Annotated in this window: 76 protein-coding genes and 1 CRISPR repeat array (1 of these 77 cut by a window edge); of the genes, 36 read left to right on the top strand and 40 right to left on the bottom strand. The window is 45.7% G+C overall.

What is annotated here, in order from left to right; translation table 11 throughout:
• The 10 genes from GK108_RS13905 to GK108_RS13860 all read left to right on the top strand — a co-directional run.
• A protein-coding gene (locus tag GK108_RS13905) for a hypothetical protein (RefSeq protein ID WP_163949116.1) crosses the window boundary here: on the top strand, nucleotides 1–330 show its 3' portion. 54 nt of this gene lie to the left of the window's left edge; only the last 330 of its 384 coding nucleotides appear in the window; its start codon lies beyond the left edge, outside the window; its stop codon occupies nucleotides 328–330.
• Between the two features lie 167 nt (nucleotides 331–497).
• Complete coding sequence (locus GK108_RS13900; protein ID WP_163949114.1) at nucleotides 498–1,328, top strand: MbnP family protein; 831 nt, start codon at nucleotides 498–500, stop codon at nucleotides 1,326–1,328.
• A gap of 44 nt (nucleotides 1,329–1,372) precedes the next feature.
• Nucleotides 1,373–2,437 carry a cytochrome-c peroxidase gene (locus tag GK108_RS13895; RefSeq protein WP_163949112.1) on the top strand — a complete coding sequence of 355 codons (1,065 nt, stop codon included), beginning with the start codon at nucleotides 1,373–1,375 and terminating at the stop codon, nucleotides 2,435–2,437.
• Nucleotides 2,438–2,467: 30 nt separating this feature from the next.
• Nucleotides 2,468–3,379, top strand: coding sequence for a hypothetical protein (locus tag GK108_RS13890; protein ID WP_163949110.1), 912 nt, complete (start codon nucleotides 2,468–2,470; stop codon nucleotides 3,377–3,379).
• A gap of 340 nt (nucleotides 3,380–3,719) precedes the next feature.
• Entirely contained in the window at nucleotides 3,720–4,574 is an 855-nt protein-coding gene (locus GK108_RS13885) for a cyclic nucleotide-binding domain-containing protein (protein ID WP_163949108.1), read from the top strand.
• The gene (locus tag GK108_RS13880) at nucleotides 4,523–5,146 is read left to right on the top strand and encodes a patatin-like phospholipase family protein (RefSeq protein WP_163949105.1); all 624 of its coding nucleotides are present in this window, start codon (nucleotides 4,523–4,525) and stop codon (nucleotides 5,144–5,146) included. Before GK108_RS13885 ends, GK108_RS13880 begins: the two co-directional genes overlap by 52 nt.
• On the top strand, nucleotides 5,134–5,472 hold the full coding sequence (locus GK108_RS13875; protein WP_163949101.1) for a hypothetical protein: 339 nt from the start codon (nucleotides 5,134–5,136) through the stop codon (nucleotides 5,470–5,472). Before GK108_RS13880 ends, GK108_RS13875 begins: the two co-directional genes overlap by 13 nt.
• 125 nt (nucleotides 5,473–5,597) lie before the next feature.
• A complete protein-coding gene (locus tag GK108_RS13870; protein WP_163949675.1) occupies nucleotides 5,598–7,247 on the top strand; it encodes a hypothetical protein in 1,650 nt (549 codons plus the stop codon).
• 359 nt (nucleotides 7,248–7,606) lie between these two features.
• Nucleotides 7,607–7,795 carry a hypothetical protein gene (locus GK108_RS13865; RefSeq protein WP_163949098.1) on the top strand — a complete coding sequence of 63 codons (189 nt, stop codon included), beginning with the start codon at nucleotides 7,607–7,609 and terminating at the stop codon, nucleotides 7,793–7,795.
• A gap of 65 nt (nucleotides 7,796–7,860) precedes the next feature.
• Nucleotides 7,861–8,139 carry a hypothetical protein gene (locus GK108_RS13860; RefSeq protein ID WP_163949095.1) on the top strand — a complete coding sequence of 93 codons (279 nt, stop codon included), beginning with the start codon at nucleotides 7,861–7,863 and terminating at the stop codon, nucleotides 8,137–8,139.
• A gap of 117 nt (nucleotides 8,140–8,256) precedes the next feature.
• Nucleotides 8,257–13,149: direct repeats of the CRISPR family, unit length 30 nt; unit sequence ATTTCAATTCCACTACGGTACGATTAGAAG.
• A gap of 348 nt (nucleotides 13,150–13,497) precedes the next feature.
• Here the strand turns inward: GK108_RS13860 and GK108_RS13855 are convergent.
• From GK108_RS13855 to GK108_RS13845, 3 genes are all read right to left on the bottom strand, one after another.
• A complete protein-coding gene (locus GK108_RS13855) occupies nucleotides 13,498–14,955 on the bottom strand; it encodes a SusD/RagB family nutrient-binding outer membrane lipoprotein (RefSeq protein WP_163949092.1) in 1,458 nt (485 codons plus the stop codon).
• Nucleotides 14,956–14,967: 12 nt separating this feature from the next.
• Nucleotides 14,968–18,222: a SusC/RagA family TonB-linked outer membrane protein gene (locus tag GK108_RS13850; RefSeq protein ID WP_163949089.1), complete on the bottom strand. Its 3,255-nt coding sequence runs from the start codon at nucleotides 18,220–18,222 to the stop codon at nucleotides 14,968–14,970.
• A gap of 501 nt (nucleotides 18,223–18,723) precedes the next feature.
• Nucleotides 18,724–20,154 carry an aldehyde dehydrogenase family protein gene (locus tag GK108_RS13845; protein ID WP_163949085.1) on the bottom strand — a complete coding sequence of 477 codons (1,431 nt, stop codon included), beginning with the start codon at nucleotides 20,152–20,154 and terminating at the stop codon, nucleotides 18,724–18,726.
• A gap of 132 nt (nucleotides 20,155–20,286) precedes the next feature.
• Between GK108_RS13845 and GK108_RS13840 the strand changes: the two genes are divergently transcribed.
• From GK108_RS13840 to GK108_RS13825, 4 genes are all read left to right on the top strand, one after another.
• Entirely contained in the window at nucleotides 20,287–21,474 is a 1,188-nt protein-coding gene (locus GK108_RS13840) for a helix-turn-helix domain-containing protein (RefSeq protein WP_163949082.1), read from the top strand.
• A gap of 310 nt (nucleotides 21,475–21,784) precedes the next feature.
• Nucleotides 21,785–22,540: a tRNA pseudouridine(38-40) synthase TruA gene (truA, locus tag GK108_RS13835; protein WP_163949079.1), complete on the top strand. Its 756-nt coding sequence runs from the start codon at nucleotides 21,785–21,787 to the stop codon at nucleotides 22,538–22,540.
• A gap of 79 nt (nucleotides 22,541–22,619) precedes the next feature.
• Nucleotides 22,620–23,228, top strand: a complete 609-nt coding sequence (locus GK108_RS13830; protein WP_262887417.1) for a nucleotidyltransferase family protein — start codon at nucleotides 22,620–22,622, stop codon at nucleotides 23,226–23,228.
• Nucleotides 23,229–23,340: 112 nt separating this feature from the next.
• A complete protein-coding gene (locus GK108_RS13825; RefSeq protein WP_163949073.1) occupies nucleotides 23,341–25,683 on the top strand; it encodes a glycoside hydrolase family 65 protein in 2,343 nt (780 codons plus the stop codon).
• Between the two features lie 96 nt (nucleotides 25,684–25,779).
• On the opposite strand, the gene GK108_RS13820 is transcribed toward GK108_RS13825, so the two are convergent.
• The 3 genes from GK108_RS13820 to GK108_RS13810 all read right to left on the bottom strand — a co-directional run bounded on the left by GK108_RS13820 (nucleotide 25,780) and on the right by GK108_RS13810 (nucleotide 28,106).
• The gene (locus tag GK108_RS13820) at nucleotides 25,780–26,643 is read right to left on the bottom strand and encodes a helix-turn-helix domain-containing protein (protein ID WP_246224892.1); all 864 of its coding nucleotides are present in this window, start codon (nucleotides 26,641–26,643) and stop codon (nucleotides 25,780–25,782) included.
• 65 nt (nucleotides 26,644–26,708) lie between these two features.
• Entirely contained in the window at nucleotides 26,709–27,614 is a 906-nt protein-coding gene (locus GK108_RS13815; protein ID WP_163949068.1) for an alpha/beta hydrolase, read from the bottom strand.
• Nucleotides 27,615–27,737: 123 nt separating this feature from the next.
• Nucleotides 27,738–28,106, bottom strand: coding sequence for a hypothetical protein (locus tag GK108_RS13810; RefSeq protein ID WP_163949065.1), 369 nt, complete (start codon nucleotides 28,104–28,106; stop codon nucleotides 27,738–27,740).
• Nucleotides 28,107–28,266: 160 nt separating this feature from the next.
• Here GK108_RS13810 and GK108_RS13805 point away from each other — a divergent pair, with 160 nt between their 5' ends.
• Nucleotides 28,267–28,914 carry a class I SAM-dependent methyltransferase gene (locus tag GK108_RS13805; protein WP_163949061.1) on the top strand — a complete coding sequence of 216 codons (648 nt, stop codon included), beginning with the start codon at nucleotides 28,267–28,269 and terminating at the stop codon, nucleotides 28,912–28,914.
• 154 nt (nucleotides 28,915–29,068) lie between these two features.
• Here the strand turns inward: GK108_RS13805 and GK108_RS13800 are convergent, their stop codons facing one another.
• From GK108_RS13800 to GK108_RS13755, 10 genes are all read right to left on the bottom strand, one after another.
• Complete coding sequence (locus tag GK108_RS13800) at nucleotides 29,069–31,747, bottom strand: PQQ-dependent sugar dehydrogenase (RefSeq protein ID WP_163949058.1); 2,679 nt, start codon at nucleotides 31,745–31,747, stop codon at nucleotides 29,069–29,071.
• Between the two features lie 65 nt (nucleotides 31,748–31,812).
• Nucleotides 31,813–33,630, bottom strand: a complete 1,818-nt coding sequence (locus GK108_RS13795; protein ID WP_163949054.1) for a beta-N-acetylhexosaminidase — start codon at nucleotides 33,628–33,630, stop codon at nucleotides 31,813–31,815.
• Between the two features lie 167 nt (nucleotides 33,631–33,797).
• A complete protein-coding gene (locus GK108_RS13790) occupies nucleotides 33,798–35,519 on the bottom strand; it encodes an FAD-dependent oxidoreductase (protein WP_163949051.1) in 1,722 nt (573 codons plus the stop codon).
• Between the two features lie 172 nt (nucleotides 35,520–35,691).
• Nucleotides 35,692–37,386 carry a RagB/SusD family nutrient uptake outer membrane protein gene (locus GK108_RS13785; protein ID WP_163949048.1) on the bottom strand — a complete coding sequence of 565 codons (1,695 nt, stop codon included), beginning with the start codon at nucleotides 37,384–37,386 and terminating at the stop codon, nucleotides 35,692–35,694.
• A gap of 4 nt (nucleotides 37,387–37,390) precedes the next feature.
• Nucleotides 37,391–40,471, bottom strand: a complete 3,081-nt coding sequence (locus tag GK108_RS13780; protein ID WP_163949045.1) for a SusC/RagA family TonB-linked outer membrane protein — start codon at nucleotides 40,469–40,471, stop codon at nucleotides 37,391–37,393.
• A gap of 80 nt (nucleotides 40,472–40,551) precedes the next feature.
• Entirely contained in the window at nucleotides 40,552–42,201 is a 1,650-nt protein-coding gene (locus GK108_RS13775) for a DUF4127 family protein (protein ID WP_163949042.1), read from the bottom strand.
• A gap of 18 nt (nucleotides 42,202–42,219) precedes the next feature.
• Nucleotides 42,220–43,467 carry a sugar MFS transporter gene (locus tag GK108_RS13770; protein WP_163949039.1) on the bottom strand — a complete coding sequence of 416 codons (1,248 nt, stop codon included), beginning with the start codon at nucleotides 43,465–43,467 and terminating at the stop codon, nucleotides 42,220–42,222.
• A 4-nt stretch (nucleotides 43,468–43,471) separates the two neighbouring features.
• On the bottom strand, nucleotides 43,472–44,665 hold the full coding sequence (locus GK108_RS13765) for an AGE family epimerase/isomerase (protein WP_163949036.1): 1,194 nt from the start codon (nucleotides 44,663–44,665) through the stop codon (nucleotides 43,472–43,474).
• A gap of 367 nt (nucleotides 44,666–45,032) precedes the next feature.
• Entirely contained in the window at nucleotides 45,033–46,109 is a 1,077-nt protein-coding gene (locus tag GK108_RS13760; RefSeq protein ID WP_317166524.1) for an ROK family protein, read from the bottom strand.
• A 501-nt stretch (nucleotides 46,110–46,610) separates the two neighbouring features.
• The gene (locus tag GK108_RS13755) at nucleotides 46,611–46,979 is read right to left on the bottom strand and encodes a hypothetical protein (protein WP_163949030.1); all 369 of its coding nucleotides are present in this window, start codon (nucleotides 46,977–46,979) and stop codon (nucleotides 46,611–46,613) included.
• Between the two features lie 117 nt (nucleotides 46,980–47,096).
• Here GK108_RS13755 and GK108_RS13750 point away from each other — a divergent pair, with 117 nt between their 5' ends.
• Both GK108_RS13750 and GK108_RS13745 read left to right on the top strand, forming a co-directional pair.
• On the top strand, nucleotides 47,097–47,606 hold the full coding sequence (locus GK108_RS13750; RefSeq protein WP_163949027.1) for a PPC domain-containing DNA-binding protein: 510 nt from the start codon (nucleotides 47,097–47,099) through the stop codon (nucleotides 47,604–47,606).
• A 119-nt stretch (nucleotides 47,607–47,725) separates the two neighbouring features.
• Complete coding sequence (locus tag GK108_RS13745) at nucleotides 47,726–48,334, top strand: cysteine hydrolase family protein (RefSeq protein WP_163949024.1); 609 nt, start codon at nucleotides 47,726–47,728, stop codon at nucleotides 48,332–48,334.
• 12 nt (nucleotides 48,335–48,346) lie between these two features.
• On the opposite strand, the gene GK108_RS13740 is transcribed toward GK108_RS13745, so the two are convergent.
• Entirely contained in the window at nucleotides 48,347–49,006 is a 660-nt protein-coding gene (locus GK108_RS13740; protein WP_163949023.1) for a TetR/AcrR family transcriptional regulator, read from the bottom strand.
• 140 nt (nucleotides 49,007–49,146) lie between these two features.
• Here GK108_RS13740 and GK108_RS13735 point away from each other — a divergent pair, with 140 nt between their 5' ends.
• The 4 genes from GK108_RS13735 to GK108_RS13720 all read left to right on the top strand — a co-directional run bounded on the left by GK108_RS13735 (nucleotide 49,147) and on the right by GK108_RS13720 (nucleotide 55,778).
• Nucleotides 49,147–50,217: an efflux RND transporter periplasmic adaptor subunit gene (locus GK108_RS13735; RefSeq protein WP_163949020.1), complete on the top strand. Its 1,071-nt coding sequence runs from the start codon at nucleotides 49,147–49,149 to the stop codon at nucleotides 50,215–50,217.
• On the top strand, nucleotides 50,214–53,300 hold the full coding sequence (locus GK108_RS13730; protein ID WP_163949017.1) for an efflux RND transporter permease subunit: 3,087 nt from the start codon (nucleotides 50,214–50,216) through the stop codon (nucleotides 53,298–53,300). The genes GK108_RS13735 and GK108_RS13730 overlap by 4 nt, the downstream gene beginning before the upstream one ends.
• A 12-nt stretch (nucleotides 53,301–53,312) precedes the next feature.
• The gene (locus tag GK108_RS13725) at nucleotides 53,313–54,644 is read left to right on the top strand and encodes a TolC family protein (RefSeq protein ID WP_163948999.1); all 1,332 of its coding nucleotides are present in this window, start codon (nucleotides 53,313–53,315) and stop codon (nucleotides 54,642–54,644) included.
• A gap of 165 nt (nucleotides 54,645–54,809) precedes the next feature.
• The gene (locus GK108_RS13720) at nucleotides 54,810–55,778 is read left to right on the top strand and encodes a YihY/virulence factor BrkB family protein (RefSeq protein ID WP_163948995.1); all 969 of its coding nucleotides are present in this window, start codon (nucleotides 54,810–54,812) and stop codon (nucleotides 55,776–55,778) included.
• A gap of 130 nt (nucleotides 55,779–55,908) precedes the next feature.
• On the opposite strand, the gene GK108_RS13715 is transcribed toward GK108_RS13720, so the two are convergent.
• Nucleotides 55,909–57,120, bottom strand: a complete 1,212-nt coding sequence (locus tag GK108_RS13715; RefSeq protein ID WP_163948990.1) for a PQQ-dependent sugar dehydrogenase — start codon at nucleotides 57,118–57,120, stop codon at nucleotides 55,909–55,911.
• Nucleotides 57,121–57,342: 222 nt separating this feature from the next.
• Here GK108_RS13715 and GK108_RS13710 point away from each other — a divergent pair, with 222 nt between their 5' ends.
• The 8 genes from GK108_RS13710 (at nucleotide 57,343) to GK108_RS13675 (ending at nucleotide 68,328) form a co-directional block, all read left to right on the top strand.
• Complete coding sequence (locus GK108_RS13710; RefSeq protein WP_163948987.1) at nucleotides 57,343–57,936, top strand: RNA polymerase sigma factor; 594 nt, start codon at nucleotides 57,343–57,345, stop codon at nucleotides 57,934–57,936.
• A gap of 99 nt (nucleotides 57,937–58,035) precedes the next feature.
• Entirely contained in the window at nucleotides 58,036–59,157 is a 1,122-nt protein-coding gene (locus tag GK108_RS13705; protein ID WP_163948985.1) for a FecR family protein, read from the top strand.
• 276 nt (nucleotides 59,158–59,433) lie between these two features.
• On the top strand, nucleotides 59,434–62,856 hold the full coding sequence (locus GK108_RS13700) for a TonB-dependent receptor (protein ID WP_163948982.1): 3,423 nt from the start codon (nucleotides 59,434–59,436) through the stop codon (nucleotides 62,854–62,856).
• Nucleotides 62,857–62,941: 85 nt separating this feature from the next.
• Nucleotides 62,942–64,402, top strand: coding sequence for a RagB/SusD family nutrient uptake outer membrane protein (locus GK108_RS13695; RefSeq protein ID WP_163948977.1), 1,461 nt, complete (start codon nucleotides 62,942–62,944; stop codon nucleotides 64,400–64,402).
• 151 nt (nucleotides 64,403–64,553) lie between these two features.
• Complete coding sequence (locus GK108_RS13690; protein ID WP_163948972.1) at nucleotides 64,554–65,981, top strand: glycoside hydrolase family 30 protein; 1,428 nt, start codon at nucleotides 64,554–64,556, stop codon at nucleotides 65,979–65,981.
• Nucleotides 65,982–66,197: 216 nt separating this feature from the next.
• Nucleotides 66,198–66,521, top strand: coding sequence for a hypothetical protein (locus GK108_RS13685; RefSeq protein ID WP_163948969.1), 324 nt, complete (start codon nucleotides 66,198–66,200; stop codon nucleotides 66,519–66,521).
• 750 nt (nucleotides 66,522–67,271) lie between these two features.
• Entirely contained in the window at nucleotides 67,272–67,604 is a 333-nt protein-coding gene (locus tag GK108_RS13680) for a hypothetical protein (protein WP_212592798.1), read from the top strand.
• A gap of 55 nt (nucleotides 67,605–67,659) precedes the next feature.
• Entirely contained in the window at nucleotides 67,660–68,328 is a 669-nt protein-coding gene (locus GK108_RS13675; RefSeq protein WP_163948963.1) for a mannitol dehydrogenase family protein, read from the top strand.
• A gap of 64 nt (nucleotides 68,329–68,392) precedes the next feature.
• Here GK108_RS13675 and GK108_RS13670 read toward each other — a convergent pair whose 3' ends face one another.
• Genes GK108_RS13670 through GK108_RS13650 form a run of 5 tightly spaced genes read right to left on the bottom strand, consistent with a single transcriptional unit; the run spans nucleotide 68,393 to nucleotide 77,131 of the window.
• A complete protein-coding gene (locus tag GK108_RS13670; RefSeq protein ID WP_163948958.1) occupies nucleotides 68,393–69,925 on the bottom strand; it encodes a glycoside hydrolase family 32 protein in 1,533 nt (510 codons plus the stop codon).
• 35 nt (nucleotides 69,926–69,960) lie between these two features.
• On the bottom strand, nucleotides 69,961–71,679 hold the full coding sequence (locus tag GK108_RS13665; protein WP_163948953.1) for a RagB/SusD family nutrient uptake outer membrane protein: 1,719 nt from the start codon (nucleotides 71,677–71,679) through the stop codon (nucleotides 69,961–69,963).
• A gap of 17 nt (nucleotides 71,680–71,696) precedes the next feature.
• Nucleotides 71,697–74,849 carry a SusC/RagA family TonB-linked outer membrane protein gene (locus GK108_RS13660; RefSeq protein WP_163949673.1) on the bottom strand — a complete coding sequence of 1,051 codons (3,153 nt, stop codon included), beginning with the start codon at nucleotides 74,847–74,849 and terminating at the stop codon, nucleotides 71,697–71,699.
• 49 nt (nucleotides 74,850–74,898) lie between these two features.
• Entirely contained in the window at nucleotides 74,899–75,792 is an 894-nt protein-coding gene (locus GK108_RS13655; RefSeq protein ID WP_163948948.1) for a carbohydrate kinase family protein, read from the bottom strand.
• 16 nt (nucleotides 75,793–75,808) lie between these two features.
• Nucleotides 75,809–77,131 carry a sugar porter family MFS transporter gene (locus GK108_RS13650; RefSeq protein ID WP_163948945.1) on the bottom strand — a complete coding sequence of 441 codons (1,323 nt, stop codon included), beginning with the start codon at nucleotides 77,129–77,131 and terminating at the stop codon, nucleotides 75,809–75,811.
• Between the two features lie 559 nt (nucleotides 77,132–77,690).
• Between GK108_RS13650 and GK108_RS13645 the strand changes: the two genes are divergently transcribed.
• On the top strand, nucleotides 77,691–78,764 hold the full coding sequence (locus GK108_RS13645; RefSeq protein WP_163948942.1) for a fasciclin domain-containing protein: 1,074 nt from the start codon (nucleotides 77,691–77,693) through the stop codon (nucleotides 78,762–78,764).
• Between the two features lie 83 nt (nucleotides 78,765–78,847).
• Here GK108_RS13645 and GK108_RS13640 read toward each other — a convergent pair whose 3' ends face one another.
• The 7 genes from GK108_RS13640 to fucP all read right to left on the bottom strand — a co-directional run bounded on the left by GK108_RS13640 (nucleotide 78,848) and on the right by fucP (nucleotide 91,364).
• Nucleotides 78,848–81,646, bottom strand: a complete 2,799-nt coding sequence (locus GK108_RS13640; protein WP_163948940.1) for a hybrid sensor histidine kinase/response regulator transcription factor — start codon at nucleotides 81,644–81,646, stop codon at nucleotides 78,848–78,850.
• A gap of 137 nt (nucleotides 81,647–81,783) precedes the next feature.
• On the bottom strand, nucleotides 81,784–83,346 hold the full coding sequence (locus GK108_RS13635) for a RagB/SusD family nutrient uptake outer membrane protein (protein WP_163948938.1): 1,563 nt from the start codon (nucleotides 83,344–83,346) through the stop codon (nucleotides 81,784–81,786).
• 37 nt (nucleotides 83,347–83,383) lie between these two features.
• Nucleotides 83,384–86,614: a SusC/RagA family TonB-linked outer membrane protein gene (locus tag GK108_RS13630; RefSeq protein WP_212592797.1), complete on the bottom strand. Its 3,231-nt coding sequence runs from the start codon at nucleotides 86,612–86,614 to the stop codon at nucleotides 83,384–83,386.
• Nucleotides 86,615–87,050: 436 nt separating this feature from the next.
• The gene (locus GK108_RS13625; protein WP_163948935.1) at nucleotides 87,051–87,824 is read right to left on the bottom strand and encodes an SDR family oxidoreductase; all 774 of its coding nucleotides are present in this window, start codon (nucleotides 87,822–87,824) and stop codon (nucleotides 87,051–87,053) included.
• A gap of 49 nt (nucleotides 87,825–87,873) precedes the next feature.
• On the bottom strand, nucleotides 87,874–89,001 hold the full coding sequence (locus tag GK108_RS13620; protein WP_163948933.1) for a DUF4861 family protein: 1,128 nt from the start codon (nucleotides 88,999–89,001) through the stop codon (nucleotides 87,874–87,876).
• Nucleotide 89,002: 1 nt separating this feature from the next.
• Nucleotides 89,003–89,887 (bottom strand): 5-dehydro-4-deoxy-D-glucuronate isomerase, encoded by an 885-nt coding sequence (gene kduI / locus GK108_RS13615; protein WP_163948931.1) that lies wholly within the window; start codon nucleotides 89,885–89,887, stop codon nucleotides 89,003–89,005.
• A gap of 214 nt (nucleotides 89,888–90,101) precedes the next feature.
• Entirely contained in the window at nucleotides 90,102–91,364 is a 1,263-nt protein-coding gene (fucP, locus tag GK108_RS13610) for an L-fucose:H+ symporter permease (protein ID WP_163948929.1), read from the bottom strand.
• 35 nt (nucleotides 91,365–91,399) lie between these two features.
• Here fucP and GK108_RS13605 point away from each other — a divergent pair, with 35 nt between their 5' ends.
• The 6 genes from GK108_RS13605 (at nucleotide 91,400) to GK108_RS13580 (ending at nucleotide 98,437) form a co-directional block, all read left to right on the top strand.
• The gene (locus GK108_RS13605) at nucleotides 91,400–91,711 is read left to right on the top strand and encodes a hypothetical protein (protein WP_163948928.1); all 312 of its coding nucleotides are present in this window, start codon (nucleotides 91,400–91,402) and stop codon (nucleotides 91,709–91,711) included.
• A gap of 76 nt (nucleotides 91,712–91,787) precedes the next feature.
• Nucleotides 91,788–92,285 carry a hypothetical protein gene (locus GK108_RS13600; protein WP_163948925.1) on the top strand — a complete coding sequence of 166 codons (498 nt, stop codon included), beginning with the start codon at nucleotides 91,788–91,790 and terminating at the stop codon, nucleotides 92,283–92,285.
• A 1,522-nt stretch (nucleotides 92,286–93,807) separates the two neighbouring features.
• Nucleotides 93,808–96,168 (top strand): outer membrane beta-barrel family protein, encoded by a 2,361-nt coding sequence (locus GK108_RS13595; RefSeq protein WP_163948923.1) that lies wholly within the window; start codon nucleotides 93,808–93,810, stop codon nucleotides 96,166–96,168.
• Between the two features lie 58 nt (nucleotides 96,169–96,226).
• Nucleotides 96,227–96,796: an RNA polymerase sigma factor gene (locus GK108_RS13590; protein WP_163948921.1), complete on the top strand. Its 570-nt coding sequence runs from the start codon at nucleotides 96,227–96,229 to the stop codon at nucleotides 96,794–96,796.
• A gap of 1 nt (nucleotide 96,797) precedes the next feature.
• A complete protein-coding gene (locus tag GK108_RS13585) occupies nucleotides 96,798–97,625 on the top strand; it encodes a HEAT repeat domain-containing protein (protein WP_163949669.1) in 828 nt (275 codons plus the stop codon).
• A 32-nt stretch (nucleotides 97,626–97,657) separates the two neighbouring features.
• Entirely contained in the window at nucleotides 97,658–98,437 is a 780-nt protein-coding gene (locus tag GK108_RS13580; protein ID WP_163948917.1) for a DUF4097 family beta strand repeat-containing protein, read from the top strand.
• Nucleotides 98,438–98,757: 320 nt separating this feature from the next.
• On the opposite strand, the gene GK108_RS13575 is transcribed toward GK108_RS13580, so the two are convergent.
• The 10 genes from GK108_RS13575 to GK108_RS13530 all read right to left on the bottom strand — a co-directional run bounded on the left by GK108_RS13575 (nucleotide 98,758) and on the right by GK108_RS13530 (nucleotide 115,035).
• A complete protein-coding gene (locus GK108_RS13575; RefSeq protein WP_163948914.1) occupies nucleotides 98,758–99,645 on the bottom strand; it encodes a polysaccharide pyruvyl transferase family protein in 888 nt (295 codons plus the stop codon).
• A gap of 36 nt (nucleotides 99,646–99,681) precedes the next feature.
• Nucleotides 99,682–100,710, bottom strand: a complete 1,029-nt coding sequence (locus tag GK108_RS13570) for a lanthionine synthetase LanC family protein (RefSeq protein WP_163948912.1) — start codon at nucleotides 100,708–100,710, stop codon at nucleotides 99,682–99,684.
• A gap of 13 nt (nucleotides 100,711–100,723) precedes the next feature.
• Complete coding sequence (locus GK108_RS13565; protein ID WP_163948910.1) at nucleotides 100,724–102,469, bottom strand: galactosyltransferase-related protein; 1,746 nt, start codon at nucleotides 102,467–102,469, stop codon at nucleotides 100,724–100,726.
• Between the two features lie 278 nt (nucleotides 102,470–102,747).
• Nucleotides 102,748–104,967, bottom strand: a complete 2,220-nt coding sequence (locus GK108_RS13560) for a peptidase domain-containing ABC transporter (RefSeq protein WP_163948908.1) — start codon at nucleotides 104,965–104,967, stop codon at nucleotides 102,748–102,750.
• Nucleotides 104,968–105,112: 145 nt separating this feature from the next.
• On the bottom strand, nucleotides 105,113–106,192 hold the full coding sequence (gwsS, locus tag GK108_RS13555) for a grasp-with-spasm system SPASM domain peptide maturase (RefSeq protein ID WP_163948907.1): 1,080 nt from the start codon (nucleotides 106,190–106,192) through the stop codon (nucleotides 105,113–105,115).
• Complete coding sequence (locus GK108_RS13550) at nucleotides 106,182–106,397, bottom strand: hypothetical protein (protein ID WP_163948906.1); 216 nt, start codon at nucleotides 106,395–106,397, stop codon at nucleotides 106,182–106,184. Before GK108_RS13550 ends, gwsS begins: the two co-directional genes overlap by 11 nt.
• Nucleotides 106,398–106,406: 9 nt before the next feature.
• Nucleotides 106,407–107,405, bottom strand: a complete 999-nt coding sequence (gwsG, locus tag GK108_RS13545) for a grasp-with-spasm system ATP-grasp peptide maturase (protein WP_163948904.1) — start codon at nucleotides 107,403–107,405, stop codon at nucleotides 106,407–106,409.
• A gap of 136 nt (nucleotides 107,406–107,541) precedes the next feature.
• Nucleotides 107,542–107,724 carry a hypothetical protein gene (locus tag GK108_RS13540; RefSeq protein ID WP_163948902.1) on the bottom strand — a complete coding sequence of 61 codons (183 nt, stop codon included), beginning with the start codon at nucleotides 107,722–107,724 and terminating at the stop codon, nucleotides 107,542–107,544.
• A gap of 273 nt (nucleotides 107,725–107,997) precedes the next feature.
• On the bottom strand, nucleotides 107,998–111,048 hold the full coding sequence (locus tag GK108_RS13535; RefSeq protein WP_163948900.1) for a lantibiotic dehydratase: 3,051 nt from the start codon (nucleotides 111,046–111,048) through the stop codon (nucleotides 107,998–108,000).
• 882 nt (nucleotides 111,049–111,930) lie between these two features.
• Nucleotides 111,931–115,035, bottom strand: a complete 3,105-nt coding sequence (locus tag GK108_RS13530) for a lantibiotic dehydratase (RefSeq protein ID WP_163948896.1) — start codon at nucleotides 115,033–115,035, stop codon at nucleotides 111,931–111,933.
• Nucleotides 115,036–115,343 lie beyond the last annotated feature (308 nt).

The raw sequence follows: 115,343 nt of genomic DNA, 5'->3' as shown, positions 1-115,343 counted from the left end.
AGTCCGTGGGGTATTATTGCGCATTATCAACTCAATAAAAAATACATTGCCCGCGTACTTTGCCAGAATCGTGATAAGCCACAATTGCATTGCGATGGCCAGTGCTACCTGGCTAAACGCCTGAAAGCGCAGCAGGATAAACAGGATAAAGAAACGACCGAGCGGGTTCAGAACACCCCTGCCATTCAGTTGTTTTGTAGTGACTGTTTTGCTTTTGCCTGCACGCCCAACTGGTGGGTCGGCCATGATCGTACCGTTTTCACCTACCTAATACCCATTTATACGGCTCCCCAGTCAGCCGTTTTCCACCCTCCAGGCATCCACTGCTAATCAACGCGATCAGGCCATTTTCTGGCCGCTTGTCAATCTCCGGCCGTTTGCCGGACGATGCCTCTATTATCTATTTCACTGAACTTACCCATTTTGGCTCATTGACCCAAAGGAGCTGGCTATTGCCTGCCTTTTTCCGGCCCCCATGTGCCGCAACCAATACAATCATGCGTTTAGCTTACTCCTATAGCTGCTTAGTATCGACTCTGGTCGCCAGTTTATTATTTATTTCCTGCTCAAAAGAGACCGATGACGCCATCGATCCCAACGCGACCAATTCGGTTGCCATCGAGTTTGAAAACCGGGTTGGCGATCAAAAGCTTGTTCTCGGAACCCCTGCCTACAAAAATGCGGCTGGCGAACCGTTTGCCTTAACCAAGCTCAATTATTTCATCAGTAACATTGCGCTCAGGAAAGAGGACGGAACCGTTCAGCAATTCCCGAACCAATATTTCCTGATTCGTCAGACCGATAGCCAATCGCAACTGATTACGCTCAAAGACGTACCATCGGGCAACTATAGCGATATTACGTTCACGATTGGCGTTGATAGTGTTAAAAGCCTATCGCCGGTGGCCGAGCGGGTGGGCGTACTGGATATAACCAGCTACGGCGACGATGGCATGTACTGGAACTGGAATTCCGGCTATATCTTCTTCAAAATAGAGGGAACCTCAACCGCCATTCCAACAACGGCAAACGCCAATCAGCAGTTTGGGATTCACGTAGGCGGTTACGGTGGCGGCTGGAACGGATCGCCCAAAACGGTCAATAATCTGCGCACTGTAACGCTGTCTATGCCGACAAAAGCTACCGTTCGGAGCAATATCGCCCCTACCGTTCACCTGCTGGTCGATGCGTTGAAAGTCTTTGACGGCCCCAACAAAATCAGTCTGGCCAAGACCAATAGCGTCCATATGCCAGCAGCCGCTACGCCTGTCGCCGACAATTACAAGACGATGTTTCAGGTCGATCACGTTCACAACGACAAACAATAATCCAGGTAGCCCAGCCAGTGATGGCTGGGCTACGCTATTGGTTTATGAAGAACTGGATCGATTTACGGGCAACTATCCGACTCACTGGTCTTTGCCTTTTGGTGGCAGGCTGTCAGACAACGGCACCCGACGCTCAGCCGGATGAACCATTTGTCAAACCGGCCAATTTTCCGGAGCCGGTATACGCGCTGGATAAAAACCGGCCCACTACAGCTGGCATGCTATTGGGGCGAGCCTTATTCTACGATGGTATTCTCTCGCGCGATGGGACAATATCCTGTGCGGAATGCCATAATCAAACCTATGCGTTTACACATCATCAGCACGATGTCAGTCATGGTATTGATAATAAGGTGGGTACTCGAAACTCCATGCCTCTCCAGAACCTGGCCTGGGAAACGAATTTTTTCTGGGATGGTGGCGTGCATGATCTGGATCTGGTGCCGATTGCGCCGATTGAGAATCCCGTTGAAATGGACGAAACATCTACCAACGTAATTCAGAAATTGAGAAAGAGCCCTAAATATCCTCCGTTGTTCAAAGCGGCTTTCGGCACGGATGAGATTAATGGTCCCCGTTTTTTGCAGGCTTTGTCTCAGTTTATGCTGACGCTGGTATCCGGTAATTCACGCTACGATAAGTGGGTCCGTAAAGAGCCGGGTGGCACGCTGACCGACGAAGAACAGGCCGGGCTTACGGCATTTCGGGCCAAATGTAGTGGCTGTCATGCCGGTGAGTTATTTACCGATAACAGCTTCCGCAACAATGGCCTGTTTATTCAGGGAAGCCGGGATGAAGGCCGGGCTCACGTAACGGAACTAGCTCAGGATCGATACAAATTCAAAGTACCCAGCCTGCGAAATATAGAAAAAACGCTGCCCTACATGCACGATGGACGCTTTTATTCGCTGGATGCCGTGCTAACCCATTACGCAGACAATGTACAGCCAACCGACAATCTCGACCCTATCCTGCAAACAGGTGGATCGTTTGGCCAATCCAGACCGGGTATTCCGCTGACTAGCGACGAAAAACGACAGATCATCGCTTTTTTAAAAACGCTGACCGACGATCAGTTTTTGCGTGATCCCCGATTCGTTGAACCCTAAAGTAATTGACTGATTTAACATGGATTCTAAATGAAAAAGTATATCATCTGGTGCCTGATCATGACACTGACCGTTCCGGCACTAGCCTGCGACCTCTGCGGGTGTAGTAACGGCGGCTCATTTTTCGGGATTCTTCCCCAGGGCCACCGGGGGTTTGTGGGTCTGCGTTACCGCTACAATTCCTATCATTCGCATTTGGGGAGTCAGAATCTCAGCAGCCGGGAGCAATTCCGAACTGCCGAAATCTGGGGACGCTTCTACCCGATCAAACGGGTTCAGGTGATGGCCTTTGTACCGTACCAATTCAGTCAGCAAACGATGCTTAAATCGGGGCTGACGACTCCGCTGCAAGGCCTGAGCGACATAACGGTGCTGGCTCATTATAACGTACTGAATACGTTCATGGATACCGAAACCGATCGTACCATCAACCACAACCTACTTGCAGGCGGTGGCGTTAAGTTAGCCACGGGTCGTTTCCAGTACAATGAAAATAGCCTGACCGACGTAGCCAATCCAAACTTCCAGCTGGGCACAGGAAGCACAGACTGGATTTCTAATCTGATCTATACCGCCCGTTACAAAAACTGGGGCCTGAACGCCGACGTATCGTACCGGATAACCACCAAAAATCCAGACGGCTATCGGTTTGGCAATCGGCTCAACAGCTCCGCTTCTGTTTTTTATCTGACCAGTTTAGGCAGTCGCTCCGTAATGCCCAACGCAGGACTTTTTGTTGAGCAGGCCGGGCACGATAGCCGCCAGGGGGAAGTCAACAAACAAACCGGTGGCTACGCTACGTATCTGAACGTAGGTACCGAAGTGTACCTCAATAAATTATCGGTGGGAGTCAGCTATCGCAAACCCGTGATGCAACATTTATCCGATGGCGAATTACGGGCCAATGCGCAGCTGACAACGCACATCACGGTATTATTCTAATTTGTTCCTCTGGCTCTTTTTTACCCATTGGCAATCCGTTGCCTACAATACGAGCCTGATTGAACGTAGCAGTTACTGCTACGTTCAATCAGGCTCCTTTGCTTTTCTTCTTTTGAGCGCACAATCAGATTCTACGGGCAACTGAAACACTGACGTTTAATCTGCTTCTATCTTACGCCTGGGATAGTTTTTGCTTATACTGGTTAGTAAAGCTGAACGTATAGCCTTCATTGCTGATTCGAGATAAGATATAATAACTTCTTCCCATGCAACAACATGAACTGGTACATAAAGCTTTGGCTAGTATCCTGGGTGAATTTGATGATCATTTTTTTCATTAATGGAGCCTAAGCTTGAGCGAGTAGAGCTAAGCGGTGGCGAGGTACTTTTTCATCAAAACGATCCGGGAGATGCCATGTATTTTGTCGGTAGTGGACGATTGCAGGTCTCCGTCGAGGACAGCGATGGAAACCCAAAGCGAATTGGGGAGGTAATGCGGGGAGGAATTGTCGGCGAAATGAGCATTCTGGCCAACGAACCCCTTTGGGCCACAGTTACAGCGCTCCGCGATAGTGTTCTGATCAAGCTATCAAAAGAAGTGTTCGAAGAGGTCATTGACGCCTATCCAAAGGCGCTGGTCAATATCAGCAACCGAATTATAGAGCGGCTGAAGTACGCGCACATGCCCCGTAAACCCATCAGAAAACGGCCCAATATCTGCCTGCTGGCTCTCCATGAACAGATTGACCTGGAACAAATTGGCTATGAATTAGGCCAGTTACTTCAGCAGAAAGGTAGCGTTTATACCGCATCGAGCCCAATTGCGGATCAGGTCTTTCAACGGAACATAGCCCAGGCAACGAAAACAGATAGTTACGACCATTGGCGGCTCTCTAACTGGCTTGATGAACAGGAGTTACAGCATCATTTTTTGATTTTACTGGCCGATAAGCCGGATGGTCATCTTAGTGCCTGGACACAACGGTGTTTACGACAAGCCGATGAAATTCTCCTGATTGCCGATGCCCAACAGTCGTACCGGTTGACCGAGGTAGAAATACAACTTCAGCCAACGTACCTGGCTACGAAGCATAAGCAAACCCTGGTTCTGCTACACTCGGCCCCCACCATACCGCCGATTGGTTGCGTCACCGGCCCTGGATTTCACAGCATTATCATATCCGGCAAGGGCTAGCCCGCGATATAGCTCGGTTGGCCCGAATTCTCAGCGGAACCGCCAACGGAGTCGTATTAGCGGGTGGCGGAGCGAAAGGATTTGCGCATCTGGGCGTCGTAAAAGCCCTTCAGGAATTTTCAATTCCAATCGATTTTTTGGGTGGAACCAGCGTCGGAGGGCTGCTGGCCGCTTCGATCTCATTCGATCAGCCGCTGGACATCATGCACCAGCATTTGCATCAGGCCGCTCTTTTTAACCCCACTAAAGACTATAGCTGGTTACCCCTGATTTCGCTGATTCGTGGCAAACGAATAGACCAGATGATTCAGGAAACAGTCAGGGCGTTTATTGGGAATTCGGAAGTCGGTATTGAAGATATGTGGTTGCCTTTGTTTACCATATCGAGCAATTTCCACCAGGCTCGGGAAGAAATTCATACCCGAGGACCGCTGGTCAAGTACCTGAAGGCAACGACTGCTATTCCGGGCGTTTTCCTGCCGGTGATCGATGGCGATAATCTGCTGGTTGATGGTGGCATTTTCAATAATTTCCCGGCCGACATCATGCGCCAAATGCCGTGGGCAAAGTGATTGGTGTTGATCTGAGTATCGATAAGCCCCAGAAAGTGACGATCGATACGATACCCGGTTCAGTTGAGCTGTTTCTGGACCGACTCCGTCCCGAAAACCAGCGAAAATACAAGCTTCCCTCCTTGCTGGGTATGATGCTTAATACGACCTTATTAAGTAGCGCTGCCCGACGTAACGAAACCAAACAGTTGCTGGACTTATACTTTAATCCCGATGTTACGCAATTCGGTTTGTTGCAATGGACGTCGTTTGAGAAAGTAGTATTGATGGGCTACGAACACGCTAAGCACCTTTTGTCCCAACTGGACGAAACTTTTCGGGCGTAAATTAACCTGCAATAAAGACGGTAACCTGCCTTGCTACGTCCACCTCATGAAATTCTGGTTGACCACAACGGTAAAGTTAACTGGCGACGTCCTTTGAACGTATGACGATCGACTTAACCGGTTTGATGAAATACGCGATTCTGACATTCCTTGTTTTCGTAGCATTTTTGGCCGCTGCGCAACCTACCAATTCGACTACTAACGTAGTGATTACCTCCAATAAAGGAGCCGTTCGGGTCTATACGGACGAGAAAGGCCAATTAGCGGTAAACGTACCGCCAGCTACAGTTACCCGTTTCAAAACCGCCGGATTGATTCGTTATCGTGATTTCGGTGCCAGCGGCAACGGCAAAACGGATGATGTCGACAAAATTGCTGCGGCTCATGCCTTTGCCAATGCACACGGCCTGCGCGTAAAAGCCGACGATGGGGCTACGTATTACATTAGTGGCAAAGAACGTACGGTGATTATCCAGACAGACACCGATTTCGGGAAAGCGGCCTTCCTGATTGATGATACCGACGTAGAAAACCGGAATGCGTCGGTTTTCACGGTCAGCTCTGGCCTTAAACCGTTTAAGCTCGAAACCATTACGTCCCTTAAACGAAATCAGGAGAAAATTGACGCATCTTTGCCGGGTCCGTGCCTGATTACGGTTACCAACACGAACGTAAAACACTACATTCGATTTGGACTTAACCAAAACAACGGATCGGTACAGACCGATATTTTTGTGGTTGACAAGGCTGGGCGAGTCGATAAAAACGCGCCGATTATCTGGGATTTCGACCAGATTACGGACATCAACGTGTTGCCTATCGACGAGAAACGTCTGACGATTACCGGCGGGCGGTTCACTACTATTGCCAACAAGGCAGAATCGAAATACACCTATTATAATCGAAACATCGCTATCAGACGGTCGAATGTAGTGGTCGACGGGCTGGAACACCGTATTACGGGAGAAGAAGATCATGGAGCACCCTATAGTGGCTTTATCAATATCGGCGACTGCTCGTACGTAACGGTAAAAAACGCCGTGCTAACCGGACACCGTACCTACTCGACCATCGGTGCGGCTGGCAAACCCGTTTCAATGGGCACCTACGACCTGTCGGCCAATCGGGCGCTAAACGTGTCTTTCGTGAACTGCAGTCAGACCAACGACATCAACGATGCTACATTCTGGGGTATTCTCGGTTCTAACTTCTGTAAGAATCTGGTATACGATCATTGCACCCTCTCCCGATTTGATGCGCACCAGGGCGTTGCCAATGCCACCATCCGTAACTCGACTCTCGGCCATATGGGGATCAATGCGATTGGCAGTGGGCTCTTACTGGTTGAGAATAGCACCATCCGGGGACGTAGCATTGTTAACCTACGCCCCGATTATGGCAGTACCTGGCAGGGCGAGTTAGTCATTCGCAACTGCGTTTTCATTCCGGCTAATGGCAAACCCGTCACGGCGGCCCTGATCAGTGGATCGTATTCAGGCCAGCACGACTTCGGCTACACCTGTTATATGCCCGAACGTATCACCATAGACAATCTCCGCATAGACGACTCAACGCACCCACAGCCGTATCAGGGGCCTGCGCTATTCGCCAATTTCAATCCTGAAATGACTGATGAAACGTACCGGGAGAAATACCCTTATGTCAAAACCAAAGAGGTTATTCTCAAGCAGGTAACAACAACTAGTGGAAAAGCCATACGGATTAGCGACAACCCATTCATGTTTAAGGATATTCAGGTTACAACAGTACCCTGAAGGAGTAACCTTCCCTATTTCAATTCCGTTACGGTACGATTAGAAGCAGTTGAATGACCTTCTCGATCACCCCGTTTCCAGCATTTCAATTCCACTACGTTACGATTAGAAGTTTTCCGGATTGACGAGCGTGAATCACGATCACTTTATTTCAATTCCACTATGGTACGATTAGAAGGGTTATGGCCAATTCTATCTAGTAGCTAGTGGATTAATTGTTTACAACGTCTTTCATTATATACTTCAGCTAATCTGGCAAAATGAGCTGGGTTTTATTAAAAGCGCCAAAATAACCATGCACCAATTTGTTTAGTTACTAAACACAATCTATATTTATAGATTACTTTAATCACAACAAAATGACCCGTAAAGAGCTTGACAAACTAATTATCTTGCACGAAACGTTGCGAGATCGGGCCTTAAAATTAGCACGCCTGATTCTCGAAACTCAGGAATCGGATGGAAGAGAAATTGAGTTTACGAGAGCCTTCCTCGTCAATAAGGCAATGGTCGAATGGCTGAAAGAATTAAAAGCCGACGACGAATAACTACGGGGAATAGGTTCCCTACTCAGTCGTACCATATTTTATATTGAAACATAAATGATACAGGCATGGTATCTCAAAAAGTTGATTTCGATAAAGAGCTCAGGGATATTAATGAGCAAACAGGCGCTAGTATCGCGCATCTCAGGTCACTTGGCCTGAAACTACCCGATACCATATTGGATATGAGCGACTGGCTAACGATTAAACGATATGCCGAAAAATATAACCTCTCCCAGCAGGTTGTCGTAAACTGGATTGGACGGGGCGTTATTCCAGGCGATTGTGTTCAGGTTGTACCGGAATTAAATGACATGAAGCTCGTAAAGGATCGGATTTATAAATAAACGCAAAGCGCGTCATCATGGGCGCAAATTGTTGTTGTGATTAAAACCGGAACGCCCTTGCTAATAGCAAGGGCGTTTTTTTTTCGCACCTCATACCATATCCCTATTTTATAAGATATTTCAATTCCACTACGGTACGATTAGAAGTCTTCTTTCTACCCAAATCAACCAACGCCCGACGTTATTTCAATTCCACTACGGTACGATTAGAAGCCCACCTGGTTCATTTCCGCGTACCGCTCTTCCAGAATTTCAATTCCACTACGGTACGATTAGAAGGGTAAGGAGGTTTTTAAATACACCGTTATCTATTTTATTTCAATTCCACTACGGTACGATTAGAAGACTTTTTATGTCTAAAACAGCGCACCCGGCCGACCAACATTTCAATTCCACTACGGTACGATTAGAAGAATCTAACGGAGTCTATGCGTAAACCGCGTTTAAAATTTCAATTCCACTACGGTACGATTAGAAGCCCACAGCAAAAGATTCAAATAAAGCAAACCTTCATATTTCAATTCCACTACGGTACGATTAGAAGGCTGAACATTGCCGGGCAAACGAATAGGGGCAGTGTAATTTCAATTCCACTACGGTACGATTAGAAGGCCGGACGTTGGGCCTGACCCGTTGGCGGTTATTTAATTTCAATTCCACTACGGTACGATTAGAAGCAAAGACCCTATGAAGCGTAAGCATGCTCACTACTCATTTCAATTCCACTACGGTACGATTAGAAGTAAACGATCTTAAACAAACAGCCCAGGACGCAACAAGATTTCAATTCCACTACGGTACGATTAGAAGACCGATTTAGGCGGTTATCCTACTTACTTTATCACATATTTCAATTCCACTACGGTACGATTAGAAGGCTGGACATCATCGTCAATAACGAAGACGATTTCGATTTCAATTCCACTACGGTACGATTAGAAGAAATGATCACCATAAAGGGACGGCTTACGCGTATTGATTTCAATTCCACTACGGTACGATTAGAAGAGAAAGAGTCACTCGCATTCGATTCATCGTTGATTCATTTCAATTCCACTACGGTACGATTAGAAGCGCTAAATCGTTGGAAACAGGATCATAAAGAGTTTTATTTCAATTCCACTACGGTACGATTAGAAGCTCACTGGTTAAATCAATACTCACCTTCAAAAAATATTTCAATTCCACTACGGTACGATTAGAAGACCATTTTCGAGCAGCAGATCCGCGACAAAGCAACATTTCAATTCCACTACGGTACGATTAGAAGTGGTTTACGCTACGATTCGCGAACGAAAACAATATCATTTCAATTCCACTACGGTACGATTAGAAGCATTGTAGGCAATCCTGTTTTTGAATCAATAGCAACATTTCAATTCCACTACGGTACGATTAGAAGAAAGGATAATGTCAAAAATACCATTGAAACGGGTAATTTCAATTCCACTACGGTACGATTAGAAGACGATAATGGCCTACATAGTCGAAGAAATCGAACAATTTCAATTCCACTACGGTACGATTAGAAGCCCATCCCCTCTAGTGGTATTAGCAAATTGAATTAATTTCAATTCCACTACGGTACGATTAGAAGGTTCGTTCCAGGGTCGGACATAGTTTCCCTCCAAGTATTTCAATTCCACTACGGTACGATTAGAAGGGCCTAATCCTCTCCTTTATGGATTACGAAAAAGTAATTTCAATTCCACTACGGTACGATTAGAAGGAGATTGACTAGCTGATGCCCCAGCTCTTTTAAGGATTTCAATTCCACTACGGTACGATTAGAAGCAGTTTCCAGAGAAACTTTAGTGGTGTCAGAAGCATATTTCAATTCCACTACGGTACGATTAGAAGTGAACTCACTATAGATGGTGCTGAAGGTGTAGAAGATTTCAATTCCACTACGGTACGATTAGAAGATTGTTTGCCTACTGCGAATAGCCAGAACATGATTATTTCAATTCCACTACGGTACGATTAGAAGCTGTTATTCAGGGCGGCAACCCGTTGACTGGCTTAACATTTCAATTCCACTACGGTACGATTAGAAGAAAAAATTCCGTGCCAGCCGTGAGTTATATTTCCCTATTTCAATTCCACTACGGTACGATTAGAAGTGAAAGTACCGCTCAACTCGGCAAGCTCTATTAATCCATTTCAATTCCACTACGGTACGATTAGAAGCCAAAGTAGCAGAACTGGAGGCTGCCGTAGAGCCATATTTCAATTCCACTACGGTACGATTAGAAGAGTGCCCGCATCAAAAGAAGTTCCTGTTGCTGTTCAATTTCAATTCCACTACGGTACGATTAGAAGGTGGTCATGTCACCGCTTACGCTCGCCACAAACAAATTTCAATTCCACTACGGTACGATTAGAAGACCCAAAGCAGTTTAATTTTGATCCAGACCAACCAAATTTCAATTCCACTACGGTACGATTAGAAGATACAGACAATAAACAGATACACCTTTTCTTTTGCATTTCAATTCCACTACGGTACGATTAGAAGGCTAAAGCAAAGGGTGACATTGAAAGAGTCAAGACCAATTTCAATTCCACTACGGTACGATTAGAAGCAGACGCTCGAACATCCGTACCCCGCCAGTTTGACATTTCAATTCCACTACGGTACGATTAGAAGACAACTGGCATACCCGTGCATTATAATCTGGCATATTTCAATTCCACTACGGTACGATTAGAAGTTTATTCAGCTAAAGAAAGGTCCCGATAGAGTTGATTTCAATTCCACTACGGTACGATTAGAAGCGTAAGAAAACAATCCCTTGTGTCACCACCAAGCGATTTCAATTCCACTACGGTACGATTAGAAGTTCGATACGTATTGGCATCGGTAGCCGAACTCGCTGATTTCAATTCCACTACGGTACGATTAGAAGAGCAACGACCTCCACGAGTGGTGGAACCTGAATTGTATTTCAATTCCACTACGGTACGATTAGAAGAACGCGTGCTTTTCGGCAGGTACCGACATCAGCCAAATTTCAATTCCACTACGGTACGATTAGAAGCTTAAGTATGCTATTTTAGAAAAACGGCTTAATCAATTTCAATTCCACTACGGTACGATTAGAAGGAGAAAGCCGCAAAGCCGAAAGGATTTCCAATTGGAATTTCAATTCCACTACGGTACGATTAGAAGTTAGTGACTGCTGAACGCGAAAGCGCCAGTCAGGATATTTCAATTCCACTACGGTACGATTAGAAGAAGAGAGAAAAGCTTTAGATGGATTACATCATCCGAATTTCAATTCCACTACGGTACGATTAGAAGAGCAAACCGACTTATATTGATAGCAAACCATTGATATTTCAATTCCACTACGGTACGATTAGAAGTGCCACAGTTCCGGCTCTGTTGGGGGTTCTACCACATTTCAATTCCACTACGGTACGATTAGAAGGCCACGTCGGGCAGTTGTGCGCTTCACGATGGAATAATTTCAATTCCACTACGGTACGATTAGAAGGTCGTGGTCATGTCTTTGATGCCAGCAAATGACTTATTTCAATTCCACTACGGTACGATTAGAAGGCCTTGTCTGCTGCTTCAATCTGCTCTTTTGTGAAATTTCAATTCCACTACGGTACGATTAGAAGGACTGGATTAACACACCTGCCGCCCCCACCAAGCGATTTCAATTCCACTACGGTACGATTAGAAGTCGATTGTTGTCTTCATCGTCTCATCCCACTAGCAGATTTCAATTCCACTACGGTACGATTAGAAGCACCACTAGAGACGACAGCCGGATCGTAGAATACGCATTTCAATTCCACTACGGTACGATTAGAAGTAACTGTAAATCAGCGTTACCATTTTTTCTGGTAAATTTCAATTCCACTACGGTACGATTAGAAGCGTGCCCGTTTTATAATAGGCGATGTCGCCGAGTATATTTCAATTCCACTACGGTACGATTAGAAGATAGTTGGCGCGATTGAACAATTGACGGGCGAATTACATTTCAATTCCACTACGGTACGATTAGAAGTGCCGCCTTTGCGCAGCTACTACTGGCACCGTTAACATTTCAATTCCACTACGGTACGATTAGAAGTTTTATGGAGCTGCCGACGATGTATTTTACCAAATATTTCAATTCCACTACGGTACGATTAGAAGCTGGAGATTGGCACCGACTTTACAACCTGGTGTAATATTTCAATTCCACTACGGTACGATTAGAAGACCAGTAGTAGTTTCTTCATTCCCCCGCCAGCCCCCATTTCAATTCCACTACGGTACGATTAGAAGTTTACTGGAGCTACGCATAAAATCCACATTACCTAATTTCAATTCCACTACGGTACGATTAGAAGAGGTACGGGGGGCGTTCAGCAAACCTATTCCGGCTCATTTCAATTCCACTACGGTACGATTAGAAGAGTTGGTCTTCATAGGTCGAAATTGCATCTTCCTTTATTTCAATTCCACTACGGTACGATTAGAAGATTGTAGTCGCGTCCCGCGTTTTCGTTATTAAGAAGATTTCAATTCCACTACGGTACGATTAGAAGGATGTTGGTAGGCTTTAGCCAAGATTGCTTTCTTGTATTTCAATTCCACTACGGTACGATTAGAAGATTTAAGCGTTCGTTTGCGAGGCTTGGCCTTGTCTTATTTCAATTCCACTACGGTACGATTAGAAGAGCAAACCGGGTGCCACCGCTGATCGAACTCATGACATTTCAATTCCACTACGGTACGATTAGAAGAAAGGTGAGTTTTAGCCCCGTCGCGGGAATCCCCCATTTCAATTCCACTACGGTACGATTAGAAGACAGGCACAGTAATGGAAATCGGACAGGTATTAAAATTTCAATTCCACTACGGTACGATTAGAAGGGTACTATCGGTATCCCATCCCCCGCCGGGTTCGTATTTCAATTCCACTACGGTACGATTAGAAGAACGTTAGACGAACTTAGACAAGTCGCCAGTCAAGCATTTCAATTCCACTACGGTACGATTAGAAGCCGTGAAGTTACAGATAAAAATAGGGCTTTGCGAAGCCCTGGACGTACTTATTTGAACAATATATTCTCGTAAAAGTCGTCGATCGGTAATCATACGAAAAGTAGCGCCGATCGACGACTTGCTGATTATCAAAACAGTATAACGAAAAACCGCTCTTTTTCGGTTATTTTTTCCGGTGATCAAAGAACAAATCCGGGCCAATTTGGCCGATCGACGCGCCAACATGGTTTACGCTACGTTGGTCGGTCAGTAAATATAGCATATACCCGTCGCATACGTAGCGGAATTATTACTCAAAAAGAAAGGCTGCCATCGGGCAACCTTTCAGTTCGTTATGCTGCAACAATTTATTTGGTATCCCAGAATACTTTGGTCGTTAGCTTATCACTGCCAATGGCCGCTGCGGCTGCTGCATAGTTGTTAATATTTGCATTTTGCTCCGAGTTTGGATAGGTGTAACGCAATGGAAAATCGCCCTGCGGAATGGGTGGTTTATTGAATGTCGGATAGTCGAACCGGCGGTACTCGGTCCAGGCTTCCAGCCCCCGATTGAACAAGGCCAGGTACTTCTGGCGAGCGATTTTCTGAAGTGGCGTTGATCCGGTAGCCGTGGCAAAAGCGACTGTTGGTTCGGTCAGATACGTAGTGGCCGCTGCCGCTGTGCCGCCCCAATACAGAATCGACGCTGTAATCCCCGCATTATAGAAACTTTCAGCCGTCCCCCCTACTGAATAACCGCGTGCTGCGGCTTCGGCCAGATAGAACGCAATTTCATCGTACGACAACAAAACGCCGGGTGTAGTCGTAGCCGTCATAGCCGCCCCCGCTTTCGAGTACGTGATGTAAGCATTACTACGTCCGTAGATACCGCCACTATAGCCGCCCGCATTGTCTTTGGTATAATACAGTGTAATACGAGGATCGTTGGATGCCTTTAGCATATCCATCATCGTATTCGACGCTACGTAGTCTTCGCGCGAACTCTGAATCAGCCCAACCCAGATTGGATTGGTGTTTGGCGTTGTCGACAAATAAACCAGCGCTGCGTTATCGCTGTTGGCTTTAAAAACACCAGCCGTTACGGCCGATTCGGCGATCGACTTTGCTTTCGTTGAATTCACATCGGCCAGGGTCATGGCCATTCGTAGTTTGAGCGAATTGGCGAATTTAAGCCAGCTGGCTACGTTGCCTTTGTAGATCAGATCGGCAGACCCGAAGCTGTCAGCACCCGTTTTTAACTGCGAAATAGCTTTATCAAGTCGTGTAAACAGATCGTCATAAATGGCCGCTGCATCGTCGTATTGAGGCACCAGATTGTCGGGATTCAGGGCTTCGGATTTCAGACCACTGCCGCTGGCCCCCGCATACGGAACATTACCGAACGTATTGACCAGCAGGGAATACGTATAGACTTCCATGATCTCGATAATGGCCAGTTTGTTCTGGTCAACGTCGGGATACAGACTTGGTTTTGCCTTGATCAGCGTTTTGGCTTCTTTATAATCGAGCAGTACGTCGCGGTACATCGATACCCAGAATCCGCTCCCTACGTCGACCAGGTTATAGGCAGTCGTACTGAAATAGGTTGTTTCGGCAAATTGCTGAGCCATCAGTTTGAAGGTAAAACCGTAGGTCACCGCATCGGTCAGATTTCGGGTGGCGTTGCTAAAAAAGGTTTCGCCCGGCACGCTCCCCGTCTGATAAGCTTTGGGGTTCGTATTGATGGAGGTTATGTCGTCATTACATGACGTAGTCACTACCAGAAGCAGTGCTGCCGCATATAACGCCTTTATTAGTTTCTTCATGATAATCAGGAATTAGAATGTCGCTTTGATGTTAAAACCGAGTGTCCGTACGTTCGGCAGACTACCCACCTGTACGCCCTGAATGTTACCAGCGCCTAGGTTATCTTCAGGATCGGCATAAGGAATATTCTTGTGGATGATCCATAGGTTACGCCCCACAACCGACACAGACAGGCTGCGCAGTGGGTCCAGTTTCGACATCAGCGAAGCCGGCAACGAGTAGGTCAGCAACACCTCACGCAGTTTCACATAACTCGCGTCATATACGTAGCGGTGGGTGGGTCCAATGGTCAGCGTACCCGCTTGCGGATAATCTAGCATATTCAGGCGAGTTTTATTGACATTGCCATCCGGATTGACGCCGGACAGCAGAATACCGCCCCCTTCGGATACCGGGCTCCGCACCAGCTTGCCTAACTCATTGACACCGGCGCTCTCTTCGTACAGACCCGTAGCCAGACCGTAGTACATATCGATAGACAGGATATCACCACCTTTTTTGGCATCGAGCAGGAAGCCGAATGATACGTTCTTATACGTAAAAGTGTTCTGCAAACCACCCGTCCATTTTGGGTTTATGTTGCCGATTTCGTTGGTGGTTGTAGTCGTTCGCAGATACCGCCCGGTCGTTGCATCGACAGTTGGCTGACCATTCGTGTAGATGTAGTCCGTTCCGTAGAGCGTACCGTAGCTCTTGCCAAGGGGAGCATTGGTAGAACCGCTGGCCTGGAAATCGCCGTTCGGTAGCGCGAAGTTCGTTACGTTGTCGTACAGCTTCGCCACTTTATTTCGAATACGGGTCCAGTTCAGGTTAACATCCCATTTGAAGCCCCCCACTTTCACGGGCGTTCCGGTCAGCGACACTTCTAAGCCTTTGTTTTCCAGAATACCGGCGTTTACGTATTTCGAGTTATAACCGGTTGCCGTTGAGACCGTTACGGGAATGATCTGATCGACAGACTGCGAGTTGAAGTACGTTACGTCCAAACCGATACGTCCATCGAGGAACGATGTCTCGATACCTGCTTCATAGCTTTTGGTACGTTCGGGGCGCAGTTTGTTATTGTTTTTTGTACCGGGTACCGAGAACAGTGGGATGGAACCGAAAGCCGTCGGTTTATCATACAGATCGGCCAGCGCATTAAACGGCGCATCGGCCCCTACCTCCGCATAGTTCAGACGTAATTTTCCGAACGTGAAAACCGGGTTCTCCTGAATAAATTTGGAGAAGACAAAGCTGGTCGAAATCTGACCGTAGTTATAAGCATTGTTGCCAGCAGGTAGCGTAGATGCTACGTCTCTCCGATACGATCCATTCAGGAAAATGAAGTCCTTATAGCCCACTTCAGCATCCGCGAAGTAACCATTCACCTGCTTGTTCAGGTAGTAGCCCTGCTCGTTCGGGGCTTCGATCGGGTTGACCGAGTTCGACAGCGCATAAATTTTGGGAACAACGAGTCCGCCGTTGGTTTGTGCGCTCATACCACTCTGCTGCGTTTGCCGAATATTGACGCCCAACGCACCCTTTACCGACACGTTTGGGGTAATGTTCTTATTCCCCGTCAGTAACAAATCGTAGTTATACTCCTTGAACGACAAATCCCGACGAACGTAGCGTCCCTGCGGGTAGACGATACTACCAACAGCTGTCCGTTCCTCCTGAATCTGCGTATACGTATCCAGCGACACCCGGCCCATGATATTCAGCCAGTCGGTGATTTTGTAGTCCAATTTGGTAAAGCCCAGATAACGCAGACGGCTGTCGTTCGGAGCGTTTTCGTAGGCCGCAAAGTAGGGATTATCCCAGTAGATGATGCCGGTTTTGTTCGGCAATCCGCTGGCCCAGTTCCAGGTAATGTTCTGGCCAGTACGTTTGTAAGCGGCTTCCTGCTCTTTCACATCGACGTTTACTTCCCACCACTCGCGGAAACTGGAAATGTTGTTGTTTCCGCCGTATCCCTGCGCATAACGCCCACGGCCATCAACATTAGTAAAGTTAATCGAAGCCGTAGCCGTCAGTTTCTTCACGATTTCGTAGGATGCACTGAAATTCAGATAATCCTTTTTCAGGTGGCTGTTTGGCTGAATGCCTTTGTCTTTGTTCAGTGTATAGCCCAGCTTGAAGAATCCTTTTTCATTACCGCCATCAATCGTGATGCTGTTGTTAGTGGTTACGCCCTGCTCAAAGAACGAAAACGGATCGTTGGCCGCCCCTACCCAGGGCGTTGCTTTCCGGTACGTTGGCGAGGTAGGATCACCAAAGGCATTCCATTGATACACCAGCAGACTCGGATCGAACGGAGCACCTACCGACGCATCTTCGTACGTTGGCACAATGTTGTCGAGCTTACCGTCGCCATCTACGTCGGCCTGATCGAAATAGCCATCTCCGGTTGGACCGTAGTATTTCCCGTAACCACCGCCATACTGTTTCTGATACTTCGGGAAGGTACTTTTATCGGCATTGCTGAACGTAACGCCCGTGTTGAGCGTAACGCCCAGTCCTTTTTTACGCCCTTTTTTGGTCGTGATAAACACCACGCCGTTCGATGCCCGCGAACCGTATAAGGCCGTAGCGGCCGGTCCTTTCAGAATAGTTGTATTCTCGATATCATCAGGGTTGACATCGGCGGCTGCGTTACCATAATCATACCCGGCCGTTCCCCGGCTGGTACGCGATGCATTATTGGTTGAGTTATCAATCGGCACCCCATCGACCACAAAGAGCGCCTGATTGGAGCCGTTGAGCGATTTCCACCCCCGAATCACGATACCCGTAGAGCCCCCCAGACTGTTATTTTTCTGGATCTGTACACCAGCCACTTTACCCGAAAGCGCGTTCACGAAGTTGGCATCACGCGTGGCGCTGATAGCATCACCCCCAACGGTTTGGGCGGCATAGGAAAGCTCATTTCTGGTTTTCAGAATCCCCTGAGCCGTAACGACGATTTCAGTCAGTTGCTTCGTGTCGCTCACCAGCACAATGTCAATAGTGGAGCGGCCATTTACGGATTCTTCGACGGTTTTATGACCGATGAATGAAAAAACCAACGTAGTGTTAGGCGAAGGCACAATGATTCTGTAGACCCCGCTGGCATCGGTTACGATACCGCTCGATGTGCCCTTGAGCACTACGTTTACGCCCGGCAAGGGGCTACCGTCTTCGGAGGAGGTTACTTTTCCGGAAACCGTTCGATTCTGGGCATAAACGACGGTCGAGACCAAAAGAAGTACTCCTCCCAATCCTGAGAGTAATAATTGCCTCATGAACTAATCTGTTTAAGTTAAGAAAGAAGTAATTGATTATAAATTTAGAAGAATATAAATCAGAATAAAATACTGCATAATCAATTAAATAAAGTCTATAATTTTATTAAATAGTATTTAAATCTATCTTAAATTTTATAAAGGAATAATTTTTCACTATAAAAAATAAAATGAATTACTATAATTATCCTATTACAACCCGCTTTGACAGAAATACTCATCATCTCGACTTACTTCTACCTATAAAAACAGGCACGTCATTTAATCAAATTTTAATTTCCTCTGGAATTACAACGCGACTGCCATCACCTATCTACCAGGTAACCAACCAATAAGGCTTCAATTTTTTAGAATCTGAATAAAAGTTACCTATCATCACTTCAGAGGCAAAACGGAGCAGGCCACGAACAGAACATGAGTAAAACCCGTAGTATGGCATAAACACGAGCAGGCCTATCGGTAATGATAGACCTGCTCGTATAAATAACCTCGTATGAGTGTTTAAAGGTACTTACCAATAAACCGAATTAATTTCCTAACGGTATCTGTATACGGCGGATAAATAAATTTCATTGTCCCGAAATCACGCTGCATGATGCCCCGATGATTCGAAAACTCCTGAAAGCTGAAAAATCCATTCGACTTACCAAAACCGCTGTTGTTTACGCCCCCAAACGGTAATTCGGAATTACTAAAATGAATCAGCGTTTCGTTGATCACCGTATCACCGGCCGATGTCCGGTTGATAATGTAATCGATGGTCTGACGGTTTCGGCTGTGGATATACAGCGCCAGTGGCTTGTCGCGCTCGTTCACAACGGCCAGGGCCTCGTCGAGATCCGTATACGTTAACACCGGAAGGATTGGGCCAAAAATTTCTTCGTGCATGATCAGCATATCGGACGTAACGCGCTCCAGAATAGTTGGCTCAATAAAGTTCTGGGATGCGTCCATCGTCCCACCCATGCTAACGACGGCCCCTTTCGCAACAGCCTCGTCAACCAGATTCCGAAGCCGTTCAAAATGCCGGCTGTTTACAATCCGGGCGTAGCTGTCTGAATCCACAACAGGCTTATTGTCACCCCTATACATAGCCGAAACAGCCGCTCTAAACGCTTGCAGAAAATTGTCTTTAACGGATTGATGAACCAGTACATAATCGGGTGCAATGCAGGTTTGCCCGTTGTTAACACATTTACCCCAGGCCAGCCGTTCAGCCGATTGTTTGATGTTCGCCGTTTCATCGACGATGGCGGGCGACTTGCCGCCCAACTCCAGTGTAACCGATGCCAGCTGTTTGGCAGCGGCTGTCATCACGACTCGACCAACTGCCGGACTTCCCGTAAAGAAAATATGGTTGAATGGCATCTCTAGTAATGCTGTCGACACTTCGGCATCACCTTCAAACACATCGACTTCTTCCACCGGAAACAATTCCTCAATCATACGGCTGATCAATTTGGCGGTATTGGGCGTCAGCTCGGAAGGTTTAATTATGGCTACGTTACCAGCTGCAATAGCCGAAACCAGCGGACGAATCGCCAGCACAAACGGATAATTCCAGGGAGCTATAATCAGCACTACCCCTTTGGGTTCATACCGGATATAGCTTTTTGTCCCAATCAGAACCGTTGGTGTTGGCAAACGGTGCGACTTCATCCAGTTGCCCAGGTGTTGAATGGTATAGTTGATTTCCGAACGTAACGCCATCAGCTCAGCCAGCGATACTTCGGCGGCTGGCTTGCGAAAATCCTCGTACATAGCCTGCTGAATAGCCTCCTCGTGTTTATCGACCCACTTCCCGATCCGCCTGATTCGTTCGATACGTTGCGCGGCCGTGGTAAGTGCCATTTGAGCGGCATGCTGGCGCTGAGCCGTAAAAACGCTACGTATTGTATCGTGCAGATCGTTGGCTGAGAATATAGTATGCATAGTGCGGACAGGAATTGAAGCCGATTAACCAAAAGAATACCCTAAAAGTACAAATAGTTAGTAGTATAGGGCAACGTTGGCTTTTAAAACGTGAAACGTTTATATTAGCTGAAACTTTAGCCAACCCAACGGATGACGCTTGTCAGTGATAACATCCGCTATCTGCGCAAACTCAATGGGCTAACGCAGGAGCAATTCTCCCGAAAAATCAATATAAAACGTTCGTTGTTAGGGGCCTACGAAGAAGGACGCGCCAACCCGAACCAGCAAAATATTCAGGCCATCGCCAAGGCTTTTAATACAACGGTTGAACTACTTACCCGTCAGGACCTACGTAAAATCCGTGAAACGCCAAGTTTAAGCATACCGTTAGGCCAATCGAGCAAACCCGCCGGACGTAGTGATTCGACCGGCATTCGGTCAGACGGCAAACTGGATTCGACCGATGATGATCCATTCCAGCATCCCGATTTTCCAGACATTTTCGCCCAGCCGAGCCAACCGGCAGCAACTCCCGAGCCAAAGCCATTATCGTCGGTACTAAACCACTATTACCGGCCTCAGGAAGAGCCCCGTCGCTCAGCTGAACGGCCTGCCCCAACGCCACCCGTCATTACGTCGCCGGTACGGCCGCACCAGGAAGCCCAGACCCCGGAACGATCGCCATCGATACCCTTTTCGGCGAATCAATCGGGCGCTGATCCGTCGGCGGTTGATCAGTTATTTGCTCATTCAGGCTCGGGATCAGTCTCTCGTCAACCCGACGTATTGACGTTCAACAACGTGTACGAAGGATCGAATACAGTAGCCCGGCAACCATCGTCGTCTCAATCCATTGCTCCAACGATTCCGGTTGTCATGCAACATCAGTTTGCGGACTATGGGAAGCGCTTTCAGCAGAGTGAGTATTTACATCGCCTGCCCGCCATGCACCTGCCAACGCTTCCGCAGGGCCATTATCGGGCGTTTGAAGCGGATGCCGATTTTGTGTTTCCCGGTGCGCTGCTGGTAGGTCAGTTTGTTCGAAACTGGTTCGATATTGCCGACGGCAAATTATACGTATTACTGATTCAGCGCCAGCGGACAGAGGGCGTAACAATTCAGTGCCGCAGGGTCTATAACCAGGTCAAAATAAAAGGAACCTTACTGCTCACCGCCGATAAAGCGGGCATTCCCAATCAGGAAATCGCCCTAAAAGACGTAGTGGAAGTCTGGGACGTTTGTGCGTTTGTCAGTCAGCAGATGCCTCAACCGGCCCCGAGCACGGAACGACTTAAACAGCTGGTCGATGAGTTACGGTTTGAGGTCGAACGGTTATAAACGAGCATTTACAGGGCCATTCACTCACTATCTTCCTGATTTCAACAGACTTAAAAGCCTTCCATAGTACCTTCGTGTTTATTTCGTAGATCGTCTGTCATAACCAACGAACCTTAAGGTAATCTGTTTAAAAACAGCGATTTACAACAGCCAACGGCTAATTTTCGTACTTTCCTCTTTTGAGAGGGCTCGGCTTTGAAGATCTTTAGTTAATCTTCGTTGCAAAGCCCTCTTTTCATATCTTCTTTCGTCCTCTCAAAATTCCGCAAGTACGTAAAGTCACAAACGACAGTTTACCTTTGTGGCTACTATGCGTTATTTTCTTGAACTAGCTTATCGAGGTAGTAAGTATCACGGCTGGCAACGTCAGCCTAACGGTCTGAGCGTCCAGGAAGTGCTCGAAACAGCATTGACAACGGTATTTCGACAACCGATTGCTATCGTTGGCAGTGGCCGAACCGATACGGGCGTTCACGCGGGCCAGCAATTTGCACACTTCGAAACCGATCTAGCTATTCCTAAAAATCTGCTACGTTCGCTAAACAGCCTGATTCCGAACGACATTGCCGTGTATGATTGCTTTCCCGTTCGGTCAGACGATCATGCGCGCTACACCGCTACGTCCCGGTATTACCAGTACTCGATTATCCGTAGGAAAGATCCGTTCCGGGATGGACTAGCTTATCTGTTTACGTTGCCGCTGTCTGTAGATCGAATGAACGAAGCAGCCAGCCTTCTGCTGAAACATACCGATTTTGAGAGTTTCAGTAAAGTAAAGACGGATGTCAAAACGTTTAACTGCCGAATCGATTTTGCGTACTGGACTGTCGATACCAATGGCGACCTGCAGTTTCATATAAAAGCGAATCGGTTTTTGCATGGTATGGTCAGAGCCATTGTTGGTACGTTGCTCGATGTTGGTCAGAACCGGCTTGGCGTTCCCGACTTCGAGCAGGTTATTCTAGCCCTCGACCGACGGAGAGCGGGCCGGGCGGCCCCGGCCGATGGCTTATCGCTGGTTGAAGTTGGCTACCCCGACGAAGTATTTCAGCATCGAGCGCGTTAACGTCGAACAGGTATTGCCGATCTTTTTGGTCTACCCACTTTCAGTTTTTTCATTATCTTTATTAAAAACAGTATTTATCTTGAAAATAGGAACGATTATCCTGGCTGCTGGCGCATCAACGCGTATGGGTGGCGAACCCAAGCAATTACTACACTACAAAGGCCAGTCGCTGATGCGCCGGATTTCGGAAACAGCGCTGGCTACGCAGGCGGGTCCGGTGGTGGTTGTTCTGGGCGCCAACCGGGAACGGATCGTCCCTGAATTGGCCGGACTCCCCCTCACGCTGGTCGACAACGCAGCCTGGCAAACGGGCATGGCCTCGTCACTTAAAACGGGCTTGGCTGCCCTGTACATTACCCACAAAGACATCGACGCCGTCATGGTGCTCCTGACCGACCAACCCCTGGTTTCAGTCGGCTTACTACTCCATATGCTCGATACGTATGTGAATAACGACAAGGGTATTATTGCCTGTCGATACGACGATCAATTGGGAGTACCGGTACTTTTCGACCGGAACTACATCGAACAGATGCTTCAGCTGGAAGGCGACAAAGGCGCTAAATGGATCATTGTCAAACACCGGCAGGATTGTATTGAAGTCCCCTTTGAGGCCGGAGCCATTGATCTTGATTCCAAACGCGATGTTGAACTCTTTGCACAGGCCCAGCTGGGAACTATTCCGTAGCAACCTCAGGAATTAACTAATTTTGTGCCGCTTATCCAGCATTTTTAAGCAATATTGCTTACCTCTGTGCCTCTGCACGAACCTAATACCGTTTGAACTAACCTACTATTGAATGAAAAATTATATTACCCAGGCCCCCTGGAGTATTGTTGAGGAGGGCTTTCACCGTGACTTCAATGAAATTTCTGAAAGTGTGATGTCGCTCGGCAACGGGCGATTTGGGCAACGGGGCAACTTCGAGGAAAAATTCACCGGCAAAACGCTGCAGGGCAACTACGTAGCCGGCGTTTATTATCCCGACAAAACCCGCGTTGGCTGGTGGAAAAACGGCTATCCGGATTATTTTGCCAAAGTACTGAATGCGGCTAACTGGATTGGGATCGATATTGATGTAGAGTACGAATCACTGGATCTTAATCAGTGCGACGTCCGCGAGTTTCGGCGGGAGCTCAACATGCAGGAAGGCTACCTCGAACGGTCGTTTATTGCTACGTTGAAAAGTGGGAAAGAGCTGCAGGTAAATGCCAAACGGTTTTGTTCGATTGTTGACGACGAAGCCGGAGCCATCCGGTACGCCTTCAAACCCCTGAATTTCGACGCCAAAATCACCATTACGCCCTATATCGACGGGTCTATCCGAAACCGGGATGCGAACTACGACGAAACGTTCTGGGACGAAGTTCGTAAAGAAACCGGCTACGGAGAAGCCTATATCGAACTGCGCACCCGTAAAACCGGCTTCCACGTAGCAACGGGGATGTGCGTTGAAATTGAACAGGACGGTGTAAAAATCGACTATCAATCCCAGCCGATTAAGTACGAGAAGTACGTAGCAAATCGGATGACGCTCGACTGTCGGCAGGATCAGGAAACGGTGATTTATAAATATGCCGTCAATCTTTCATCCTTGAATTACGACCCGGATACCATCTTCAAAGAGGCCCGTCAGAGCATGCAGCGGGTTAGCCGGAAAGGGTTCGACAAGATGCTCTTCGAACAACGGCAGGCCTGGGCCGATAAATGGAAAATGAACGATATCGTTATTGACGGCGATGTGGCGGCTCAGCAGGGTATCCGATTCAATATCTTTCAACTTAATCAAACCTATACCGGCGAAGACGAGCGATTAAATATTGGTCCCAAAGGCTTCACGGGTGAGAAATACGGCGGTTCTACCTACTGGGATACCGAAGCCTACTGTTTACCCTTCTACCTCGCCACTGCCGATCAGAAAGTAGCCCGCAACCTCCTGATTTATCGATACAAACAGCTGGGCAAAGCCATCGAAAATGGACGAAAACTGGGCTTTCGAGCCGGGGCGGCCTTGTATCCGATGGTGACCATGAACGGCGAAGAATGCCATAACGAATGGGAGATCACCTTCGAAGAGATTCACCGCAACGGAGCTATCGCCTACGCCATCTACGACTATATCCGTTATACGGGCGATGAACACTATCTGGTCGACTACGGGCTGGAAGTACTCATTGCCATCAGTCGCTTCTGGAGCCAGCGCGTCAATTGGTCGAAAGAGAAGTCGAAATATGTAATGCTGGGCGTAACGGGTCCTAACGAATACGAAAACAACGTCAACAACAACTGGTATACCAACTACATTGCGGCCTGGACGTTACGCTATACGATTGAAGCGGTAGCGAAAGTAAAATCCCTGAATCCCGACCAATACGCTGATCTGATTGACCGAATTCACTTCCGCGAAGAGAAAGAGATCGAGAAAGCAACCCATATTGTGGAAAACATGTACTTCCCCTACGACCCGGAACGGCAGGTGTTTTTACAACAGGATGGTTTTCTCGACAAAGAGATCATGCCCGTATCTGACATTCCGAAGGGTCAGCGGCCCATTAACCAGAACTGGTCGTGGGATCGGATACTACGTTCCTGCTTCATCAAACAGGCCGATGTCTTGCAGGGACTCTACTTTTTCGAGGATGAATTCGACACCGAAACGGTACGTCGCAATTTCGATTTCTACGAACCAATGACGGTACACGAGTCGTCGCTCTCGCCCTGCGTGCACAGCATCCAGGCGTCCAAACTGGGACTGCGCGACAAGGCCTACGAAATGTATCTGCGTACGGCCCGGCTCGATCTGGATGACTACAACAACGATACGGAAGACGGCTGCCACATCACCAGTATGGCCGGAACCTGGCTGGCCGTAGTCAAAGGCTTTGGCGGGCTACGTATCGAAAAAGGAGAAGAAAACCATTCACAGCTGGTATTGAATCCGTACTGTCCTACACATTGGCAGGCACTGGCCTTCAAGATTCGTTTTCAGGGCGCTTTGCTACAGATCACCACCACACAGTTGGACGTAGTGATCGAAAATTTCTCCAGCCATCCTGTTACGTTGCTGCTCTTTGGCCAATCCGTAACGGTAAACGCAACCAGCCAGGAACAGGTGAGCATCAGCCCGGCAGCTACGGTTTAGACCAATCGTTTTTTCACTATTTACCCAGAACACCCCGAAAGGTTAACGCTTTCGGGGTGTTCTTTTTCCAGGCACTTTAATAGCGTTCGCCTTTAGTCAATTATACATACGCCGAAATGCCAACGGTGACGTATTATTCTTTTTCCTGAAGAATTTATTAAACGATTGAGGGTGCTCAAACCCTAGCTGATACGCTATTTCGGCAACAGACAGGTTAGTGGCTGCTAGGTAGAACCTGGCTTTCTCCAGTATCTTTTCCTGAATATGCTGCCGGGCATTTTGTCCGGTTAGGGACCGTAATACATCACTGAGGTAGCTGGGAGATACATGTAGCTGGGATGCTACATAATCAACCGAAACATGTCCACTTTCCAGTCCCAAGCCTTTCTCAAAATAGGCCTCAAGCACTCGCTCCAGGTTGGCCAGTAAATCCTTATTAGCCGCCTTCCGGGTAACAAATTGTCGCCCGTAAAAGCGGTTACTATAGCTGAGCAACAGATCAATCTGTGATAGAATAATATCCTGTGTGTGCTGATCAATATGCTGGCATTCCTGATCAATTTTCCTGAAAATCTCCAGCATATCAGCTTCTTCTCTTGCCGACAGATGTAAGGCTTCATGAAGGGCATAGGCGAAGAAGCCGTATTGATTTATTTTCTCCAAAACTGACGATTTCAACAGAAAATCAGGATGAACTAATAATACGTATCCCCTTCCAACTTCCTGTTGCGAATCCTGATCTACCATAACATGCGATTGCAATTGCCGGGGCGCAGTAAAACTCATTACGCCTGTATCAAAGTCGTAATATTGTTGTCCGTATCTGGCCTTTGCCTGTACATTCCGTTTTAACGATACGGTGTAAAAGTTCAAAAAGAAATGCTCCCAATCGGTGGTGGGATTGAGTTTAATGTCTTCTACCCGTACAACACTTACCAAAGGATGGAGAGACTCAGGCAAGGAAAGTAGTTGATGAAACTGTGATATGGAGTTAATCTGTTGCATATCCGTGCTTCCCAATCCGATTATAAATTCTCCTTGTAAAACGGAATCAATTTCTCAAGCGCCTGTCCCGTTGCTTCTGGCTGATCGTATAAATCATAGTGACTGGCCCCGTGAACAACATGAATACGTTTGTTACTGGAAGCCGCTTTATTGTAGAGGTCAAAACCATCTCTGTACGAGCCAAAAGCGCCTACTTTATCACCAACAATAACCATCAAGGGCTGGGTCAGCAAACGCTCGGCATAATGAAAAGCGTCAAACGTTATCAAGGCAGACATACTGGTAAAGCGAAGCTTATTACAGGATGTTGGGTAACTGCCCCTTGGTGTTCTATAATAATCGATAGCTTCCAGCATATCAAATTCGGCCAGGCCAGCCCGCTCGGCCTCTTCGGCGGAATCCGGTGTCCAGCTGGTAATCATAGCGTCGGCTCCTCTGGCCTCTGCGGTACGTTGTTTACTAACCGCTTCGAGGGTTTGTAGTGGATTTAATTCGCCAAACGCGCGACCTGCATTCGTGGCCACAACGGTTCCTACTACTTTTATACGGCGCTCCGTTAAAGCAGCATTGGCAGCATAGCCACCACCAGCACAAATACCTAAGACACCAATGCGATTTTCGTCAACAAACGTTACTGTTGTCAGATAATCAACGGCACAACGAATGTCTTCCACACGGGTAGCCGGATCTTCCAGATAACGGGGTACGCCCCCACTTTCGCCCTGAAAGGACGCATCAAACGCTAGTGTAATAAAACCCGTTTGCGCTAATTTTTCAGCATATAAACCGGCCGTTTGTTCTTTCACGCTACTTCCAGGATGCACGCAGACGATGGCACTGTATTTTTTTGATTGGTCGAACGGCTCGGGGAAATACATGTGGGCGGCAATATCCCAATTTCTGTTTTTGACTGTTACGTTTTGCATGTTTTTAGTATGTCTTTCTACCATGCAAATGTCATCAACGGCAATCAGGACAATGTTTCCCAATCGGGGATTGTTGTATCCAAACTGAGCGTTCGCTTCGCAGGAGGCATCAAATCATTACTCCTAATCCGTAAAGAACGTGAAACCGCTTAATGGCATAGGGTCGTCCGGGGTTATATCCGACAGATCGCCAACGAAATCCAGTCGTATTGATACCGGCTTTTCGGTACGTAGCAGTTCGTAATACGCAGCAAACTCGTCGATAGGAATTGTTGTGCCCCCCCGATACGTACTGTCGGGTAGTTTTTCCAGTTTCCCGGTCGATGCATTCCTGGCTTCTGGTACAAAGCTCAGAATATACAGTTGTAGATTATCCGCATTTGGCGCCAGGTGCAAATGAATGAACCGGTTCCGATAAGGTAATTGATTGGGCGTATTACCGTGTGCAAACAACACAGAATAAGAAGCAATTTCAGCGATCAGCGTAGCCATAAGTTTGCGTATCGTGGATAGTTTTGGCTGTAATTGTATAGTTCTACCAACGGTACGGCAAATTAGTTTAGTGTTCGGTAGTAGCTTTACGAAAGCCTTATTATAACGACCTGGCCCAGCTGTCTATTTATATTTATTACCGAATGGCGAAACAGGCATCATGAACTACAGACCCAAATCCGTCGCCCAATTCGACTGGGTAGCTCCAATTTACGATTTACTGTCCAGCCTTGTCTTCGGCCGCAAATTACAGGATGCTCAAACTGCATTTCTAAGCGACATTCCCGACGGTGCTTCGGTGCTGGTGGTTGGCGGAGGAACCGGCCAGACGCTGGAAAAATTATCCCAGCTGGCCAGGCCAAAACACATTCTTTTTCTGGATTCATCGGCCCGGATGGTTTCTCTCGCCACCGAGCGGATGCTCAATACTCCCATTTTTGCCTCGATCGAATTCCGGGTAGGCGACGTAATGACGCTGGAAAGTCCCCCCTCGTTCGACGTAGTACTGACGCCATTTCTGCTGGATCTATTCAATGAAGCAACGCTACGTCAGCAGCTTATTCCGACAGTGTTGTCAGTATTAAAGTCAGATGGTTTATGGCTGGTCACCGATTTTGTGCGCACACCGGTCTGGTGGCAAAAAGCACTGTTGTGGATCATGATCTGCTTTTTTCGACTCACCGCCGGAATCGGCATCAAACAGCTAGCCAATTGGCAGCAAGAGCTCAGTCTGGCCGGACTACTACGTAAACGCCAGGCAAGCGCCGTTGATGGTATGGTGTCTACGGAAGTTTGGCAACGAACTTAGTCAATTAAAATCACCCACAGAGGCACAGAGCATACGTCATCAATTACCAAGGCGCGAATTCGCTGCCTCTGTGGGCACTAAGCCTATCGAAAGCTGTCGGATAATACGTTGTCGATTAATCAGTGTATTGTTTTCAATCCGTATCCTGCTCCGTTTATTTCGTTCCGGATGTCCGTTCAAAATACATCCAGTCGATGTAGAATAATTCCTTCTTGTCGGCAGTTGGATTGGTGAATACGAAGTATAGGTTATGTAAACCCTGGGTAGATTTGACGGAAGCGATTACGTCAGTCCAGCCTGTTTTCAAATCAGAAACAGTTCCCGACGGGACTTCTACCGATCCAACAACGGGACCTTTCAGGCTATCTACCCGAACCTCAATCCGGCCACCGGCTCCGTGCGGCTGTACCCGAAATTTGATCTGACTCACGTGGGCCAGGTCGAGCTTGTCGAACACGACGAAACTGTTGTCGTAAATTTTACGGATATAGGAAATAAAGCCCGTATTCGCTGTAGCAATGACGACGCCCACATTGCCCCGGTCGTTATCTTCCATCTGAATCAGCGGGTTACGTAGTGCTACGTATCCGCGGGAGGTGAGCGGCTCAATGCCGTTAGCGCCTTTGTCCGTGTAGCTGGCCAGCAACACATAAGCGCCGTTTGTTCCTTTGCCGACGTGTTCGTTGAGAGTCAATGTCCCCTGCATGGCCAGCTTCGGTTTCTGCTGACTAAGCGACAGTATATAACCAACCATCTCTTTGGCATCCTGGGCTGACAAATCGGGATGCGCCGACATGGCGTATTTTCCCCAAACACCACTGCCCCCCTTAATCACTTTCTGCGCAAGCGGGTCCACTACATCTGGTTTTCCTTTATACCGATCCGATATTGCTCTGAGGCTCGGCCCAATGGAGGTTTTGTCGAGCGCATGACACGATTTGCAGTCAGAAGCGGCTATGAGTTTTTCGCCCTGCACATGTGCCGTTACGGTATGCCCACCCGACAAAACGCTGGCAATGTCTTTGCCATACGGCAGGTACGTAAACGAAGTCGTTACGTTGGCTGGAACGATCGTTTTATCCTCCGGGTCTTTGATGCTGATTCGGTAATCGAGCGTCGTATGATCCCAGTAAAAACTTCGGTTGGCATTCGTGTTGATACGTACCTGTGGCGGTGTATTGCCTACGTGGAGCTTGGTTGTCGACACGCCCTGCCCGCCGTGCTGATCCGACACAATCAACGTAACAGGATAAACACCCGGTTTGCTCAACGTAGTCGTTACGTCGCTACCGGCTAGCTTTTTCGTTCCAATCTGCCACGAATAGGTTAACTGGTCGCCCGCATCATAATCTTTCGAACCAGCCGCCGACAATTTCACCGTCATAGGGGCTGCACCGTATCGCTTTTCGACCTGAATATCAGCAATGGGTTTCCGATTCCCTTCCGAATACTCCACCCGAATTAATCCGGCATCCGTATTATTGGCAAACCAGTTGGTTCCATACGCTAAAATATACAGCGAACCATCCCGGTTAAACTGCATATCCATCGGCGCTACCAGTTTCAAATGAGGCAGAAAAGGCTCCATGCTAACGTAATTACCGTCTTTGTCGAACGTAACGGCCATCATCCAGCGACGTATCCAGTCGTAAATCAGCAGTTTACCATCGTAATAAGCGGGTAATCGATACATAGCATCAGGAAACTGATCACGGTAATACACCGGCCCGGCCATAGCACTGGCCCCACCTTTACCAACCAGCGGAAATCGTTTCGACGCCTGTTTACCGTACCAGATCATTGCGGGCTGTGCCGGTGGCAACTCACGAACGCCCGTGTTGTGCGGAGAGTTGTTGACCGGACGTAGCGGGTCCTGCTTTGGCCCTTCCTGCTTCGTCGCGAAATCGTATTTCGGGAACGCTTCGTTGTTCCCTAAAAAATACGGATACCCAAAAAAGCCCGGTTTGCGAGCCTGATTGATTTCGTCATAACTGAGCGTACCTTCCTCAGCCGGTACGTTCGTATCGGGGCCTACGTCGCCCCAGTAGACATAGCCATTTTTCGGATCGACCGATACACGGAACGGATTTCGGCAACCCATTACGTAAATCTCCGGGCGGCCTTTCGAACCATCTTTCGGGAATAGGTTGCCATCAGGAATTGAATAGGTACCGTCGGGTTCGGGTTTGATACGCAGGATTTTACCGCGCAGATCGTTGCTGTTAGCCGTCGATGCTTGATCGTCTGAGAGTTCGCGACCGGGCCGTTCATCGGTTGGATTGTGCCCTTCAATTTCTTCGGCATTGGTATTATCGCCGGTCGAGAGATAGAGCAACCCGTTCGAAAACGTCAGATAACCCGCCGAGTGGCAACAGTATTTACGTTGCGTCGGTATTTCCAGCAATACCTTTTTCGATGCCTGAATCAGTTGATCACCTTTTAGTTCATACCGCGCCAGATGACTAATCCACTTGTCGCCACCAACGCCGTAGTAGAGGTAAATCCAGTTGTTTTTCGCGTAGTCTGGATCAACGGCAACGCCTAACAATCCATCTTCGATACCGCTGAAGACATTGAGGTGGGCAATTGTTTTTAGCTGTTTTAGCCCGGCATCATATAACCGAATGCCGCCTTTCCGCTCCACAATCAGTACGTTGTCGTTTGGCAGAATACCCATTTCCATGGGCTCGTCCAGGCCCTGAACCAACGCCATCGCCGTAAAACGGCTGCTATCGGGCGCTACTACTACGTTATCGTCCCATAACGTCGATCGCTGGGAATTAAACGAAAACAACGCGATCGACAGAATTAGTAAGAGATTTATTGGTTTCATGAGTTGTAGCCTGGACGTCCACGTCCGGGCGAGCATTAAAATTAACCCGGACGTGGACGTCCAGGCTACTGAACTCGTTTTTCCATATCGGGCAACGTAACGTCAATCATTCGCCCGATTGGTTTGCCGTTACGATACGCCACAACTTTGATCCGATCAGCGCCTTTGGGCATCATAAACGGTTGCGTATAGAGCGGAAAATGATCGTCGGGAATGGTGTTATCCGTCGAATAATACAGATACGTATCGGGCAGTTCATGATTCAGCGTTACCTCGATCATGCCCATCGGATGCTTTTTGAACGTAGCGTAGGGGTTGTAAACTGACCGGGAATAATTCACATCCTGCGCGTCGAATCGCTTGAAATGAACTTCCATTCGATCCACAAAGTTCGTCCAGTTTCGCTGGCCTTTAGGTGACCACAACACCTCCGACAGCGCGAAGGCACGAGGCCAAACCATATATTCGGCATGGCGCGTATTCGGTACGTTCTCCGCCCACAAATTGCCCTGACCACCCAGAATCAACTTCGCATCGACACTATCCGGAACCGGTTCGAACGAATAGGACGTACTGAGTCGGCAAATGCCGTAGGAAGCCGGTTCTGCCGAAGACTCGCCCTGATACAAATCCAGATAACAGAACTGGTACGGCGTCATAATAACCGGATGATTTTGTTTAGCCGCTTCGATCCCGCCTTTCATGCCCCGCCAGCTCATGACGGTAGCATCAGGGGCCAGACCACCTTCCAGAATTTCGTCCCAGCCGATCAGCTTTTTGCCTTTCGACTGAACGATTTTCTCCACCCGTTTGATGAAATAGCTTTGCAGTTCTTCTACGTTTTTCAGGTTGTTAGCCGCCATTGTGGCTTTGCATTCCTCACATTTATCCCAGAATCCTTTGTAGGCTTCGTCGCCCCCAACGTGAATATAGGGTCCCGGAAAGAGCTGGGCAATTTCGGTAAACACCTTGTCGATAAACAGATACGTACTGTCGTTGCAGGGATTTAACGTATTGTCTTCCAGCTTATAAAACTTCCCGTTGGGCGGCACCACCACCTGTTTTTTACCGCAGGTCAGATTTGGATAAGCGGCAATGGCCGACATAATATGGCCCGGCATGTCGATTTCCGGCACTATGGTAATGTTACGTTCCTGTGCGTACCGAACCACTTCCCGAATATCGTCCTGCGTGTAAAAACCACCGTAGGAAGGCACCTCGCTCGGCTGCGGGTTTTCGATGTCCCACCAGCGGCCAGTACGGGGTACGCGCCAGGCTCCCACTTCGGTCAGTTTGGGTAAGCTGTTGATCTGTACACGCCATCCCTGATCGTCGGTGAGATGCCAGTGAAATACGTTGAATTTGTATTGCGCCATCTGGTCAATGAATTTCTTCACGAAGGCTTTATCGAAGAAATGGCGACTCACATCCAGCATCAGACCGCGCCAGCCAAAGCGGGGCTGATCGCGGATATGCAACGCCGGAATCGACTGATCGCGAAACGACTTCGTAACGGGCAACAGTTGCCGCATCGTTTGCAGACCGTAGAAAACGCCAGCAGGTTGTGGAGCTGTCAATGTAATACCCGTCGGCGTCACAAGCAGGTCGTATCCTTCCGGGCCAACACCGTCGATATTCGCCACCCGAACCGTAATGGCTTTTGCCACTTTAGGTGCATCGGAGACTTGAATACCGGGAAGGTTGTCAATCACCATCTTCCGCACATCGGGCGAAGGCGTCAGAATAGCCAGTCGGGTTTGCGGGGTGATAACAAACGCGCCAGAGCGGGGCTCCAGTGTTTGTGGAGCCGGAATAAGCGCTGGTATCGGCGACTGAGCCGTTGCCGTAAATGCCAGCAAAAGCAAGGCAATGAGTTTATACATATTCAGTTACGTTTTTCTTTCGACAGGATTGACAGGATTTGTTACGTGTTAGGCATAGAGGCTGTTTGAGCTTCATAGACATTTGACACCAGTAGGACGCATATCCTTGACAAAATAAATCCTGTTCATCCTGTCAATCCTGTCGAAAATTAGACAACGAATCAGACTTACGGTTTAGGCCAGCTTGTCTCAATTCCCTGCGAACGAATCATCGTCTGAAAATCGTGGAGAAGCGGCTCTTTCTCCCGAACGGCGCGGGGAATTACCTTTTTATCGAGCGAATACGCCACCAGCATGCCCACGGCCTCACCAATACTCCACTCGACTGGATGAAGCCGATAACAGCCGTTCGTGATGTGGGTTGTGCCGATATTTTTGTTGGCAGGAAGCAGGTTATCAACCCGTTTTGGCAGCAGAGCACCTAGCGGAATCTGGAACGGCAGCGAGCCAAAATCAATGTAGTTGTTACCACTGGTGCTGGGGTGTAAATCGATATGATAATAACCTACGCCAACACTGTCATGAAAGTCAGCGGCCGTATTATCTTTCTTGCCCGTAATCAACGCGCGATTGTCAGCCCCAACGTGTTCTTCGAGAACGGTAAAAACGGCTTTGATTCGACGAGACTCCCGAATGTAGGGGTACTTTGCCAGACCATCTTCGGTGCCCATTATGTCGTTACGTAGTCGCAATCCCGACCATCCCTGCCCACCATCGGGTCGGGGCGCTTCGGTTTGTAGCCAATACAATAGCGACAAACTGAGTTGCTTCGCCCGATCTACGTGCTTTTTGAAATTCGTTTCGCTGGCGCCAATCAGATTACCCAGCGTATAATCGTTTTGTGGCCAGTTTACGTTGGAAATATCGCCCAGATACGTACCCGGCTTAAAATTGGCTTTGCTGATAATTCGGCGATAATTCCACAGATTGAGGCTATCACCTGTTTTCAAACCTTCAGGATGAAAACCCAGTTTCTTTGGTTCTAAGGTTTTAGGATTCGAATAGGCCAGATCGAGCAGTTTGCCCGACCAGGCTGGCGTCACGTTGGGCGTGTAGTTTCGCCAGAACTCATATTCTTTGGGCTTGTCGATGACGTGATTGGCTCCGGCTACGTAGTCCATCGCGAAACACATCGTAAACGCCTGGCAATTGTTGGGATCAGCTTTTTCGGGTGCGTGCAATTCCCGCGTTTCCTTCTTCGACTCCGCTCCTGTTACGTATTCGGTGCCTGTCAACGGCAGCAAGTCGCCGAGTTCGGTGGCATCAACAAAATACGGAGCCGAAAGAATTATTTCCTTGCCGCTACGTTGGCTAACGGCTTTCAATGCCCGAACTTTATCGCCCGTGACATCGGCAGCCGTCACCTTGTGTTCGATCAATAAGGTTAGCTGGCCCGTGCTGATATAGGGAGCCAGCATTTGCTGCAATACAGCCAACGCAACTCTGGGTTCATGGCATAATTTAGACACAACGCCATCGCCCGGATTGAGAAACTGACGCGATTTGGCCGAATCGGTTAGCGGGTAATTCTGGATATAATAGGCACGTACCGCTTTACGAAAATCGCGGTAGAGTTTGGTACCGCCGTGTGTTTCAATCCAGTCGTGTTCATCAGGAGGAACGCCCTGCTGGGTCAACTGTCCGCCAATCCAATCGGTTTCTTCCGTCAAAATAACCGTCAATTTGTTCCGAAGCGCAGCCAGAGCAGCCGCACAACCGCCGAGACCACCACCTGCAATCACTAAATCGGCTTTACGTTCAGCCTGTCCAGTACGTAAAAACGACCGCTCTTGATTGGCTTGAGCAGACGTAGATAATGGCAGTAATGGAGCCGCCAAAGCAGCTCCACTCCCAACCGAAAATTGTTCAATAAAACTCCGTCGATTCATTCGTACTGAATTTATTTACTCGTTTATGGTTAAACCGAGTGATTAGGTTGTCACAGACAGCATCCTGCTGTCGAAGCCGTAGGCTAAGTTGTAGCTACCCAGTTAGCCACTGGCGTGGCTTCGACAGCAGGATGCTGTCTGTGACAACAATAGACTATAAACCATAAACTATTTACCACCCCGGATTTTGGGTCAGCGATGGGTTAATATCCCGCTCCGACTGTGGCACGGGCAGCAAGTTAAGCTTTGGATACCAAAACCGATTTTCACGTACCAACCGAAGGCTTTCACTGCCAGTATAAACCGGAATACTATTCAGATCATACGTAGCGTTGGTTTTGAAAGTCGGAATGGCGGGTACTTTGGCCGGATCTTTAGCCACACCCATCACCTGCTGCGGCATCACCAGATCGGCAATATCCCAACGGCGGATATCGAACCAGCGGAAACCTTCCATAGCCAGCTCAGCCACTCGCTCCCGACGTACCAACTGCCGCAATTTAGCCTGATCGTTTCGAATAGCGGTTTCCACAACTGGCTGCCCGGCCCGGCTACGTACCAGATTCAGTGCGTTGATTACGGAAGCGTCGATCTGATTCTGTTCAATTTTTGCTTCCGCATACATCAGCAAAATCTCGGCGTAGCGCATCATAATGAACCCAACACGGGCCGTAAACGCATCTTCGGCCGTGAAGGTATATTTCGCATGAAGCAAACCAACACCACTTTTAGCCGGTCCAAACGCATTATCAAAATCAGCATTCGTAGCGTTTGCCCAGGCACCACTGGCGTTTCGGAACGACGTCGTGTTTTTATAAATATCGTACACCAGCGTTCTGAGGTTCATCGAAATCGTATCGCCCGGAATCGCCACCGTGTATTTCAGACGCAGATCGCGATTTTTGCTTGGCGTGGCTGGATTATACACGGTCGATTCATCGATACGCTTCCCATCTTTGGCTTCGAACATATCGACCAGCCGCTGTTGCGGGAATCGCCCCGACTGGCCACCCGCTGCCCGCGAAATACTGCCCAACGGTAAGTACGTAATGGAATTGGCGTCCGCTTCGGAATGCAGAATCATATACATGATTTCTTTCCCCGCATTGGCCGTCTGCCCGGTTCGCGTAAACAGGTTGCCAAAGTTCGGATTCAGTCCTAGCCCCGCGCCATCGATAATCTGTTTGGTCGTTTCGGCAGCCAGCTGATACTCCTTGTTGAATAAGGCTGTACGAGCTTTGAATCCCAGCGCAACCGCTTTACTCATCCGACCAAAATCGGAGGGTGTCCAGGCCAGCACAGCAGCGGCAGCATCAAGCTCACTATAAATAAACTTGATAATGTCGGCCTTGGAAGCCCGCGTCTGTGAATAAAACTCCGTTGGCAACAGCGGTTTCGTGATCAGTGGCGCATCGCCAAACATGAATGCCAGATAGAAATAAGCGTAGGCACGTAGCACGCGCGCTTCAGCCTGAAGTCGATTATACGTAGCCGCCGGTACGTTATTTTTCCCGACTTCCATCCCCTGCAACATCGTGTTGGCTTGCTGAATCGTCGTGTAGGCAAACGTCCAGATGTTTTTAGGATGCGCGTTGAATACGTCGAAGTTGCCTTCGCCCAAATCGACAGCACGTAGCAAGGCAATATCGGTCCAGCCATCCATCATCGACTGATAGGGTGTATTACCTGTATTCCAGTAGGCCGATTTGTAGATAGCGTTCAGCGCTACGTTCATTTCGGTCTGGTTATTAAAAAACTGACCAGTAGCCGGAGCATCGAGGGGAGCCTGTTCCAGATAATCCTTACAGCCTGAAAACAATGTCATCGACAGGCACAAGCTCGCTATATAGAGAAATCTTTTTTTCATGTCTTTAGAAATTGATGTTCAGACCAACTGTATAGGTTTTCATGATTGGGTAGAACTCGCCACCCGTATCGCGTTGCTCCGGATCGAAGCCAGGGAAGAATTTCGTCCAGGTTATCAGATTCTGGCCACTCAGATACACCCGCGCCGATTTAATTTTCGCTTTTGTTGTCAATGCCGTTGGTATGGTGTAACCCAGTACTACGTTCTTCAGACGCAGATAAGCCGCCGACCGAACCCAGAACGATGATGTTACGTAGTTGTTTGGAATGCTGTTGACCGTCAGACGGGGATAAGCAGCACCGGTATTGTCGGGCGACCAGTAATCCTTCTGATAATCAAACATGGTTCCCTGGAAGTTGGCCGAATAGAAAGGCTGGGCAGCCGTTCCCGACAGGTAGTTATCTTTCTTGCCAACGCCCTGGAAGAAAGCCGTTACGTCGAACCCTTTGTACTGCGCCGACAGATTCACGCTATATTCGTAGCGGGGGAAATAATTACCGAGAATGGTCCGGTCGTAGCTGTCTATTTTGTTGTCCGGTACACCGTTTGGCCCACTAATATCGCGATACCGAATATCACCCGCAGCTGAGTTACCGTACTGGAATGGCGCATTTTTCACTTCTTCGGCACTCTGGAACAAGCCATCGGCAATGTAACCGTAATACGAGTCCAACGCGTAACCTTCCTGCTGAATCGTAGCGCCGTTGATGATCTGTTTACCGCCATTGTTCAGCAGTTTATTTTTCACATCCGATGCATTCAACTGCACTTGGTAGCTGAAATCACGGATTTTGTCGCGCCAGCCGATACCTAGTTCCCAACCCGTATTGCGCATCGATCCGGAGTTCACAAACGGAGCTGTTAAACCAACGTACGACGGAACCGGCACGAGCTGGAGCATATCGACAATGTCGCGCTGGAAGAAATCGGCCGTTACGTTCAGACGGTTGCGCAGGAAGCTGAAATCACCGCCAATGTCCAGAATCTTCGAGGTTTCCCAGCGGATATTAGGATTGGCAGCCGTAGTCAGTGCATAGCCTGGGTTTACTACGTTATTGAAGTAATAGTTGAAAGCCGAACCCGAATTAAACAGCGAATAGGTTGGGTAGTAATCGGACACTCCATTTCGAATCAGGTTCTGGTTACCCAGCGATCCATACGATGCCCGGATTTTCGCTTCGTTTACGACTTTATTCAAACCACTCCAGAAGCTTTCCTGCGAAATCCGCCAACCGGCCGACACCGACGGGAATAACTGCCACCAGTTGTTTTCTCTAAATCGCGACGACGCATCCCAGCGACCATTTACTTCCAGCAGGTATTTTTCGTCGTAATTGTAATTGAACCGACCGTATACCGACACCATCGAAAAGCGACTTTCGCCACCACTCATGCTTTGTCCCAGTTGGTCGCCACTGTTCAGATAAGGGCGGTCGGGCGAGAGGAGATTCTGCCGGAACGTATTCACGTAACTCGTTTTAAAATCTTCCGTACTGAAACCGCCCAGAACCGTAAAGCCGTGTTTACCAACTAATTTGTTATACGTAGCCTGGGTTCTGAACAGGTTCTGCGTATTCTGCGAATAGTTATCGCTCAGCGAGTTCAGGGCTGGCCACGGCCGCGCAAACACCAGCGTATTATTGGCAATGTCGGCGTTATAAATGTCGTACTGGTCCATGAACTGACGGTTTCGGCTCGTGTAATAGTTCGAGCTGTAGGTCGCCAGCAGTTCAAGACCCGGAATTGGCGTATACGTTAGCGTACCTTTAATAATCTGCGAATCGGTCAGGTTGCGGTTAAAGCCACCATCTTCGGCCTGAGCCGCTGGGTTCGCATTCGACCAGCCTTCGCCCCACTGCCCCGTGTTGTACTTACCGGGCGTAATGGCCGGAAAACCCAACATTTCACGGATGATGTACTGGGGCGTGTTTTGGCCGGGCCACAACCGATTCGATTTGTTCAACACTAAGTCCATTGAAGCCGACAGTTTATCGGTAATCGCTACGTCGGAGTTGAACCGCAGATCCATCCGCTTATAGTTGGTATTGGCCGTCAAGCCATTCTGATCCAGAAAACTTCCCGACGCAAATAGTTTCACCCGTTCTCCGCCTACCGATACGTTCAGGTTATGGTTTTGCATCATGCCGTTGTTGGTCAAGACCAGCTTTTTCCAGTCGGTATTAAAAATCGACAGGTTGTCAGGGCCGTTCTTTTCGTAGGCGGCTATCTGCTGCGTAAAGGCGGCAGGCAGACCGCTATTGGCCTGTGCTACGTCCCAAAATTTCATGTGCTCCAGACCGTTCACTTTTTGGGGCAGATCGGTGGGTTCCTGTTTCAGTGCATACGCGTTATAGCTTACGTTCACGCCTTTAGAACCCCGCTTGGTTGTTACGAGCACAACGCCATTGGCCGCCCGCGAACCGTATACGGCAGCCGCAGCCGCATCTTTCAGAATCGATATACTGGCAATGTTGTTGGGATCAATCGCGTCCAGGCTCATTTCAACGTTATCGACCAGAACCAGCGGATTCTGCCCCGCGTTGATCGATCCGACCCCCCGAATTCGGATCGTTCCAGCATCACCGCCCGGAACCCCCGACTGTTGCGTAATGGTTACGCCCGGAGCGGCTCCCTGTAACGCCAGCGAGGTTGACCCTACCTGACGATTGGTGAGTTGTTTACTTTCAATCACGGCAACCGAACCGGTCAGGTTCACTTTCTTCTGCGTACCGTAGCCAACCACAACCACTTCATTCAGCGTTTTGGTATCTTCGGCCAACGCTACGTTGTATTCACCCGCACCATTAAACGGCACTTCTTTGCTAACGGTACCCATAAACGAGAACACCAGTGTTCCGCTTTGCTGGTTTACCCGAATAGTGTACAACCCATCGGCATCGGTGGTCGTGCCTGTAGTCGTATTCTTGACAACGACCGTTACTCCCGGCAAAACGGCTCCGTTGGCATCCGTCACTTTTCCCCGGATCACCTGACTTTGGGCAGCAACGTACTGATGATGGCACAGCGTAATCAGGAAAGCCAACAGCCAGCCTATTCGCCATCCTGGCGTAAATAAGTTTTGCATAATGGAATCAATTAGGAGTTTGAAAAAGATAAAGAGGGTACTTTCCAGCCTACCAGTTCCTTAATAGCGACGGTAGGTTTTTACCTCCCTGCTCTCGTTTTTCGAGAAGAATCGGGAGTCTTCGTGGGCGAACAACGTATATCGAAATCGATCATAGCCTCAAACGTTCGATTCCAGGGTAGTTTAAACTGAAGCGCCGAAGGCTTTGTGCACTGAATAGCCTGTTGCAGACTACCCGGCCGCTTTTCTTCGTAATTAGCGGTTAACTCATCGAACGATTGCTGTAATAATTTCAGGCAATAGTCTTCCACCTGCTTCGTGGTTTCATCGCTCATGAGTGTCGAACTCCGACCAACCTGTTTGGCAAATTGGTTCGCTTTAGCCCGAATGATGTTGTGGAAATAGTAATCGTCCAACACCCGGTGCAGCAAAAACCAGTTCTGGGCTGTCCAGATACGGCTGGCTCGGTCGGGTTGTTTCAGCAGTTTTGCTTCGGCCAGTGTAAACACAACACCTTGTGGCAAAGCCGTTCCGATGGTATTTCCGGCCGTATTCCAGGACGCATACCCACTTAACTCGGGAAGCAGATGGCGTTTTTCAAGCGCCATTGTAAAGGGAGTGTCTCCCCCCTGAACATCGCCTTTCGGATCGACATCGGCTACGATGACGCGCTTTTTCTGACTGATTTTCTCCGCAATTTCGTCGGCAAAACTGTCGGCCCGCCCGGCTTCAAAACGCGAAGCGAATACGTAGTACAACACGTCGGCATCCCGTTCGTCGGTAACTTCCTGCGAGCCCGTCGCTTTGATGTGGAAACTTACGGTCTGACGTAGTGGCCGATCTTCGAACGGCATAACCGTATTCGCTAGTTTTTCCGACGAGTAAACGGCTTTGACTTTAGGGGAATAGTTGGCATGTTTATTCAGCGCACGGGCCAGTAACAGCATCGATACTTCGTCGGCTCCCGGCTGTATGGCGATTTTCTCCGTTAAGTTCAGTCGTTTGGTTTCGGCAATGAGTGTTTCGCGATCGGCGATGTGAACGCCTTTTGGCTTGGCGTCGTCTTGGGTTAACAAAAGGTAGTCGATTACGCCCCGATTTACCAAGTCGATAGCCAGTTGGTTGATTCTCAGGTTCCGGGAACGCGCCATTTTATAATCGGCCAACCCTTCGGCGGGAATCTCCTGTTCGAGTTTGGCGGTTTTGGTTTTCGACTCCGTATCGGTTCCCACCGAAATTTCGGCCCACTCGGCCAATTTCTCCCGATAGGCTCCGTTTTTGCGGTCGGCGGTTGGTGCCAATCGCATCACCACACTTTGGGCATATAGTTTTAAGGCCGGCGCTTTTTTGCGCAGTGCATCGACCACCGCCAACCGTTTCAGTGCTACGTCATACGCTACGTCGTGTACCCGCGATCCGACCAGACCACCATAGGCCAGCATATCGAGCGACAGAATAGCCGCATCGAACGATTTCAGGTCTTGCTTTAACACCCACTCAATGATTTTATCCGACTGACCCGGATCAGTAAACCGACCCAGTAGTGCAAACGGGGGAGTAATCACCTGCGCATCGCCAATCAGGCCCATGCGTTCCGTAAACTGCAAACAAGGCGGCCGATCATCAAGCGGAATTAACAGAATTTTTGCATTGTATGCTGGTCCCTTACTGGCAAAAGTCGATAGACTAAAGCCAGCAAGGAGCATAATAAGGGTAAGGAATCGAGTCATAGTCATCAGAAAAGGAGGTTAGTCGCTGACCGCCGAACGGTAGCCGTTAAGCCCATAGAATAGTATATAACCGTAGCAGACAACGGGAAGCAGAAACGCAACGGACCAGGTATAATGGTCGATCAGTAAACCCTGACAAAACGAAACCACCGCCCCACCCGCAATGGCCGTCGACAGCAATCCAGAAGCCTGCGTTGTGAACGTACCAAGCCCCTGCACCGACAGCGAAAAGATGATGGCAAACATGATCGAATTACACAGTCCGACGGCAATCATGGTCCAGACCGCTACGTGTCCCGATACGTTGATCGAGACAAGCACTAACGTAATAGCCAACGTAGCACAAACCGCCAGCATCGACGATGCTTTGATCGATTTTAGCAGGAAAGCGCCGATGAAACGTCCAACCAGCATGCTGCCCCAGTAAAACGCTACGTAGCTGTTGGCTTCGTTCTCCGATATACGTAACGTATCAGCAATGTAGTTCGTCAGAAACGTGCCGATAGAAACCTCGGCGCCAACGTAGCAGAATAGCCCCCAGATACCAAACTTCAGATTACGGAAGCTAAAAATGCTTTTCCCACTTGTGGTTTCCGCAGACGTATTGTCATTACTGGCCTTAATAACGGGCAGTTTCAATTGCCAGACAACCAGCGCAATAAAAGCCAGCAGAGCGGCTATACCCAGATATGGATACCGAACGGCATCACTCGATTCACCAGCTTTTTCTAAAGGAGCCAGAATAAAATAAGCGCCAAACAACGGTGCAACGGTTGTCCCCATCGACCCAACGCCCTGAATGAGCGTCAGGCGCGACGAAGCTGTATCGGCTGGCCCCAAAATGGTGATATAAGGATTAGCCGCCACCTGTAAAATCACAATGCCGATGGCAATGATGAACAGCGCGGCCAGAAACAACGCATACAGATGCAGGCCCGAAGCCGGAAAAAACAGCACAGCTCCCAAAGCCGCTACGGCAAACCCCATCACCATACCGGTCTTATACCCTACCCGTTCCACGATACGTCCGGCCGGAATCGACATGATTCCGTAGGTTAGAAAAAAATAAAACTGAACCAGCGACGACTGCGAGTATGTCAGATTAAAGCCTTTTTTGAAAAACGGCACCAACGTATCGTTCAGGCAGGTGATAAACCCCATCATAAAATACAGCACTGCCAGCGACAGTAAGGCAGGTGTATAATTGGGGCGAGGTTGGCCCGGTTGCTCATCAACCGTTACGGTCTGGGTAGGAAGAGTTGCCATGTCGTTAAACGGGTAAGAGCGTGTTCGCTTTTTTCTCTGCAATAGCCTCCAGCGTTTTCCAACATTGGTACAGTCCTCTCGGGATGTGGAAGCATCCTTTCCATTTGCCACCTTTCAACGGCAGCAGTACGTCGCCCTGCCGGTTCAGATAGCCGAACCACTCGCCGTATTCACTATCGGCAAAATGTTCCCACGTATAGGCATGTACCTTTTCGAACCATGCCCAGCACCGCTCGTCGCCCGTGTGCAGATACCCTTTCAGGAGACTGATCAGGGTTTCGATATGTACCCACCAGAGTTTCTGATCCCATTCCAGCTGCTGCGGAGGACTACCTTTCACATCCAGAAAATAGAAGATCCCCCCGTATTGTTTATCCCAGCCGTATTCCAGAATCGACAGGGTAATATCCACGGCCTGTTGAATCAATGCCTGATTACCCGACCGCTCACCCAGATCCATAATAAACCACATGGATTCGAGGCCATGACCCGGATTGATCAGCCGACCTTCAAATGAATCGGAGAATGACCCATCCAGGCCGATGTTTTCCAGAATCAGGCCCAACTCAGGGCGGTAAAATTCGTTCATAACCGACCGGATTCCCGCAGCAATGGTTTCTTCAACCAGCTCTGGCTTTAACAGAGGCTCAATTTCCAGCACCAGATTACAGAGAATCATTGGCAGAGCGAAGTTCTTCAGCGGCCGGGTTCCCGGAAATGCCTTGTTGTATGGGCCTTTAGGATCATCCTTCCGGGCCAGTATGTTCAGGAACGTATCAACGGCTATATTTCCGTATTCCTTCACACCCGTTGCCTGATATAACTGGCCAAATGCCATTGTAGCAAAGCAGTCCGAGAATATGTTATACGGCTGAACTAGAGGCTGCCCCTCCTGAGTCAGTGAAAAATACCAGTTCCCTTCGGCATCACGCCCGTATTTTTTCAAGAACTCAGCTCCCTGAAGAGCAAAATCGAGCCATTCCTGCTTTTTTTCAACCCGGTTATACAGCATGGAAAAACACCATACCTGGCGGGCCTGTAGCCAGACAAATTTATCGGTATCATACACGTCGCCCTGCCGATCAAGGCAGGTAAAATAGCCGCCAAATTCCGGGTCGCCCGAGTTTTTCAACCAGAAAGGGATGACGTCTTCTAGCAGGTTAGTCTGGTATAGTTGCTGGTATTCGCTGAGTTGCATGAAATTGATGGTAAAAAATGTCTTCCGAGATAAAGCGTTTCGTTACGTGAGGTCTACTTTCCGATTATATTCTATTTTCTTTAGTAGACACTACTTAATAAATCAAATTATTAACGTAAGCGTAAAGTAACGTATTACAGATTAAGATGGCAACAGAAAATTAAAATAAATTTTATAGAGGCTAGGGTTGGCTGAGCGTCAAGAGACTTTGGCAATACCCATCAACAAACCTATTTCATTCGGATGCAGATACACATCACCAAATAATATACTATGCTATAATCAGTATAATATAGCAGAGATTCGACACTTGGAGGGAAGTGTTCAGAACGTAGCAAAACGGCCTTTATGCTAAAATTGGTACGTATTACACCAGCGATAGCGAGCGGTCGCGGACAAGCAGGCAGGCACCGATGATTCCGGCGTGTTCGCCTAGTGTTGAGAGTTTTAACTGAGTGTCGTTATTGACCAGACTCAGTGAATATTTATTGAGAGAAGTTTTGATCGGTAGCAGTAAATACTCCTTTGTTGTGGCCAGACTACCGCCAAGAATCACCAATTCAGGATTTAAGACATTGATTAAGAAGGCAATACCTCTACCCAGGTTTTCGCCCAGTTTAGCAATCAGTTCAATGGCCAGCACATCATCGTTCTTTGCGGCCTGGATAATATCCTCCATAGTAATAGCATCCGGATCTTGCCCATTACGTGTTAGCACCGAGGTAGAGCCTTCCAGCAGCTTTTCTCGAAACATGCGAACCAGCGCCCAGCCCGACCCTTCCGTTTCCAGACATCCTTTTTTACCGCAGTGACAGATCAATTCATTGTCGAAAATGGGAACGTGACCCAATTCACCTGCGTAACCTGATTTACCGTAATATAACTGACCGTCAATCATGATCCCGACCCCAATGCCATAATCGAGGTTTAGGAACATGACGTTTTTTTCTTTCTCCACCACACCTGCGCAAAACTCCCCATAGGCCATGGCGCGTGAGTCATTTTCCAAAAAAACGCGAATACCAACTTCCTGCTCAATGATTTCGCTCAGCGGCCGCTCCTCAAAGAAAAAAAAGCTATAACTGTAGCCTGTTGCGTAGTTGATACGTCCCGACAGATTGATACCGATGCCCCGAATTTTATCTTTGGAAACGGCTAATCCGGCAATAAATGCCTTAATATGCTGGCAGAGTGTGTCGAGTGACTCGCGGGTATTGTTAAGGGTATAGGGCAGATTTTCCGTTACGCTGATAAGGTTTTTCTGAAGATCGAGCAGCCCAATATTGACGTGGCTTTGTTTAACATCAACCCCAATGAAAAAGGCAGAATCGGGCACAACCCCGTACAAATTAGGCTTTCGCCCTCCGCTCGATTCAATTTTTCCGTAATCCTGAATCAGGCCTTCCTTGATCAGCTCCCCAACTACGGCGGTTACCTTGGGCACACTGATGACTAATTCTTTGCTTAGCTCAGGTATAATAGCATTTCCGACATTTGCGAAGTAGCTGAGGATACTTTTTTTAGGATCGACACTTCTACTGGAAGCTCTGCTATCATGTACGGCTTTAGTCATTATTACTACAATACGTTACCCCAAACTTACTAACTTGGATTAATAACTGCGCGTCTACTTTCTCATTATTTTACGAACCACACCACCAACCGTAACTTTCTTATAAAAATAAAAAGCCGCTCATTTACCTGATTATACTGATCAATAGTCCTGCTCACGAGCGATCTGTTGAAGGATTTAGCCCATCCTGCCAACTCATGATTAATATTTAATGTTCCCCTAAGTTTTTTCTAATGCTCTTCTAATACCCACTCACACAGGAGGGGGCTACCTTTGTACTTTAGTTTAACATGTATTTTTAAGGTAGATAATCAAAAACGCCCGCCCCTTTTGGGACAGGCGTTTTTAGTTTGTACGCAATCATACATTCCATTACGACTGAGCAGGCGGAAACGTAACAGAACCCGCTTTTTCGTCAGGGCTAAACACCCGAACCTGAATGGGCTGAGCCGAACCCGCTTCTGCACTTCCTGATGCCTGCCCTTTACTCAGATACGTAATAACCTCATCGGCATCGGCAAATGTCAGCGTTTCTAGCGCGCTACGTCCCTCCGTCCAGGCTGGGGTTGCTGCCTCATCCGTAGAAAGCAATAAATCTACTATGGTGAAATCCTTCGTTCGGGCCATCACCGCCAACGAATCAGGGCTGTCGCTGTCACCTTCGCGTTGTATGTTTAAAATCGTGTAATAATTACCGGCGTTACCGGTATTTTCAAAAAGCCAGGTCAAAATAGTTTTCATCACGTGAACAAGCATCAGTTTGTCAAAACCTATCAGGTGTACATCAATACACGTATCGATCATCAATAAAACCTGTCGATAGCGAATCAGTTTAGTTGATATACGAACTCTTACTCAATGGCTATAACAACTCACTTTGCGCTGATACTGGCGCTACTCTGCTCCTTTCTTGTCCCCTATACCCCAAAACCAGCTCAACCGGTAAAGCCCACGTACATCACTACGCCGACGGGTTATTTGATGGTGCTACGGCAGGGCGACGATGTATTGGCGAATCTAAAACAGGTAGCGATTCAGGAGAAAATTCCGAGCGCCAGTTTTACCGGCTTTGGCTTTGTGCATCCCACCTTTGGCTTCTGGAATGCCCAAAAGAAGGACTATGATCCTAAATCATTTCGCGACACAGAAATGGTCAGTATGACAGGAAGTATTGCCTGGAAAGAGAATCAACCGGCTCTACATGTTCACGCAGCGGTTTCCGATAAGAATTTCAATACGTTCGGCGGGCATGTGCTGGCGCTCGAAGTCGGCACGGGTTCCGTTGAGATCACGATTACGGTGCATAAAAAACGTTTGACCCGAATTGTCGATAAGCCAACGGGTGCCACCGTACTGAGCCTGGATTAACAACTATAGCCAATACGATATGGCAACGAGCCAGATCAATGTCTAATCACCGAATCCTAATAACCTAAAACAACTCCTGGTCATAGCTAGTCAAAGCTAGACAGATAGAATTTATTGGTATGCACATTCAGAATGAGGACTTACACGGCAATGCCCCGGACTCATCGCCCGTAGCTCTGCTCATTATTGACATGATTAATGATCTGGAATTTCCTGGTGGCGAAAACATAGTGGATGCCGCTCAGGAAGCAGCGCAACAAATTGCCAGCTTAAAAAAACAGGCCAAAGCGCTGAACATTCCGGTAGTATACGTTAACGACAACTTTGGCCGGTGGCGCTCCGACATGACTAAGCAGGTGGACCACTGCCTGAACGATGGTGTGCGCGGCCAACGGCTGGTAGAACTGCTACGTCCTGAACGCGATGACTACGTTGTATTAAAGCCCAAGCATTCGGCCTTCCATGCTACTACACTTGATGCACTACTCAACTACCTGCAAGCTGATCAACTGATTATCACGGGCATTAGCGCTGATGTTTGCGTGCAGTTCTCCGCTAGTGATGCCTATATGCGCGATTTTAAACTGTACATTCCTGAGGATTGTATTGCCAGTGATTCGACTGAGCACACACAGGAAGCGATTACGTACCTTAAACGTGTTCTCGACGCCGATACAACTCCCTCCTCCAGGCTACATCTGGAGCGCTTGGTTAAACAATCAGTCTAATACATCTATAAATTACACATCATAACACATTTCGGTTTCCTCACTTTGCACAGTCTGCTCAGTGTAGAACTTGGGCGTTAGCAAGCCCCGAAGAAGCAGAAGAATCATTTGATCAGCTAATTCGGCCATTTCAGTTGGAATCAGCCCGGCCATCTCATCCGGAAACTGTCTGACATAGTCGGGGTCGCTTAGCTGCTGCATGGCACTTATATAAACCATCAGCCCCAGGTAGCGGGTTGAGTCATTACGTAGATAGCCCACCCGCACTCCTTCATCCATAAGCGGGCCAAAATGCTTCAGAATAATATCACGTCGATAGGCACAAAGTTTCTCCCAGGCTTCTGGCTCCAAGCGCTTTAACTCAGCCAGAAACTCCTGACTGATATTCGCGAAGCTCACCCCCACAAAACGCAGGTATTCGGCTAATTTCTGCCGTAACGACAAATCAACATCATTGATAATCGCTTCTGCATCCCGGTCATATTCAGCAACAAACTGATCGATGCACGCTTTCAGCATATCGGATTTGCCGGCAAAATGATTGTAAATCGTCTTTTTACTGATGCCTAAATCCCGGACGATATCATCGACCAGCACATTATTATACCCGTTTTCTAAAAACAATCGTCTGGCAGCCTCAACAATCCGCTCCCTCATTTTTTCTTTAGCCATTCTAATAAATTAACACACAAAGAAACCAAAACTAATACAAAAGTGTAATATTTGCAAAAATTTACACTTTTACCCCCTTCCAAATGTAAAACTGGGTTTTCTAGTCATAAATCTCACTGATCTATCATATAACTATAACGATGAATCCTACTTATCGACAACTTTACTCATCCGTGTGGATGCTGACGGCGCTACTGGCCTGTCAGCCATCATCCGAAAAGCAGCAAACAGCAGCATCTGCCGTAGCTGACACGTCAACAGCCATTCCCGTTGTTGTTAGCCGTGTAAAGGACTCTCAGGCAAATGGACAACTCGTGCTGAGCGGCTCGGCGGAGTCTGAAACAACAGTCAACCTGGGATTTATGGTTAGCGGCAAACTCAATCGCGTTACTATTCAGGAAGGCCAAACCGTTCGGGCCGGTCAGCTCATTGCTTCCATTGAACCAACCGACTATCAGTTAGGCGTAACGATTGCCAACGCCAACGTAGCACGGGTACAGGATGAGTACAATCGACTCACCATTCTTAAAGAACGCGGGAGTGTTACGCCCAGCGATTACGAAAAAGCCGTTACGGGATTGGCCGAAGTAAAAGCCCGCCAGCAGCTTGCAGAAAAGAATCTGAAAGAGACGAAATTATACTCCCCCATTTCGGGTATTGTAGCTCGTAAAGGGGCCAATCCAGGCGAAATCATTCCACAGGGGCAGCCTCTGTTTCAAATAGCCGACATAGAGCCGATCAAAATCAGGGTTTCGGTACCCGAGTCGGAGGTTGGCCAGCTCCGGCTTGGACAAACGGCGCAGGTGAGCATCCCTGCCCTCAACAAGAACTTTACGGGTAAAGTATCGCTGATTGGCGCGGTAGCCGATCCAACTACACGTGCCTATTCTGTCAAAATTGATCTTCCCAACCCACAGTTACACATTCGGCCGGGCATGATTGCAGATGCTACGTTGCCCTCTTCTCAGGCAAAAAAAGCGCTCGTTCTGCCAGGAAACGCGGTGCTACGTGACGACGATCAGTCAACGTATGTTTTCGTCGCTGACACTCAGAAAAAACAGGCATTCAGACGGAAGGTAACCATTGGGCAAATCTTCGCCAACGATGTTGAGATTACGTCAGGACTTACGCCAGCCGATCTGGTGATTACGGGCGGACAGCAGAAACTACAGGATGGGGCAGCGATTCAATTTAACCAGCCAGCACAATGAACGTTATAAAAGGCTCTCTAAAATACCCTCAGGTCACCTTAAGTATTGTGTTTCTGGCGGTAGCAGTGGGCATTTACTCGCTGCTGAGTATGCCCCGCCGGGAAGACCCCAAAATTACGATTCGAACCGGGCTCGTACTGGCTTTTTATCCAGGCGCGAATTCGGCCCAGGTAGAAGATCAGGTTACCCGAAAAATTGAACAGTACTTATTTGGGTACGCGGAAGTCCGGAAAGAAAAAACCTACTCGACCACGCGCGATGGAGCGGTGGTGATCAATGTCGAGCTGGAAGAAAATGTCAAAAATCCAGATGTATTCTGGTCGAAACTCCGACATGATCTCAATCAGGCTAAAGTGCTGGACTTGCCTCAGGGCGTTCAGGGTCCCATCGTGAATACTGATTTTGGCGATACAGTAGCCTTGCTGATTGGCATTGAATCGGATCAGCTTACCTATTCTGAACTGACTCAATACCTGAAACAGATTGAGGATGGGCTTCGAACGATCAAAGCGGTTTCGAAAATCCGCCGATACGGCGAGCAGAAAGAGCAGATTACGATTACAGCCCGCTCCCAGCAAATGGCGCAGTATGGCATTAAATGGACGCAGGTTGTTCAGCTCCTTCAGGCTCAGAATGCTATTAAAGCGACGGGCGACGTCAAGACTGAGCAGTCGCAGGTGCCGTTGTATGCACAGGGGTACTACAACACGGAGCAGGAAATCAGCAATCAGGTGATTGGTACGTCACAAACCGGGTCCGTTATTCGGCTGGGCGACGTAGCCACCATCAAACGCGAATATGCCGACCCAACATCCCGTATTAATGTAAACGGTCATCATTCCCTGATGCTATCGGTTGAAATGCAGGAAGGGAATAATATTGTTCAGTTTGGCGATAACGTAGCGGCCAAGCTAACGGAGATTCAGCAGCATCTGCCCAGTACGATCAAGCTAACAACGGTAGTCAATCAACCTCAGATTGTACAGCACAGTGTCAGCGATTTCATTCGGGAGTTCTTTCTGGCTATCGTTTCAGTCGTTATCGTAACCATTATTCTCCTGCCCTTTCGCATTGCAGCGGTTGCCGCCATGGCTATTCCCGTAACAGTAGCCGTTACGTTCGCGATGCTGCACACCTTTGGTATTGAGCTTCATCAGGTATCGTTAGCGGCCCTGATCGTCGTCCTGGGCATGGTGGTCGATGACGCTATCGTGATCGCCGATAATTACGTTGAACTACTCGACGAGGGCATAGACCGGTGGACCGCAGCCTGGCGTAGCGCCAGCGACCTTGTCGTTCCGGTGCTGACGGCAACAGCCACCATCATTGCCTCTTTCCTGCCGATGGTTATCCTGAGTGGCTCGGTAGGAGAATTTATTTTTTCGCTTCCCATCACGGTGTCCATTGCGCTGGCCTCTTCGTTTGTTGTGGCCATGCTGCTCACGCCCTTTCTGTGTTACACGTTCATCAAAAAAGGCTTACATCAGCATGCGGCAACGGATAGCGAGCAGCCCCGCCACAAGCGAAAATCGCTGCTGGACTACATGCAGGAAGGCTACGACAGCGCTATTAGCTGGTGCGTCGATCATCGGACCGTAACCATTCTTTTTGCCGTATTGTCGATTGCGGCTTCAGGGCTCTTATTTAAGGCTATCCGGCAAAAATTCTTCCCGGCGGCCGAGCGCAACCAGTTTGTGGTAGAGGTATGGATGCCCACCGGAACCAAACTGGCTAAGACGCAGGAAGCTATCGGTAAGCTGGAAGATTTGGTTAAAAACGACAAACGGGTAGCCAATTACTCTTCCTTTGTCGGCACCAGTGCACCCCGGTTCTACTATAATTTCTCGCCCGAACCACCGGTTACAAACTACGGACAGATTCTGATCAACACCAACACGATTGAAGACACCGAAACGCTGGCCGACGAGCTGACCAATAAAGTAGCCTCCGCCGTTCCGGATGGCACCCCACGGGTTCGGCAAATGCAACAGGGCTCGCTGATGATTGCTCCTGTTGAGGTTCGGGTCATCGGAAATGACCTCAACGAATTAAAGCGGATTGGCTCACAGATACAGGCCATTGTCCGCAAAACACCGGGCACATCGCTGGTTCGCACCAATTTCAAAGAAGATTATTATGGAGTAGGGATCAGCCTGAAAGATGAAGCCAACCGGCTTGGCTTTACAACGACTGGCGTAGCGACCAGTATCTATACAGGTTTCGCGGGGGCTCCAATATCGGTGCTGTATGAAGGCGATCAGCCGATCAATCTGGTCCTTCGGCTGGATGAAGAAAGCCGCCGGAATTTCACCGACCTGGAAAATACGTACATCAATTCACCGGTAACGGGCTCCAGCGTACCACTTCGGCAAATTGCTACGCTTCGACCAGAATGGCAAACCGGACGTATCATGCATCGTAATGGTGTTCGGACGCTGACGATCCAATGTGAGCCCAGCGGCACTACGTTGCCGTCCGAAATTCTGAAAACGATTCAGCCCCAAATCGCCAAGATTCAGCTACCCGTTGGCTACAGCATTAGCTATGGTGGCGAGGACGAAAACCGCCGGGAAACATTCAGCCAGATGGTTGGAGCGCTGGGCATCAGTCTTGTCCTGATCTTCCTGATCTTATTGTTCCAGTTCCGTAACCTGAAAGAATCGCTGATTGTGATGGCTTCCATTCCGCTCAGCCTATTCGGTGCCCTGCTGGGACTGGTAGTGACCGGCAACCCATTCGGCTTCACGGCTTTTATGGGACTGATTAGTTTGTCTGGGATTGTAGTCCGGAATGCCATTATCCTTGTCGACTATGCCAATGAACTCATTCGCAAAGGCATGTCTATCCGAACGGCGGCCGTTGAAGCGGGTAAGCGTCGTCTTCGGCCTATTTTTCTGACCACAATGGCGGCTGCTATCGGCGTAGTACCGATGATTCTGTCGGGGTCACCCATGTGGAGTCCACTGGCCAGTGTTATTGCTGTGGGTGTCATTTTCTCCATGGTCATGACCCTGCTGGTGATTCCCGTTCTGTTTGTGATGACGGTCAAAAGCGAAAAACCCGCAGCCCTGCCAACCACTTAGATTCGTTCAGTCATGAAGTCTTATCTTAACATTCTTTTATTTATTGGCCTTTGTGAGCCTCTACTGGCGCAGTCCGCTCAGCCTCTCAGCCTGGCCCAGGCACAGGAACAGGCTGTTCAACAAAACCGGCGACTCAAAATAGCCCGCTCGAAAGTTGAGGAAAACGGCTATAAAGTCACCGAAGCCCGGAGTCGTCTGTATCCTATGATTCTGGCGAACGGTATGTATACCTACAACGGTATCACCCGCGACTTAACCCTGCCCCGTGGTTCCATTGGCGTATTGCCTGGCACAACGCCCATTCCGCTACCCCAACAGGATCTAACGTTGTTCCAGGCAAAGCATAATCTGTTTTTTGGCAGTGTGCTAGCCTATCAGCCCATTAGTTTGATTAGCAAGATAAAAGATGGGATAAAAGTAGCGCAAACCGATGTGGAGCTGGCCAACACGCAGGTTAGCCAGGCCGAACTGGCGATTCGGCAGGGGGTAGAAAAACTTTATTTCGGCCTGCTCATTGCACAACGTCAGCAACAGCAGCAACAGGCCACCATTGAACTGACCCAGGCCAAACTGTATGATCTGGAAAGCGCTCTGCTGGCCGGAAAAACCGACCCGGTCAACAAAGTAGGTTTACAGGCTGATCTGGCTAATCAGCAACAGCAACTGTTGCAAACCAGTAATCAGGTAGAAGACTATACCGCCGACCTGAACGAATTGCTCGGCCAGCCTTCCAGCACCAGTTTAACCGTTAGTCCGCTGACGGACTCGCTACCTGCGCTGGCTCCTCTGGCAACGTTTCTGGAGCAGTCTAAAGGTAATCTGGAACTTCGGCAGGCCATCCAAACCAGCGAAAAAGCGACGTTGGGTGTCAAAGCGGCCCGCAAAGATTATATTCCAACGGTTGGAGCGCTGGGTGGTTATCTGTTCCAGAACGTCATTTCAGATCTGCCACAGAGCAATTATTTTCTGGGCCTGCAGGTGAGTTACAATCTCGTTGATTTTGGTCGCCGAAAAGCAACGCTTAATCAACGTTTATCGCAGCAGCAACAGGCCGACGAGAACCGCCAATATACTCAGGAGCACGTAACGCTTGAGGTAGAAAAAGCGTACCGCAAAGCCAAACAGGCTCAGTCGCTTATGCCTATCGCGACTCAGGCGGCCCAGTATCGACGCGATGAGCTGAAACTGAAAAGCGACCGGCTGGCGGCCGGTCTGGCCCTGAAACGCGACGTATTGGAAACTCAGGCGGCTCTGGCCAAAGCCGAAGCCGATTTGTATTCGGCTCAGCTTGCCTATCGGCTGGCTATCTCCGATTTAAACCAGCTCACAGGACGTAACCAGTAAAAGCCTTTTCCGGTCGAACGTTATGGCTAAAAAAGTGTGGTCTATCACTCATAACCACGCTTTTTTAGCAACAACCCTGCAGGGTTTGAGTTATTTGAATAACGCTTTTGGTCAGCTCATTTACTGAGTGTAAGCCAATTACGAATTCACTAGCTCACAAACGTTATGACGACAAAGACAGAAACACTTTCCTTTTCCAACATATGGGGCATATTAAAAGACTCCTTCAATGGCTTCCTGGACGACAGATGTCTGAAACTCAGTGCCGCGTTGGCCTATTATACGGTTTTTTCGCTGGCCCCACTTTTGGTATTAATCATTTCTTTGATCAGTATTTTCCTGGGCGAAGAAGCGATCCGAGGGCAAATCTTTTCCCAGTTGAACGGTTTGGTTGGTGCTGAAGCGGCCAAACAGATTCAGGATATGATCAAGAATGTAGAGCTATCTGGCAAAACCAATACGGCGTTTGTTCTTGGTATTGTTACGTTGCTGTTTGGTGCTACCAGCATTTTCGTAGAGATCCAGGACTCGGTCAATATGATCTGGCGGGTGAAGGCTAAACCAAAACGTGGCTGGCTGAAAATCATAAAAGACCGACTGCTTTCGTCATCGCTGGTTGTTAGCCTGGGCTTTTTACTGCTTGTTTCTTTAATAATTAACGGTCTCGTACTGGCCCTTAGCGATTTTCTGACACGCTATTTACCTGGCTTAAGCGTTCTGCTTATCAGCGTATTTAATTTTGCACTCAGCACGGGCGTCGTTGCCGTTTTGTTTGGTGTTATCTTCAAAGTGTTACCCGATGCTAAAATTGCCTGGAAAGATGTTCGCTGGGGAGCCTTCTTTACGGCTTTACTATTTATGCTCGGTCGGTATTTGATTGGTCTATATATCCAAACTACTAGTACCAGTTCAACCTATGGCGCTGCTGGCTCGTTGATTGTGATTCTGCTCTGGATCTATTACACAGCGGCTATTCTTTATTTTGGCGCCGAATTTACCCAAGCTTACGCGAATTGCCTTGGTGTAAAAATAGAGCCCGCCGACTATGCCGTCTATGTGGAACAAACCGAACGCGAACGGAAAGTATCGGCAATTCCCATCGACCAGAAAATTGAACAGGCATCGGGGAAATAGTTTATGGTTTGTGGTTTGTGGTTTGTGGTTTTCAGTTTAGAGTTTTCAGTGGCTGACGCGTCAGCAAGTATTTGGCGTCAGCCACTGAAAACTCTAAACCACAAACCGAAAACCATAAACTCTAAACTGCCTACTGCCGATAGCTTACCCGGTAAATGACACCGTTGTTGTCGTCAGTAAAGAGCAATGACCCATCGGTATGCATGGTAATACCAACCGGACGGCCAAATTGCGCCTGGTTATTATTGACCAGGAAGCCAGTTACAAAATCCTGTGCGCTGACCGGCTTTCCGTTTTCAAAATGAATCCGTACCACTTTATAACCAGACGGTTTAGTACGGTTCCAGGAACCTCGCATCGTAGCAAACGCATCGTTTTGATACTCCGCAGGAAATTGCGATCCCGTATAGAAAATCATACCCATTGGCGCAGCATGCGGCTCGTATAGTAATGATGGCAGAGTTGTTTTTGCCAGAATATCCGCATAAGTCGTATCGCCCATAGGTCGAGGATGTGGATTGTATCGTCCGTCACCATAGATGTAAGGCCAGCCATAAAAAGCCCCCTGTTTAATCAGATTCAGTTCTTCTTCCTGCTGATCATCCCCTAACCAGTCGATACCATGATCAAGCCCCCAAAGCTCCTGTGTTTGGGGATGCCAGCCAAATCCAATCGTATTACGTAATCCATTGGCATAAATGATACGTCCCGTACCGTCGGCATTAGCGCGCAGAATGGTTGCATTTTCTGGATTTGAATCGGCGCAGGCATTACAGGTACTGCCTACCGTAATATACATATATCCATCAGGACCAAAAGCAATGGTCCGGTTAGGATGCTGTCCGCCATCCGGCAAATCGTTAATGATACGTTGCGGATCAGATAGCGTCCCGTCTGAATTAATAGTTGATACGTATACGTCCTTAATGGTCACCAGATACATTTTCCCGGTGTGAATGGTCAATCCGTGCACATCCTTGACGGAGGCAACTGTCTGTTTCTGATCGGCACGCCCGTCGTTATTAGTATCACGTAGTAACGTAACGGTTCCAGCCATTCGGTCGGTTACGTACACAGCCCCAGCCTCACCAACGGTCAGCATCCGTGGCTTACCCAAGCTATCAGCAAACTTCGTCACTGTAAAGCTCGCAGGGGCTTTCAACTGAGCAATTCGCGCATCGGTAGCCTGTACCAAAGCCGGTTCAAAAACATTCCCCTGTACCTGCGAGGAGGTGGACTGCTCGTTTGTTTCTGGTATCTGGGAATCAAATACCTCATCCTTGCTACAGGAGGCTAATAATACTAAACCCCCAATAATCACTGCCGGGACTACGTTTTTCATTGACTTAAACTGTTTACGTTGAGTTTCTGGCTTTTTTCTAATCCTAGCGACAGAAGAAGCCCTATGTCTCCTTAAACCAGTGCGTAGAACCGCAGTTCATAAATAGGCCCACCGGCAAGGTAACGGCCAGCGATTTCTGAAATTTTTCAGGAAGAAATGAAGCTTTTTCACGTTGAATTTGTTGCCAACTATATACCCGCAGATTCACTAGATTACCACTTCATGTCTGTTAGTTCGAACTCTTTTCCAGATGATGACCACCTATTGTGGCAGAAATTCAGGGAAGGAGACACTGTAGCATTAGGTCATCTAGCCCGCAAATATTACCAGACGCTTTTCGGATACGCTACTAAGTTCACGAAAGATAAGGCCCTCATTGAAGATGCTATTCAGGACATTTTTCTGAAGCTTTGGGAACACCGCACTCAACTGAGCGATACGCTGTTTGTGAAGTTTTACCTGCTCAAGACACTACGTCATCACTTCATTAAGGCTCATCAGAAACACCTCCCCATCAATGAAACGCTCCACGAATGGCTCGATGTGAGCGACGATGATAGCGTTGAGCGCAAAATTATTGACGAAGAAAACTGGCAGCTGACACAACAACAACTGAAATCGCGGGTTGCTGATCTGTCGAAACGGCAGCGGGAAGCGTTGTATCTCCGCTACTACGAAAACCTCTCCTACGAACAGATTGCTCAAACGATGAGCATCAACGCCCAATCTGTCGCCAATCTGCTCCAGAACTCGCTTAAACGCCTGCGCGACCACTGGACGTACCTCCTGCTGCTTTATTACTCGCTGTTTATGTGAGCGTTACGTAGTAAGAAAAAATTTTTCTTGAAAAAATTAAGTATAAAGCCCTCTAAACCGGATAATCCATTGTATCGAGGCTATTAACTGCCTTTTTCAATGAAAGATTATCAATTCTTCGAGTTTGAGGATTTTCTGGAAGATGCTGATTTCCAGCGCTGGATTTACCGACCCACTGCGCAGGATACGCTGTTATGGAACCAATGGCTGGCCAGCCATCCGGAAAAAGCAGCGGTGGTTGAGCAAACCAGGCAGCATCTTCTGGACATTAAGGGAAGCGTTCCTGTGTTGTCCGAAGACTACATTAGTCAGAAAGTAGCTCAGATTGTTGAACAGGCGAAGGTGGCTAACGATACGCCAATTAAACCGTTGCCGGTGATTCGTCGGTTTACGACAATATGGTACTACGCAGCCGCTTCAGTAGTTCTGTTGCTCGGGTTATTCTGGATCTACCAAATCCGGCTGTCAGCGTCAGTACGTTCAGAGGCTCCGATCTATGCCCAGCTCACCGAAAACGCTACGTATCCATTGCTCGAAGTGGCCAATACGAGTAAGCTTCCGAAAAAAATAACCCTTGCCGATGGCAGTACGGTTGTTCTGTATAAAAATAGCCGTATAAGCTATCCTGAAAAATTTGGAGGCACTAGTCGCGAGGTATATCTGACCGGCCAGGCTTTCTTTCAGGTTCAGAAAAACCCGAATAAACCGTTCCTGGTTTACGCCAATGAGCTGGTTACAAAAGTGTTGGGGACCAGTTTCTTTGTCAAAGCCTATGAACAGGATAAAGATGTTCAGGTAGTGGTCAGAACAGGTAAAGTGTCGGTGTTCGCCAAAACCGACAAACAGGCCCCCCAACTGCAATCGAGCCCCGATTTGGGAGCGCTAATTCTGACTCCGAACCAGCAGGCTATTTTAAAACGGACCGATAAACAACTGGTTCGTTCGCTGGTGGCTTTACCCGTTCGAATTGATCTACCCCAGAAACTCACAACGTCTTTTGTTTTCAAACAAACCCCCATCGCAGAGGTCTTTGCAGCACTGGAGCGCGCTTACGGCGTCGATATTGTTTTCGACGAAACAACCATGGCCCATTGTACGCTTACGGCCCGCCTGGACGACGAATCATTATTCAAAAAACTAGATTGGATTTGTGCCGGTACCGAGTCAAGCTACGAAGCAGTAGACGGAAAGATTATCATTACGAGCAAAGGATGTGTGTAAAAAAGTTTTCAGTTTATAGTTTTCAGTTTTCAGTGGCTAACGCGTCAGCAAGTATTTGGCGTCAGCCACTATAAACTCCAAACTGAAAACTATTACCTCTAACCCCCTACCGCATGATGTAAAAAAGACCTGATGAGTGCCTAAAAAAAAGCCGCCGGTGCGCCAACACCGACGACTTACACGATTCCGCTACGATGTCGCCAAACATCGGCCTCCTGCGAGGCTATCGGAGTCTTTTGCCAATTCTCCCAGAATCAACAAAAAGTGTCAAAAAATATGAAAAACAAACGACAGTTGCGTGAGCAAGTCTTAAAAATCATGCAAATTAGTCTGCTACAGTTCGCTCTGGCCATCGTGTTTGCAACGATATCGTTCGCTCATGATAGCAAAGGCCAGGAGTTACTCGACCGACGTATTAATATTACCTGCACCAACCAGACCATCGAACAGGTTCTGGAACAGATTGAACAGACCGCCCAGGTTCGTTTTCTCTATAGCGCTGAATTGATCCGGGCCGACCGCCGTGTCAGCTTCTCCATAAAAAACCAGCCGTTGGCTACGGTTCTCGATAATTTGTTTAGGCCACTTCAGATCAATTACGAAGTGTCGAGTCAACAGATTATTCTGAAACGAGCATCGTCTTCAACCCGTTCTACCACAGAAAGCCCAAACGTCGAACGGGCCGCCCTCGCCGTATCCGGAAAAGTAACCAGTGATGCGGGTGAAGAGCTGCCCGGCGTGAGCGTTGTGATTAAAGGAACAACAACAGGAACCGTAACGGATGTAAACGGGAATTTCACCCTGAACGTACCGGACAATAACGCTGTGCTGGTGTTCAGCTTTGTTGGTTTTCAGAGCAAAGAAGTCCCTGTTAATGGCCAAACCACGCTGAACGTAACGCTGGCAACTGATGTACAGTCGCTTTCTGAAGTGGTGGTGGTTGGGTACGGTACCCAGCGTCGGCAGGAGCTAACCACCGCCGTTACGTCGGTCAATAGCCAATCGCTGGAACGCCAACCCGTAGCGGGTTTCGATCAGGCTTTGCAAGGACAGGCTCCCGGTATTCAGGTTACGTCGCCAACGGGTGCGCCGGGTGCGGGGATCAACGTTCGGATTCGTGGTAATAACTCCGTCAGTTTGACGAACTCGCCCCTCTACGTTATCGACGGCGTACCTGTTCTACCAACTTATGATCGCGAACTAGGCGTTGGTAACCAGCGTCCGAATCCATTGAATACGCTGAATCCCAGCGATATTGAATCGATCGACGTACTGAAAGATGGGGCGGCTGCGGCTATTTACGGCTTGCGGGCTTCCAATGGCGTTGTGGTTATCACCACCAAACGTGGTAAAACCGGAAAAGCGCAGGTTAATTTCAGTGCTTACTACGGTACTCAGCAATTGCGCCGGAAAATACCGCTGCTGAACTCGCGTCAGTTTGCCGAGTATTATAACGATGCCCAGGCTGCCGCCGGTCAGTCGCCAGCGTTCACCAACCTGGATTCGTTGCCCTACAATACCGACTGGCAGGATGCTGTGTATCGGCAGGCCGCTATCCGTAACTACCAGGTTAGCCTGAGCGGTGGTACGGATAAAACCAAGTACTACGTATCGGGTGGGTATTTCAAACAGGACGGTATTGCGCTGAACTCTGGATTCGACCGCTACAGTTTCAAGCTGAACCTCGACCAGCAGATGAGTACTCGTTTCCGACTGGGAACCAGTCTGAACCTGAGCCGTACCAATACCAACGGTAGTGTTCGGAGTGAGCTGGGGGCTGGAAATTCCGGTACGGTTCTGGGTGCGCTGGCGCAGATCCCAACGATCCCGATCCGCAATGCCGACGGTACGTATAGCATCAACCCATTCCAGCAGTTCGATAACCCCGTTGGAAACCTGCTGGAAACGCGCAATAACGCCGTCATTTACCAGGTGATCGGCAATGCCTACGGCGAATTCGACGTATTGAAAAACCTGACATTCAAAAGCTCGCTAGGTCTGGATTTCCGGTCACAGATTGAAAACGAGTTCATCTCCCGTAATTATCCGGGAATGCAGAACGCCAGCCCAGCCACACGCGGTAGTGCCCGTACGGGTACCAATCAGCAACTGATCTGGTTGTGGGAAAATACGCTGACCTACGACCCGAACCTTGGCGATAAGCATAACCTGACGCTGCTGGCAGGTCAGTCGACGCAGGTGTCTGACCGATTTACCTCGGGCGCTTCGGTCACCGGCTTCCCGTCAAATTCGGTTCCTTATCTGTCGGCAGGTACGCAGTTTACGCGGCCATCGAGCTACCAGGATCAGTGGGGCCTATTTAGCCTGTTTGCCCGCGCGATTTATAACTACGACGAACGTTATCTGGCTACGTTGAGCTTACGGGCCGACGGATCGAGCCGGTTTGCTCCAGGCAATCGCTTCGGTTATTTCCCAGCCGTATCGTTAGGATGGCGTGTATCGCGTGAAGGTTTCTTCCCACAGAATTCGGCGGTTAACGACCTGAAAGTACGGGCCAGCTTTGGGGCCAATGGCAACCAGGAGATTGGTGCCTACGACCGATTCAGTACGTATGGTTCAGGGTATAACTACGCCGATGGTACTGGCATTGCAGGTGGTATCGCGCCAAACCGAATCGGGAATGCACTGCTGAGCTGGGAAACAACGTACCAGTACAACGCGGGTGTTGATCTTGGCCTTTTCAAAGATCGGCTGACCGTTAACGTAGATGCGTATCTGAAACAGACGAAAAACCTGCTGACAAACGTGCCTCTTCCGTACAACGCTGGTGCGTTAGATCCACAGACGACCCAAAATATTGGTACGGTTCAGAACAAAGGATTTGAAATTGGCCTGAACTCCACCAATATCCAGAGCGAAGGCAACGGCTTTAACTGGTCCAGTAATCTGAACTTCTCACTGAACCGCAATAAAGTGGTCGATATTGGTACGCTACGTAACGATCAGGGCCAAGAGGTAGACCGGACCATTATCGGTACGTACACTATCACGCAAAAAGGAGCACCGCTGGGCGCTTTCTATGGCTACGTTGTGCAGGGTATTTTCCAGACGGCCGACGAAATTGCGGGCGCTCCCACGCAGCCAGGTCAGCCACAACCAGGCGATATTCGCTTTGCGGACCTGAACGGCGACGGCCGAATCGACGCCAACGACCGGACCATTATCGGAAATCCTAACCCGAACTTCATTGCTGGTTTTACCAACAATTTCTCGTACAAAGGATTTGAATTGAGCCTGTTCTTCCAGGGTAGTTTCGGTAACGACATCTACAACCAGAACCGCGTAACGATTGAAGGGATGTCTGATCCGCTGAACCAGACCACGGCCGTATTAAATCGCTGGACACCAACGAATACGAACACGACCATGCCGCGCGCGGTACGTTACGATCCGAACCAGAATAACCGATTTTCGACCCGGTTCATTGAAGATGGCACCTACGTTCGTCTGAAAAACCTGACGATTGCCTACAACCTGCCCAGCAAGTTCATCAATAAGGCAAAAATCAACGGTGTTCGCGTTTATCTGACCGGACAAAACCTGCTCACGTTCACCAATTACAGTGGCTATGATCCTGAAGTTAGTGCTGATCCATTCTCATCCGTTGGTTTTGGCCGCGACTTCGGTGTTTATCCGCAAGCCCGGACCTATACAGCCGGTCTTAGTGTCACATTTTAATGATAGAATGATTGATTGAGTAAATGATAGAATACCAGTTAGAACATCATTCAATCAATCATTCTATCACTCACTCATTAGCTATATGAAACGTCTTATCATATTTTGCATTCCTTTCCTGTTTTTGGCGAGTTGTAATGTGCTGGATAAACAACCGTTGCCCAGCATTACGCCCGAAAACTTCTTTACCAGCGCCGACGATGCCGAAGCAGCTCTGACAGCGGCTTACGACGCACTGCAACAAACGGGGGTTTATGGCCAGGACCTGAACGTAGTAGGCGAAATGCCGTCCGATAACGTAACCAGTAGTAATGGCGATGTAAATGCTATGGAGCGCCTGATCTGGACGCCACTGACCAGCCAGATGAACAATACGTTCCAGCACGCTTACATTGGTATCAACCGGGCTAACGCGGTTTTGCGATACGTACCAGCAATTTCGATGAACGAAACACGCCGGAATCAGATTCTGGGCGAGGCCCGTTTTTTGCGTGCCTTACATTATTTCAATCTGGTACGTATGTATGGTGGTGTTCCGCTACGACTCGAACCAACCGAATCCGGCGATCCAGGCGTTGTGGCGTTAGCCAGATCCACAGCCGATCAGGTGTATGCTCAGATCAATACCGATCTGCAACAAGCCGAACAGCTTACGGCAGCTACCTTTGGCGGGCAAACGGCCAATCGGACACGTATCATCAAAACGGCGGTTAATGCCTTGCAGGCTCGTGCGTATCTGACCCAACGGCAGTGGACCGAGGCCGCAACCGCAGCCAACAAGGTTATTACGAGCGGTGTATACCAGTTATCGCCGAGCTTCAACGCCTTGTTCCCGCCCGATAATAATGCCGAATCGATCGTAGAAGTGCAGTTTGCGGGAAATGCTGATGGTGGTTTTATCCTGCCAGATTTGCTGCTGCCCTCCCCTCCTGCTACGTATTCGTTTCCGAAGTTCAATATCCCAACGGCGGAGCTGCTTCAGTATGCCGATACGTTGATCGATCTGCGCTGGAAATTCACGGGCGAAGTAACATCGGCGGGTCGTAACCACGCCAGCTTTGTGATGGGTCGGTCAGCCAATGCCAACGACAACGGACCTTTTGTGTATAAATGGCGGAGTAATCCAAACGCGTTCAACAGCCCTGACAACTACTACGTACTACGTCTGGCCGATGTGATGCTGATGTATGCCGAGGCCTCTAACGAACAAAATGGCCCGAATCAGGAGGCCCTGACTCAGTTGAATACTGTTCGCACCCGCGCTGGTTTGCCAGCTCTTACGCTGGCTGCGCTGACCAAACAGACGTTCCGCGACGAAGTGGATCGCCAACGTCGGTTAGAATTGGCGTTTGAAGGGGAGCGGTGGTTCGACCTGTTACGTTACGCACGGCATACACAGGCCGATGCCAGCGTAACGCACCGGATTAACGCGCTGGACATCATTCAGCAGGTTCGCGGAGCGCGCGATGCCAATTATCTGCTGTTCCCGATTCCACAGAACGAAATCAACAATAATGCGCTGATTCAGCAGAATCCGGGCTATTAATCGATTTCTCACGGAGGCACAGCGTTCACAGATAGTTTTAGAAAGACTTTGTGAACGCTGTGCCTCCGTGGGTAATCAACTCTCCTAAAAGACTTATAGAAGTCTAATCATCAACATGGCAAGTGACAAATTGAATCCTGAACTCAAGCTCATGCATACATCATTCAAACAGAAGGTCGCTACCTTCTCTTTTCTGGCTTTGTTAGGTGTTGGAACAAGCTGTCAACGTAACACCCTCAATCACACTACGTCTAACGATATAGAGTTCTGGCTAACGAATCCAGACCGTTCAGCGCTGTTTGTCAAACAACCTGGCAAGTTAGCATTCAGTAATACGCCCAGTCAGGGGCCAACCATCGACATTGATGACTCGCAGACGTTTCAGGCAATCGATGGCTTCGGCTACACCCTAACGGGTGGCAGCGCCATGCTGATTCATAAGATGGATACCAAAGCACGGGCCACTTTATTAAAAGAGTTGTTTTCTACCGAAGGCAATAGCATTGGCGTCAGCTACCTCCGCATCAGCATTGGTGCATCGGACCTCGACGACCGGGTTTTCTCCTACAATGATTTGCCCGAAGGCCAGACCGATGTCAACTTGGAAAAATTTTCGCTGGCTCCCGACCAGGAACATCTGATCCCTATCCTGAAAGAAATTCTGGCGATCAATCCGGCCATTAAGATTCTGGGTTCGCCCTGGTCTCCTCCAACCTGGATGAAAACCAATAGTAACTCAAAAGGTGGCAGTTTGAAGCCCGAGTTTTATGATACGTATGCCCAGTATTTCATCAAATACATCCAGGGCATGAAGGCGGAAGGCATTGGGATCGATGCAATCACGATTCAAAATGAACCGCTGCATCCGGGCAATAACCCCAGTTTGCTGATGCTCGCTCCAGATCAGGCGACGTTCATTAAAAAGAGTCTGGGACCGGCTTTCAAAAAAGCGGGTATCGATACAAAGATTTTCCTGTACGATCACAACGCCGACCACCCCGAATATCCTATTTCGATCCTGAACGACCCGGAAGCAAAGCAATACGTCGACGGATCAGCTTTTCACCTCTACGCTGGCCCAATTACTGCTTTAACGGAAGTTCATAACGCGCACCCCGACAAAAATCTGTACTTCACGGAGCAATGGATTGGCGCCCCCGGTAATCTGAAAGGCGATCTGGCCTGGCATGTCAAAACGCTGATTATTGGCGGTACCCGGAACTGGAGTCGTACGGTGTTGGAATGGAATCTGGCCGCCGACCCTAAACAACAACCCCACACGCCCGGCGGCTGCACCGAATGTTTAGGCGCAATAACGGTAGACGGTAATACCATTACCCGAAACCCGGCTTATTACAACGTAGCAGTGGCATCAAAATTCGTACGTCCGGGTTCAGTACGTATCCAGTCAAACACGTCGGAAACACTACCTAACGTAGCATTTAAAACTCCCGACGGCCGAAACGTGTTAATTGTATTGAACACGCAGGAACAACCACAGACGTTTACGATTCGCGAAAAAGGCAAACTGACGAACACATCGTTACCGGCTGGCTCCGTAGGGACCTACGTATGGTAAAAACGTTCGTCGGTTAAAAATTGGTTTTCAGCCAGACAAATTCGCTGTTGGTCGATTCCATTTTTACCAACGATGATAAGTGCGCATTTTTGATCAAACGAATAGCAGACTTACGACCAATTGAGGCCTGTCTATTTTCATTTCATCAAATTTAACGGTTAAAAGCAATGATTTCAGGCTCACCTTGCCTGCTTGCTTTTACCACCTAGTAAGACTATGTTAACTACTAAAAAATACGACATCCGGCTTTTAGTTGATAACAAACAAATTCTGGTTAAATCGGTAGGCGGTAATTTATTTCAATCCAGACACTGGGAATTCTGGGGAGAATATGATGAGTCGGGGCGCCTAATAGGTCACCCTGTCCGCTCATTATCCGCCGATCACGCTATTCATGAAACCGACGAAAAAATAACCTTACCCATTCACGGTGTATCACTCGACGTAGCGGAAATTGTCAGCCAGCAACTCAATAGTACGGCATACGTAGAAGCTGCCATTCGCGAAAAATACGAACGCGAGCGAAAAATGGATCGCTGAAGCCGTCTACTATCGCTTCAAGCCAGAAATTGGCTTGAAGCGACAGATCTTTTTGCTTAACTCCCCCAATTAGCCGCCACCTTCTCCGACCTTTAGTACCGCTAAACTAGTTCAAAATCAGTCGTCTACCCCGCGCTTAAAGGCGCATATAACAGAAAATCAGGGTTAGGCTACGGCCCATTTACGTATCTATACATGTAAATTCTTAAAGAATTGCTTGCATAATTTATTTTTTCGCTGAAAAATAAAAGGCACTTTTTGTACTTTACGAATAAACCAAAACTATTGCCGTCTGTCAAAAGGTTTAGTAAATAGCAAAGACCTATTCTGGGCCTGGCTCTTTATACTGATTATAAATAGATTACAACAGACATGAACTCATCATACACAATACATAAAGGAAATAAAGTAAAGGCTATATCGGTATCTTTTTGGACTTTTTCCCGATTATTCGTCCTGGGTTTTATCGAACAAAATCCTGTCATATTTGCAGGCCTAGCCCGTCTTTCCACGCCATTTGGGGGGAATATCTTAGCGGGCAACTAGCCATTATCTCAACGCATACAGGCGAGCCTTTTTCGTTTTTTCGTCAGTAATCCTGGCTCTGGCAGTGACGCCCCTAGTGCATGTAACGTCAACAGATAGACGCTTTTAGCCACAATCCAGGTAGTAGGCATGGCTGGTTACGGCGTCAGTCAATGATTGACCATTCGCTACGAATGGTCTGCGGTCACTTTAACCGACAAACTCATGAATCGTTTTTCAATCATATATCTGGCTAACAACCAGTACCAACAGATTTCCTACGATACCCAGGCCGAAGCAGAATCCGTTTTAGCTCGCCTTTCCAATGAGCAAGGCCAAACACCACTCGGTATTTATGATGCTAAAACTGAGCTTTTTTACTGGGAGCCCACTCGTCAAGACTATTATGATCAGGCAACTATTGAAGAGCAGGGAAAATTTGGCAATCAGATTATTACAATTGCCAAAACACTTCGTCAGGCAAACAACGAATCGTTGGTGGCCGACCCCTCACTGTCGCAGTTGCTCAGCATGAGTGCTGCACAAACTATATCCTGACGATCAGACAGGTACCAGTATGTGTGACTTCAACAAGCTATAAGACCTCACTATTATGTCATATCCAACGTATCAGCTGCTGACGGACGATCTGCCAGCAATAGACGAACAACACTATAAACGGCTTCTGAACACCTCCCGTAGCGCTGTCATGTATCCCGCATTACTGGCGGGCTACCGCAACGTTTACGAAGCCATGAATGATACCGTACTTCGCAATTACCTGGATGTATTCGTTCAGCGCGTTGCCTACGCGGGACTAAACATACCCGATAACGAAACAGGAATAACGCTAAAAAATCATGTTCTCGACAACTTATTTGTCGAAATGGCCGACGATCAGCTGGAGACGCTGAGCTTTAATGGGTTAGCGAATCTATCGGATTCCCTGCTGCCTGTACTTACAGAACTGGTCGATCAGAACAAACCTGTTCACTGCGTTGCTTTTCTGGTAGCGGCTTACGGCCATTATCTTCAGGCTGAAACGGACGACAAAGGCGCTCCCTACGAAACACAAGAACCTTTATTGCACGAAACTGACTGGGCTAAGATTGGCGATAACGATGTACTTGCTTTTTTAGACGTATCGCCTTTGGCTTCGGCAACACTGCGCGACATACCTCATTTCGCAGCTTTATATACGCTATATCGGAAACAAATCGCTATTTACGGCGTATCCTTTACGCTCAGACAAGCGATGTGTACGTTCTGGGAAACGGTCTAAAAAGAATATCCGCAATGCCATATGGACGATATATGGCATTGCGGATCATTGTTTCGACTATTGACTAGTTGTTCTGCTCGTTACTCAGAGCCGGTTTTAACGTCTTGTAGGTTATGTTGCTGACAGTAATTCCAGTGGCCGATTTCAGATAAAGCTTATTCATCGGTTTCTCAGGAAAGAATATGTCGGTCATAACCGTCAGACCATTATCAGCGAATAGTTCAACAGAAGCGACATCGGCCATTACCGTCAGCGATATAGTCGGCGTGGTCGACAGGCGGGGCGCGGTATGCCGTTTACCGAAGCCTTTTTCAAAATCTATTGTTCCAGATTTACTCCGGTCTAAGTAGTACGCATTGGCTTTTTTATCGTAACCGATCACCAGTTCATTGCCTTCTGCATTGGCCAGTACGATCGAAAAATCATCGGCTTTTTGAGTAGCTAGCTCCAGTCGAAATAAGCCCGATTCGTTGTTTGCCTTTGCGGTGAGGTCATATTGCCCTTTGACGGCCAGTTTGTTTACCGTAAAGCCTGTACTGTTCAGCACATCCAGCTCTTTGACGGGCGTGGAGGTCAGGAATAGCTCTTTATTGACTTCTTTCAGACCAAGTTCGCGCGGTATGGTGTTCGCACTTCGCCAGGGCGAGGTTGGCACTACGTTGGCGTACTGCCAGTTGCTCATCCAGCCCATCAGGATGGTTCGGCTGCCCGTATTGGCGAACGTAACACCGGCATAGTTGTCAGCACCGTAGTCCATCCATTTGGTATCGGTCGAGAACGGTGTGAAGGTTTTCCCATCAAAATCGCCCACAAAATACTGCGTCGACGATCCACCATTCGGGCCACCCGGATTGATGTTGACAATTAACACCCATACCTGCTTTCCATTATGTTGTAGTGGGAATAAATCCGGACATTCCCAAACGCCACCATGCGCACCAATGGTTTTACCAAACTCGCTTTCCTTTGCCCAGTCTTTTAAGTTAGGTGACGAATAGAACGTAATGTGATCTTTGGTCGCCAGCGTCATAATCCATTTTTTTGCTGGCTCAAACCACCGCACCTTCGGATCGCGAAAATCGCTGATACCCGGATTGGGCAGTACAGGATTACCGGCATATTTCGTCCAGGTTTTTCCTTCGTCGAGGCTATAGGCTATGCTCTGGTATTCATGCTTCCCGGTTTTTTCTTTTTCCATACGGGGATTATGATGGGTGAAAATAGCCACCAGAGGTACTTGCCCATTTTTACCTAACCCACTGGTGTTCTTACTATCCAATACCGCACTACCCGAAAAAATATAGCCCAGACTATCGGGATACAAGGCAATAGGCTGTTCATGCCAATGGACCATATCCTTGCTGGTGGCATGTCCCCAGTGCATGGGTCCCCAGGTACTCCCATCGGGGTAGTACTGAAAAAACAGATGATACGTCCCTTTGTAATAAATCATTCCATTGGGGTCATTCATCCAGTGCGCTCTGGGCGAAAAATGATACTGAGGACGATGTTGCTCCGCTTTCGACAGTGTATTCTGAGCAAACGCTACGTGCCCTAACAGCATCAGGGCACATAAGTTAACCGTTACGTTCCGCATAACTAATAATAGTGAGACCAACTAAACTTTTTACGTTAATACCCGACGTTCTGCTTATAAAGGCCTTTTGTGAAGTTTATCTCACGTTGAGGAATCGGTAAATATTCATCACGCCCCGCCGTAAACTTAGCTCCACTCAAAAAACCTCTCCGGCTTTTCTCTTTATCGAGATACGCATTCAGCGTTTGAGCAGCTATTCCCCAGCGAACCAGATCGAAGAAGCGGGGACTTTCCGTAGCAAACTCCAGCCGACGTTCCCACTGAAGGGCCTGACGAGCGTAGGATTGTGTCCAGTTCGACGCATCGTACGGCTTAATCAGATAGTTCGATGGATCAGTACCGTCCGCTTTTTTAGTCCGGCCCGTGCTGGCAGCAGCCCTTGCCCGAATTTTGTTAATCAGTGGTAACGCCAGCGTATGTTGCCCTAGTTCGATATAGGCTTCGGCCTGCCACAATAATACGTCGGCATAGCGGATTATATCGATATTTTTCGACGTTCCGATGAATGGCCCTTGCTTTTTGTACGATGAACTGGTGGCCAGCTGCTGCTCCTTCATCGATTGAAAATAGCCGTATACGCCCGGATCGCGCACCCAACTGTTGCTGAACGGAAGCGCAGCATTGTATTTATACGGGTGTCCATCGATACCGATTGTATGGTCAACACGCGGATCGACCGTAGCGCTTTTGAAATCAATGCTACCCTCATTGAACGTAGTAAACCTGGGCAATCCATTGGCGTCGGTTCCAAAAGCATTAGCCAGATTCTGGCTGGGTTGATGGAAGCCGCAGCAGCCATACTGGGGGGCGCCATGCGGATAATTCAAACCGGTTTCGAAATTAAGCCTGCCAACCGTCGTTCCGTCGTTGATCGAATACTGTACCGCAAAAACAGACTCAACGCCATTGTCATACTCGGGCAGGAAATTTTCGGCAAAATCGGGTTGCAGGCTGTACTTACCAGAGCTGATTACCTGTTCGGTCAGCTTCACTACCTCCTGCAATTTAGCCTTGTTTATACTAACGACCCGATGGTTCTCATCCTGCTCGTAAGCCTGGTAGAGACGTAGTTTAGCCAGATAAGCAGCTGCCGATACTTTGTTGGCCCGCCCCACCTGCGACTGCGTCTGGGGCAAGTTATCAATGGCGAATTGAAAGTCTTCGGCGATTTTATCCCACAACTGATCATTGGTGTACGTTCGGTTCGAGGTTGCCAGAATCTGGTCGTTGGTCAGCGTTTCGTCTACATACGGCATGTACTTGAACAGCATTTTCAACATGAAATGAGCGTGACCTCTCAGAAAACGTAGCTCTCCCTGGCGTACTTTCTTGAGCGGAAATGCAGTTTCCGACAAGTTATTGATCGACCGTAAGCCCACGTTGGCCCGAGAAATTGCTTTATAATAGTTTTCCCAGGTATAAGGATGCATAAAACCATCGCCCTGCTGCGGCTGAGTCAGGTTATATTGCTCATAGAAGTTAACGTCCTGAACATCGGCCACACCACCGCCACCCTTATACGCATCATCGGAACGAACGCTGCCATAAACCCACATACTCGCAATAGGTCCAATCATTTCGCCGTTACCCAGCGACGCATAAGCCGCGGTCACCAGCGCATCGGCATTGTCGGCGCTTTTTACATTTTCGGACGATAAGGTGCCCTGTGGCTGGTACTCCAGAAAATCGGTGCAGGAAGAAAACACGTGTCCGGCAGCAACGAGCACCATAGACAATACTAGTTTATTTTTCATGACGGTAAGGCTCAGGATTAGAAGGAAACATTCAGACCAAACGTGAAGGTGCGGGGAACGGGAATCGTATTGACGTCGATACGTTCGGGATCGGGGCCCAGAAAACGTTTGCTCTTCAGCCAGAACACGTTTTCGGCCATACCATATAAGCGTAGACTCGTTAGGCCAAACTTGCTGACAGCATCTTTCGGGAAAGTGTACCCTAATTGAATGTTTCTGATTTTGTAATAGGACGTATTGACGTTAAAGTAATCGGATGTACGGGTTTCGTTATTACCATCCGACAACGTTAGGGCCGGAATCTGTGAAGACGTATTCTGGGGCGTCCAGGCATCAAACACACCTGGCCCTACGTTATCACGCCCCCGGATAAAGTTGTTATAGAACGTATAGGGATCGAAACCAGTCCGGCCCGTTACGCCAGAGCCGAAGATGGAGAAATCGAAACGCTTATAACCGATTTCGATACGAGTCCCGTATTCAAGCCCAGGCAACGTAGTACCAAAAAACTCCTGATCCAGCGCGTCGATTTTGCCATCGCCGTTGAGGTCTTTGTATCGAATACGCCCCGGAGCCGCCCCTACCTGCTGGGCATGCCGGTTCACCTCTTCCTGATTCTGGAAAATGCCATCGGTACGGTAACCAAACAAATCCAGTTGCGAATGACCGATAATGGTCGTTACAGCATTTCCAGCAAAGGCGGAACGTACCTCTTCGGGCAGCACCGTTATTTTGTCGCGGAATCGAGCGAAGTTAGCAGAAACGCTATAGGTGAAATCACCGATTGGTTTACCCAGATACGATAGCGATAGTTCAAATCCCTTGTTAGTCTTGGTCGCACCATTCACAAACTTAAGCTGCCCTTCTCCCACCGCCGATGCAACGGGTGGCTTAATCAGAATATCCTCGGTCATGCGGGTAAAATAATCGAACGAGCCCGCCAGACTTCCATTCAGGAAAGCAAAGTCAAGACCAACGTTTAGCTCACTGGTTGTTTCCCACTTAAGAGCGGTGTTTTCACCCTGAGTCTGTACAAAACCAGAAGGTAGCGTTCCGGAGTTTGTCCCATTCAAATCATAGGCGGTTCCGACGTTCCAGTACTGATCAAAAAAGCCATTATGACCATTAGGTACCTGCGAGGCCAGCGTTCCATAGCGCGGTTCGAACAAACCAAAACGAGCCAGATCGCCAATATCCTGATTCCCGATACGTCCCACTCCAGCCCGTAGCTTCAAGCTACTGATTGCTTTCACATTGCTCATAAAAGCTTCTTTGTCGATACGCCAGCCTACAGAAGCGGCCGGGAAGAAGCCGTAACGGTTTTGCGCACCAAACCGGGAAGAACCGTCTCTACGTAGCGTTAAGGCTGCCAGGTAACGATCCGAAAAGGCATAATCGAGACGGGCGAATTGCGACATCAATCGGCTACCCGTCGACGTACCGTTGCTGCTGGCATTCCCGGATGCTGCACTCAGCACAAAGAAATCTTCCGTCTGTACCGCAAAATTTTCGCGGTAGGAGACCACATCGTCTAAATTATCGCGAATAGCTTCTACACCAGCCAGGGCGTTGACCCGGTGGTCGCCAAAACCAAAGCTATAACGTAACGTATTGGTCCAGGTTAGACTCAGGAATTTATTGGTGCTGAGGGTAAGGCTGTTGAGCGTACGGGAAATAAATCCATTCTGGAACGACTGTTCGATGTTTTTTGACGAAAAACCGGCGTTGTCCATCCCTAACGATGAGCGGAAGATCAGGCCCCGAATTGGCTCAATTTCGGTAAACACATTCCCGAATACGAACGTCCGATTGATCTTATCCCAGCGGTTGATATACTGCATGAACAACGGGTTATTCCGATCCGAATAACCCGAGCCAATAGGCCCGGCAAAGTCACCCGTTTTCGTATAGACCGGAATAGTCGGGGCGAGGGTGATAGCCAGACCGGGTGTGGGCGCTCCGCCAAGATCAGTCGCTACGGGGGTTTCTCTGGATGACGTTAGCTGCAGGTTAACACCAAATTTGAAACGGCCATCGAACTTGCTGGTCATGCCATTGAGCCGACCCGTAATCCGGTTATAGCCCGTATAACGTAGCATTCCCGAATTATTGAGGTAGCTCAGGTTAACCATAATGGATGAGCTTTTAGTCCCTCCTGATACCGTCAGATCGTTGCTGGTTACGTAGCCCGTTTTGTAGAGTTCACGCTGCCAGTCGGTATCGCCAGCCGGTACGTTCTGGTCACCCCCAACATATGGATTAACCGTAACGCCGTTCAGGACTGGATTAGTAAAATCTTTGTTCCAGTTAAAGGTGTAGATGTCGCCATAGCCCGATGCAGGATCAACGCCATCATTAACCGATGCCCGCCATAACGCCCGTCCCCGATCGACGGCATTCAACATCTTAAATCGTTCCGGTTTCTCCGACTGAGCGGATATACTGGTATTGAACTGAACATTCAGCTTACCATCCGTATTAAATCCATTTTTGGTGGTTACGATAATGACCCCGTTCGACGCTCTGGCGCCATAAATCGAAGCCGACGAGGCATCTTTAAGAACCTGAATCGACTGAATAGCCGTCGGGTTCAAACTCTGGAACACCTGAGGGCGCTTGGTTGGAACACCATCGATAATGTAGAGCGGATCGTTATTTCCTAACGTATTGGCGCCCCGAATCAGAATACGGCTGGCATCGCCCGATGGACTGCCCGACTTCTCCACATACAAACCAGGCACCCGCCCCTGAAGCGCCTGCATGGGGTTGCCGGTACTTGTATTTTTGGTAGTAGCCACTTCTACAACGGCTACGGCTCCCGTAAGATCCTCCTTGCGAGCGGTTGTATAACCAAGCACGACTACCTCGGCCAGCTGCCCGCCAGCCAGCAAGCCAACTTTCACCGTATTAAGGCCCGCCACGGGGACTTCCTGCGAGAGATAGCCAATAAAGGAAACCTGTATGGACGTAGCACTAGCGGGAATTGTGATCGAAAACAATCCTTTTGTATCGGCCACGGTACCGGTAGACGTTCCTGGCACGACGACATTGGCGCCAATCAGCGGCTCATTGGTTTTAGCGTCGAAAATACTGCCCGTAATAGCGCGTTGCGCCCATACCATAGACACAGTCGAGCACAGCACTACCAGGGCTAACAGGTAGCTTTTCATGTTCATAACCAAAAAGATTTAAGAGTCTGGAATAAAATAAGTAGGCTAATTAGACGGCGGCCTCCCGCATGACGGTATTTACAATGAGCTCTTCCGAAAAAGCAGGCGTAGCGCCCTGCTGTGTAGCAACATAGGCCCCCGCAGCACAGGCGAATTCCAGAATTTTTTCCTGCGATTCGCCCTGCAAGGTTTTATACAGGAAAGCGGCCAGGAAAGCATCACCACTTCCAATAGTGTCGGCTACTTCGATTCGGTAACCGGCCTGGCTGTATAAACCGGTTTCGTCCAGCAAAACAGCCCCGTTTTCGCCCATCGTTACACAAAGTGTCTTGAGCTGATAGCGATCAACCAGTTGATGCATAGCACCGTGCAAATCATTTTCTTCTCCATACCAGGCCGATAACTCAATCAGCTCATATTCATTCAGCTTGGCAATGTGAGCCTGATATAACAATTCTTCTACGATTTCGCGGTCATAGTGCGGAGCGCGTAAATTAACATCGAACACTTTCCGGGGTGCCACTGCGAGTAAGGCTAGCAGTGTTTCGCGGGTTTGTGGGCTACGGGCCGCCAGACTTCCATATACAAAAAGATCACTCTGCTGCACAGCTTTGAGCATGCCCGGCACCAACTGGATATAATCCCAGGCCACTGGCTGCACAATTTTGTAGGTCACCTCATTGCAATCTGAAACATTCGCTTTAGCCACGCCCGTCAGGTGAGAATGGCCGATCTGGACTAAATCGAGCGGAATCTTCTTTGTGCTCAGGAAGTCCAGTAACTCCCGCCCCAGCTCATCGCTACCTACCCGGCTGATCATTTGCGCGTTGAGGTTAAAATTCCGAAGGTCGGCCGCTACGTTCATAGGCGCTCCACCGGGTTGTTTACTGGTTGGGAGCACATCCCACAGGATCTCACCAAAGCAAGTGATGGTCTGATTCATGGTACAAAAAGATGGATTAATGAACGACAAATGTTTTTTCAATCTGCTCCAGACTGGTGCCTTTGGTTTCAGGCATTAGCCGCAGCACGAACAGTAATTGCAGTACCATCATGACGGTGAAGAACAGGAAGGTATTACCACCGCCTAACTTCTCGGCCAGATACGGGAAGGTGAACGTAATGATAGCCGCCATCAGCCAGTGGGTGAAGCTGCCTAATGCCTGACCACTGGCCCGTACTTCATTCGGAAAAATTTCAGAAATAAATACCCAGATAACGGCACCCTGCGAGAAACCGAAGAAAGCGATATAACCAAATAGCAGGAACGGCACGGTCATCCCGCTGAAATCATGCACATAAAAAGCCCGCGCCACCAACGCCAGCGTAACAATCAATCCAACAGAGCCAACCTTCATTAACGTACGTCGGCCAAAGCGATCGATCAGATTAAGCGAAATGAGCGTAAAAATGAGATTGATCAGTCCAATCCCGGCCGACGACAACAGTGCTGAGCTTTTGCCCAGACCCGTCATTTCAAAAATGCGGGGAGCGTAGTAAATGATCGCATTGATGCCCGACACCTGATTAAATACGGCAAACAGTACGGCAAGCATAACGGGCGTACTATACTGCTTCGAAAAAAGCCGGGCATTTTTGGGTTGATCAACCTGTTGCTGTAAAGCGAACAATGTGTCCTCTGCCGTTTCCGGATCAATCATGTTGAGTACGTCTCGTGCTTCGGCCACATTACCTTTCTCCAGTAGCAGCCAGCGGGGGCTCTCAGGAATGTTCAATACCGCAATCAGGAAAATCAACGATGGTAATGCCTGAACCCCCAGCATCCAGCGCCAGGCGTCATCGCCCAGCCCCTGTAACAGGAAATTAGACAGATAGGCGATCAGAATCCCCAGTACCACATTAAACTGGAACAGGGCCACCAGCCGCCCGCGCGACTTCGCGGGTGAAATTTCGGTGATGTACATCGGAGCCGCGACGGACGATGCTCCCACACCCAGACCACCCAAAAACCGGAACACTAGAAAAAGTACCCATTTTGTAGCCAGCGCCGTACCAATTGAAGCTGCCAGATAGAGTACAGCAATCCAGAACAAGGTTTTCTTTCGGCCAATCTGCTGCGTAGGAATCCCTCCCAGCATAGAACCGAGTACGGTTCCGATGAGCGCAATAGAAACCGTAAGTCCGTGTTCCCAGACCGTAAGTCCCCACAGCGATTGCAGCGACTGCTCTACTCCTGAAATAACGGCGGTATCGAATCCGAACAGAAATCCGCCCAAAGCGGCTGTAATCGACCAAAAGAAAATTCGTTGTTTTTGCCTCATTGTCTGACTTAACTAAATAGGATTCTTCCCCATTTGTCAGTCAAACGTACGAGCATGGCTATAGAACAGCTTTTAAGATTCGTTCAAATAATTTCAAATTAGAAGGAAAAGATAATCATTTCACTATCAGAGACTTAGCAAGAAAAAGAAAATCCATGCTTTCTGTTTTGTTACGTCTTTTTTACATTTTGTTTCATCGCTAAACCAGCGGCTCAGGTTTACATTCCTATAGATCCGGCAAATAGTGCAATAGACCCTATCGAGAATAACAACTCATCATTGTTACCCAACTACTGCAAATGCGTTCTTGTCCCGTTCAATCAGTAATTTTCCTTTGACGAAATAGAAACTTTGACAGCTAAATAATACATAACCAACCGTTTAATCGATAAAGCACCCAGATTTACACTTTGTCATCGAGAAATCAGAATACGTTGATCAACACAACATCCTCCACCTATTTGAGTTTTTTTATGTGAAGCCTTGTTGGTAGCCAGACAAAATAGGCCATTAACAATATGCTATTTGTTCTATCTGTTCATTTAAATTTACTCAACCTATGAACAAGTCAATTAAGACATACTTCCGACAGAGTATGTTTCTGTTCATTTTCGCAGCATCCCCATTCCTTTTCAGCTGTTCAAACGAAACACCAGACCCAGACAATGGCTCTGGCACAACACCACCGGGCTCCGGCACCTCAACAACACCCGGCTCTGGTACCTCAACAACTCCGGGATCTGGTACGTCAACAAACCCCGGTACTGGTACTGCTGTCGTCGTTTCCACTACTGCATACATTGGCCAAACAAGTAATCTGAATTTTCTGGAAGCTGCTATAGCCCGAGCGGGACTGGCCAGTGAGTTTGACAAAGGGAACCTAACTGTTTTTGCTCCGTCAGACGACGCGTTCAAAGCAGCAGGCTATGCCAACGAAGCCGCTGTTTCTGCCGCTCCCGTTGCCGATCTGCAACGTATTTTAAAATACCACATCCTTAATTCACGTATCGACCAATCGGCGATTCCGACGGCAGTTAATACGGTATATCAGACGGATTTGGCTGACAACCAAATTTCCGTTTATAAGACGAGCATGTCGGATATTAGTGTTAATGATGCTAAAATCATTCAGGGCGATAACCCAACTACCAATAGTGTAGTACACATTATTAACAAGGTGTTGGCTCCGGCAACAGTCAACATTACATCGCTGGTGAAAAGTAATAGTAATCTTTCGTTGCTGGCGGCTGCTATCGACCGCGCTGGATCAAGCGTTCAGGATGCTCTGAACAAGAGTACCCAAAACGGTTATACGGTTTTTGCGCCAACAAATGACGCCTTTAAAACAGCCGGTTATGCTGATGAAGCAGCTATCAAAGCGGCTGACCAGAAAAAACTGGCCGATCTATTACTTTATCACGTACTGAACTACCGTGCCTACGCACAGACGTTCCAGAACGGAGCCGATATCGTGACAGCTCAGGGCGCTAGCATTCGGACGAACGTAAGTAGTGGCAAGGTAACCATACTGGGTAAAGGTAATGGTAATAATGCCGCCAATGTTACCCAGCCCGATATGGTAGCCTCTAACGGGGTAGTCCATATTATCGACAGAGTGTTGCTGGCTCAATAGTCAGCTCTAGGAAACGACCAATAGCAGGAACCCCATCTGGCCAGATGGGGTTCTTTTTTTATGATCCTACGTCGGCACTTATGCTACGTGCTAAGAGCCGATTTTCTGTATTCCGATGGCGTTTTCTGCGTGTGCTGTTTAAAGAACGTAGTGAAGTAGGCTGGTGAGCTAAAACCGGTTTCGTAGGCGATTTCAGCCATTGGTTTGGTCGTCTCCTTCAACAGGTACTTAGCTTTTTTCAGGCGGATTTCGGCCAGATAATCGATAACGTTCATATCGAGTAACGCCTGTACTTTTCGGTATAACTGAACACGGGAAAGCCCCATGTCGCGGCTTAGTTTTTCAACGCCAAAGGCAGGATCTGTCAGGTTTTGCTCAATTAGTGCTGTTAGCTCATTTAAAAATTTCTTCTCCTGCCGATTGCTTGACTGCGGCAGTAAATCGGACGAGTAACGTCGTTGCCATTTAGCCCGGTTAGCCAGTGTTGTCCGAAGCGTTTCAGTCAGAAATGTCAGGTTAAATGGTTTGGTCAGATAAGCATCGGCCCCCGCCCGCGTTCCTTCGATCCGATTGTCAATCTGACCTTTTGCGGTTAACAGAATGACTGGAATATGCGATGTTCGTAAATCCGATTTAATACGTTGCGTCAGTTGGAAGCCGTCTATTCCTGGGAGCATCACATCGCTGACAATAATGTCTGGAATTGTCTCCAAGGCTCGCTCCCAACCCTTTTCGCCCGACTCTTCCGTAACCACATCAAATTCACTCCCAAGCTGCCCAGCCAGAAACGTTTTTAATTCATCGTTATCTTCAACGATCAGTACAGTTCCAGCCGGTGGCGACGTAACAGACAATGGCTCGACTGTTACGTCCTCATCTACCTCAACCACCATCATCGGGCGATGGGTAGCCCCTGTAGGGTTAGCAAGCATCGGCATTTCGTCGGGCGTCAGATGCTGATTGCCAAGAGGAAGTAAAATAGTAAATGTTGTCCCTTCACCTTTTGCCGACCGAACGCTGATATCGCCCTGATGGAGCTGAATAAACTCCATCGACAGTGCCAGTCCCAACCCTTTTCCCAGACTAAATGGTTTGGTGCCGCTAAAAAATAAATCAAAAGCATGCTCCCGTTCCTCCGGCGTCATTCCCTCCCCGTTATCCTCTACCTGGATTTTCACCTGTGCTCCTACTACGTCTAACCGAACATGAATCCGCCCGCCTTTAGGTGTGTATTTGAAGGCATTCGACAGCAGGTTAAACAGTACTTTGTCCAGCTTTTCGCCATCAAACCAAACCGGCAGATAAGGCTGACTGGTCAAAAACTGCAAATCAATCCGCTGCTTTTCTGCCTTGCGTTTAAAATCTGTTACGACTTCTCCCACAAAAGCGACCAAATCCTGCTCCGATGCAAACAAACGTTGTTTGCCTGCGTCTGTTTTTCGTAAATCCAGCATCTGATCAATCAACCGTAACAGGCGATATGCATTTTTCTGAATTAGAGCGAGACTACTTTTGAGCTGGTGTGGATTGATCGTTTTTTTACTGAGCAGGTCTTCGGTTGGTGTTAAAATCAGGCTTAAGGGCGTATTGAACTCGTGCGATATGTAGGAGTAAAATCGTAATTTTTCTTCTGTAGCCAGCCGGGCCTGCTGCGATACTGCTTCGATTTTATCTTTCTGATCAAGTATTTCCTGATTTTGTTTTTCCAGAATTCGATAAGCCGTCTGCTTTTCACGAATCAAATAAAAAGCCCAGCCAGCCAGCAGAATAACCCCAATGAGGCAGGCCAGGGTTAAATAGAGCGTATTCTTTTGAGACGAATACGTCTGTGTTAATGTATCGATTTGCTGTATCTGGGCTGCTATATCGGCCTGCTGTTCACTGATTTTCTGATTCTGCAACTTCATGATCCGCACGTTCGACGAATCGATGAGCGTAATAGGCAACCGATTTTCGCGTTTGAATGGGCGCTTTTCCAAGATGGCTATGGCGGTGCGAATCGCTTCTTTGCCACCTGTTGGGTAGAGGACCGTAGCACTCAGTATACCACGCTCTACCAGATCAATACCTTCATTCTTGCCGGGCAACCCATCAACGCCTATTATCTTAACTTTTCCTTCAAGTCCCGCCTGTCGACAAACTTTATACGCTTTAAGCGCCGTCCGGTCATTTTGAGCAAAAATAAGTTGCACGCCTGGCTCTGTACGTAGTAACCGGGTTAGCTTTTCCGAAAAAGACTGTTTATCCCAATCCCCTTCCAGTCGGGTCAGAAGCTTTACGTTTGGATAACGACTAATCGCTTCCACAAACCCCCGATGCCGGTCAATATCGGCTGATGAACCCGGCGACTCGCCTATTTCGACAATTGAACCGACCCGGTTTAACAAGGAACTCGCATACAAACCAGCAGTACGCCCAACCTCTACATTGTCGGCTCCAACATAAGCTGTATACTGGTCGGAGGCCGTACGTCTGTCTACAATTACAACCGGTATCCGATGCTGATAGGCTTTCTCTACGATCGGGGTAATAGGAAGGGCTGCGTTAGGCGACACGATAAGAAGATCGACCGCCTGATCAATCAACTCCTGAATTTGTTCACTTTGCTTCTCACTTTGCCCGTTTGCGTTTTTAACCAGGAAATCGATCTCTGGATTAAAGGACAATTCCCGGCGCATATCGTCCAGCATGGTCCGTCGCCAACTATCGGCTTCTGTCCGCTGCGAAAATCCAATACGGAATGTTTTTTCTTCTTTGTCCGACGCACAACTGATCAGCAGGAATAAGCCACACAGACCTACTGCCAGACAGCCAGTAGGTCGTAGCCACTTTCCAAAAACAGATAAGAGAAAAACCGGCAGTTTGCGAGTGAGAAGATTCATTAATGAGATACCGTATTCTTGTACATACCAAAGATAATGTATGCCTTTTTTTCTTACAAAACAAGTGGTATCCCTTATACGCACAAAGGCTCGTTCCAAACCGGAACGAGCCTTTGTGCGTATTTTCCTGTACTGGATTAGTTTGGATAGCCCGGATTCTGTGGTTTCAGATTCGGATTATTCAGCATTTCCTGTCTTGGTAGTGGTAACAGTAAATGTTTTTCTTCCAGCGCTTTGTTGGTGCTCAGGTTAACGTGGCCTACGAAGTTGTCGAATCCATTCGTTTTCTCGTTGAACACTTTACGCAGACGAACCATATCAAACCAGGTTAACTGCTCGTAGCACAACTCAAACCAACGTTCACGCCATACAGCCTCCCGGAATGTAGCCTGGCTGTAAGTACCTAATGCAGGCGTTGTTAACTGTGCCCGATCACGTACACGCTTCAATGCATCATAAGCCGCCTGGATAGGTCCGCCTACTTCATTTTGCGCTTCAGCATACAACAGTAACGTTTCAGCGTAACGAATCTGTGGTACATTAAGGTTGTTCAGACGAGTTCCCGGAACACCGAACGTACCGTTAGCTGTACGGTTAAAGTGTTTGAACACGTAAGGACCACCTAAATCAAATCGAGCACCTGTACCGTTCGTAAAGTAGGTAGTGTAAAAATACCCTTCCTGATCTTTCGTACGGCGGTCGCCTTTTTCGAACGAGTTATAGAACGACAGCGTTGGCACTGAACTTCCAGTTCCTGTTGGCCCGTTGTAGTTGATCGGCTTAAAGTTACCATAGAAGTTATCCATTGGGTTACTGGCCACAAGCGAGTTATACTGGAGCATAAAAAGGTGTTCAACGCGGTTTTTGGTGCTTTCGCTATGAACCTCTTCGTACGTATTGAATAAATTAATTGTCGATGGATTGGCATTGGCATACGTAATAACCTCAAAGGCTTTGTCGGCCGCGAGTTTATAGTACGACGCTCCTTTGTTCAACGGAGCACCGGCCATTGTCAGATACACTTTAGCCAGTTGCGTTTTTACAGCAGCCAGGTTAACCCGACCACTAACATCCATCCAGGACAGGCCAGCGGCTTCAGCAGCCTGCAGGTCTTCTACAATTAGCTTATAGATTTCCTCAGAACTTACCCGAGCTGGCTGAAAATCCTGAGAAGTTGCCGTCTGAGGTTTAGTAATTAAAGGGATATCGCCCCACAAACGCACCGCCGTAAAATAGGCCGTAGCGCGCAGGAATCGAGTTTCACCCAAAATCTTTTTCTTCTGAGCTTCATCCATTGGCGTAATGGCAGGTACTCGGTCCAGTACCTGATTCGCCTGAGCAATAACCCGGTACAACCCATTCCAGTAGTTGACAACATGAATAGTGTTACCATCATGTGACATACTATAGAGGTTGTTCAAATCCGAGTTCTGAGCGGTCTCCGTTGTGGATGTACCTGTCATCGCTTCCAGCAACTGCCAGTTGGACGAGAAGATACCAGCCCCATCCCCCATATACCGCAAGCTGGCATAGACAGAAGCCAGTGCTGCTTCAGCATGGTCGGGAATGGTATAGAAACTATCGCTAGTCAGGTTGGAAGGTGCTTTTTCTTCCAGAAATTCAGAGCAGCCAACGGGCCCTACCATGACGGCCCCGCAAAGCAGTGTTCTGGTTATTGTTTTTATTACTGCAGATCGCATGATTAAAGTCGTTCGAGTTAAGATGATTGCTCAAGGTTTAGAATCCTACCTGTAAGCCCAGCATATAGGTTGTAGGTTTCGGATAGTTGTGCCAGATCATACCCTGCGAGAAAGCACTGTTGCCATCGCCCTGGTTGGTTGGCGTTACCTCCGGATCTCCAATGATTGGATCATCCACTAACAGGAAGAAGTTCTGCACCGTAGCGTAGAAACGCAGACGGCTCAGTTTTAGACGGCTGGTTACATCCGACGGGATCGTATAACCTACCAATAGGTTACGTCCACGGAGGAACGAACCATCTTTGATCCAGTGGCTATCTACGTTTGTTACGTAACCAGCCCGTGTTTCCCGAATTTCGGCGATTGGCGTGTTCTGGTTGGTTGGCGTCCAGGCGTTTAACACTGATTTATAGCTGTTAGCAATCGCCTGACGGTCTTCGCTTGGGTGCAGGTTCATCAGCATAACGTCGTTACCATACATAAACTGAAGTTCGAGCGTAGCGTCCAGATTTTTGTAACGGAATGTGTTCGTCAGAGCACCCCAGCCTTTCGGGCTACCGTTACCGATAATGCTACGGTCTGCATCCGTAATGGCCTTATCGCCGTTAACATCAAGGTATTTGATGTCGCCAGGCAGAATCGTCAGGTTGTTCCGGTAGCTGGTAAACTTAGCCGCTTCTTCACGCTCAGCTTCACTCCAGGTGCCCAGACGAGTTAATCCCCAGAACGAACCTACTGGCTCACCGACACGGATTACGTTAGTTGGGTTCGTAAAGTTAGGACCACCCACGTTAAAGATATCAGATGGTGTAGCCAGAGACAATACTTTGTTGCGGTTCAGCGAAATGTTGAAGCTTGTGTTCCAGGTGAAACCACCACGGTCGATATTGACGGTATTCAAGCCAAATTCGAAGCCCTGGTTTTGCATCGATCCAACGTTCCGACGAATGGTTCCGTAACCACTGGTACGAGGAACAGGTGCATCAAGAAGCATGTCAGTCGTTAAGCGATAGTAGTAGTCAGCTTCCAGATTGATACGTCCTTTAAACAAACCGATTTCCAAACCAACGTCGGTCTGAGCCGTTTTTTCCCAACGTAGATCGGGGTTAGCCAAACGGTCGATACCTGTTCCACCAATCCGCGTATCGTTATAGATGGTCGAGTAGTTCGAGCTAAGCAGAGCCAGCGACGTATAAGGGGGAATTTCTGAGTTACCCGTTAAACCATAGCTGGTACGTAGCTTCATGTTCGAGATAACCGGATTCGTTTTCAGGAACGGCTCTTCCGATACACGCCAAGCCAGAGCGGCCGATGGGAAGAACGCAAATTTGTGGTTCGCACCGAACTTAGACGATCCGTCAGCACGACCCGTTACGGTTAACAGGTATTTGTCATGCAGGCTATAATTGATCCGACCAAAGTACGAGTTGAAGGCAAACCGCGAAGCACCTGAACCAACCTGTGGGTTAACCGACCCTGCTCCGAGGTTATTATAACCGAAGTAGTCAGTCGCAAAGTTGTTAACCGTAGCACTCATGTTAAAGATGTTCGTCTCCTGCCACGATATACCCAACAGTCCTGTGAAGTTGTGAGCCGTACCGATCTGTTTGTTATAGGTCAGGTAGTTCTCCAACGACCAGAAACTTTCTTTCCGATAGCGAGCGGCTGCGTTACCCAAACTTCCGGGGTTCAGCACGCGGGTCTGATATTCATCATTTTCCTGGGTCTGGATATTTACCCCAAACACCGTACGCATTTCAAGCCCTTTCGCCAAGCTAAGGTTCGTATATAAGCTACCCAGCGTCGTTTGCGTGTTCAGGATGAAACGACGATCATCCAAACGAATAGCCGAACTGAAGGTTCCTTCGGCGTTTGGATAGTCGCGGTTATTGGCATACGTACCATCAGCATACTTAACGGGTAAGAAGGGGAAGTCTTCAACCATCTGCCGGGCAACCGCATCGTTAATATCGACAAGGTTTTCGCTTTGGTTGTTGTAGCTTAACGTACCACCAATTTTCAGCCATTTTTTCACCTGATCGTCAATCGTGAAGCGAGTCGAATAGCGTTTCAGATACGATGTTCTGATCAGACCTTCATCATTCCGATACCCTAAAGAAAGTGAATACTGCGTGCGTTCATTACCACCGCTGAATCCTAACTGATGGTTTTGAGACAGTTTGTTTTGCGTAGCCTCCTTGAACCAATCGGTATCATACAGCGGGTTCAGATTCGCATCGAAAACACCTGGAAACTTGGCGCTATACGCTCTTCTTCTGGCGATAGGATCCAGATAGGTGTATTTACCAGACCCCCAACCAGCTGGGTCATATTTTGCGATGTTCTTATAGGCAAGATCTTCAACAGCCAGATATTCGCGAGCGTTCAGCACCTGGGGCCGGTTTGGTCCAATGGTGTTTACGCTAAAGTCGGCATTATACGTAACCTGACCTTCGCCAGCTTTCCCTTTTTTGGTTGTTACGAGAATAACACCGTTAGCACCACGAGCACCATAAATAGCGGTCGACGAAGCATCTTTTAACACCTCGATCGAGACGATATCGTTGGGGTTGATGTAATCGATAGCCGAGCTAAACTGGTTTTGTGTTCCTTGTGGAAGCATTACACCATCCACTACGTAGAGTGGGTTGTTCGATGAGTTAATCGAGCTAAATCCACGAATACGTACCGTAGTACGTCCACCCGGGCGACCTGAGTTAGTATTTACCTGAACCCCCGGCATACGACCAGAAAGAGCCTGGTTCAGCGAAGGAGCTGGCCGCTCCATCAACTGCTCGGTTTTAATGGTACTTACGGCACCCGTTAAGTCCGACTTACGGGCTGTACCGTAACCAATAACAACAATCTCATCCAGCACCTTATTATCGGCTTTCAGCGATACATCGAGAGATGACTGCGCACCAACTTTAACCTCCTGAGCCAAATAGCCCACAAACGAAAAAACTAACGTAGCGTCATTGTTTGGAACATCCAGTTTGTAACGCCCATCAGAATCTGTAACCGTACCACGCTGTGTTCCTTTTACGATAACACTAACCCCTGGTAACCCTGAATTCGTTTCGTCTGTAACCCGACCTGTTATTGTTCTGTCAGCAACAGCAGTGGTCAGGTTAATAGACGGCATGCCCGGAGCGGGCGCTGTAGTCGCAAACGATAGCGAACTACCCATCATAAAAACGAGGCTTAATACATAGGAGGGCCTCACAGTCCTCACAAGCGAAGCTTGTGGGTGTAAAAGTTTTTGCATAAAGTTCCAACCGTTACTAACGGTCTGTTTAGGTTTGAACAATGTAAGCAATGAATGATTGAACCTTCGGTGTAAGAAATACTTAATGCCTCCGAACTACTCGTCTGAAATTAAAATTTTTTAAGAAATTTTTAAGCCTTGTTTAATAGTTATACTAACTACCTTTCCTATCAGCTGATTTTCAATATTTTATATAAATTTAGATATATCAATTTGTCTCTATATTAGATTTTTTACAAGAAAATAGTGGGTATAAACTATTAACAAAATTGTTTACTTCGATGTAGAAAGCCATTTATTAAGCGACAAATTCATCAAAACTCCGTATAGAGATAGCCTAACTCGATTTGATTAGTAGTTTGAGATAGTACTATTTACTTACAAAAAAGCCCGGCAATTGCCAGGCTCTCCAGTTATTGTTCTTAAAAAAGTGTGTTTATCGTCCCATCCAGCCACCGTCAACCGTTAAAACAGTGCCATGCACGTAGCTGGCAGCCGATGAGGCCAAAAAGACAACTGGGCCTTTGAAATCCTCGGGTTCGCCCCATCGAGCCGCCGGAATCCGGGCCAGAATTGATTGACTACGTACCGGGTCGTTACGTAGTGCTTCTGTATTGTCGGTCGAAATATAACCTGGCGCAATGGCGTTCACATTTACACCTTTCGAAGCCCATTCGTTGGCAAAGGCTTTTACTAAACTGCCAATAGCACCCTTACTGGCAGCGTAGCCTGGTACGTTAATTCCTCCCTGAAACGTTAACAACGAGGCAGTGAAAATAACGTTACCGCTACCTCTTGCTACCATGTCTCTGCCAAATTCACGAGTCAAAATAAACGGAGCAGTCTGATTAATGGCAATCACCTCATCCCAATACTCATCGGGGTGTTCGGCAGCAGGCTTGCGGAGAATAGTACCAGCATTATTAACCAGAATATCGATAACGGGATGATCTTTTTTTACCTGCTCAATAAATGCCTGAATAGCTTCTCGTTTTGCAAAATCAGCCTGATACGCATAGAATTTACGACCCACTTTCGCCACTGATTCAGCAACGGCGCTACCCGACAATTCAAGATTGGCCGAAACTCCGATGATATCGGCACCAGCCTCAGCCAGTGCTTCGGCCATCGCTTTGCCAATACCTCGTTTGCAGCCCGTTACCAACGCCGTTTTACCAACTAACGAAAAAGAATTGAGTACAGAAGTCATGTAAATGTTAGTTATTGTCAGGTTGGTTTTTACCAAACCAATCGCACTTTTATTTCCCAGCCTGTATGATCAGGGGCTTTTTCAACTGATTGGCAAATTCATGCAGATAGTCAAACCAGGCTTCGCTGGATGTAATCAGGCCTGCTTTGTCCCAGGCTCCCCCATTGTAATACACCATATCGGCATGTGATTTCACAGTCAGTTTTGCCAATCCGTGTTCATACTTACGTAGCATTGACACTGGGCTAGCAGGAAAAACGCAGCCGACCCCAATTGTACCATCTTTACCATGCGTTGGTTCCCAATAGCCCAGCACGCCATTTTTTTCATCCAGCAACAGTGGACTTTGTTCTTTACGCAACGTAATACCAACCACCATCGGTAAATTCCGGGGGGCATCATGATCAACGTGTACCTGTATTTTGCTCAGTTGCGAACCGGCATCCAACGAAATCGTCTTTGTTTCCTTGACCGTAATACCATTAAACATATACGGATCGTACGTAACACGAAATGTTGACCGTAGTGGTCCATTATCCAGCACGCTCCAGTTCCTGTAGTTATGAATGTATTGGATGGAATCGTTCAGAAACACGCCTATATCGCCAGCCCCAAGCGTTAACCCAACATGGTAATAATCCAGGCCTTCTCCATGATCTTTATGGTAATCGTTTTGCTTATACCATTTATTCAGGATCAATGCGTCAGTCCGTTTCGCCCAGATATCAGAACCGTACGCATTATCGGAACGGCCGTTTAGCGCAGCCCCATAAATGCGAAAAGCAACCCGGTCGTTCTCCCACGCAAAATCGTCGTAGCGTTCAGGAACGTAGCGGCAGTAGGTTTTGGGTTCTACCGGAGCAGGTTTTCCCCGACGTAAGGCCAGGCGAATGGTCTGCTTGGGATCAATAGAGACCTGAACCAATAGGTTTTTGATTTCTTTTTCACCCCGATGTTCTAACTGATAAGCAACTTCCTGGCCCGTTTCTGTCTGAACCACCTGAAGCATCGCCGTATCGACCTGCGCATAGGCGGCTTTAACCGTTTTCCAGGGAATTTCAACTACGGTCTGTTTTAAGGACGTAGCGCCCGGATTGGTAATACGTATGGTCGCATTCTGAGCAACCGACTCCGTAACAAGAGCTGTTAGGATACTTAGTACAATGAATACTCTCATCCTATTTCAGATCCGTTATTGCGCAGAAGTCCATATCACCATAGTCGAGATTTTCGCCTGCCATACCCCAGATAAACGTGTAGTTAGACGTACCGGCGCCGGAATGAATCGACCAGTTGGGCGAAATAACAGCCTGCTCATTCTGCATCCAGATATGGCGGGTTTCCTGAGGCTGGCCCATAAAATGACACACGGCCTGCCCCTCTGGTACTTCAAAATAAAAGTAGACTTCCATTCGGCGGTCATGGGTATGCGCCGGCATTGTGTTCCAGACACTACCGGTTTTGAGTTCAGTCATCCCCATTTGCAGCTGGCAGGTAGGCAATACACTGTTCACAATCAATTTATTAATTGTCCGGTGATTCGAGGTCCCTAACGTGCCAAGCTCAACCACTTCAGCATCTTCTCTCGATACCTTGCGCGTTGGATAAGCATGCGTAGCCGGAGTAGAATTCAAATAAAATTTAGCTGGGGACTCCGAATCATACGATATAAACTGAACATCGCGGGTACCCTGACCTATGTATAAAGCCTCTTTGTAATCGAGGTCATACGCTACGCCATCGGCAACAACGCGTCCGCTTCCGCCCACGTTAATAATACCCAACTCTCTACGTTCCAGAAAATACTGGGCCTTTAACTGGTCGGGCGTATCTAACGTAACGGGGCCATCTACCGGCATAATACCTCCCGTTAAATAGCGGTCAAAAAAAGAAAGAACCCATCGAAACTGGTCGGCAACAAACACGTTTTCAATCAGGAAATTTTCCCGCAGTTGCTCGGTATTCATTCCCTTTACTTCATTGGGAGAGGTTGCATATCGGCTGGAAAAAGCCGTTTTTCTATTAATTTGATTATCAGTGCTTATAGTCTGTTCTGTTTGCATACAGGTATTGATTGTCTGCGAGTTATGTAGAGGGCCTTCTGAGTAGTCTGTTCTATAGGGACTACGTAGTGTATCTAATCTTGTAACGAATAGTAGTATGAAACAGTCTACTTTAGCGAATCGATACCCTTCGTAGCCAAAATAAACCGCTCTATTTTGATCAATCGCTACATAACAGGCTAAAAACCCAAGTTCATTGTTATTTCCGGGCGATTTATTTCACCTTATAGAATCTGGCTCCGAATAGAAAAATAACGGCATAGCAGATAATAGGGAGATAATAAGCCGACGCTACGTCCTTGTCCGCAATCTGGCCCATGATTGGCGGAAATAAAGCCCCACCAACAACCCCCATCACAATAAACGAAGAAGCCTGCTGGGTTTTGTCGCCCATATCTTTCAGGCCCAGGCTAAAAATAGTCGGGAACATGATACTGAAGAAAAAGTTAAGCATCAGCAATGCCCCAAACGATACCCAGCCCGCACTTTGGGCAATGATCAGACACATAATAATGTTTCCCAGTGCAAAACCGGCCAGCAGTTTATTAGGCGCAATAAACCGCATCAGATACGTTCCGGCAAATCGACCGATCATCATCATGACCATACTCAGGGCAAAATAGTACGCTGCCTTTTCCGCATCAAAGCCCATTTTTTCAACACCGTAGTTAATGAAGAATGCCCAGGTTCCACCCTGCGCGGCCGTATTAAAAAGCTGCGCAATAACGGCCCATATGAAATGTGACCGCTGAAATAATCCTTTAGGCTGTTGTAAATCGGCAGGTGTTGTCGGAACGGCATATGAATCGGCTTCAGCATCAATCGCATGAGCATCCTGAACAGGAGGCACCTTAACAAACGAAAAAGCAATCGCGATACTCAGAATCACCGATCCGATAACCACATAGAGCGTTTTAACCGATTCCAGATCATTTGAATGCTCCTGCCCCCCTCGCAGAATGAAATAGCCACCAATCAGCGGCCCGACAACGGCGCCCACCCCATTGAACGACTGCGCAAAATTGATACGCTGATCGCTGGTGCGCTGATCGCCTAACCCCGCTACAAATGGGTGGGCAACGGCTTCGAGCGTAGCCAGACCACACGCTAATATGAATAAAGCAATTCTAAAAAAACCGAACGACTCTGCATTGGCAGCAGGTACAAACAGAAACGCGCCGATTGCGTAGAGCCCTAAGCCAAGCAAAACACCATTTTTATAGCCGAACCGCTTCATAAACAAACCGGCTGGAATGCCCATAACAGCATAAGCCCCAAAAATCGAAAACTGCACCAGACCCGACTGCGCTTTTGATACGTGTAGTACGTTCTGAAAATGCCGGTTTAGTACGTCGCCCATGGTAATAGCAATTCCCCACAGCATAAACAATGAGGTTACAAACACGAGCGTTACGAGGTATTTTTTTTCCGTAAAAGCAGCTGGCTTCAGTGAGCCTGCCGAGGTAGTTGCCTGCATAAGTATAGGTTAATAAGTACAGTTCAGCATTCACTATGCGTGTTCAGCGAGGTAAAGTATTTTTTTCTGTGCGGATACCCTTATACCAGGTAAAATTGATCGATCAGGAAGCCCTTAATCCCTTCTTCATTACGTTTCCGGGAAATTTTCATGGTATTTCATGGGCCAGCCAGTATATTGTAATTTATATTAATCGTTTAGTGGAACAGCCCGGTTGCGTTGCGGCCGGGTTTTGTCTTTTCTTCACTTCCCAGGAAACAGGCGCCCAAGCACCTTTTTTTAGCATTCCGCTCTCCATTCTTGCTTTCTTTCGATTGGCTTTCGATTATTACAAACTTTTTTGTTAGTTACCCTGTCCATCTTATTCGTCATATAAGTATTGCGTATGCAAGCACCTAATTATTCACCCAATTCTATACAATCATGAATCTCTATCCGATCAACTCAGTCTCCATTTGGTTACTCATCCAACTGTGTTTACTGTCGCTGTCTTCTAAAGGTCAGCACATGCCATTTAAAGGTGCCAATGTTATTTTAATTACGACCGATCTGGCTGACAAAGAATCGTATATAGCTATTGCTCAGGTTCTTTCGGAAGAGTCTATTTCCTATGCGGCCAGTAACAACATGCTGCTGATTCAATCGACAGATCAATCGTTCAATGGCAAAAAAGATATTGTTTTTGATGGGCAGTTATCGGTAAGTGCGGGATTAGTGACGCTAACCGGCATGATGCGCAATAAGAATGAAAGCGCACAAAGTCAGCCGATTGCAACCACAGTTCCTATTGCTTACAATAAAGCAAAATCGTCGATTCAGCAGATCGGCTTTACATACATGAATGACTTAGCTCAGAAGTTGCAACGCGTTCTTCATGGGGTAATTTCGTATAAACTTCAGGCTGTCGCAAAATATCAATAAACCGATCCTACCAACTTCATTACGTAGCTCAGGCTGACCTGAGCTATAAATTTATTGGGTCGGCACTGAATGGATTTTGCCGAAAACGTGTTAAAAAACATCAACCCAGGTTGCTCTACAACGTTTAATGACGTTAGAGTTTATAAAACAACCGGGCTATTCATCTAAAAAAACACTATAAATCGGGTCTTACGAAAAGCCCACTAATCGCAGGACTTTGAAATCTGCGCCTCAACAGCACAAGTCCCTTATAATGAACCTATTACAATCCACTTATTTCTCCAGGTACAACATAGGTACAACAATCTGATACTTTCCATTTGACTCATAATAGTGTATAGTTTCGGCTAATTATAACTGTATATCGTCAACCAATAGCGGACAGATGCGGGCGAAAAGTGAAGACAAGGTTTTGAACCAATTGAACTGCCAGCTTATAAAATTCACCCGTGTAGATTGCAACTAGTTCATAGGGTTGAGTATAGAAATCTCCGATTTCCCTACACGAGTTGTTCACAGGCAGACTAATTATTGCCATTTTGAATTCTTATTGCAACACAGCTCAAACTTACTATGGGAATTCGAGCGGGTAAATCGGGCTAGCATCATTGCACCAGCTTAGTCATTGTTGGCTCGCTGGATGCCCATGGACTGTTTAACCTCCAGCGCTGATTGTAGAGAGTACTCCTCTTACGTTGGTCACATGGGAAGAGCATATATACATGTATATTCAAAACGGAACAGCAAGCCGGTAGGGCCTCCGTACTGATGAACCCAAACCAGGAGTTTAGGGAAACCGAGGGGCGGCTCTAAAACCGCTACCGGGTCGCTGTTGCGATGAAGCATGGGTTGAGTTGCAGCTATATACAAAGCTGCATCAATAATAATTTTTAGAAACTGCCGGGTGACTTTGATCGATGCCCACAAAGGGAATAAATGCCATAGCTGAGATTGGAAAGTGAAAAAAGTCTATATACATACCATGACTAGATGCCAGTAGTACTTTTATGAGGTCTAATTGCCTACAATTTTAATTGGTACCTATCCAACTAAACAGCCCCGGTACTACTTCGCGGGAAGGTCATTAACCTGGCGGTATCCTGAATTCACCATAGCTGCTCATAAGGTCAAGAAATATAGGATTTATACCAAGAGCAAAGCTAAAGGCGCCGTCCGGCTAAATGGTTTGCGCTCAAAGGAAGTGGCTTAAGTCGTTTCAGAACGGCTAAGTGGAGGCTATTCAATGATAGCACGCCTCCCTCTTGATGATTTCATAGATTGGCTAATAGCCTAACTAAAATGATTTAAAGTCTGTAGTGGACTTTTTTCATGAATGTCAGCGCTGAGAGATCCAACCCAAACAAATTATAAGACACTCATATATAAGCAATTATTTACACAAATAAATTATCTATTTTTTTTTGTAACGAAACAGATGAAGTCAGGTATTCAAACGTACAGCACCAAAAGAAACAAAAGAAAGTAGCTGGACGTGTGAATAAATCCTAAATCCTGATAATGTATGAAAACATTTCTGATCATTTGTTTTTGCTTATTAGAGCTAAAAGCATTCTCGCAATTTACCGTAACCGGTATACTCACCAATGAGAGCAGCGAACCAATAGCCAACATACAATTTATTGGCTATAAAAATGATTCTATAATGGTTTCAAACGTCACAAATCAACAAGGGAGATTTTCTCTGGTTCTGCCAAAAGGAATGACGACGATAAAAGCCTTTATGTTTAATCAGTTGATTTACAACCAAGAATTGAATGTCGAAGGTAATATTGATTTAGGGCGGATAAAATCACAAGTAACACTAAATCTGAAAGAAGTATCAATAATAAAAAAGCGTCCTCTAGTTGAAAGAAGTATTGATAGATTGACATTTAATGTAGGTCAAAGCATTGTTTCAACGGGTAGCACCGCTCTGGAAGCATTAAGAGTAACACCCCTGATGGATGTCCAGGATAATGCTCTAAAAATAGTCGGTAAAGGCACTGTCGGCTTATTAATAAACGGAAGGTTTCAGCAGCTCTCAGAAAGTGATATTATTACCTATTTACGGTCAATACGATCAGAAAGTATTGAAAAGATTGAAGTTATCACTACACCACCGGCAAATTTTGATGCATCAGGAAATAGTGGACTAATAAATATAGTACTGAAAAAAAGTGATTCCGAAGGATTTAGTGGAACAGTAGGAAATGCATTCAGACAGAGAACATTACCAGGTACGTCTCCATTTGCTAATATTACATATCAGAAGAACAGGTTTAACCTTTCCCTTAGCCTGTCTTCAGATATTGAAGGTAAAAGACCAAATTCTAACCTATTAATTAATACAAATTCCAAAGCGATAAGCGTCCACTCAATCCGGAAAGATTATTCAAAAGTTTTTTCTTCTACATTAAATCTTAACTATAATATAGATAAAAAAACTGCTATCGGAATTAACCTGAATCAATTTACAACACTAATAAACTCGGTAAACAATACAAATAATCAATACACAAGTTTTGGATCACCTGACTCTACTATTCTTACAAATGCTGGCAATAACAGTGAATCGGGATTTCTATCACTCCTAGGTTATATCGACAGGCAGCTTGATTCATCCGGAAAAAAACTATCGTTCGCTATAAATTATTTACAAAAAAATAGTAGTGAGAAAATAGATCTTTCTTCAACTACAGAAATAAATAAAGAAATATCGTCAGGAGTCAGAGTATTAAATCCTACAGATGCAGGATATAAAGTATTTACATCCAATCTAGACTTTATAATGCCATTCAAACTATTTAAAATTGAAGCCGGTGCAAAGGTTTCCTTTGTTAATAACAGTAGTAATACATCATTTTCAAGTATACGATTAGCAGAAGAGTTTCCTTTTTGGGCTCAGTGGAACCAATTTTATTATAAAGAACAAATCGGTTCAGTTTACGCAGGCGTGACTCGAAAATTTAAAAATGCATTGACTCTGAAAGCCGGACTTCGCCTGGAAAGTTCATTAATGGAGGGAAGATCAGCAATTGCAAATACCAGCGTTAGAAGAACATTTACCAATCTCTTTCCAAGTCTATTTCTTTCATATTTATACAATGAAGATAAAACTCTGACATTTGCCTATTCAAGGCGGATAAACCGGCCTGGTTTTAATGCACTGAATCCAAACAGGTATTACCAAAACCAATACATATATAGTACAGGCAATCCATCACTCCAGCCTTATTATGTGAATACAGCTGAACTGGGATTGAATACAACCAACGTTAACCTCATGCTATTTGGTACTCTTCAGAAAAACTCTTTCACTCAGGTAACTTCAATTAATGGTGATAGCCTAATTTCATCTCCACTGAATGCCTATGACGAATCCACAGTTGGTCTATCTATTTCTCACCAGTTTAATAAAGTGTCTTTTTTTGATAGCTATAATACAATCCGATGCTCATACAATGCAGCGACCCCCTTTATAAGCTATCTGAATATACCCATCAACCGAGGTTACTACACCTATTTTTCCAGCAATAACAATGTGTATTTGGACAAAGAGAAAAAGTATATACTTACGTTAAATTATTTTTTATCATTACCGGGGAATACGGGCATTTATCAATTAGAAGCTAGATCAAGTGTCGATATTGGTTTTAAAACTAGCTTTTTTTCTAAAAAATTGAATGTAAATGTAGCGGTATTCGATGTGTTTAAAACTAATTATAATCAGAATAGTAGATTCATTCAGGATTCGAAGCAGTATATATATATCTATAATGATATGCGGCATATCAATGTTGCAATGACCTATAACTTCGGGTCCAAAAAAATCAGAAGTGTTAATAAAACAATAAATACAGAAGAAAAAGGCAGAATTTATTAAGCCACCTACCTTTATACAGAAATGTTACTTGTATTAATTAAACTAAATAAGCCATGCGATGAATTACAACAGGGATGCAAATGATCTTACAGATAATTCACTGATGGAAAAGGTGAAAGGCGGGAACGCCCAGCTTTTAACTGTTCTGTTTATGCGCTACCATAAAGATATATATAGATTTATCTTTCGCTTCGTACGGCATAAAGAGGAAAGTCAGGATCTGCTGCAAACTGTTTTTTACAGGGTGCTAAAGTATAAACATACTTATAAAGAGAATTATGAATTCAGAACTTGGCTGTATCAGATTACGAGAAATGTAGTTTCGGATAATTTCAAAAAAAATGGCCTTGTATACTATTCTGACGAAAATTCTCTGGCAGACAAAGCCGATGATTCATTATTGATTGACCAGGAAATCGAAAAACAGCAACAGATTGATTCGCTCAACCTGGCCTTGGATAAACTAAGTTTCAATGACAGAGAGGTCATCATCTTAAGCAGGTTTCAGAATCTAGGGTACGTTGAAATTGCAAAAATATTAAATTCCACTGAGGGAGCAGTCCGGGTAAAACTCCATAGAGCAATAAATGAGCTTAAGCTTATTCTTCACCCTAAATCAACAAAATAATATGAAAAAATGCGATAAAATAAAGCCTTTGTTTTTTAGTTATTTCAATCATGAACTATCCCGTGATGAAGAATTATCACTAGAAACACATCTTCAGACTTGCCCGGATTGTAAATCTGAATTTGATACAATCCAAGCGGTCTGGGAATCGTTGGGTAACCTCCCTGAGCCACCTGTCGATCCCATTGTGATAACTCAATTCACCAACATGCTGAATAGCTATCAGGAAGCTGGACCCAGGAAGACCTACCTTCAGCAATTGATAGCTAATTTCTCTAATTTTTTCAATCAGCTCGGGCAACGTCATTATTATCCACGGTTTGCTTACAGCCTCCTACTTATTCTGATAAGCTTCTCTCTTGGGTATTATTTCAGCAGAGTGTCTGACGCGGGTGGGAATTATGCACATCATGACAAATCATCTGTTATAGCGGACAAAGCTGATAAAAAAGACTTATTTACTTTGTTGAACAGCCCTTATGCTCCGGTACGCTTGAGAGCTGTCGCATACAGCAACGATTTGCCGAGTCTGGATTCAACAATTGTTTACGCATTAATTACTACACTTAATAATGACACCAACGACAATGTTCGACTTGCGGCCCTTGAATCACTTTCCAGACTTTCCCATAACCCCTATGTGAGACAGGAATTAATTAAGTCTTTAACTAATCAGGAATCACCCATTGTTCAGGTTGCATTAATTGACCTGATGCTTGAATTACAGGAAAAACGGTCAATAAAATATTTTAAAAAAATGCTTAAGCGTAACTCCTTAAATAGCATTGTGAAGTCCAGAATAACTGAAACGATACAGAAACTCGGTTAATTAGTTTACATACTTTTAAAAATCTTATTACGATGAAAACTATCTTAATATTAGCAGTATTTTCTTTGATGCTCACAGATATAAATGCGCAGGATTATAAAGGTGACAAACTTAACTTAACACTTGAAGATTCTTCAAAGCCAGGATTACTTGCCATCACATGGGGTATAGGCGATATTAATATTCAGAGTTACGAAGGGAAACAGGTCCAGATTGATATAAAAACAATTGCTGACGCAAATGAGGCCAACGACCCAACTATTTCGATGAGTGGCATGAAAAAAACATTAAGCAGTTCTAATGAATTGCAAATTGAAAATAAAAGCAATGCGATATCAATAAAGAATTTTAAAATTAAAAGTACAATAAACTTAACTATTAAAATCCCCAAAGAATTTTCAATCAAAATAAAGACATTAGGTAAAGGCTCGATTACTATAAAAGGTGTCTCTGGTCTGGTTGAAGTATCTTCCTTTGAGGGTGATGTAAAACTCGATGAAATTTCTGGCTCTGTATCTGCAAGTAATACGAGAGGAAACCTAACTGTAAATTTCACGAAATTAGAGTCTGCGAACCCTACTGCTATATCTACTTTAAAAGGCAATATTGATATTGGTTTGCCCTCGAATACCAAAACGACTATTAGACTAAAAGCGTCACGTGGTGATATAAAATCCGATTTTCCGCTTAACAGTGTAACAAATACAAAACCTTTTAAAACCGCTGAATGGCTTTCATCGAGTATCAATGGAGGTGGAGGCGAGCTTACCCTTACCTCATTTATCGGCTCAATTACGGTGAGAAAAAAGTAATTCAGTTGATTCTAAAAATCCTTGTTTCGGTGGTTGCGTCCACCAATAACTAACAGGAAATTAAGTAGTTATGAATTAAAAACGTGCCTCTCTATTTATAACATTTGTAGTATGGATGCTTATGCCCGTCTAATAGTCATCATTAGCTCGCATATGAATAAACAGGGTCAGTTCCTGTTCATGGTGACCAGTGAGAAAACGATCCAAAGACTATATGAATCAAAGAAAAGCGCCAGTTTGGGTAAGGCCTAATTTTAAACCTAGCATTTTATAAACTCTGAGTTAAAAGTGTAAACAAGTCTGGCAAACTCACTGGTAAACTACTGATGTTTTGAGATCATCAATGATAAATGATCTGTAAAGCGCTGAATTAACTTTGCCTTTTCAGATTCAAAATCAATTACTTTAGGATCCCAATTAATTGATTGCCAGAATCCTAGCAGCGATTCACGCTGTAAATTCCCATCGTAAGAGTAAACAGACGATGGAACCTGATAAATTGGTAGACCTAGATCTGATATTAAGGAAACCCGATAATCGAATGGATTACCAATAAAAATTACAGGTATTCCCATAGCAATACATGGTAATGCACAATGAAGTCTTGATGTAATTACCATGCTTGCGCAATCCCTGTACAGAGCTAAAACCTGAGAAGCCTGCTTAAATTTGTCCCGTTCACTTACATCAGAGGATAACTGATGCGAAACCCTGATTGAAACACTTTCCACAAATCCGGGTAAAGGAACCGGCACGTCTACTATCATAATCCATTTCTGACTGTGCTTTACTTTTCTTTTAGGAAACGTAAGGGTAAGACATTTACTGTAAAATGATTCTATGCCTAACGATGTAATTTTCTGATGCGTGTAGAGATCTCTGCAACCAATAGGCGAATGAAGCTTTAAGTGGTCAATAGTTGCAGTAGAAGAAATTAAATAATCAATTGTCGTGTTCCAATTGGTTAAATGTAAACCCCAGTAAATAGGTATTATATTTGAAGCCGGCGGAAAAGTGTTCCTAGGATTATGGCTAAACCACCCATTCATGATAAGACTAATTGGCTTACTATACTTAACATGCCGAAGATTGTCACGATTAAATCGCTTTGTAACACTAGGAATAAACTGTTCTGCAGCTAATGATTGAATATGATCGCCAATGTTAAACGAATCAGGATATTTAAACCCAGCAAAAGGCATAGTCATAAAAATAGCGCTTGTAGATAAAATAATTCAGGTAATCTAACCCAGTAGAAGTACTTCTGTATAACAATTCCTAAACTGTGTAGAACGGATCAAGCAGTCTGCTAGTAATGCTTTATTAAAAGTGGAAGTATTGCTGATGGACAACCCTTGTTCAGCGTACAGACCTGAATAACTGTTAGCATTTGAGCCAACGGCAGGTGTTGAAAAATAAAGATTCAACGAATGGGCATAAAATTGCAACAAGGAATCATCATCGATGGCTGAGGAAATACTAAATCTCTCTAATGCGCCAAAATTGGGATTAGAAAGTAGCCATATCTGTTGATTAAGCTTTGATCCAACAATTTTGAGACAAGTCTTTAAATAATTAATTAATTGAACCGTATAATTCTTTACTATTAAATTGGAAGTTATAATTTTTTTAATTAGACCTACCATTTTATAAACGATCTTTTCAACGATAGATTCATTAATCCTAGATGTTAATAAATCTGATAGTATTATGAGTAAATTACCAATATCTACTATATCCCGAACAGATATTACTTCTTTAAAAAGTACACCATCTTCAGAAAGCAATTTCAAATGAATATCGTCGGTTAGCATAACTAAACACTCTTTAATGCTTAATTTCACATAACGGCTGGAATTATTGCTCTGATTGGAGTATCTAGCTAGAAAGTAAACTAACTTCCCAAGAGTACCATCAGGAAGCCCAAGATTGTCATCTTCAGCGTACATTATACTTTTATACAAAGTATCATCAATACTACCCAATATTTCATCCGAATTAACATCTGTAATAAAAGAATTCTGAATCAACCATTCAATAGTCCATCCAATACCAGCCAACCCCTCATCAAATGAATAGTCAGTAACAGATGAGATAGTTGAATTAACATCCAGTAAAATATCAAAACCTTTATCAGACAATAATGGATTTTTATCTACTTCAGAAAGCAAATAAAAATATATAGCCAAACCCGATTTTCCGTGAAATAATCCGGCAGGCAAACTAGATTCAATACCAGCAATCTCATCTTGCAATCCTGAATGTATATCCATTTAAATAAAAGCTCTAAGTCCAACTCCAGCTAGATATATAACTTAGTAATTCTGGCTTACGCATATTACAAATAGAAAAATATTCATCAAAATAAACACCCTTTAAGTTAGACGTGTATTTTGAATTATCCTTACGATCATGAATAAGGTGAAAAATTGGACCATCAATACGTTTTAGGCGATAGCCTAGAATTAACATCCTTTTTTTTCTCTCCAAATCTTCAGGACCCCAGCTCCTAAAATTTTCATTTTCAAGACCTGCTTTACTATATAATTTTTTAGAAATAAAAAAGGCACCACCATAGGAGCGTTTCGTCAAAGTCCAAAACTTATCCCTGTTATCAATCAGCAATTTAATGTCAAGGATTTTAGAAAACATATTTTTATATAAGCTATCTACATTAATAAACTCTCCGTCGTATGGGTAAACCAGATCGTACTGATTAGATCTGATGAAGGAAACTGATTCAAGAATCTGATCGATACTTAGAACCACATCACAATCAAAAACTCCAACTATTGGTGTAAGACAAAGCTTCACGGCCGTATTAATGGCGTGAGTCCTGTGGAAGAGCGGATCAGGATTTTCATGAAAAATATAATGGCATGAATCATTTAAAAAACTCACATTAATCCTGCTCTCAGCACCAGACTCAATAAGTATAATATTAGAATTAAAATATTTACTCAAATAACTAACTACAGTGTATAAATTTATAAGTCGGCTTTCAGAGTCAATAAAAACTGGAATAATAAATGTAACATCAGATAAATTATGCCTACTTTGGTTAAATATCTGTAAAGCCTCTCCGATAAGTAACTTAATTGGAGAGCTACAGGTTTGTTCTGAAATTAAAGCAAGGGTATGGTCATAATAGGGCGAATGATGAGGGTAATTACCCTTTCGAAAAAGCGACTTATCCTCAGAATCAATAAAACCAGAATAGTGTAGAATATTAGTATTTTCCCAGCGCTCTATGGAATCATAAGGCCAGCAAAAGTCCAGTTCAGCATGCTTCTTAACTGCAATACCACGTTTCCATGCATTCCAGAGGAAAGCCCACATATCAGCATACCATGTAGAAATCCCCTGATATCCACTTCGCATCGATTCATTTAGGGTATATAATTCATCGGACTTAGCAAAGTTATAATCTCTAAGAACGTTAAAAAGAGTTTCACTATCGGTCTCCAAGGATTCCCAAAAGTCTATACTAACATTTTTTATAAAATATTGAGCACCATTTACCTCAGAATTATTCTCTATTACTACCTTGTAATCAATACCAACAGATTTACACATCAGAGATAATAAGTCTGCTCCTCCATACCTGCTGATATATTCTATGTTGAGATAGGAGCCAGTATCAGAAGCATACCACTGAGTATTGTCCTTCATCAGTTTGAAGTCAGGTAATTTTCTGAAAATTATATCAGAGTCGTGATAAAATATTTCACTTGAGCACAAAAAAGGGTGTTGTTCAAAATGCTGGCGAATAATATTAGGGCGTATCGAAGATAAATATTTTTTCTTATCCCTTGTATCAGGGTAAAAATAAATGCATGCATTATGAGAATATCTATCAGCAAATTCTATAAAATAATCCCTAACACCTCTTTTCGAGTTGTAACTAACCAATATATGTACTTTATCTGGTGGAATTGACAGTGATTTAAAATTAATTAATTGAAGCTCAAGTTGCCAAATAAAATAATAATCATCTGGCTGAGCTGACAAAAATATAGGTAAATCCTCCATATTAATACAGCTATAGGCGCAAAAAAATAAAATCTATCTAAATCAGGCATTATTTTTTCTGGACACCAAATGAAGAAAAAATATTAGTTAAGTTATTAATCACTACCTGTTCTTTTAGCCGTATAATAACTATAAATTAGTTTAAGAACTGGTTGATTGTTAATTTTCAAAGAATACAAAATAAAAATTATTAGCAACAGGACAATACAAATGAAGAGTGTCCCAAATCGTACTATGTAAATATTGGATTTATGTAAAGCCGATTTATTCATGACTGGTCAAGACGCTAATTCAAGCTGGTTCTTTACAAGATGATAGTAAGATTTTTTCAGGGAAACAAGCTGCATATGTGAGCCCGACTCCACAACCCGTCCATTATTAATAACAATAATCTGATCAGCGTCCTTAACTGTGCTCAACCGATGGGCAATTATCAATACAGTCCTTCCTTTAAAGAATTTCTGCAGATTAGTATGTATTACCTTTTCGTTGTAGGCATCGAGTGCGCTCGTAGCTTCATCAAAGAATACATACTCTGGATTATGATAAACAGCCCTTGCAATTAAAATACGCTGTTTCTGGCCAGCGCTAATTCCTACGGCTGAAGGACCGATACGCGTTTTTAGTTTAAGTGGCAAGCCGTCTATGAATTCCTTGATATTTGCTGTATCGATTGCACGATGAAGTCTGACGACATCAATATCATCATTCGTCATCGCAATATTACGCTCAATAGTATCCGAAAATATATAACCATCCTGCATAACAACCCCGCACATACTACGCCAGTATTTAGGCGATATATCTTGCAAATTTGTATTATCAATATATATATTACCCTGAACGGGCTTATAGAACTGTAATAAAATTTTCAACAAAGTCGTTTTCCCTCCGCCACTGGATCCGACAATAGCGGTAATCTTGCCTTTAGGTATATACATCGATAAATCATCCAAAACCATCATAGACTTAGGGCCTTCGTACTGAAAACCGAGATTCAGAATGTTAATACCTGCACGATCAAACGATGTGGATTCAATAGAAGTTAGCTGATCGGATGTTTCTTCATTTACCTCCTGCTGAACCTCAAGAAGCCGTTTGATACTTAAATTTGCATCCTGCATTGATCTTAAAAAAAATAGAAACTGGTTTAGAGGAGCGTTCAATTGCCCGATAATAAACGAAATACTCAGCATTGCACCTAGCGTAATATTATCAGCTATAACTTCTCTGGCTGCGATATACGTTACAATTAAGTTTTTAAATTGATTTATAGCATCAAATCCGATTGACTGCATCTGGTTAATCCGAAGGCTTTTTAAATTTAAATTAAAAAGTCGGATCTGTATATTCTCCCATTCTGACAATTTTCTTTTGTCAATATTATTTAATTTGATCTCCTGAATACTGTTAAGTAACTCATAAATAGCATCTTGATTATCAGTATTAATTTTAAATCTACTATAATCAAGATGTTTTCTACTATTCTGAAAAAACAATGACCACCCGATACCTAGACAGGTAAATAAAAGATAGCATATTACAATTTTTATATCATAATAAAATAAAATAAAAGCATATACAACGAACGTCAGTAATGAAAAAAATACGCTTATACTTTGAGATGTTAAAAATTGTTCTACTCGTTTATGGTCCTGAATTCGCTGGTTAAAATCACCAACAAACTTCGAATCAAAAAAACTAAGTGGCAATAGTATAATTTTACTAAGAAAGGAATAAATTATACTCAGGTTTAGCCTGGCACTTACATATAATGTTATCCAACTCCGTATAATTTCTACGGTTACAGAGCCCATAAAAATACAAATCTGCGCTATTAGTATAACATAAACAATCGAAAGGCTTTTAGCATTAACACCTTTATCTATAAGTGTCTGCGTTAAAAATGGAAAACACAAATTAAGAATAGTATTAACCAGTAAGCCTAAAAATATAGGAAAAATATCTTTTTTGTATGGTTTGACAAATTCAGCAAATTCAGTAAAACCAAACTTTGGTTCTTGCACCGGTTCATGGGCAAAAAAATCTTTTAATGGATTCAAAAATAAGGCAATTCCTAAATTACCATCGCCCAACCATGATTTATTGAATTCCGTTTCCGTAAGTGTTATATATCCATGCGCCGGATCTACAATTTCAAATAGCGTTTCACCAAATAGAAAGCTATTTTTAACTTTATTCAAAACAACAAAATGGTTCTGTTCCCAAAATAAAATCGCCGGAAGCTGTAAATTTTCGTGAGATTTGTTTGTTGAAAAATATCTCAAATTCTCCGTTTTTAAATTAACCGGAATTGTTTCGAACCCAATTTCTTCAGCTGCCTCACAAATGCCGAGTAAGCTTACCCCCTCTTTTGTTATATATGATTTCTTTTTCAAATAATTTACAGTAAAGTGTTTTCCGTAATATGAAGATACCATGGCCAGACAGGCTGGTCCGCAATCCATTTTATCCTGCTGCGGAATAAACTTTACCATATTTCGATGAAAAAATAATTTAAAAGCCTATAGTTCAAACTGTAATAAATAGCAATTAATTCATAAAAATTAAAGTAAGCTAGGCTATATAATCGGCAGGCACATTAAATATTATTTAACTTTTATTATTTAGTAATACACTTAATTAGACCAGGCCGTATACGCTCATAGCCTTTAACTTTAATGGATTAGTACTCCAATCCTCCCAACGAGCAGTAAATGGATCATATCCACATTTCAAAGGCTTGGAATATATATCGTCTGGATTATCCAGATATGCTCTGCAATCTGTGCAGATCTTTCTATATTCACAAAACTTGCATATATTAATTTTATCCTTATTTATTAACCATAAGCCTCTGAATTCATTATTATTCAGAACATCTCTAAAGCTTACTGAAGCAATATTCCCAAAGTTTTTTGCCATTGAAGGGCAGTTTTTGATATATCCACTCCTATCCACACTTATTTTGCCATTAAGGCAGGAATTGTGGCTGATGTTTTCCCGGATGTTGTCTTTACTCCAGGTAAAGGTATGCTGAGAAATAGATCCGCATCCATTTTGTTTCAGGCTTTGTTTTAAATAAGAAATAGTCCCTAAAGATATCTGAAAATAATCACCTGTATCATTAATTACTCGAACGATTTTATTGTCCTCGCTTCCATAAATAAGTATATTCGTCACAAACCACACATTTTCGATTACACGCCTTATCTCTTCTTCAGGAATATAAGAGTTTTTTACCAGGTGTATCTCAACGTAATGAAATTCATATTGATTAATTATGGTTACTAATTTCTGAAACTCTGTTAAATCCAGATCTGAAAATAGTCTGATCTGCAATTCTCTACAATCAACTTTTTCAAATTCACTTAGCGCTTTTTCATAGAAGCTGAAATCAGTATCAATATCAATTATCCCATTTATAACTTCCAGTGGTATTTCCCAGGAGGTATCAATTCTTTTAAACTCCCCTGGGCCTTTTGAATAAAAGGCTAGTTCATTTTCAACTAAAAAATCAAAAAATTTATGGAGTTCGGGCAAAGGAACTAATTTAACCATTTTTTCAAATGACTCATTAGAATCTTTTTCTATAAGTTCCAGTATTCTGATAAAGCTATTATCTATATAGAAAAGCTCTCTCCGAATTGTATCGATTATAACGCCTCTGGTTATACCCGAATTAAAAATTACTTCTGAGCTTAAGTGCAGGTTATTCTTCATCGAACAATGAGTAATTAATTGTTTTTGAAATAATTTTCCTTGGTTTACCACTCCTTAGCAGGTCTGTATTATATTTAGATGAATACCTTATTAATTTATTTTCTTCATTTATATCTGTAACCAAATTAGAATAAATTCTACTATGATTAATTGGCAGCATGCCCAGCTCATCTAATTTTTTCTCTTCAAGGGTTAGTTTTTCCATATTTGCTTATTAGTTAAAGTCACCGTGTATTAAATATTGTGCTACTTTTTTTTCTAATTTATAATTACCAGCGCTTGACACAGATCCAAATTGTCCAACAGGGTTAATTTCAAGAAAATACACATTGTTGTCAGCATCGATAATTAAATCAGCAGATCCTGTATTCAGGCCCAATTCATTATATATAGACAATAAATTATATTTCGTTTTATCATCAATTATATAGGCTTCTTGCCTGTTTGGTATTTTTTTATTATATTTTCTGTAATCAACTGATGTCTGCGAATCATTCTGCGAAAAGATAGCAACTGAGTAAAATTCCTTTATAAGAAAGAAACTTCTTATTTCAAAGGTCTTTTCAATCTTCTCACTAACTAATGATGGGAAAATATTTTTTGGTTTTAGATCAATAGTATCGATTTCATTTATCTGCTCTGTATAGGTGTAATATCTTTTGTTTAGCGTGTGATGATACAATCCATTTGCTATAGACTTTGATACTATAGCGCCATGCTTTTTAAGTGCACAGTTTATTGAGTCTGTATGAGTTAGTACAGTATAATTTGGAACTAAGAAACCTTTTTTTTTCGCTAGGTCATATAGCATCATTCGGTTCAGATCTCTAAGTTCAGGGTCTCCAAGTTTAACCGAACAATTTCTAAATACTTTATTTATTATATATTTTCTTAAATAATCTAATTGTGAGGCCAAGTTTTTCTTTACTTCTGGATCACACACATTAGTTTCATATTCAGATAAAATATCATCACCTAACAGCATTCTATCGGATATTCCACCGCGCCTATACCAAACAGAATGTGCATCTAAAAAATTATATTCTTTTTTTGTAAACATATCACAGAATATAATTTTTTCCTCGTCAATTTCTTTTAGCTTATACCTATTTTCATCACTATTAATTCTTATATAGTTAACATTATACTTTTTTAGCCAATCAATTACAACATTTGTACTGTATTCAAATTGATGAGAAAATATTATAATCATATCGTTCCTCTTTATAAGTAATTATAGCCTCATTTTCGATTTATTATATCAGTCAATTAGTAAGTACTAATATTTAGACTTACTAATTGACTGACTATTAGTTTAAATAGCAAAGTATTTTACTATACTCAGCTGTTTAATCATTATCGGTAGGCCGCGTATCGTGGTCACTTCCCGTACAGGTTGTCGCATACTCATCTGAAATGGTGTCTCCTGAAAATTCCAGAGCTTCTGACAAAACTAAAGATTTACCGCCGCGAATAGCTGTCAATTGCTGTGCTGTTACACGTGTTACATCAAATTTTACTAGCTTTTTCATTTTTTTTAGATGAAAGGGTTTTCCTACTCTGTTTAGGCTTTTCAGTTCCGCCTAATATAAATATTTTTTTGCTATGATCACTTGCAAAAAAAAGATATATTCTACTAGATAAAACCAGAGTAATTTAATATCATTCTGGCATTACATTTGTTCTTAGTCGATATTGAAACTACTCTAATTTCAACTGATAGTTCTCAATATTTACTTCTTTCCTTTACAAGGATCTTATACTTATAATTAATTCGGATTTATTAAGTCTATTTTTCGAACAAGTTATTGAAATGCATTCACTTTTAAACTTTTAAAATGTATACGTTTATGTCTCTTTAATAAGTGATGGTAGGCCATCAACTCAAAGAGCATCTTATCTTTTCCGGTAAAACAGTTAATATAATGAGCATGAATTTTAGTTTCTACTTCAGTAAATTCTTCCTGATTATTAATTAGAGGCATTGTAATTTTCTTTATCTGCTCATTGCGTTTATCAATCAATTTTTTCTGTTCTTTATAGAATACTTTCTCCTCTTCCCTAAAGAGTTTATTAATTGCTAACTCTCGTTTTCTGTATTCGCGTGCAAGTAAACTGCCTGTTTCTGATGGAAGATCTTTACTTTCTATTAAGGATTCGAAACGCTTCAAATAGTATCTTTGCTTGTTCTCGTCAGAAAATCCCATTATAGTTAGGTAATTTTCCACTGTATACATTATCAGACATATAACATCATCAATTCCGTTATGATTATTATGAATTGATATCGTCAATTTGCTATTTAACCAATAACATTTTTCAATAGTATTGATATCACCCATAGAACAATTATCGGTTTCGCGTTTATAGCTATCCAGTTGAACCGTATGTATTTCGCCTGTTTTTACAAAAGCATTAATCTCCTTCTGGCAACGATCCAGCACTTCATTCAGACTCTTCTGGGTGTTAAGATGAATATAAATTTCTAGTTCTACACCGGCCGTTATTTCTCGCTTAAAAAACCAATGCGATATCTGCTTATTATAAAATGAAACATCCAGGATTTCTCCTACTCTTTTCAACAGAGAAGAAGCGGCTTTTCGACTACCAGATAGTTTAATAAATAGCCATTCCGATCCAGGAATAAATACCTGTCTATGTTTTATATTTATTTTGTCATTTACCAGTTGTTTGATAATATTTTTTTTCTGCCTGAAGGGTATGATTACCTCATGTGATTCTTTACCTTGCCTGCTCTCCACACAACAGCTATCCAGATTCCTTAACCATTCAAACAGATATATAATTTTTTGTTTTTTCAGCGCAGAGATTACTATTTCTCCCGTCAGTTCGCTATCTATATCAATCAGCAACTCTTGATCCCCTTCTGCCAACGCCATATACTTTGGCCACTTCCATTGTCCACGCCAGTGGACAATATTTGCCATATTGCTTATTCCGGTATTATAATCATTTAACGTCAATTTCCATTGAGCTTCGCACATAATTACATTTCGGTATTGCACTCTGGGTAAATGCCTAGCATCCCGTAACGGACCCCAGTTCCAGCTAATTTTAAGTGAAGTGTCCTCATGTTCCAGATCACATAAAAAACGATAAATAGGTAAACCGGAGTGGTAATTGTGTGCTGTGGTCAAGCATGGAATCACACGCTTCCCTAGACGCTTTGATCTCAGGATAATATTCCCATCCTGAGTAATTGAAATTAATAAGTCGTCGACTGTAATCTGGTTATTATGAGGAAGTGTAGAGTATCCCAAATAAGGTATTTCATAGTCACTTAATACTGGTCTGTGTAGTACGTTACCAGAGATTGCATTCGGTATATGGACTATTTCCGCGTATATGACTTCATCTTCTCCTTTTCGGAACAGACTAATGTTCTTTTTAAGTTTTTGACCTAGTTTAGTATCAACACTTCCAAAGCGCCCAAGTAAATTAAATGCGGACGGCCCTGCAATATATTTGGCTCGGAAAGTAAATTGCCCGTTATCTATCGCTTTTGTTGAAGTAGCCAGAAAGTAGCCAAGGGCGTAATAGCTTGAAGGCAAGGGCTTTTTCGTCTGTGGTAGATCATTTAAGTCATTATCTGATAAGTTTAATACTGTTTCATCTGAATCCAGCCAGTTAAGGTATTTTCTTAAAAGCCACTGATTTAATAATTCATTTTCATTCGCTGAACTTTCTTTGTTTCGGGCTCGAGGATTAGGATTTAACCGGTCTATGATATGATCATCAACCTGTGGTTGATAGTAGGCACAATCTATGCCTGTTTCCTCGTTAAGCGCTGTCATTAATGGCACTTCCTGCTCCTGATATCTTTGATAAAACGCTTTCTTAAATTGTTCAAGGCGACAGGAATCGTTATGCTGCACCCTCAGGTTAAATAGCTTTTCTAGGGTTTTCTGTAAAGCTATTATACGACCTTTATGCAATTGAATACTAACATCTGAAATTAAAGCATCTGCTTTTATGAGCGGATAACTTCCTAACGGTAGCCCTATACGCTCTTGAAGGATAGATTGTATTGAATCATGTTTTGCTTGAACAGGAATTTCTTCGTTAAGCACGTTCTGAAGTTTTTCCAATGACTTGCATAATGGATATTGACCAGGTATTTCTTTAACTAATTGAATAATTCTTGTCAAATAATCAGTTCCTGTTGTGTTTATCGAAAGTTCACTGACTAATAGCTGATCGCTTATTAATTGTTCCAGAAGTAAACAGACTTTTTCCTTCTCATAGCCTTCTTCCACCAACATTTCCACCAACTCTGCATAGGTTTTTACTTTTCCAGAACGGCTGAATAGAATATCAAGGACTCTGGTCCGTTTGATTTCAGTTTGGTGATACTCGAAGTCCTCTTTTCCTTTTAGAATGTCTATGTAGTAATTTAATTCTCCAAGCTTGTACAGACTTGTATTAGGCTGATAAGTCAGAAAAGACCATAATGATTGTATACCAACTAGATATTGTGATAATTGCCACAATACTCTTGCATCCAAAGAATAGTTAGTTTTAAGGCACTTATCCTGTAAGTTCAACGACGACTTTTCAGCAAATTTTCCGATCGAACAACCTGCAAACAAGCCAAATGGGGTTGGTCGGCTTCCCATCCGTATCAGATAGCTTAGAAAAGCATTTTTTACGGCAGAATTTGCCAGAAACCGGTCATCCCCTAGCTGATTATACAATGATGGAGAGGCCAAAAAAATAGCCTCCATTATCTGGCGGTCGTTCCGATAAGCCATTAGATTACCACCGTTCAGCAAATCCATAATCTGTTCCAGCGATAACAGTGGTGTTCGTAAATAAAAAAAATCGATCGGATTCATAGTACCGGCAGACCACTTATTTAATAGAGCTTCAATAAATTAACCTAAGCCTGAAAATACGTATACGCTAGAGCTATTCTGAGGTGTTTTAGAAATCAGTGAGCCCCAATGGTTTGATAACCCTACTGGATAGCTGGAAGATGCTAAGCTTTTACCATCCATCTCTACTGTTTTAGTGCAAACTGTTTTTGTACTAGTAATTAGGCGGGGACAAATACCCTTCCGGGCTCTCTTGACTTGAAATTATTACATCCAAACCACATTAGTTTATAATATTCGACAAGCCCCCGTTTTAAATCGACAAAGGCGGGCTTAAAAACGATAAAGGCTCAATGGATACTTTTGAACTGGATTGTAATGGTCAAGCTGAAATAGTGAGTTATGAACATCTAGCTACAGTAAACCGGGGCACAAGATGGGCTAAGGAGATGAGCTGTATAGCTGCAAGATGCCTATAATCGGAGTTCTTTTTAAACTGACCTAAACTTTCGGTTGATGTCTACATGATCCGATAAAACTAGGTTAAGTAATCCTCTATGGTCAGACGGCATCTATGCAAGCTATGAGCGACTGTCCGCAGAGCAACAATACTGCCCAGCTAATTTAGCGATGGACTCATCTGTCCATCGCTAAATTAGGGATTGGACTGTTATAAGATCGGCTTGAGGCTGTATCTGCAGAAACAGGCGGAACGAGAGTACGAGGTTTAAGGGCAAAAAGCTGGTTGATAGGCAAACTTAACAGCATTAATTCTTTAATAGAGTTTATTATCTGATAACAGGGGGGTATATAGTCTTCCGGTCCTAGTTCTTAGCTTATTACGAGTTAAGGAAAAGATAAACCATTTATACTACGTAAATATATTCCTGACCGCTGCCAGAGTTAGCAAGCTTCTGAACTGTTGAAGTGGGCAGTCGCCGCAAAATTAGCTGAAATTGATTGGTAAGCCCGAGTTAAATGATGATAAAGTAATAGTTCATATGTACGTTGATGGTGTTCAAATAAACGATTAATAAACAGGTGAATTATACTACCCAGATTTTCTACATTGCGATCAGAGCAATGTAGAAAAGAAATAATCCGTTTGTTTCGCCTCTCAATATTTTGTATTTGCTGCTTGGATATTGTATCCCCTGCTTTGCCAGTCAATATCGAAACTACAGTTTTTTCATTTTCCCGGTATTTTCCTGCCAACTTTTTTCTGGTAATATGATTATTCCCATGCTCATGAAATAGAGCCTGAAAATAGTTCTGACAAAAATTCTTTTTTTCGTCCGTCGAATAACCTATGAAGGAAAGACAGGAATCAATGCTGTACAAGCTGATAAAAAAACGTTCCCTAATAGATATTTTTTCCAATAATAAGGTTAAAACAGCATCACTGTCAGCCCAGAAACACCATTCTACTAAATCTATCAGTGCCAAACCATATCTTTCAATTTCCCGTTTGTATGTATCTAACTGTATTGTGTAGATTTCTCCTGAATCCAGTAGCGTTGTCAGTTGCTTTCGATTGGCATCCACAACGCTTAGAAAACTGGAAGCGGACGTTAGATGAAAACGGATACGAATATGTGGTTCCGGATCCTGATACCGAATAAAGAACCAATGCGAAATCAGTCCTGACCGAACCATTGTTCTTGCTATTTTCCCCAGCTTAGTAATTACTTTCGTAGCCGTCCTGTGACCGCAATAGACCTTCAAATAGAGCCATTCAGAGCCTGGAGGAAAGTTACGCATATTTTGCTTTTTTAACTTTGCCGGCAACGGGCGGCTATTATCCGCTTTGTAAAGTGGTTTCTTCTGGAAAAAAGGCAGGATAACCTCGTGCGTAAACTTTCCGCTTCGGTCTTCAATAAAACACTGCTCTGGTACTCGTAGCCATTCAATCAGGAATACTGTCTGTAAACGTTTGACAGTATTGACCAAAAGGCTCATACACAATTGACTATCTAAATCAATTAGCAATTCCTGATCAGCCTGTACCAACGCAATATATCTGGGCCATTGCCAGAGCTGACGCCATTGCCTTACATTTTCCAGTTCTGACAGAGTTGACTGATAATCATGCCACTCCAAGCGCCAGCGTGCTTCATGAAGAATTATATTCCGGTATTGCACTCTGGGTAGATAGCGAACGTCATTTAATCGGCCCCAATGCCAACTGACGCTAAGATTGGCCTCCTGTCGTTGTACTTCTCCCAGAAAACGATATACAGGTAAGCCTGCCTGATAGGTATGAGCAGTCGTTAAACGTGGAACCACTTCTTTCCCTAGACGTTTCGAGCGGAGGATCACCCGTTTACCCTGAGGTACTGAAACCAATAAATCATCCACTGTAATCTGCTGTTCAGCAGGAAGCGTTGAGTATCCCAGATAGGGAATTTCATAGCTGCTTAAAATCGGTCGTTGTATTACATTACCCGTAATTGCATCTGGTAAATGAACTATTTCTGCATAAATCCGACTTGGATCACTAGCCTCTTGTTGATCAAGTGTCTTTTTAATGAGTTTTTCCAATTCTTTATCGACTTGAGCAAAACGGCCCAACAAGGGAAAGGCTGTTGGCCCTGATATGACCTTTGCCCGAAATCTGAATTCCCCCTCGTCAATGGCCTTGGCAGACGGAGCCAGAAAATAACCGAGTGTAAAATAGCTATTTGGTAGTATTCCATCAGATGCTGGTAAGTCTCTTAAATCCTGATCGGTTAGTATAAGAACCTCTTTTCGCGATTCAAACCAGCGGTTATAGATTTTACGTAACCATTTATCCATGTCCGGAAGATGTCGCCTTGCCTCATCAACGGTATCGACAGGCCCATCAGAGAAGGCGATCTGACCAATAAGATCCTCCTCTCCGGTCTCCCCATTACCAGTAAAGCTAAAGTCTATATCAATATCGAGCGCTACCATTAGTGGAATCTCCTGATCATCGTACCGTTGATAGAATGTATGCCTGAAACCTGCCAGTGGATCGAGGTCAGCATATTGAGCCGAGAGGCCAAACAGCTTTTCCAGCGTTTGCTGTAAATACCCTAACTGCTTTGATGATAATTGAATGAAGTTTTCCGAAAAAATAGTATCGGCCCGAAGCAGGGGAAAATTACCTAACGGTACACCTATACGTTTTAGAAAAACGGCATGAATAGATGCCTGTTTTTCCGACAATGAACAATGGTCTGAAAGAATGTTCTGCAGTTCTGATAGAGTCTGACAGAGATCATCCTGTCCGGGTATAAGCCTTACCAGCCCGACTATCCGGCTCAGGTAATCCTGACCCGTTACATTGATGGCTAATTCACTGACTAAAAGCTGATCGTCGATGAGGCGTTCCAGAAGATCATTTATTTGATGGGATGAGTATCCTTTACAGATCAGCATCTGCGCTAACTCAGGCAGTGTTCTGATCTGTTCCCGGTCGAATAGTGCCGCTAATACGCGGTTTCGCTCCAGCTCACTCGTAAAAAAAGTAGGCTCACTGCTGCCCTCAAACACCTCTGTATAACAAATTGCATCTCCGATTCGATATAGACTGCTGTTGGGCTGAAACCGCAAAAAAGGATGAAGATCAGATAAACTCGTTAAATAACGGGATAATTGCCAGAGTACTCTTGAATCTAATGTATAATGACTCCGAAGTGTCCTACCTTCAATATCAACAGACGATATTGATCCCAGATGTCCTATAGAGCATCCAGCAAACAAACCGAAGGGAGTCGGACGACTGCCCATCCTTAATAAGTACTTTAAGAAGGTCAGCCGCAGGTCATCTTTACTTAAAAGAGGATCGGCAGCAAGCTGTTTATCAAAAGAAGGGGAAGCTAAAAAAATAGCTTCCCGTACCAGTTGATCATGAATGTGTGTCTGTAACCCATCGTTTTCCAGTAGATCAATGATCTGCTGAAATGGTAATACTGGGAGTCGCCAATAAACAAAGTCAATCCCATACGTACTCCTTAACGAGCCAGAAGGAACCTGATTCTCCAAGTTATCAAGGATTATTGCCGGACTTTATCAACATGAGGCAAGCCAGTGATACCAGTACCTGTACTGGTGCAGGCATCTGTTGTTAAACCCTGAGTAAACCCTGCTTGTGGAGATTGGGACAATCTGGATTTATACGAATTAATACGTACTTTTTTATAGATTAATAATTTATGGTTGATGGACATAAAAGGGAGGTCGATAGGTTGTGGAGCTTTTAACGCTTAAATCTATTATATCCCCGTTAAATTTTATCTCCTTATTCGACCAAGACCCTTTTAAAATAGATAAAGACACATTTAAAATCGACT

The organism is Spirosoma terrae (assembly GCF_010435915.1).
In the GTDB taxonomy this organism is placed as follows: domain Bacteria; phylum Bacteroidota; class Bacteroidia; order Cytophagales; family Spirosomataceae; genus Spirosoma; species Spirosoma terrae.
The sequence above is the reverse complement of the archived record's forward strand: the minus strand, read 5'-3'. Positions and strand labels throughout refer to the sequence as shown.

What these genes read in the sequence shown, in the direction of transcription:
- GK108_RS13900 (WP_163949114.1), top strand. Translation starts at nt 498, where the DNA reads ATGCGTTTAGCTTACTCCTATAGCTGCTTAGTATCGACTCTGGTCGCC.
- GK108_RS13895 (WP_163949112.1), top strand. Translation starts at nt 1,373, where the DNA reads ATGAAGAACTGGATCGATTTACGGGCAACTATCCGACTCACTGGTCTT.
- GK108_RS13890 (WP_163949110.1), top strand. Translation starts at nt 2,468, where the DNA reads ATGAAAAAGTATATCATCTGGTGCCTGATCATGACACTGACCGTTCCG.
- GK108_RS13885 (WP_163949108.1), top strand. Translation starts at nt 3,720, where the DNA reads ATGGAGCCTAAGCTTGAGCGAGTAGAGCTAAGCGGTGGCGAGGTACTT.
- GK108_RS13870 (WP_163949675.1), top strand. Translation starts at nt 5,598, where the DNA reads ATGAAATACGCGATTCTGACATTCCTTGTTTTCGTAGCATTTTTGGCC.
- GK108_RS13865 (WP_163949098.1), top strand. Translation starts at nt 7,607, where the DNA reads ATGACCCGTAAAGAGCTTGACAAACTAATTATCTTGCACGAAACGTTG.
- GK108_RS13860 (WP_163949095.1), top strand. Translation starts at nt 7,861, where the DNA reads ATGGTATCTCAAAAAGTTGATTTCGATAAAGAGCTCAGGGATATTAAT.
- GK108_RS13855 (WP_163949092.1), bottom strand. Translation starts at nt 14,955, where the DNA reads ATGAAGAAACTAATAAAGGCGTTATATGCGGCAGCACTGCTTCTGGTA.
- GK108_RS13850 (WP_163949089.1), bottom strand. Translation starts at nt 18,222, where the DNA reads ATGAGGCAATTATTACTCTCAGGATTGGGAGGAGTACTTCTTTTGGTC.
- GK108_RS13845 (WP_163949085.1), bottom strand. Translation starts at nt 20,154, where the DNA reads ATGCATACTATATTCTCAGCCAACGATCTGCACGATACAATACGTAGC.
- GK108_RS13840 (WP_163949082.1), top strand. Translation starts at nt 20,287, where the DNA reads ATGACGCTTGTCAGTGATAACATCCGCTATCTGCGCAAACTCAATGGG.
- truA (WP_163949079.1), top strand. Translation starts at nt 21,785, where the DNA reads ATGCGTTATTTTCTTGAACTAGCTTATCGAGGTAGTAAGTATCACGGC.
- GK108_RS13825 (WP_163949073.1), top strand. Translation starts at nt 23,341, where the DNA reads ATGAAAAATTATATTACCCAGGCCCCCTGGAGTATTGTTGAGGAGGGC.
- GK108_RS13815 (WP_163949068.1), bottom strand. Translation starts at nt 27,614, where the DNA reads ATGCAAAACGTAACAGTCAAAAACAGAAATTGGGATATTGCCGCCCAC.
- GK108_RS13810 (WP_163949065.1), bottom strand. Translation starts at nt 28,106, where the DNA reads ATGGCTACGCTGATCGCTGAAATTGCTTCTTATTCTGTGTTGTTTGCA.
- GK108_RS13805 (WP_163949061.1), top strand. Translation starts at nt 28,267, where the DNA reads ATGAACTACAGACCCAAATCCGTCGCCCAATTCGACTGGGTAGCTCCA.
- GK108_RS13800 (WP_163949058.1), bottom strand. Translation starts at nt 31,747, where the DNA reads ATGAAACCAATAAATCTCTTACTAATTCTGTCGATCGCGTTGTTTTCG.
- GK108_RS13795 (WP_163949054.1), bottom strand. Translation starts at nt 33,630, where the DNA reads ATGTATAAACTCATTGCCTTGCTTTTGCTGGCATTTACGGCAACGGCT.
- GK108_RS13790 (WP_163949051.1), bottom strand. Translation starts at nt 35,519, where the DNA reads ATGAATCGACGGAGTTTTATTGAACAATTTTCGGTTGGGAGTGGAGCT.
- GK108_RS13785 (WP_163949048.1), bottom strand. Translation starts at nt 37,386, where the DNA reads ATGAAAAAAAGATTTCTCTATATAGCGAGCTTGTGCCTGTCGATGACA.
- GK108_RS13780 (WP_163949045.1), bottom strand. Translation starts at nt 40,471, where the DNA reads ATGCAAAACTTATTTACGCCAGGATGGCGAATAGGCTGGCTGTTGGCT.
- GK108_RS13775 (WP_163949042.1), bottom strand. Translation starts at nt 42,201, where the DNA reads ATGACTCGATTCCTTACCCTTATTATGCTCCTTGCTGGCTTTAGTCTA.
- GK108_RS13770 (WP_163949039.1), bottom strand. Translation starts at nt 43,467, where the DNA reads ATGGCAACTCTTCCTACCCAGACCGTAACGGTTGATGAGCAACCGGGC.
- GK108_RS13765 (WP_163949036.1), bottom strand. Translation starts at nt 44,665, where the DNA reads ATGCAACTCAGCGAATACCAGCAACTATACCAGACTAACCTGCTAGAA.
- GK108_RS13755 (WP_163949030.1), bottom strand. Translation starts at nt 46,979, where the DNA reads ATGAAAACTATTTTGACCTGGCTTTTTGAAAATACCGGTAACGCCGGT.
- GK108_RS13750 (WP_163949027.1), top strand. Translation starts at nt 47,097, where the DNA reads ATGGCTATAACAACTCACTTTGCGCTGATACTGGCGCTACTCTGCTCC.
- GK108_RS13745 (WP_163949024.1), top strand. Translation starts at nt 47,726, where the DNA reads ATGCACATTCAGAATGAGGACTTACACGGCAATGCCCCGGACTCATCG.
- GK108_RS13740 (WP_163949023.1), bottom strand. Translation starts at nt 49,006, where the DNA reads ATGGCTAAAGAAAAAATGAGGGAGCGGATTGTTGAGGCTGCCAGACGA.
- GK108_RS13735 (WP_163949020.1), top strand. Translation starts at nt 49,147, where the DNA reads ATGAATCCTACTTATCGACAACTTTACTCATCCGTGTGGATGCTGACG.
- GK108_RS13730 (WP_163949017.1), top strand. Translation starts at nt 50,214, where the DNA reads ATGAACGTTATAAAAGGCTCTCTAAAATACCCTCAGGTCACCTTAAGT.
- GK108_RS13725 (WP_163948999.1), top strand. Translation starts at nt 53,313, where the DNA reads ATGAAGTCTTATCTTAACATTCTTTTATTTATTGGCCTTTGTGAGCCT.
- GK108_RS13720 (WP_163948995.1), top strand. Translation starts at nt 54,810, where the DNA reads ATGACGACAAAGACAGAAACACTTTCCTTTTCCAACATATGGGGCATA.
- GK108_RS13715 (WP_163948990.1), bottom strand. Translation starts at nt 57,120, where the DNA reads ATGAAAAACGTAGTCCCGGCAGTGATTATTGGGGGTTTAGTATTATTA.
- GK108_RS13710 (WP_163948987.1), top strand. Translation starts at nt 57,343, where the DNA reads ATGTCTGTTAGTTCGAACTCTTTTCCAGATGATGACCACCTATTGTGG.
- GK108_RS13705 (WP_163948985.1), top strand. Translation starts at nt 58,036, where the DNA reads ATGAAAGATTATCAATTCTTCGAGTTTGAGGATTTTCTGGAAGATGCT.
- GK108_RS13700 (WP_163948982.1), top strand. Translation starts at nt 59,434, where the DNA reads ATGAAAAACAAACGACAGTTGCGTGAGCAAGTCTTAAAAATCATGCAA.
- GK108_RS13695 (WP_163948977.1), top strand. Translation starts at nt 62,942, where the DNA reads ATGAAACGTCTTATCATATTTTGCATTCCTTTCCTGTTTTTGGCGAGT.
- GK108_RS13690 (WP_163948972.1), top strand. Translation starts at nt 64,554, where the DNA reads ATGCATACATCATTCAAACAGAAGGTCGCTACCTTCTCTTTTCTGGCT.
- GK108_RS13685 (WP_163948969.1), top strand. Translation starts at nt 66,198, where the DNA reads ATGTTAACTACTAAAAAATACGACATCCGGCTTTTAGTTGATAACAAA.
- GK108_RS13680 (WP_212592798.1), top strand. Translation starts at nt 67,272, where the DNA reads ATGAATCGTTTTTCAATCATATATCTGGCTAACAACCAGTACCAACAG.
- GK108_RS13675 (WP_163948963.1), top strand. Translation starts at nt 67,660, where the DNA reads ATGTCATATCCAACGTATCAGCTGCTGACGGACGATCTGCCAGCAATA.
- GK108_RS13670 (WP_163948958.1), bottom strand. Translation starts at nt 69,925, where the DNA reads ATGCGGAACGTAACGGTTAACTTATGTGCCCTGATGCTGTTAGGGCAC.
- GK108_RS13665 (WP_163948953.1), bottom strand. Translation starts at nt 71,679, where the DNA reads ATGAAAAATAAACTAGTATTGTCTATGGTGCTCGTTGCTGCCGGACAC.
- GK108_RS13660 (WP_163949673.1), bottom strand. Translation starts at nt 74,849, where the DNA reads ATGAAAAGCTACCTGTTAGCCCTGGTAGTGCTGTGCTCGACTGTGTCT.
- GK108_RS13655 (WP_163948948.1), bottom strand. Translation starts at nt 75,792, where the DNA reads ATGAATCAGACCATCACTTGCTTTGGTGAGATCCTGTGGGATGTGCTC.
- GK108_RS13650 (WP_163948945.1), bottom strand. Translation starts at nt 77,131, where the DNA reads ATGAGGCAAAAACAACGAATTTTCTTTTGGTCGATTACAGCCGCTTTG.
- GK108_RS13645 (WP_163948942.1), top strand. Translation starts at nt 77,691, where the DNA reads ATGAACAAGTCAATTAAGACATACTTCCGACAGAGTATGTTTCTGTTC.
- GK108_RS13640 (WP_163948940.1), bottom strand. Translation starts at nt 81,646, where the DNA reads ATGAATCTTCTCACTCGCAAACTGCCGGTTTTTCTCTTATCTGTTTTT.
- GK108_RS13635 (WP_163948938.1), bottom strand. Translation starts at nt 83,346, where the DNA reads ATGCGATCTGCAGTAATAAAAACAATAACCAGAACACTGCTTTGCGGG.
- GK108_RS13630 (WP_212592797.1), bottom strand. Translation starts at nt 86,614, where the DNA reads ATGCAAAAACTTTTACACCCACAAGCTTCGCTTGTGAGGACTGTGAGG.
- GK108_RS13625 (WP_163948935.1), bottom strand. Translation starts at nt 87,824, where the DNA reads ATGACTTCTGTACTCAATTCTTTTTCGTTAGTTGGTAAAACGGCGTTG.
- GK108_RS13620 (WP_163948933.1), bottom strand. Translation starts at nt 89,001, where the DNA reads ATGAGAGTATTCATTGTACTAAGTATCCTAACAGCTCTTGTTACGGAG.
- kduI (WP_163948931.1), bottom strand. Translation starts at nt 89,887, where the DNA reads ATGCAAACAGAACAGACTATAAGCACTGATAATCAAATTAATAGAAAA.
- fucP (WP_163948929.1), bottom strand. Translation starts at nt 91,364, where the DNA reads ATGCAGGCAACTACCTCGGCAGGCTCACTGAAGCCAGCTGCTTTTACG.
- GK108_RS13605 (WP_163948928.1), top strand. Translation starts at nt 91,400, where the DNA reads ATGCGTGTTCAGCGAGGTAAAGTATTTTTTTCTGTGCGGATACCCTTA.
- GK108_RS13600 (WP_163948925.1), top strand. Translation starts at nt 91,788, where the DNA reads ATGAATCTCTATCCGATCAACTCAGTCTCCATTTGGTTACTCATCCAA.
- GK108_RS13595 (WP_163948923.1), top strand. Translation starts at nt 93,808, where the DNA reads ATGAAAACATTTCTGATCATTTGTTTTTGCTTATTAGAGCTAAAAGCA.
- GK108_RS13590 (WP_163948921.1), top strand. Translation starts at nt 96,227, where the DNA reads ATGAATTACAACAGGGATGCAAATGATCTTACAGATAATTCACTGATG.
- GK108_RS13585 (WP_163949669.1), top strand. Translation starts at nt 96,798, where the DNA reads ATGAAAAAATGCGATAAAATAAAGCCTTTGTTTTTTAGTTATTTCAAT.
- GK108_RS13580 (WP_163948917.1), top strand. Translation starts at nt 97,658, where the DNA reads ATGAAAACTATCTTAATATTAGCAGTATTTTCTTTGATGCTCACAGAT.
- GK108_RS13575 (WP_163948914.1), bottom strand. Translation starts at nt 99,645, where the DNA reads ATGACTATGCCTTTTGCTGGGTTTAAATATCCTGATTCGTTTAACATT.
- GK108_RS13570 (WP_163948912.1), bottom strand. Translation starts at nt 100,710, where the DNA reads ATGGATATACATTCAGGATTGCAAGATGAGATTGCTGGTATTGAATCT.
- GK108_RS13565 (WP_163948910.1), bottom strand. Translation starts at nt 102,469, where the DNA reads ATGGAGGATTTACCTATATTTTTGTCAGCTCAGCCAGATGATTATTAT.
- GK108_RS13560 (WP_163948908.1), bottom strand. Translation starts at nt 104,967, where the DNA reads ATGGTAAAGTTTATTCCGCAGCAGGATAAAATGGATTGCGGACCAGCC.
- gwsS (WP_163948907.1), bottom strand. Translation starts at nt 106,192, where the DNA reads ATGAAGAATAACCTGCACTTAAGCTCAGAAGTAATTTTTAATTCGGGT.
- GK108_RS13550 (WP_163948906.1), bottom strand. Translation starts at nt 106,397, where the DNA reads ATGGAAAAACTAACCCTTGAAGAGAAAAAATTAGATGAGCTGGGCATG.
- gwsG (WP_163948904.1), bottom strand. Translation starts at nt 107,405, where the DNA reads ATGATTATAATATTTTCTCATCAATTTGAATACAGTACAAATGTTGTA.
- GK108_RS13540 (WP_163948902.1), bottom strand. Translation starts at nt 107,724, where the DNA reads ATGAAAAAGCTAGTAAAATTTGATGTAACACGTGTAACAGCACAGCAA.
- GK108_RS13535 (WP_163948900.1), bottom strand. Translation starts at nt 111,048, where the DNA reads ATGAATCCGATCGATTTTTTTTATTTACGAACACCACTGTTATCGCTG.